The sequence below is a fragment of the Pseudomonas sp. SORT22 genome, assembly GCF_018417635.1.
GTDB lineage: Bacteria > Pseudomonadota > Gammaproteobacteria > Pseudomonadales > Pseudomonadaceae > Aquipseudomonas.
This window is the reverse complement of sequence record NZ_CP071007.1, coordinates 1,505,047-1,619,180: the sequence shown is the minus strand read 5'-3', so window position 1 is coordinate 1,619,180 and position 114,134 is coordinate 1,505,047. Positions and strand designations below refer to the sequence as shown.

The 114,134-nt window shown below is 63.2% G+C and carries 100 protein-coding genes, 4 tRNA genes, 3 rRNA genes and 1 riboswitch (2 of these 108 only partly in view); of the genes, 43 read left to right on the top strand and 64 right to left on the bottom strand.

Annotation, left to right across the window (positions count from 1 at the left end; genetic code table 11):
- Positions 1–1,961, top strand: partial view of a mechanosensitive ion channel family protein gene (locus tag JYG36_RS07585; protein WP_093380379.1) — the 3' portion only. Its footprint begins 199 nt before the window's first position; the window shows 1,961 of its 2,160 coding nt (coding positions 200–2,160); the start codon falls outside the window, past its left edge; the stop codon is at positions 1,959–1,961.
- On the opposite strand, the gene phnR is transcribed toward JYG36_RS07585, so the two are convergent.
- Entirely contained in the window at positions 1,958–2,671 is a 714-nt protein-coding gene (phnR, locus tag JYG36_RS07580) for a phosphonate utilization transcriptional regulator PhnR (protein ID WP_213603493.1), read from the bottom strand. The genes JYG36_RS07585 and phnR overlap by 4 nt on opposite strands.
- Positions 2,672–2,961: 290 nt before the next feature.
- Between phnR and JYG36_RS07575 the strand changes: the two genes are divergently transcribed.
- The 6 genes from JYG36_RS07575 to JYG36_RS07550 all read left to right on the top strand — a co-directional run bounded on the left by JYG36_RS07575 (position 2,962) and on the right by JYG36_RS07550 (position 8,245).
- Positions 2,962–4,026, top strand: coding sequence for an ABC transporter substrate-binding protein (locus tag JYG36_RS07575; RefSeq protein WP_213603492.1), 1,065 nt, complete (start codon positions 2,962–2,964; stop codon positions 4,024–4,026).
- Positions 4,027–4,145: 119 nt separating this feature from the next.
- Entirely contained in the window at positions 4,146–4,952 is an 807-nt protein-coding gene (locus JYG36_RS07570) for an alkaline phosphatase family protein (RefSeq protein WP_093380371.1), read from the top strand.
- 5 nt (positions 4,953–4,957) lie between these two features.
- Entirely contained in the window at positions 4,958–5,791 is an 834-nt protein-coding gene (locus JYG36_RS07565; RefSeq protein ID WP_176794327.1) for an ABC transporter permease, read from the top strand.
- Positions 5,778–6,575 carry an ABC transporter permease gene (locus JYG36_RS07560; RefSeq protein ID WP_093380368.1) on the top strand — a complete coding sequence of 266 codons (798 nt, stop codon included), beginning with the start codon at positions 5,778–5,780 and terminating at the stop codon, positions 6,573–6,575. The genes JYG36_RS07565 and JYG36_RS07560 overlap by 14 nt, the downstream gene beginning before the upstream one ends.
- Before the next feature lies 1 nt (position 6,576).
- Positions 6,577–7,566 carry an ABC transporter ATP-binding protein gene (locus JYG36_RS07555; RefSeq protein WP_093380365.1) on the top strand — a complete coding sequence of 330 codons (990 nt, stop codon included), beginning with the start codon at positions 6,577–6,579 and terminating at the stop codon, positions 7,564–7,566.
- 25 nt (positions 7,567–7,591) lie between these two features.
- Positions 7,592–8,245 (top strand): HAD family hydrolase, encoded by a 654-nt coding sequence (locus tag JYG36_RS07550; RefSeq protein ID WP_213603491.1) that lies wholly within the window; start codon positions 7,592–7,594, stop codon positions 8,243–8,245.
- A 75-nt stretch (positions 8,246–8,320) separates the two neighbouring features.
- On the opposite strand, the gene JYG36_RS07545 is transcribed toward JYG36_RS07550, so the two are convergent.
- Positions 8,321–9,283 carry a zinc-binding dehydrogenase gene (locus JYG36_RS07545; protein WP_093380360.1) on the bottom strand — a complete coding sequence of 321 codons (963 nt, stop codon included), beginning with the start codon at positions 9,281–9,283 and terminating at the stop codon, positions 8,321–8,323.
- Between the two features lie 140 nt (positions 9,284–9,423).
- On the opposite strand from JYG36_RS07545, the gene JYG36_RS07540 reads away from it, so the two are divergent.
- Complete coding sequence (locus JYG36_RS07540; protein WP_176794227.1) at positions 9,424–11,511, top strand: carboxy terminal-processing peptidase; 2,088 nt, start codon at positions 9,424–9,426, stop codon at positions 11,509–11,511.
- 122 nt (positions 11,512–11,633) lie between these two features.
- Complete coding sequence (locus tag JYG36_RS07535) at positions 11,634–13,412, top strand: bifunctional diguanylate cyclase/phosphodiesterase (RefSeq protein ID WP_045195476.1); 1,779 nt, start codon at positions 11,634–11,636, stop codon at positions 13,410–13,412.
- On the opposite strand, the gene JYG36_RS07530 is transcribed toward JYG36_RS07535, so the two are convergent.
- The 8 genes from JYG36_RS07530 to JYG36_RS07495 form a co-directional block, all read right to left on the bottom strand.
- A complete protein-coding gene (locus JYG36_RS07530; protein WP_010224211.1) occupies positions 13,388–13,759 on the bottom strand; it encodes a hypothetical protein in 372 nt (123 codons plus the stop codon). The two genes, JYG36_RS07535 and JYG36_RS07530, sit on opposite strands and share 25 nt — an antisense overlap.
- Positions 13,756–14,094, bottom strand: coding sequence for a helix-turn-helix domain-containing protein (locus JYG36_RS07525; protein ID WP_045195479.1), 339 nt, complete (start codon positions 14,092–14,094; stop codon positions 13,756–13,758). Before JYG36_RS07525 ends, JYG36_RS07530 begins: the two co-directional genes overlap by 4 nt.
- A gap of 98 nt (positions 14,095–14,192) precedes the next feature.
- Positions 14,193–14,633, bottom strand: a complete 441-nt coding sequence (locus tag JYG36_RS07520) for a YkvA family protein (protein WP_045195481.1) — start codon at positions 14,631–14,633, stop codon at positions 14,193–14,195.
- A gap of 280 nt (positions 14,634–14,913) precedes the next feature.
- A complete protein-coding gene (gene bamJ, locus JYG36_RS07515; protein ID WP_045195483.1) occupies positions 14,914–15,642 on the bottom strand; it encodes a BamJ family beta-barrel-assembly machinery protein in 729 nt (242 codons plus the stop codon).
- A 220-nt stretch (positions 15,643–15,862) separates the two neighbouring features.
- On the bottom strand, positions 15,863–16,795 hold the full coding sequence (pcaQ, locus tag JYG36_RS07510; RefSeq protein WP_213603490.1) for a pca operon transcription factor PcaQ: 933 nt from the start codon (positions 16,793–16,795) through the stop codon (positions 15,863–15,865).
- Positions 16,796–16,876: 81 nt separating this feature from the next.
- Entirely contained in the window at positions 16,877–17,242 is a 366-nt protein-coding gene (nirD, locus tag JYG36_RS07505; RefSeq protein ID WP_093380354.1) for a nitrite reductase small subunit NirD, read from the bottom strand.
- Entirely contained in the window at positions 17,242–19,800 is a 2,559-nt protein-coding gene (gene nirB, locus JYG36_RS07500; RefSeq protein WP_213603489.1) for a nitrite reductase large subunit NirB, read from the bottom strand. Before nirB ends, nirD begins: the two co-directional genes overlap by 1 nt.
- Before the next feature lie 277 nt (positions 19,801–20,077).
- Positions 20,078–23,857 carry a bifunctional nitrate reductase/sulfite reductase flavoprotein subunit alpha gene (locus JYG36_RS07495; protein ID WP_213603488.1) on the bottom strand — a complete coding sequence of 1,260 codons (3,780 nt, stop codon included), beginning with the start codon at positions 23,855–23,857 and terminating at the stop codon, positions 20,078–20,080.
- A gap of 296 nt (positions 23,858–24,153) precedes the next feature.
- Here JYG36_RS07495 and map point away from each other — a divergent pair, with 296 nt between their 5' ends.
- The 3 genes from map to JYG36_RS07480 all read left to right on the top strand — a co-directional run bounded on the left by map (position 24,154) and on the right by JYG36_RS07480 (position 28,424).
- Positions 24,154–24,942 (top strand): type I methionyl aminopeptidase, encoded by a 789-nt coding sequence (map, locus tag JYG36_RS07490; protein WP_045195491.1) that lies wholly within the window; start codon positions 24,154–24,156, stop codon positions 24,940–24,942.
- Positions 24,943–25,032: 90 nt separating this feature from the next.
- On the top strand, positions 25,033–25,728 hold the full coding sequence (locus JYG36_RS07485) for a DUF1266 domain-containing protein (protein ID WP_093380348.1): 696 nt from the start codon (positions 25,033–25,035) through the stop codon (positions 25,726–25,728).
- A complete protein-coding gene (locus tag JYG36_RS07480; RefSeq protein WP_093380346.1) occupies positions 25,725–28,424 on the top strand; it encodes a DUF805 domain-containing protein in 2,700 nt (899 codons plus the stop codon). Before JYG36_RS07485 ends, JYG36_RS07480 begins: the two co-directional genes overlap by 4 nt.
- On the opposite strand, the gene JYG36_RS07475 is transcribed toward JYG36_RS07480, so the two are convergent.
- The 3 genes from JYG36_RS07475 to JYG36_RS07465 all read right to left on the bottom strand — a co-directional run bounded on the left by JYG36_RS07475 (position 28,418) and on the right by JYG36_RS07465 (position 30,435).
- Positions 28,418–30,109, bottom strand: a complete 1,692-nt coding sequence (locus JYG36_RS07475; protein ID WP_213603487.1) for a molecular chaperone HscC — start codon at positions 30,107–30,109, stop codon at positions 28,418–28,420. The two genes, JYG36_RS07480 and JYG36_RS07475, sit on opposite strands and share 7 nt — an antisense overlap.
- Before the next feature lie 157 nt (positions 30,110–30,266).
- Positions 30,267–30,343 (bottom strand) — tRNA-Asp (locus JYG36_RS07470).
- A gap of 16 nt (positions 30,344–30,359) precedes the next feature.
- Positions 30,360–30,435, bottom strand: a tRNA-Val gene (locus tag JYG36_RS07465).
- 160 nt (positions 30,436–30,595) lie between these two features.
- Here JYG36_RS07465 and rdgC point away from each other — a divergent pair.
- Together rdgC and sugE are read left to right on the top strand one after the other, a co-directional pair.
- Complete coding sequence (gene rdgC, locus JYG36_RS07460) at positions 30,596–31,516, top strand: recombination-associated protein RdgC (RefSeq protein ID WP_045195499.1); 921 nt, start codon at positions 30,596–30,598, stop codon at positions 31,514–31,516.
- A 175-nt stretch (positions 31,517–31,691) separates the two neighbouring features.
- The gene (sugE, locus tag JYG36_RS07455) at positions 31,692–32,009 is read left to right on the top strand and encodes a quaternary ammonium compound efflux SMR transporter SugE (RefSeq protein WP_038993957.1); all 318 of its coding nucleotides are present in this window, start codon (positions 31,692–31,694) and stop codon (positions 32,007–32,009) included.
- A 15-nt stretch (positions 32,010–32,024) separates the two neighbouring features.
- Here the strand turns inward: sugE and JYG36_RS07450 are convergent, their stop codons facing one another.
- Both JYG36_RS07450 and JYG36_RS07445 read right to left on the bottom strand, forming a co-directional pair.
- A complete protein-coding gene (locus JYG36_RS07450) occupies positions 32,025–33,905 on the bottom strand; it encodes an MFS transporter (protein ID WP_213603485.1) in 1,881 nt (626 codons plus the stop codon).
- A gap of 79 nt (positions 33,906–33,984) precedes the next feature.
- Complete coding sequence (locus tag JYG36_RS07445) at positions 33,985–35,130, bottom strand: TDT family transporter (protein WP_195884824.1); 1,146 nt, start codon at positions 35,128–35,130, stop codon at positions 33,985–33,987.
- 164 nt (positions 35,131–35,294) lie between these two features.
- On the opposite strand from JYG36_RS07445, the gene JYG36_RS07440 reads away from it, so the two are divergent.
- Positions 35,295–36,479, top strand: a complete 1,185-nt coding sequence (locus JYG36_RS07440; RefSeq protein ID WP_213603484.1) for an MFS transporter — start codon at positions 35,295–35,297, stop codon at positions 36,477–36,479.
- Positions 36,480–36,557: 78 nt separating this feature from the next.
- Here the strand turns inward: JYG36_RS07440 and JYG36_RS07435 are convergent, their stop codons facing one another.
- Positions 36,558–37,748: an MFS transporter gene (locus JYG36_RS07435; RefSeq protein WP_213603483.1), complete on the bottom strand. Its 1,191-nt coding sequence runs from the start codon at positions 37,746–37,748 to the stop codon at positions 36,558–36,560.
- A gap of 91 nt (positions 37,749–37,839) precedes the next feature.
- Here JYG36_RS07435 and JYG36_RS07430 point away from each other — a divergent pair, with 91 nt between their 5' ends.
- Positions 37,840–38,385, top strand: a complete 546-nt coding sequence (locus JYG36_RS07430; protein ID WP_093380335.1) for a TetR/AcrR family transcriptional regulator — start codon at positions 37,840–37,842, stop codon at positions 38,383–38,385.
- Between the two features lie 120 nt (positions 38,386–38,505).
- A complete protein-coding gene (locus JYG36_RS07425) occupies positions 38,506–41,982 on the top strand; it encodes a PAS domain-containing hybrid sensor histidine kinase/response regulator (protein ID WP_093380333.1) in 3,477 nt (1,158 codons plus the stop codon).
- Here the strand turns inward: JYG36_RS07425 and JYG36_RS07420 are convergent.
- Both JYG36_RS07420 and JYG36_RS07415 read right to left on the bottom strand, forming a co-directional pair.
- On the bottom strand, positions 41,954–43,342 hold the full coding sequence (locus JYG36_RS07420) for a DNA recombination protein RmuC (protein ID WP_176794326.1): 1,389 nt from the start codon (positions 43,340–43,342) through the stop codon (positions 41,954–41,956). The genes JYG36_RS07425 and JYG36_RS07420 overlap by 29 nt on opposite strands.
- A gap of 183 nt (positions 43,343–43,525) precedes the next feature.
- A complete protein-coding gene (locus tag JYG36_RS07415; protein ID WP_213603482.1) occupies positions 43,526–43,954 on the bottom strand; it encodes a tetratricopeptide repeat protein in 429 nt (142 codons plus the stop codon).
- A gap of 969 nt (positions 43,955–44,923) precedes the next feature.
- Here JYG36_RS07415 and JYG36_RS07410 point away from each other — a divergent pair.
- The 3 genes from JYG36_RS07410 to JYG36_RS07400 all read left to right on the top strand — a co-directional run bounded on the left by JYG36_RS07410 (position 44,924) and on the right by JYG36_RS07400 (position 47,293).
- Complete coding sequence (locus JYG36_RS07410) at positions 44,924–45,148, top strand: hypothetical protein (RefSeq protein ID WP_045195514.1); 225 nt, start codon at positions 44,924–44,926, stop codon at positions 45,146–45,148.
- A gap of 256 nt (positions 45,149–45,404) precedes the next feature.
- Positions 45,405–45,887, top strand: a complete 483-nt coding sequence (locus tag JYG36_RS07405) for a hypothetical protein (RefSeq protein ID WP_045195516.1) — start codon at positions 45,405–45,407, stop codon at positions 45,885–45,887.
- A gap of 146 nt (positions 45,888–46,033) precedes the next feature.
- The gene (locus tag JYG36_RS07400) at positions 46,034–47,293 is read left to right on the top strand and encodes an OmpP1/FadL family transporter (protein WP_045195518.1); all 1,260 of its coding nucleotides are present in this window, start codon (positions 46,034–46,036) and stop codon (positions 47,291–47,293) included.
- Between the two features lie 42 nt (positions 47,294–47,335).
- Here JYG36_RS07400 and JYG36_RS07395 read toward each other — a convergent pair whose 3' ends face one another.
- Positions 47,336–48,268 (bottom strand): LysR family transcriptional regulator, encoded by a 933-nt coding sequence (locus JYG36_RS07395; RefSeq protein ID WP_213603481.1) that lies wholly within the window; start codon positions 48,266–48,268, stop codon positions 47,336–47,338.
- 114 nt (positions 48,269–48,382) lie between these two features.
- Between JYG36_RS07395 and JYG36_RS07390 the strand changes: the two genes are divergently transcribed.
- The gene (locus JYG36_RS07390) at positions 48,383–48,646 is read left to right on the top strand and encodes a DUF2798 domain-containing protein (protein WP_045195522.1); all 264 of its coding nucleotides are present in this window, start codon (positions 48,383–48,385) and stop codon (positions 48,644–48,646) included.
- 6 nt (positions 48,647–48,652) lie between these two features.
- On the opposite strand, the gene JYG36_RS07385 is transcribed toward JYG36_RS07390, so the two are convergent.
- From JYG36_RS07385 to cobO, 14 genes are all read right to left on the bottom strand, one after another.
- Positions 48,653–49,204 (bottom strand): glutathione peroxidase, encoded by a 552-nt coding sequence (locus tag JYG36_RS07385; protein WP_213603480.1) that lies wholly within the window; start codon positions 49,202–49,204, stop codon positions 48,653–48,655.
- 42 nt (positions 49,205–49,246) lie between these two features.
- Positions 49,247–49,369, bottom strand: a complete 123-nt coding sequence (locus JYG36_RS26675) for a hypothetical protein (protein WP_258607746.1) — start codon at positions 49,367–49,369, stop codon at positions 49,247–49,249.
- On the bottom strand, positions 49,366–50,568 hold the full coding sequence (locus tag JYG36_RS07380) for an MFS transporter (RefSeq protein WP_045195526.1): 1,203 nt from the start codon (positions 50,566–50,568) through the stop codon (positions 49,366–49,368). Before JYG36_RS07380 ends, JYG36_RS26675 begins: the two co-directional genes overlap by 4 nt.
- A gap of 62 nt (positions 50,569–50,630) precedes the next feature.
- Complete coding sequence (locus JYG36_RS07375; protein WP_045195528.1) at positions 50,631–51,035, bottom strand: MarR family winged helix-turn-helix transcriptional regulator; 405 nt, start codon at positions 51,033–51,035, stop codon at positions 50,631–50,633.
- 50 nt (positions 51,036–51,085) lie between these two features.
- Positions 51,086–51,814, bottom strand: a complete 729-nt coding sequence (locus JYG36_RS07370) for an adenosylcobinamide-GDP ribazoletransferase (protein ID WP_213603478.1) — start codon at positions 51,812–51,814, stop codon at positions 51,086–51,088.
- Between the two features lies 1 nt (position 51,815).
- Positions 51,816–52,385: an alpha-ribazole phosphatase family protein gene (gene cobC, locus JYG36_RS07365; RefSeq protein WP_213603477.1), complete on the bottom strand. Its 570-nt coding sequence runs from the start codon at positions 52,383–52,385 to the stop codon at positions 51,816–51,818.
- Positions 52,382–53,437 carry a nicotinate-nucleotide--dimethylbenzimidazole phosphoribosyltransferase gene (gene cobT / locus JYG36_RS07360; protein ID WP_093380322.1) on the bottom strand — a complete coding sequence of 352 codons (1,056 nt, stop codon included), beginning with the start codon at positions 53,435–53,437 and terminating at the stop codon, positions 52,382–52,384. Before cobT ends, cobC begins: the two co-directional genes overlap by 4 nt.
- The gene (gene cobU, locus JYG36_RS07355; protein ID WP_213603476.1) at positions 53,434–53,955 is read right to left on the bottom strand and encodes a bifunctional adenosylcobinamide kinase/adenosylcobinamide-phosphate guanylyltransferase; all 522 of its coding nucleotides are present in this window, start codon (positions 53,953–53,955) and stop codon (positions 53,434–53,436) included. Before cobU ends, cobT begins: the two co-directional genes overlap by 4 nt.
- A 1-nt stretch (position 53,956) precedes the next feature.
- Positions 53,957–55,411, bottom strand: coding sequence for a cobyric acid synthase (locus tag JYG36_RS07350; protein WP_045195538.1), 1,455 nt, complete (start codon positions 55,409–55,411; stop codon positions 53,957–53,959).
- The gene (gene cobD / locus JYG36_RS07345; RefSeq protein WP_093380313.1) at positions 55,408–56,400 is read right to left on the bottom strand and encodes a threonine-phosphate decarboxylase CobD; all 993 of its coding nucleotides are present in this window, start codon (positions 56,398–56,400) and stop codon (positions 55,408–55,410) included. The genes JYG36_RS07350 and cobD overlap by 4 nt, the downstream gene beginning before the upstream one ends.
- Positions 56,393–57,301, bottom strand: a complete 909-nt coding sequence (cbiB, locus tag JYG36_RS07340; protein ID WP_045195541.1) for an adenosylcobinamide-phosphate synthase CbiB — start codon at positions 57,299–57,301, stop codon at positions 56,393–56,395. Before cbiB ends, cobD begins: the two co-directional genes overlap by 8 nt.
- Entirely contained in the window at positions 57,301–57,954 is a 654-nt protein-coding gene (bluB, locus tag JYG36_RS07335) for a 5,6-dimethylbenzimidazole synthase (RefSeq protein WP_176794226.1), read from the bottom strand. Before bluB ends, cbiB begins: the two co-directional genes overlap by 1 nt.
- Positions 57,945–59,240, bottom strand: a complete 1,296-nt coding sequence (locus JYG36_RS07330; RefSeq protein WP_093380310.1) for a cobyrinic acid a,c-diamide synthase CobB — start codon at positions 59,238–59,240, stop codon at positions 57,945–57,947. The genes bluB and JYG36_RS07330 overlap by 10 nt, the downstream gene beginning before the upstream one ends.
- Positions 59,237–59,848, bottom strand: coding sequence for a cob(I)yrinic acid a,c-diamide adenosyltransferase (gene cobO, locus JYG36_RS07325; protein WP_010220352.1), 612 nt, complete (start codon positions 59,846–59,848; stop codon positions 59,237–59,239). Before cobO ends, JYG36_RS07330 begins: the two co-directional genes overlap by 4 nt.
- A 162-nt stretch (positions 59,849–60,010) precedes the next feature.
- A riboswitch (cobalamin riboswitch) is annotated at positions 60,011–60,234 on the bottom strand.
- A 147-nt stretch (positions 60,235–60,381) separates the two neighbouring features.
- Between cobO and JYG36_RS07320 the strand changes: the two genes are divergently transcribed.
- A complete protein-coding gene (locus tag JYG36_RS07320; protein WP_045195550.1) occupies positions 60,382–60,960 on the top strand; it encodes a hypothetical protein in 579 nt (192 codons plus the stop codon).
- A 68-nt stretch (positions 60,961–61,028) separates the two neighbouring features.
- The gene (locus tag JYG36_RS07315; RefSeq protein WP_045195552.1) at positions 61,029–62,345 is read left to right on the top strand and encodes a PQQ-dependent sugar dehydrogenase; all 1,317 of its coding nucleotides are present in this window, start codon (positions 61,029–61,031) and stop codon (positions 62,343–62,345) included.
- An 11-nt stretch (positions 62,346–62,356) separates the two neighbouring features.
- Here JYG36_RS07315 and JYG36_RS07310 read toward each other — a convergent pair whose 3' ends face one another.
- From JYG36_RS07310 to JYG36_RS07285, 6 genes are all read right to left on the bottom strand, one after another.
- Positions 62,357–63,004, bottom strand: coding sequence for an O-methyltransferase (locus JYG36_RS07310; RefSeq protein WP_213603475.1), 648 nt, complete (start codon positions 63,002–63,004; stop codon positions 62,357–62,359).
- Positions 63,005–63,021: 17 nt separating this feature from the next.
- Complete coding sequence (locus JYG36_RS07305; protein ID WP_093380304.1) at positions 63,022–63,555, bottom strand: C40 family peptidase; 534 nt, start codon at positions 63,553–63,555, stop codon at positions 63,022–63,024.
- A gap of 134 nt (positions 63,556–63,689) precedes the next feature.
- Entirely contained in the window at positions 63,690–64,325 is a 636-nt protein-coding gene (locus JYG36_RS07300) for a C40 family peptidase (RefSeq protein WP_045195558.1), read from the bottom strand.
- A 115-nt stretch (positions 64,326–64,440) separates the two neighbouring features.
- Complete coding sequence (gene hda / locus JYG36_RS07295) at positions 64,441–65,145, bottom strand: DnaA regulatory inactivator Hda (RefSeq protein WP_010220358.1); 705 nt, start codon at positions 65,143–65,145, stop codon at positions 64,441–64,443.
- Between the two features lie 157 nt (positions 65,146–65,302).
- On the bottom strand, positions 65,303–66,376 hold the full coding sequence (locus JYG36_RS07290) for an AI-2E family transporter (RefSeq protein ID WP_045195560.1): 1,074 nt from the start codon (positions 66,374–66,376) through the stop codon (positions 65,303–65,305).
- A gap of 25 nt (positions 66,377–66,401) precedes the next feature.
- Entirely contained in the window at positions 66,402–67,451 is a 1,050-nt protein-coding gene (locus tag JYG36_RS07285; RefSeq protein WP_093380302.1) for a DUF2066 domain-containing protein, read from the bottom strand.
- 346 nt (positions 67,452–67,797) lie between these two features.
- On the opposite strand from JYG36_RS07285, the gene purM reads away from it, so the two are divergent.
- The 4 genes from purM to JYG36_RS07265 all read left to right on the top strand — a co-directional run bounded on the left by purM (position 67,798) and on the right by JYG36_RS07265 (position 70,651).
- Positions 67,798–68,856, top strand: a complete 1,059-nt coding sequence (gene purM, locus JYG36_RS07280; protein ID WP_045195563.1) for a phosphoribosylformylglycinamidine cyclo-ligase — start codon at positions 67,798–67,800, stop codon at positions 68,854–68,856.
- Positions 68,856–69,509: a phosphoribosylglycinamide formyltransferase gene (purN, locus tag JYG36_RS07275; protein WP_093380297.1), complete on the top strand. Its 654-nt coding sequence runs from the start codon at positions 68,856–68,858 to the stop codon at positions 69,507–69,509. Before purM ends, purN begins: the two co-directional genes overlap by 1 nt.
- Positions 69,510–69,517: 8 nt before the next feature.
- On the top strand, positions 69,518–70,228 hold the full coding sequence (locus tag JYG36_RS07270) for a DUF3108 domain-containing protein (protein ID WP_195884837.1): 711 nt from the start codon (positions 69,518–69,520) through the stop codon (positions 70,226–70,228).
- Positions 70,229–70,468: 240 nt separating this feature from the next.
- The gene (locus tag JYG36_RS07265; RefSeq protein ID WP_038993913.1) at positions 70,469–70,651 is read left to right on the top strand and encodes a hypothetical protein; all 183 of its coding nucleotides are present in this window, start codon (positions 70,469–70,471) and stop codon (positions 70,649–70,651) included.
- Positions 70,652–70,697: 46 nt separating this feature from the next.
- Here the strand turns inward: JYG36_RS07265 and JYG36_RS07260 are convergent, their stop codons facing one another.
- The 7 genes from JYG36_RS07260 to JYG36_RS07230 all read right to left on the bottom strand — a co-directional run bounded on the left by JYG36_RS07260 (position 70,698) and on the right by JYG36_RS07230 (position 79,002).
- Positions 70,698–71,237 (bottom strand): DUF2058 domain-containing protein, encoded by a 540-nt coding sequence (locus JYG36_RS07260; RefSeq protein WP_045195569.1) that lies wholly within the window; start codon positions 71,235–71,237, stop codon positions 70,698–70,700.
- A 23-nt stretch (positions 71,238–71,260) separates the two neighbouring features.
- Entirely contained in the window at positions 71,261–72,091 is an 831-nt protein-coding gene (gene mazG, locus JYG36_RS07255; protein WP_093380294.1) for a nucleoside triphosphate pyrophosphohydrolase, read from the bottom strand.
- A gap of 78 nt (positions 72,092–72,169) precedes the next feature.
- Positions 72,170–74,410, bottom strand: coding sequence for a GTP diphosphokinase (relA, locus tag JYG36_RS07250; protein WP_213603474.1), 2,241 nt, complete (start codon positions 74,408–74,410; stop codon positions 72,170–72,172).
- Between the two features lie 99 nt (positions 74,411–74,509).
- Positions 74,510–75,868, bottom strand: coding sequence for a 23S rRNA (uracil(1939)-C(5))-methyltransferase RlmD (gene rlmD / locus JYG36_RS07245; RefSeq protein ID WP_045195575.1), 1,359 nt, complete (start codon positions 75,866–75,868; stop codon positions 74,510–74,512).
- On the bottom strand, positions 75,868–76,770 hold the full coding sequence (gene cysM, locus JYG36_RS07240) for a cysteine synthase CysM (RefSeq protein WP_213603473.1): 903 nt from the start codon (positions 76,768–76,770) through the stop codon (positions 75,868–75,870). Before cysM ends, rlmD begins: the two co-directional genes overlap by 1 nt.
- 173 nt (positions 76,771–76,943) lie before the next feature.
- Positions 76,944–78,284, bottom strand: coding sequence for a HAMP domain-containing sensor histidine kinase (locus JYG36_RS07235; protein WP_249744405.1), 1,341 nt, complete (start codon positions 78,282–78,284; stop codon positions 76,944–76,946).
- Between the two features lies 1 nt (position 78,285).
- A complete protein-coding gene (locus JYG36_RS07230; protein ID WP_195884839.1) occupies positions 78,286–79,002 on the bottom strand; it encodes a response regulator transcription factor in 717 nt (238 codons plus the stop codon).
- A 213-nt stretch (positions 79,003–79,215) separates the two neighbouring features.
- On the opposite strand from JYG36_RS07230, the gene JYG36_RS07225 reads away from it, so the two are divergent.
- From JYG36_RS07225 to JYG36_RS07210, 4 genes are all read left to right on the top strand, one after another.
- On the top strand, positions 79,216–81,969 hold the full coding sequence (locus JYG36_RS07225) for a response regulator (RefSeq protein WP_045195580.1): 2,754 nt from the start codon (positions 79,216–79,218) through the stop codon (positions 81,967–81,969).
- A gap of 76 nt (positions 81,970–82,045) precedes the next feature.
- Positions 82,046–83,035 (top strand): 2-hydroxyacid dehydrogenase, encoded by a 990-nt coding sequence (locus tag JYG36_RS07220; RefSeq protein ID WP_213603472.1) that lies wholly within the window; start codon positions 82,046–82,048, stop codon positions 83,033–83,035.
- A gap of 31 nt (positions 83,036–83,066) precedes the next feature.
- Positions 83,067–83,504, top strand: a complete 438-nt coding sequence (locus JYG36_RS07215) for a hypothetical protein (protein ID WP_045195583.1) — start codon at positions 83,067–83,069, stop codon at positions 83,502–83,504.
- Positions 83,501–83,905 (top strand): META domain-containing protein, encoded by a 405-nt coding sequence (locus JYG36_RS07210; protein WP_371128638.1) that lies wholly within the window; start codon positions 83,501–83,503, stop codon positions 83,903–83,905. The genes JYG36_RS07215 and JYG36_RS07210 overlap by 4 nt, the downstream gene beginning before the upstream one ends.
- 95 nt (positions 83,906–84,000) lie before the next feature.
- On the opposite strand, the gene JYG36_RS07205 is transcribed toward JYG36_RS07210, so the two are convergent.
- Positions 84,001–84,465: a TlpA family protein disulfide reductase gene (locus JYG36_RS07205; RefSeq protein WP_093380276.1), complete on the bottom strand. Its 465-nt coding sequence runs from the start codon at positions 84,463–84,465 to the stop codon at positions 84,001–84,003.
- Between the two features lie 86 nt (positions 84,466–84,551).
- On the opposite strand from JYG36_RS07205, the gene arsC reads away from it, so the two are divergent.
- From arsC to JYG36_RS07190, 3 genes are read left to right on the top strand one after another with little or no spacing between them, the layout of a single operon-like run.
- Complete coding sequence (gene arsC, locus JYG36_RS07200; protein ID WP_093380273.1) at positions 84,552–84,905, top strand: arsenate reductase (glutaredoxin); 354 nt, start codon at positions 84,552–84,554, stop codon at positions 84,903–84,905.
- Positions 84,902–85,507 carry an NAD(P)H:quinone oxidoreductase gene (wrbA, locus tag JYG36_RS07195; protein WP_093380271.1) on the top strand — a complete coding sequence of 202 codons (606 nt, stop codon included), beginning with the start codon at positions 84,902–84,904 and terminating at the stop codon, positions 85,505–85,507. Before arsC ends, wrbA begins: the two co-directional genes overlap by 4 nt.
- Positions 85,500–85,916 (top strand): DUF2069 domain-containing protein, encoded by a 417-nt coding sequence (locus JYG36_RS07190; protein WP_213603471.1) that lies wholly within the window; start codon positions 85,500–85,502, stop codon positions 85,914–85,916. Before wrbA ends, JYG36_RS07190 begins: the two co-directional genes overlap by 8 nt.
- Before the next feature lie 97 nt (positions 85,917–86,013).
- Here the strand turns inward: JYG36_RS07190 and JYG36_RS07185 are convergent, their stop codons facing one another.
- Positions 86,014–86,685, bottom strand: a complete 672-nt coding sequence (locus JYG36_RS07185) for a DNA-3-methyladenine glycosylase I (RefSeq protein WP_213603470.1) — start codon at positions 86,683–86,685, stop codon at positions 86,014–86,016.
- 5 nt (positions 86,686–86,690) lie between these two features.
- A complete protein-coding gene (gene ttcA, locus JYG36_RS07180) occupies positions 86,691–87,515 on the bottom strand; it encodes a tRNA 2-thiocytidine(32) synthetase TtcA (RefSeq protein WP_038993896.1) in 825 nt (274 codons plus the stop codon).
- Between the two features lie 267 nt (positions 87,516–87,782).
- Here ttcA and JYG36_RS07175 point away from each other — a divergent pair, with 267 nt between their 5' ends.
- Together JYG36_RS07175 and JYG36_RS07170 are read left to right on the top strand one after the other, a co-directional pair.
- On the top strand, positions 87,783–88,382 hold the full coding sequence (locus JYG36_RS07175) for a Yip1 family protein (RefSeq protein WP_093380265.1): 600 nt from the start codon (positions 87,783–87,785) through the stop codon (positions 88,380–88,382).
- 138 nt (positions 88,383–88,520) lie between these two features.
- Positions 88,521–89,015 (top strand): SprT family zinc-dependent metalloprotease, encoded by a 495-nt coding sequence (locus JYG36_RS07170; protein ID WP_045195598.1) that lies wholly within the window; start codon positions 88,521–88,523, stop codon positions 89,013–89,015.
- A 124-nt stretch (positions 89,016–89,139) separates the two neighbouring features.
- Here JYG36_RS07170 and JYG36_RS07165 read toward each other — a convergent pair whose 3' ends face one another.
- From JYG36_RS07165 to JYG36_RS07150, 4 genes are all read right to left on the bottom strand, one after another.
- Positions 89,140–90,462: a dicarboxylate/amino acid:cation symporter gene (locus JYG36_RS07165; RefSeq protein ID WP_045195599.1), complete on the bottom strand. Its 1,323-nt coding sequence runs from the start codon at positions 90,460–90,462 to the stop codon at positions 89,140–89,142.
- 271 nt (positions 90,463–90,733) lie between these two features.
- Positions 90,734–92,089 (bottom strand): ATP-binding protein, encoded by a 1,356-nt coding sequence (locus JYG36_RS07160; protein ID WP_093380262.1) that lies wholly within the window; start codon positions 92,087–92,089, stop codon positions 90,734–90,736.
- Complete coding sequence (locus tag JYG36_RS07155) at positions 92,086–92,763, bottom strand: response regulator (RefSeq protein ID WP_045195602.1); 678 nt, start codon at positions 92,761–92,763, stop codon at positions 92,086–92,088. The genes JYG36_RS07160 and JYG36_RS07155 overlap by 4 nt, the downstream gene beginning before the upstream one ends.
- A gap of 114 nt (positions 92,764–92,877) precedes the next feature.
- Positions 92,878–93,480: an outer membrane protein gene (locus JYG36_RS07150; RefSeq protein WP_213603469.1), complete on the bottom strand. Its 603-nt coding sequence runs from the start codon at positions 93,478–93,480 to the stop codon at positions 92,878–92,880.
- Positions 93,481–93,622: 142 nt separating this feature from the next.
- Between JYG36_RS07150 and JYG36_RS07145 the strand changes: the two genes are divergently transcribed.
- Complete coding sequence (locus tag JYG36_RS07145) at positions 93,623–94,420, top strand: dienelactone hydrolase family protein (protein ID WP_093380259.1); 798 nt, start codon at positions 93,623–93,625, stop codon at positions 94,418–94,420.
- A gap of 117 nt (positions 94,421–94,537) precedes the next feature.
- The gene (locus JYG36_RS07140; RefSeq protein ID WP_093380256.1) at positions 94,538–95,239 is read left to right on the top strand and encodes a 4'-phosphopantetheinyl transferase family protein; all 702 of its coding nucleotides are present in this window, start codon (positions 94,538–94,540) and stop codon (positions 95,237–95,239) included.
- Between the two features lie 3 nt (positions 95,240–95,242).
- Here the strand turns inward: JYG36_RS07140 and fhuF are convergent, their stop codons facing one another.
- The 3 genes from fhuF to JYG36_RS07125 are packed head-to-tail and all read right to left on the bottom strand — an operon-like array spanning position 95,243 to position 98,111.
- A complete protein-coding gene (gene fhuF, locus JYG36_RS07135) occupies positions 95,243–95,779 on the bottom strand; it encodes a siderophore-iron reductase FhuF (RefSeq protein WP_213604364.1) in 537 nt (178 codons plus the stop codon).
- On the bottom strand, positions 95,776–97,392 hold the full coding sequence (locus JYG36_RS07130; protein WP_093380250.1) for an ATP-binding protein: 1,617 nt from the start codon (positions 97,390–97,392) through the stop codon (positions 95,776–95,778). Before JYG36_RS07130 ends, fhuF begins: the two co-directional genes overlap by 4 nt.
- Positions 97,389–98,111 carry a response regulator gene (locus JYG36_RS07125; RefSeq protein WP_045195610.1) on the bottom strand — a complete coding sequence of 241 codons (723 nt, stop codon included), beginning with the start codon at positions 98,109–98,111 and terminating at the stop codon, positions 97,389–97,391. The genes JYG36_RS07130 and JYG36_RS07125 overlap by 4 nt, the downstream gene beginning before the upstream one ends.
- Positions 98,112–98,879: 768 nt before the next feature.
- Between JYG36_RS07125 and JYG36_RS07120 the strand changes: the two genes are divergently transcribed.
- Positions 98,880–101,768 carry a ribonucleoside-diphosphate reductase subunit alpha gene (locus JYG36_RS07120; protein ID WP_045195612.1) on the top strand — a complete coding sequence of 963 codons (2,889 nt, stop codon included), beginning with the start codon at positions 98,880–98,882 and terminating at the stop codon, positions 101,766–101,768.
- A gap of 232 nt (positions 101,769–102,000) precedes the next feature.
- Positions 102,001–103,248 (top strand): ribonucleotide-diphosphate reductase subunit beta, encoded by a 1,248-nt coding sequence (locus JYG36_RS07115; protein ID WP_045195614.1) that lies wholly within the window; start codon positions 102,001–102,003, stop codon positions 103,246–103,248.
- A gap of 62 nt (positions 103,249–103,310) precedes the next feature.
- Here JYG36_RS07115 and JYG36_RS07110 read toward each other — a convergent pair whose 3' ends face one another.
- Complete coding sequence (locus JYG36_RS07110; protein WP_213603468.1) at positions 103,311–104,207, bottom strand: LysR family transcriptional regulator; 897 nt, start codon at positions 104,205–104,207, stop codon at positions 103,311–103,313.
- 99 nt (positions 104,208–104,306) lie between these two features.
- Between JYG36_RS07110 and JYG36_RS07105 the strand changes: the two genes are divergently transcribed.
- Complete coding sequence (locus JYG36_RS07105) at positions 104,307–104,969, top strand: NADPH-dependent F420 reductase (protein ID WP_093380247.1); 663 nt, start codon at positions 104,307–104,309, stop codon at positions 104,967–104,969.
- A 373-nt stretch (positions 104,970–105,342) separates the two neighbouring features.
- A complete protein-coding gene (locus JYG36_RS07100; RefSeq protein ID WP_045195772.1) occupies positions 105,343–105,645 on the top strand; it encodes a hypothetical protein in 303 nt (100 codons plus the stop codon).
- Positions 105,646–105,698: 53 nt separating this feature from the next.
- Here the strand turns inward: JYG36_RS07100 and JYG36_RS07095 are convergent, their stop codons facing one another.
- From JYG36_RS07095 to JYG36_RS07070, 6 genes are all read right to left on the bottom strand, one after another.
- Positions 105,699–106,691: an asparaginase gene (locus JYG36_RS07095; RefSeq protein WP_213603467.1), complete on the bottom strand. Its 993-nt coding sequence runs from the start codon at positions 106,689–106,691 to the stop codon at positions 105,699–105,701.
- 306 nt (positions 106,692–106,997) lie between these two features.
- Positions 106,998–107,113: ribosomal RNA gene (rrf, locus tag JYG36_RS07090) — 5S ribosomal RNA — on the bottom strand.
- A gap of 135 nt (positions 107,114–107,248) precedes the next feature.
- Positions 107,249–110,138: ribosomal RNA gene (locus tag JYG36_RS07085) — 23S ribosomal RNA — on the bottom strand.
- A gap of 214 nt (positions 110,139–110,352) precedes the next feature.
- A tRNA-Ala gene (locus JYG36_RS07080) sits at positions 110,353–110,428 on the bottom strand.
- 29 nt (positions 110,429–110,457) lie between these two features.
- Positions 110,458–110,534 (bottom strand) — tRNA-Ile (locus tag JYG36_RS07075).
- A 66-nt stretch (positions 110,535–110,600) separates the two neighbouring features.
- Positions 110,601–112,137 (bottom strand): 16S ribosomal RNA (locus tag JYG36_RS07070).
- The 16S, 23S and 5S rRNA genes sit together here with 2 tRNA genes alongside, the layout of an rRNA operon.
- Before the next feature lie 665 nt (positions 112,138–112,802).
- Between JYG36_RS07070 and JYG36_RS07065 the strand changes: the two genes are divergently transcribed.
- On the top strand, positions 112,803–113,696 hold the full coding sequence (locus JYG36_RS07065; protein WP_213603466.1) for a formate/nitrite transporter family protein: 894 nt from the start codon (positions 112,803–112,805) through the stop codon (positions 113,694–113,696).
- Here JYG36_RS07065 and JYG36_RS07060 read toward each other — a convergent pair.
- Positions 113,693–114,134, bottom strand: the end of a protein-coding gene (locus tag JYG36_RS07060; RefSeq protein WP_093380238.1) for an MBL fold metallo-hydrolase. Its footprint extends 659 nt past the window's final position; 442 of the gene's 1,101 nt are visible here — the last part of the coding sequence; the start codon falls outside the window, past its right edge — the gene reads right to left on this strand; the stop codon is at positions 113,693–113,695. The genes JYG36_RS07065 and JYG36_RS07060 overlap by 4 nt on opposite strands.

Genomic DNA, 114,134 nt, shown 5'->3' with positions numbered 1-114,134 from the left:
TGAAAAAGCTGCGCGACAGCACCAAACAGGCGCAACCCAGCGCCGAACAAGGCGTACTGGGCCTGATCGGCACGACCTTCGGCGAGCTGGAAAAACAGTTCAGCGGTGAGGCCAGCCCGTTCAACCGCTGGACCCGCGAGCTGGAGCTGGCGCAGATCGAGCTCGACGCCCGCCTGGTGCCCTGGCACGAATGGCCACCGATCCTCTTCGGCTTTGCCGCGATCATCGCCCTGTGGAGCCTGCTGGCCTACGCCCTGAACTGGGTCGGCCACCAGGTCCGGCTGCGCTTTGGCCTGACCGAAGAACTGCCGCAACACCCGCGCACCTGGGACCTGGTGCGCTTCGCCTTGCGCAAGCTCGGGCCCTGGCTGGTGGCGCTGGTGATCACCGTGTACCTGAGCTTTGCCCTGCCCTCGTCACTGGGCAAGTCGATGGCCATGGTCCTGGCCTACGCGCTGGTGGTCGGTACCTGCTTCTCGGCAATCTGCGTCATCGCCTTCTCCCTGCTTGACGGCCCGCACCGCCACCGCGCCCTGCACATCCTGCGCCACCAGGCGTTCCGCCCGCTGTGGCTGATTGGCAGCTTCGCCGCCTTCGGCGAGGCCATGAACGACCCGCGCATGGCCAGCGCCCTGGGCGATCACCTCTCGCACACCCTGGCGACCCTGGCCAACATCCTCGCCGGGCTGTCGACCGGGTTGTTCATCCTGCGCTTTCGCCGGCCCATCGCCCACCTGATCCGCAACCAGCCGCTGTCACGACGGCTGACCCGCCGGGCCTTGAGCGACACCATCGAAATCCTTGGCACTTTCTGGTACCTGCCGGCGCTGGTGCTGGTGGCGATTTCGCTGTTTGCCACGTTCATTTCCGCCGGCGACACCAGCACTGCCCTGCGCCAGTCACTGATGTGCACGGTGCTGCTGATCTTGTGCATGGTCATCAACGGCCTGGTCCGTCGCCACGGGCTCAAGCCGCAACGGGCCAACCGCCGCCAGGCGGTGTACTCGGAGCGCTTGCGCAGCTTTGGCTACACCCTGGTGCACCTGGGCATCTGGCTGGTGTTCATCGAACTTGGCTTGCGCGTCTGGGGCTTTTCGCTGATCACCTTCACCGAGGGCGAAGGCCATGAGGTGGCGGTGCGCCTGTTCGGCCTGGCCGGCACCCTGATCGCCGCCTGGCTGGTGTGGATTCTCGCCGACACCGCCGTGCACCACGCCCTCACCCGCTCGCGCAAAGGCCTGGCCAACGCTCGTGCGCAAACCATGATGCCGCTGATCCGCAACGTGCTGTTCGTGACGATCTTCATCATTGCGGTGATCGTCGCCCTGGCCAACATGGGCATGAACGTCACCCCGCTGCTGGCCGGTGCCGGTGTCATCGGCCTGGCCATCGGTTTTGGCGCGCAATCGCTGGTCGCCGACCTGATCACCGGGCTGTTCATCATCATCGAAGACTCCCTGGCCATCGATGATTACGTCGATGTCGGCGGCCACCTGGGCACGGTCGAGGGCCTGACCATCCGTACCGTGCGCCTGCGCGATATCGACGGCATCGTCCACACCATCCCGTTCAGCGAGATCAAGAGCATCAAGAACTACTCCCGCGAGTTCGGCTACGCGATCTTTCGCGTGGCCATCCCGCACAGCATGAACATCGACCAGGCAATCACCCTGATCCGCGATGTCGGGCAGAAGATGCGCAACGACCCGCTGATGCGCCGCAACATCTGGTCGCCGCTGGAGCTGCAAGGGGTGGAGAGCTTCGAGTCGGGCTCGGCGATCCTGCGTGCGCGCTTCAAGACCGCGCCGATCAAGCAGTGGGAAGTGTCGCGGGCCTTCAACCTGGCGCTCAAACGCCAGCTCGACGAATCCGGCCTGGACCTGGCTACCCCGCGCCTGAGCGTACAGGTGATCACCGCCGACGCCAGCACACCGTTCAGCGAAAGCCCGCCCAAGTCCTAACCGGCTTGAGCCTTGATGCGGATTGCGTCATGGCGCCAGTACTCAAGGTCACAGTCGATCAGCCGCCCGTGCTGGTCGCTGTTGACCCGGGTAATGTGCAGGCCGGGGCTACCGGCCGACACTTTAAGCGCCAGCGCTGCCGCTACCGGCAAGGCGGTCGGCAGGATCTCGAAGCGCACCCGTCCGTACTCGATGCCGTAGTGGCCGGCATACAACTCGGTCAGCGAGCGGCTCAGGTCGTGCTCAAGAATGCCCGGGAAGTATTCGGGGTTCAGGTAGTGCTCGGCATACAGCACCGCCCGGCCATCGATCCGGCGTAACCGGCAGATCTGGATCACGCTCGACAGCGGCGCCAGTTGCAGCCGCGCACACACCGCTGCCGCTGCTGGCTGCAGGCGCGCCGACAACAACTCGGTACGCGCCTCGCGGCCCTGCTCGCGGACCATGGCATGAAAGTGGCTGCGCTCGATCAGGTCGTAGGTCAGGCGCTCGGGCGCGACGAACCAGCCGCGGCGTTCCTCGCGGTAAATCAAACCCCGCGCCTCCAGTTGCACCAGCGCCTCACGCAAGGTGATGCGCGTGGTGTCGAACACCTCGCTGAGCTTGCGCTCGGCCGGCAGCTTGCAGCCGGGCGACAGGAGGCCATGCTCAATCTGCTCCTGCAGGGCATGACAGATGGCTGTTACTGCTCGCGGTGGCAGTGGCTGCATCAAAGGTTACCTATCTGGACTAGTCCAGCCCCCGTAGCGCCCCAATCTGGCGCCGTAGGGCTATGAGAATAGTGCAAGCCTAGGCACTGCAGATGAATGCCAGATGACAGTGAGGGTGGTCTACGCTTGATTTCCAGGGGCAAAAGCCCGGCCGGGGCAATGCCTGGACATCAAATTGTCATGCAACAGGCCTACCTTGGCTCAGGTATTGCTGACCTAGACCAACCGAACCGCAACAACGTCCAACAACACCTTTTGCGTGTTGTACGGCACCCATCAAGGAGCTTCGGATGAAAAAGCTTTTTCTGGCGTCACTGTTAGGCTCGAGTATCGCGTTGTGCACAGCGGCCATGGCCGCCGACACTGACCTCAAGGCCCTCGAGGACGCCGCCCGCAAGGAAGGCGTAGTCAACAGCGTGGGCATGCCCGATGCCTGGGCCAACTGGAAAGGCACCTGGGACGACCTGGCGACAAAATACGGCCTCAAGCACATGGACACCGACATGAGCTCGGCCCAGGAAGTGGCCAAGTTCGACGCCGAAAAAGACAACGCCAGCGCCGACATCGGTGACGTCGGCGCCGCCTTCGGCCCGATCGCGGTGGCCAAGGGCGTGACCCAGCCGTACAAGCCAAGCACCTGGGAGCAGGTCCCGGACTGGGCCAAGGACAAAGACGGCCACTGGGCCCTGGCCTATACCGGCACCATTGCCTTCATCATCAACAAGCAACTGGTGAAGGAGGCAGACATCCCGAAAACCTGGCATGACCTGGAAAAGGGCAAGTACAAGGTCGCCATCGGTGACGTCGGCACCGCCGCCCAGGCTGCCAACGGTGTTCTGGCCGCTGCCATCGCCTATAAAGGCGACGAGAGCAACATCGAACCAGGCCTGCAGCTGTTCACCAAGCTGGCCCAGCAAAAACGCCTGTCGCTGGCCAACCCGACCATCCAGACCCTGGAGAAGGGCGAGATCGAAGTCGGCGTGGTCTGGGACTTCAACGGCCTGAGCTACCGCCAGCAGATCGACCCGAAACGCTTCGAGGTGCTGATCCCGTCTGACGGTTCGGTGATGTCCGGTTACACCACCATCATCAACAAGTACGCAAAAAACCCCAACGCCGCCAAGCTGACCCGCGAGTACATCTTCAGCGATGCCGGGCAGATCAACCTGGCCAAGGGGCATGCCCGGCCGATCCGTGCCGAGCACCTGAAACTGCCGGCTGAGGTACAGGCCAAACTGCTGCCCAACGAGCAGTACAGCGCCGCGCAGCCGATCAAGAATGCCGAAGCCTGGGAAGCGACCTCCAAGGCCCTGCCGCAGAAGTGGCAGGAGCAAGTGATCATCGAGATGGAGTGAACCCATCGCGGGTCAAGTCGGATCGCCGCACCGCCGCTCCCACGGAGATCCCCGTGGGAGCGGCGGTGCGACGACTCGACTTGACCCGCGATGCGGCCACCACATAACCCGGAGATACCATGAACCACAACGTCATCCTGGTCTTGCTCGATGGCCTCAACCATCAGGTCGCGCACCACGCCATGGGCCATCTGCATGCCTATGTCGAAGCCGACCGTGCAGCGCTTTACCGGGTCGAATGCGAGCTGCCGTCGTTGTCACGGCCGCTGTACGAATGCATCCTCACCGGGGTCGCGCCGATCGACAGCGGCATCGTCCACAACAACGTCAACCGCCTCTCCAACCAGCGCAGCGTGTTCCACTACGCCCGCGAGGCCGGCCTGGGCACGGCCGCGGCGGCCTATCACTGGATGAGCGAGCTGTACAACCGCTCGCCCTTCGACCCGCTGCGCGACCGCCACACCCACGCCCCCAAGCTGCCGATCCAGCACGGGCTGTTCTATTACGCCGACCACTACCCCGATTCGCACCTGTTCGCCGACGCCGAGTACCTGCGCCGCCGTCATGCACCGAATTTTCTCCTGGTGCACCCGATGAACATCGACGACGCCGGCCACCGCCACGGCCTGGACAGCAGCCAGTACCGCAACAGCGCGCGCAGCGCCGATATTCTTCTGGCCGATTACCTGCGCACCTGGCTCGAAGAGGGCTATCAGGTATTGGTGACCGCCGACCACGGCATGAACAACGACCGCTCGCACAACGGCCTGCTGGCCGAAGAGCGCGAAGTGCCGCTGTTCGTCTTTGGCCAGGCGTTCAGCCTCGACCCGGCGGCCAAGCCGCTGCAGACCGAACTGTGTGGCACCATTTGCGAGTTGCTCGGCGTGCCCCACGACAAACCGGTATGCCGGGAGCTGCTCAAGTGAATTCGATCAAGCGCGGCAAATGGCTGGCCCTGCTCTGCCTGGTGCCTTTCGCGGTGTTTTTCATCATCTTCCAGATCGCCCCGCTGGCCTGGGTCATGCTCCACAGCGTGCAGGTGGAATCAAGCTGGGGCCTGGACAATTTCAGCAAGATATTCAGTTCCAGGTTCTACCGCCAGGCGATCCAGCACAGCCTGGAGATCAGCTTCTGGTCGAGCCTGTTCGGCATCCTCATCGCCATCCTCGGCAGCTACTCGTTGCGCCGGGTCGACTCGCGCCTGCGCGATTTCGTCAACGCCTTCGCCAACATGACCAGCAACTTCTCCGGGGTGCCGCTGGCCTTCGCCTTCATCATCCTGCTCGGCTTCAACGGCGCGCTGACCATGCTGCTGAAGCAGGCCGGGATCATCGAAGACTTCAACCTCTACTCCAAGACCGGGCTGATCATCCTCTACACCTATTTCCAGATCCCCCTCGGCGTGCTGCTGCTCTACCCGGCCTTCGACGCCCTGCGCGAAGACTGGCGCGAGTCCGCCGAGCTGCTCGGCGCTGGCGCCTGGCAATACTGGCGGCACATCGGCCTGCCGGTGCTGACCCCGGCGCTGCTGGGCACCTTCGTGATCCTCCTGGCCAACGCCCTGGGCGCCTATGCCACGGTCTATGCGCTGACCACCGGCAACTTCAACGTGCTGCCGATCCGCATCGCCGCGCTGGTGGCCGGCGACATCTCGCTGGACCCGAACCTGGCCAGCGCCCTGGCGGTCATCCTGGTCGGGCTGATGACCCTGGTGACCTTCGTCCATCAATGGCTATTGAAGCGGAGCTACCATGTCGCGCGCTGAACCGGGCACCTCGTCGCTGTACCACCGCCTGGTGGTCTACTTGCTGTTCATCATCCTCTTGCTGCCGCTGGCCGGCACCCTGCTCTACTCGCTGGCCACCAGCTGGTCGGCGAGCCTGCTGCCCAGCGGCCTGACCTTCAAGTGGTACCTGGCGCTATGGAGCGACCCGCGCTTTCTCGCCGCCTTCGGCCAGTCGCTGCTGGTGTGTGTCGGCGCCCTGCTGTTGTCGGTGCTGTTGATATTGCCGCTGCTGTTCGTGGTGCATTACCACTTCCCGCGCCTCGATGCGCTGATGAACATCCTCATCCTGCTGCCCTTCGCGGTGCCGCCGGTGGTGTCGTCGGTGGGCCTGCTGCAGCTCTACGGCTCGGGGCCGATGGCCATGGTCGGCACGCCGTGGATCCTTATCGGTTGCTACTTCACCGTAGCCTTGCCGTTCATGTACCGGGCGATCACCAACAACCTGCAGGCGATCAACCTGCGCGACTTGATGGACGCCGCCCAGTTGCTGGGCGCCAGCACCTTCCAGGCGGCGTTCCTGGTGGTGCTGCCAAACCTGCGCAAGGGCCTGATGGTGGCCTTGCTGCTGTCGTTCTCGTTCCTGTTCGGCGAGTTCGTGTTCGCCAACCTGCTGGTCGGCACCCGCTACGAGACCCTGCAGGTGTACCTCAACAACATGCGTAACAGCAGTGGCCACTTCAACAGTGCCCTGGTGGTTTCCTATTTCCTCTTCGTGCTGGCGCTGACCTGGGCAGCCAACCGCCTGAACAAGGACAAGTCCTGATATGAGCTTTGTCAGCGTACAGAACCTGCAAAAAAGCTATGCCGGCAGCCCGGTGTTCAACGACATCAACTGCCAGATCGAACGCGGCGAATTCGTTACCCTGCTCGGCCCGTCCGGCTGCGGCAAGTCCACCCTGCTGCGCTGTATCGCCGGGCTGACCGCGGTGGACAGCGGGCGCATCTTGCTCGATGGCACCGACCTGGTGCCGCTCAGCCCGCAAAAACGCGGGATCGGCATGGTGTTCCAGAGCTATGCGCTGTTCCCCAACATGACCGTCGAACAGAACGTCGCCTTCGGCCTGCGCATGCAGAAGGTCAACAGCGACGACAGCCAGGCGCGGGTCCGCGAGGTACTGCAACTGGTCGAGCTGCAGGACTTCGCCCGGCGCTACCCGCACCAGTTGTCCGGCGGCCAGTGCCAGCGCGTGGCCCTGGCCCGCTCGCTGGTCACCCGCCCGCGCCTGCTGCTGCTCGACGAGCCGCTGTCGGCGCTGGATGCGCGGATTCGCAAGCACCTGCGCGAGCAGATCCGCGCGATCCAGCGCGAGCTGGGCCTGACCACCATCTTCGTCACCCACGACCAGGAAGAAGCGCTGACCATGTCCGATCGCATCTTCCTCATGAACCAGGGCCGCATCGTCCAGAGCGGCGATGCCGAAACCCTCTATACCGCGCCGGTGGACGTGTTCGCCGCAGGCTTTATCGGCAACTACAACCTGCTCGACGCCGACAGCGCCAGCCGCCTGCTGCAGCGCCCGGTGAACAGCCGCCTGGCAATTCGCCCGGAAGCCATCGCCCTGAGCCTGGACGGCGAGCGGGAGGGGCTGGTACGCAGCCACAGCCTGCTGGGCAACGTGATCCGCTACCGGGTTGAAGCGCGCGGGGTAGAATTGCTGGTCGATGTGCTCAACCGCTCGTCCGCCGACCTGCACCCGGACGGCCAGCGGGTATCCTTGTCGATCGATCCCACCGCCCTCTGCGAAGTCGCCTGAGGGTTGCACAGGAGTTTTTCTGAATATGGCACTCGCGATTTTCGATCTGGATGAAACCCTGATCCACGGTGACTGCGCCACGCTCTGGAGCGAGCAGATGGGCCGTCTGGGCTGGGTCGATCCAGCGTCTTTCATGCGCACCAACAACGAACTGATGGACGCCTACAGCCATGGCAAGCTGCGCATGGAAGACTACATGGCCTTCAGCCTGGAACCTTTGATCGGCCGCACCCCGGAAGAAGTCGAGCACCTTGTAGCGCCCTGGGTGGAAGATTTCATCGAACCGATCATCTTCAGCGACGCCACCAAGACCATCGCCGCCCACCGCAAGGCCGGCGACCGGATCCTGGTGATTTCGGCTTCCGGCACCCACCTGGTCAAGCCGATTGCCGAACGTCTGGGCATCGATGAGATTCTCGGCATTGAGCTGGAGGTTGAGCGCGGTGTTTACAACGGCAAGACCAAGGGCGTGCTGACCTACCGCGAAGGCAAGATCACCCGTTTGCTGGAATGGCTCGACCAGGAAGAAGAGAACCTTGAAGGCGCGAGTTTCTACTCGGATTCACGCAACGACCTGCCGTTGCTGCTGAAGGTGGATTTCCCGCATGTGGTCAATCCGGATCCGGTGTTGCGCGAGCAGGCCGAGACTCAAGGCTGGCCGATTCATAGCTGGAAATGATTGAAGCCATCGCGGGGCAAGCCGCTCCTGTGGGAGCGGCGGTGCGACGACTCGACTTGCCCCGCGATTGGCGGTTTACACCAGACTCTCGTCGATCACCAGCACCAGCTTGCCCGACACCTGATTGCCGGCAAGCTCGGCAAACGCCGCCTCGGCATCCTTGATCGGGAAGGCCCTGGCCAGTTGCGGCTTGAGCCGGCCTTCGCTGAACAGCGGCCACACTTGCTGGCCGAGGTCGCTGAGCAGGTCTGCCTTGAACTGGTCATCGCGGGTGCGCAAGGTCGAACCCAGGACCTGTATGCGCTTGCCCAGCAGTTGCGCCAGGTCCAGCTCGGCCTTGCGCCCGCCCATCAAGCCGATGATCACCCAGCGCCCGTCACGGGCCAGCAGCTTGAGGTTGAGCTCGGCATAGTTGGCGCCAACCGGGTCGAGAATCACGTTGAACGGGGCAAAGTCATTCAGTGCCTCGAGGTCTTCACCGCGAACCACGCCGCCGCTGGCCCCCAGGCCTTCGCAGTAGGCCAGCCGCTCGGCCGAGCCGACGCTGACCCAGCACGGGCTGCCAAAGGCCTTGCACAGCTGGATCGCCGCCGAGCCGACACCGCTGGCCCCGGCATGCAGCAAGACTTTCTCACCGGGCTTGAGCGCGGCCAGCTGGAACACATTAAGCCAGGCCGTGGCATACACCTCGGGGATTGCCGCCGCTTCCTGCAGGCTCAAGCCCTCGGGCACCGGCAGTACGTGGCGGCCATCGACCACCACTTCCTCGGCCATGCCGCCACCGGCGAGCAAGGCACAGACCCGATCGCCGACCTGCCAGGAAGAACCGGCGCCCACTTCGCTGATCACCCCCGAGCACTCCAGGCCGAGAAATTCGCTGGCCCCCGGTGGTGGCGGGTAGAGCCCGGCACGCTGGAGCAGGTCGGCGCGATTGAGGCCGGCGGCGGCCACGCGAATTCGTACTTGACCGATATCGCAAGTTGGACTTGTCGTCGCAACCCACTCCACATGTCCGTCAACGCCTTGCAATGCCTTCACAGTGCCTCCATAGTTGAGTCATGACTGAGCCCGGGAGCTGTAGCCCCGGGCTTTTTGCATTATGCGTCCGGTTTTCATGGAACCGGCGAATTCAAAGACGGCCTAATATGCGTGATCAATTGTCCCTACGTCGAATCAGCATGAAGCATTTTCTGCCAAGCACCACCCTCGCCCTGTTGATCGGTCTGGGCAGTCTGCCATTGGCGGGCAGTGCATGGGCCGCCAACAGCTGGGATAAGCTCCAGCCCGACCGCGATGAAGTGGTCGCCAGCCTGAACGTGGTCGAGCTGCTCAAGCGCCACCACTACAGCAAGCCGCCGCTCAACGATGCGCGCTCGGTGATCATCTACGACAGCTACCTCAAACTCCTTGATCCTGCGCGCAGCTACTTCACTGCCAGCGACATCGCCGAGTTCGACAAGTGGAAGACCCAGTTCGACGATTTCCTCAAAAGCGGCAATCTCGACCCCGGCTTCACCATCTACAAGCGCTACCTGGACCGGGTCAAATCGCGCCTGGACTTCGCCCTCGCCGAGCTGAGCAAGGGCGTCGACAACTTCGACTTCACCACCCATGAGACCTTGCTGATCGATCGCAAGGACGCCCCGTGGATGAAGAACCAGGCCGAGCTCGACGACCTCTGGCGCAAACGCGTCAAGGATGAAGTGCTGCGCCTGAAGATCGCCGGCAAAGAACCCAAGGCAATCCAGGAACTGCTGACCAAGCGCTACAAGAACCAGCTCACGCGCCTGGACCAGACCCGCGCCGAAGACATCTTCCAGGCCTATATCAACACCTTCGCCCAGTCCTACGACCCGCACACCAACTACCTGTCGCCCGACAACGCAGAAAACTTCGATATCAACATGAGCCTGTCGCTCGAAGGTATCGGCGCCGTACTGCAAAGCGACAACGACCAGGTCAAGATCGTGCGCCTGGTGCCGGCCGGCCCTGCGGCCAAAACCAAATTGGTAGCTCCGGCCGACAAGATCATCGGCGTGGCCCAGGGCAACAAGGAAATGGTCGACGTGATCGGCTGGCGCCTGGACGAAGTGGTCAAGCTGATCCGCGGGCCGAAAGGTTCGGTGGTGCGCCTGGAAATCATCCCGGCCAGCAACGCCCCTAACGACCAGACCACCAAGATCGTGCCGATCACCCGTGAAGCGGTGAAACTCGAAGAGCAGGCGGCGAAAAAGTCGGTGCTCAAGCTCAAGCAGGACGGCCGTGACTACAAGCTCGGAATCATCGAGATTCCGGCCTTCTACCTCGACTTCAAGGCCTTCCGCGCCGGCGATCCGGAGTACAAGAGCACCACCCGCGACGTTAAAAAACTGCTGACCGAACTGCAGAAGGAAAAAGTCGACGGCGTGGTCATCGACCTGCGCAACAACGGCGGCGGCTCGCTGCAGGAAGCCACCGAGCTGACCAGCCTGTTCATCGACAAGGGCCCGACGGTGCTGGTGCGCAACAGCGACGGCCGCGTCGACGTGCTTGAAGACGAAAACAGCGGCGCCTTCTACAAAGGCCCGCTGGCACTGGTGGTCAACCGCCTGTCGGCCTCGGCTTCGGAGATTTTCGCCGGCGCCATGCAGGACTATCACCGCGCGCTGATCCTCGGCGGGCAGACCTTCGGCAAAGGCACGGTGCAAACCATCCAGCCGCTCAATCATGGCGAGCTGAAGCTGACCCTGGCCAAGTTCTACCGGGTTTCCGGGCAGAGCACCCAGCACCAGGGCGTGCTGCCGGACATCGACTACCCGTCGATCATCGACACCAAGGAAATCGGCGAAAGCGCCCTGCCCGAAGCCATGCCATGGGACACCATCCGCCCGGCGATCAAGCCTGCGGTCGACCCGTTCAAGCCGTTCCTGGCCCAGCTCAAGGCCCGTCACGACAGCCGTACGGCCAAGGATCCGGAGTTCGTCTACATCCGCGACCGCCTGGCCCTGACCCAGAAGCTGATGAACGAGAAAACCGTCAGCCTCAACGAGGCCGAACGCCGTGCCCAGCACGCCGATATCGAAAGCAAGCAGCTGGCGCTGGAAAACACCCGACGCAAGGCCAAGGGCGAAGAACCGCTCAAGGAACTGAAGAAGGAAGACGAAGACGCGCTGCCGGTCGAGCCGGACGATACCAAGCCCGAAGACGACGCCTACCTGAAGGAGTCCGGGTTGATCCTGCTGGACTACCTGGGGCTGAATTCGCAGGTGGCGCGCAACAACCCGTAAACCGGTGATGGCAAAATAATGTGACCGCGCTTCATTGCGTCATCAAATAGTCATCAGACTGTCGTGAAATAAGGGACTGAGCGCCGCGGGTGCTCAGTCCCTTTTTTCTAGGTAGGCCTGCCATGACCATCAACGAACAGCTCAGCGCGTTGAGCACCATCCTGGCTCAAAGCGGCTTGCACAGCCTGTTCCAACCCATTGTCTGCCTTTCCGAACGGCGCATCCTCGGCTACGAAGCGCTGAGTCGCGGCCCGTCCAACAGCCCGCTGCATTCGCCGATCAACCTGTTTGCCGTGGCCCGCCAGGCCGGGCGCCTGACCGAGCTGGAAGTGGCCTGCCGCGAGAGCGCCTGCCGGCGCTTCAGCCAGCAGAACCTTGAAGGCAAGCTGTTCCTCAACGTCTCGCCCGAGTCCCTGCTCGAACCGCAGTACCAGTCCGGGCGCACCCTGAAGATGCTCCACGAGCTGGGCGTGCCGCCCAGCCGGGTGGTGATCGAACTCACCGAACAGACCCCCACCGACGACTTCCAGCTGCTGTTCAACGCCCTGCACCACTACCGCGACATGGGCTTTTCCATCGCCCTGGATGATCTGGGGGCCGGTTATTCGAGCCTGCGCCTGTGGTCGGAGCTGCGCCCGGACTACGTCAAGATCGACCGCCACTTCATCGACGGCATTCACCTGGATGCGGTCAAGCGCGAGTTCGTCGGCTCGATCCTGCAGATCGCCCGGGCCTCGCGGGCCCAGGTGATTGCCGAAGGCATCGAGCTGGCCGAAGAGCTCAAGGTGCTCACCGAGATGGGCGTCGACCTGGTCCAGGGCTACTTGCTGGGCCGCCCGCAGGAACAGGCGGCGCGCGATGTGCAAAGCATGCTCGGGCAGCCGGTACAGGCGCTGCAGAGCCTCAATGAAGACAGCGGCAACCTCGCCGCGCTACTGATCGAACAACCGGCGGTGAACCGCGAGGCGCCCACCCCGCAGGTGCTGGAACTGTTTCGCAGCCAGGCCAACCTCAATTCCCTGGCGGTGCTCGACGCGCATGGGCAGCCGTGCGGCATCGTTCATCGCCATTCGCTCTCCGACGCACTGCTCAAGCCGTTTGCCACCGACCTGTTCGCGCGCAAGCCGATCAGCCGCTTGATGAGCGATGACTTTCTCGCCGTGGATCTGGGCCAATCGCTGCAACAGGTCAGCCGCCTCCTCACCAGCCGCGCCCGCCAGCGCATCGAGGAAGATTTCATCATCACCCACAACGGCCGCTACCTGGGCCTGGGGCGGGTGATCGACGTGCTCAAGCTGATCACCGAGCAGAAGATCCAACAGGCCCGCTATGCCAACCCGCTGACCCTGTTGCCGGGCAACGTACCGATCCAGCAGTGCCTGACCCGCCTGCTGCAACAGCAACGCGCAGCGGCGATCTGTTACGTCGATATCGACAGCTTCAAGCCGTTCAACGATATCTACGGGTATGCCCGTGGCGATGAGGTATTGCTGTGCCTGGCCCAGTGCCTGGGCGAACGGGTCGACCCCAGCCGCGATTTCGTCGGCCATATCGGCGGCGACGATTTCATGCTGGTGCTCGGCTCAGATGATTGGCAACAACGCTTGCAGTTGTTGCTGGAGGACTTTCACAAACAGTGCCGGCGCTTCTACCGGGCCGAGCACCTGCAGGCCGGGTGCTTCATCGCCACCGACCGCCAGGGCCGGCGCCAGGAATTTGCCCTGCTGTCGTTGTCGATCGGCGTGGTGCAGTTGCACCCGCAGGCCTGTGCCGGGCTCGATGCCGGGCAACTGGCGGAGTTGGCCTCACAGGCCAAGCACCAGGCCAAGGATGTGCCTGGGCACAGCCTGTACCTGATCGATACCGCCCCTGGCGCTCAGGCTTCTTCGTGTTCGGGGTAGCTGTACTCGAACACCCGCACCACTTCCGAGGCGTGCCAGGAGGCTGCGGCCATGCCATCGGACGGGCCGGAAAAGCGCCCCAGGCGCTCGACGCATTCGAAGAACCCGGTGCGCGGCAAGCGGCTGGCGCCCTGGCTGATCACCAGCGAGCTGCGCAGCGGCTGCTCGGCGCGGGCGTCGAGCGCGGCCAGGTGCTCCAGCGCCGCGGTCAGCGTTTGCATGGCCGGGCTGGGCAATTGCAGACGCTCGAGCAAGGCCCGGTAGGTCAGCAGGTGGCGCTGGCGGCGGGCGACATCCAGCTCGCCGAGCAGGCCTTCCCAGTGCTGGCGGCTGATGCGCACGCTCACGACGGCTCGCTCCAGCCAGCCACACCCAGCTCCCAGGCCAGGCTGCGGCGAATCGCGGCATCCGGCTGGCGTTCACCGCTTTCGATCAGCGCCAGGTACACAGGGCTGATACCGACGCTGCGCGCCAGTTGCTCCGGCGCCAGGCCCTTGCCCTCACGCAAACGCGCCAGCTCGCTGAAATTCGGCAAGCTGGCGCTGTCGGTGGCGCTTGAAGCTGTGTTTGCGCCGGCAAGTGGCTCGCCTTGCCCGGCAGCTTTAAGCAGTGCCTGGTACTGCTCCCAGGGAACAACCGCGTACTCGGGTTGACCGTCCCGGCTGATGACCTGAATACCCATTACAACCCCCTTGTAGGATTACGATATGTAATCGGTAGGCATAATCCTTATGCCAATTATATTACCAGCCAACAAGGGTGTGCAGGGTCGTGATGTGATCAGCTTTTTTCCTGTTCCAGGCGCAGGGCTTCGGGGGTGTCGGGCAGGCGCTCGACCACCCGCAGTTTTTCCGGTGCCTGGCGGTTGCGCCAGGCGCTGAACGCGGCCAGTTCATCAGACACCGCCTTCATCACCCAGGCCAGCACGGCGATGTCGTCGAGCATGCCGACGCCCAGCAGCCAGTCGGGGATCGCATCCAGCGGGCTGACAAAATACAGCAGCCCCGCCACCACGGTGATCAGTGCCTTGGGGCTGATTGCCCGGTACTCGCCGCGCCACCAGGCCAGGCACAGGGCCTGCATCAGGCGCACGTCCTCGCGCAGTTTGCCCAGCCGCGGACCTTTGCGCGCCACGGCAAAAATCAGCGCCGGCAAACGCCCGCGGCTGAGCAGGCGCTCGGCCAGGGGCAGAAATCGGGCGAAATTCCACGGTGCTTTCATACGGCCTCCAGGGCCAGTGCCAAGGAAGGTTATCCACAATAATTGTGGATAACCTTGTGAACAGAGCTCAGTTTCAGGCTCAAGGCGCCCGCCCGGCAAGGGTCCGGGTTAAATCGGGCGTTTTTTACACACCTGTTTCAATCGCGCAAACGTTTTGCCCGCTGCGCCCTGATTCATCAACAGCTGCAGTGACTAAGACCGTGCATGACCCTATGGGTTCGGTAAAACCCAGAAACGACAACGCCCCGTCGAGACGGGGCGTTGCAGGTATCAGCTGGCCTTACTCGGCAGCTGGATCGGCAGGCTCTTCAGCCTTGGCCGGGTCCTTGATGGCGATCAGTTCCAGATCGAACACCAGCACCGAGTTGGCCGGAATGGTCGGGCTCGGGCTCTGCGCGCCGTAAGCAAGGTCGGACGGGATGTACAGCTTGTACTTCTCGCCGACGTGCATCAGTTGCAGGCCTTCGACCCAACCCGGGATCACGCCGCTGACCGGCAGGTCGATCGGGCTGCCACGCTCGACGGAGCTGTCGAAGACCTTGCCGTCGATCAGCTTGCCTTCGTAGTGGACGGTAACCACGTCAGTCGGCTTTGGCTGGGCGCCGTCGGCCTTCTTGATGACTTCGTACTGCAGGCCCGAAGCGGTGGTGACCACGCCAGCCTTCTTGCCGTTTTCTTCGAGGAATTTCTTGCCGGCGGCAGCCGACTCTTCGCTCATTTTCACCAGGCGCTCTTCAGCGCGCTTCTGCAAGGCCGAGAAGGCTTCAACCAGCTCTTCGTCCTTGATCTTCTGTTCTTTCTTGCCAACGGCGTCTTCGATACCTTGAGCGACAGCTTTCGAATCAAGGTCGTCCATGCCTTCCTGAGCCAGGCTTTTGCCCATGTTCAGGCCAATACCGTAGGAGGCTTTCTGTGCCGGAGTCTTCAGCTCGACGCTGGTCTGCGAATCGCAACCCGCCAGTACCAGGCTAACCAGGGCAACCGCAGCCGCCAACCGATGCTGTTTCATGCTATTTCCTTGTTCATGCGCCAATAGGGCAATCGAGTAAAGCCGCGAGCTTATCAGGCGGCCACGACCAATGGCTACCGGCATGAGAGCAAGAAAACCCGGATAAGTTCAGCCAGATTAAACCTTCTTCATCCTCGGCTGCAGCCAGTGGCCAGTATTGACGGGACCGGGCGGTTGGGCAAATCCGCCGATGAGGTTTTGTAGCAGTTTGTATCGACGCTCAGGGATAACCGCCGTCGCGGTACTGCGCCGCCACTTCGCGCAAAACTTCGCACAGCCACTGTGCCGGCAAGGCCAGCGGCAAGGCGGCATTGCTGCAGATGCCGACCGAGCCGCCCGGCTCGCTGACACCCAGGTCCAGCTCGCACAATTCACCACGGCTGAGGTCGACGCGCACCGCATCGCGTGGCGCCACCCAGACCGCATCGCTGCCCTGTACATAACGACGGCTGAGGGCCGGCGACAGGGTTTCCAGGCGCTGCGCGGGTTGCTCGATGGCGCACTGCACGAACAGGCTGTCGGCGTGCTTGCGGATGGTCGTGCCGGCCAGCGGCAACACCAGCGGGTAGCGCCCGACCTGGCTGCGCTCGAGCGGCTGGCGGCCAAGCAAAGGATGGCCAGGGCGCACCACCAGCGACATCGACTCGCTGTACAGGTGCTCGAACATCAGCCCCTGGATCTGCGGGCTGTCGGTCATGCGCCCGATCACCAGGTCCAGCTCACCGACGTGCAACTGCCCCAGCAGGTGCGCGCTGGGGCCGGTGGCGACGCTGACCACCAGCGCCTCATGGCGCTGGTGCAGACGGCACAGCACTTCGGGCATCAGCAGGCTTTCGACGGTCGACAGCACGCCGACCCGCACCTGCGGCGGCGCATGCTCTTCACCGCGCAAGGTGCTCACACCTTCGCGCAAGGCCTGCACGCTGGGGCCGGCGTAGCGCATGAAACGCACCCCGGCCGGGGTCAGCTCGACGCCCTGCTTGCTGCGCTCGAACAGCCGCGTTTCAAGCAGCGCTTCAAGCTCCTTGAGGGTCTTGGAGATCGCTGGCTGACTGATCGCCATGGCATCGGCGGCCCTGGCGAAACTGCCCTGGCGGGCGATTTCGAGAAAGCACAGCAGGTGGCGGAATTTGATCCGGGTGTCGAGGTTCATCCGGGGAGTTTATCGGGGCTCGGCCCGGACTGCGACCGCTTCGCGCTCGATCGCGACCCGACTTGACCCGCGATGAGGCCATCAACAGCGGCCCAGTTCCACCTGCTCGCCACTGATGCGCACCGGCCACACCTGCAACGCCTGCTGCGGATCCTCCAGGCAACGCCCATCGCGCAAACAAAAATGCTGCTTGTACAACGGCGCCGCCACCACCAGCTCGCCCTTGAGCTCGCCCACCAATCCACGACCAATCACATTGGCACCGGACTTGGGGTCATGGTTGTCGACGGCGAACACCGGCGTGGCCTGCCCGGGCAGGTAGAACAGCGCCACCTGGCGCCCCTCGAACCACACCACCACCCCCGACTGGGCGACCAGGTCGGCACGGCTGCAAACCCTCTGCCAGGGTTGCGCTTGAACACTTACTGCTGCATTGGACGGGCTCATCAAAGCACCTCCTCGGTGGTCGGGATCAAGTGAAGTTCGCCGGCGCCGATGGGCCGGCGCTGGCCGCGTTCGCGGACAAAGTGCACACCCGGGTCGGGGCGCTGGTCGTTGACGAAGGTGCGAAAGCGCTTGAGCTTTTCAGGGTCTTTCAGGGCGTTGGCCCACTCGCATTCGTAGCGCTCGACCACCAGCTGCATTTGCGCTTCGAGCTCTGCGCCAAGGCCCAGGCTGTCGTCGAGGATCACCTGCTTGAGGTAGTCCAGCCCGCCCTCCAGGCTCTCGCGCCACACCGAGGTGCGCTGCAGCTTGTCAGCGGTGCGGATGTAGAACATCAGCACGCGGTCGATGGTGCGGATCAGGCTGGCGTCGTCCAGGTCGGTGGCGAACAGTTCGGCATGGCGCGGGCGCATGCCGCCGTTGCCGCAGATGTACAGGTTCCAGCCCTTCTCGGTGGCGATCACGCCGATGTCCTTGCTCTGCGCCTCGGCGCATTCGCGGGTGCAGCCGGACACCGCGAACTTGAGCTTGTGCGGCGAACGCAGGCCCTTGTAGCGGTCTTCCAGGGTCAGGGCCATCTGCACGCTGTCCTGCACGCCATAACGGCACCAGGTGCTGCCGACGCAGGATTTCACCGTACGCGTCGACTTGCCGTAGGCATGGCCGGTCTCGAAGCCTGCGCCAATCAGCTCGGCCCAGATCTCGGGCAATTCGTGCAGTTGGGCGCCGAACAGGTCGATGCGCTGGCCGCCGGTGATCTTGGTGTAGAGGTCGTACTTTTTCGCCACTTCGCCGATGACGATCAGCTTCTCGGGGGTGATCTCGCCGCCGGGAATCCGCGGCACCACCGAGTAGGTGCCGTTCTTCTGCATATTGGCCATGAAGGTGTCGTTGGTGTCCTGCAGTGGCACCAGCGACGGCTCCATGATCGGCTGGTTCCAGCACGAGGCGAGGATCGAGCCGACCGTGGGTTTGCAGATATCGCAGCCGACGTGCCCGCGTCCATGCTTGGCGAGCATCTCGTCGAAACTGACAATGCCTTCGACCCGCACCAGCGCGTAGAGCTCCTGGCGGGTGTAGGCGAAGTGTTCGCACAGGCTCTTGTCGACGCTGACGCCGCGGGCGATCAATTCATGCTCGAAGACCTGCTTGAGCAGCGCCGCACAACCACCACAACCGGTGCAGGCCTTGGTCTGCTGCTTGAGCTGGCCAAGCTCGCCGCAGCCACTGTCGATGGCGGCGCAGATCGCGCCCTTGCTGACGTTATGGCAGGAGCAGATAGTCGCGCTGGCGGGCAAGGCATCAGCGCCCAGTGCCGGCGCGCCGGCCGACTGCGGCAGGATCAGCGCGGCCGGATCGGCGGGCAGGGCAATGCTGTTCTGCACGAATTGCAGCAGGGTGTCGTAATAGCTGTTGTCGCCAACCAGCACCGCGCCGATCACCCGTTTGCCACTGCCATCGACCACCAGCCGGCGGTAGGCCGACGCCGCTTCGTCGATAAAGCGATAGCTGCGCGCACCCGGGGTCACGCCGTGGGCATCACCAATGGAGCCGACATCGACACCGAGCAGCTTGAGCTTGGTCGACATGTCGGCCCCGGTAAAACTGCCCGCGTCTTCACCGGCCAGCGTCGCCGCCACTGTACGCGCCATGCTGTAGCCCGGCGCCACCAGGCCGAACACGCTGCCGTTCCACGACGCGCATTCGCCGATGGCGAAGATCCGCGGGTCGCTGCTGCGGCACGCGCTGTCGATCACCACACCGCCGCGTTGGGCGATTTCCAGGCCACTGCTGCGGCCCAGGGCATCCTGCGGGCGGATACCGGCGGAGAACACGACAAGGTCGGTTTCAAGGAACTCGCCGCCCTCGAAGTTCATCCGGTAGCGATAGTCTTCACCGGCAACGATGGCCTGGGTCGCCCGCGACAGGTGCACGCCAACCCCCAGGGCTTCGATCTGCGCCCGCAAGGCCGCGCCGCCCTCGCCATCCAGTTGCACCGGCATAAGGCGCGGGGCGAACTCCACCACATGAGCTTCCAGGCCCAGCGACTTCAAGGCATTGGCCGCTTCCAGGCCGAGCAGGCCGCCACCGACCACCACCCCACGGCGAGCGCTGGCGGCCGCGGTGCGGATCGCATCGAGATCATCAAGGGTGCGATAGACCAGCCGCGCCGCCCCTTGCGAGCCTTCAATGGGCGGCACGAACGGATAGGAGCCGGTGGCCAGCACCAGTTGATCGTAAGGGTAGCGCCCGGCGCAGGTGACCACCTCGCAGCGTTCGCGGTCGATCTCCAGCACCGGCTCGCCCAGGTGCAAGTCAATGCCGTGCCGGGTGTACAAGCCTGCCTCGCCCAGGGCCAGGGTTTCGGCATCGCTGCCACTGAAGTATTCCGACAGGTGCACGCGGTCGTAGGCGCGCTGGCGCTCTTCACCGAACACCCGCACCTGGAAACGGCCCAGGGCACCGCGTTCGATCAGTTGCTCGACGCAGTGATGACCGACCATGCCGTTGCCGACGATGATCAGCTGTTGCCGCGCTTCGATGCTGGTAAACCCATTCATACCCGTTCCTCACTCAAGGCCAATCACGCTGGCTTTGCTGCTGGGGGCCAACCCCGAAAAACAAAAAAAGGCGCCTGGAGCCGAAGCTCCAGGCGCCTTTGCCTGGTCGTTTTTTGTAGTCCCGGTTGCGAATCGCCATTGACCCGCGAGGACGTTGTAAATCTGTAAAAGCAGGGAGCGTGCCAACTGCCAAAGCCTTTGAAACCGGGGCTTGCGCGCGATCCACTGGTGCCGTTATCGACCCAGGCTGGTGCAGCGCTCCCCCTTATGGGGCACTTCAGTACACGTCACGCAGGTAACGCTTGGCGCGATTCAGTTCGCCGACATAAGCCTCGGCCCGTTCCACACTCATGCCACCGTGCTGCTGCACCAGTTGCTTGAGCGCCGTATCAACATCGCGGGCCATGCTCCCGGCATCGCCACAGATATAGAAGTGCGCGCCCTCCTCCAGCCAGCGCCACAGCTCGGCACCCTGCTCAAGCATGCGCTGCTGCACGTAGATCTTCTGCGCCTGGTCGCGGGAGAAGGCGGTGTCCAGGCGGGTCAGGTGACCGTCGCGCTGCCAGGCCAGCAACTCGTCGCGGTAGTAGAAATCGGTGGCCGCCTGCTGCTCGCCGAACAGCAGCCAGTTGCGACCGTGGGCCCCTTCGGCCTGACGTTCCTGCAGGAACGCGCGAAACGGCGCCACACCGGTGCCGGGGCCGACCATGATCACCGGCGCCGTGCTGTCGCCAGGCAGGCGAAAGTGTGTGGTCGGCTGCGCGAATATCTCGACCCGGCCAGGCTCGCTGCGGTCGGCCAGGTAGGTCGAGCACACGCCCTTGCGCTGGCCGTAACGGACAGTGGAAACCGTCAGGTGCACTTGATCCGGATGCAGCTTCTGGCTTGAGCTGATCGAGTACAGCCGCGGCTGCATGGGTTTGAGCAGGTCGAGCCAAGCCTGCAGGCTCAGTTGGGGCTTGCACGCATGTACCAGGTCGATCAGTTGCTTGCCCCACAGCCAGTCCTTGAGCGCAGCCTTGTTGTGCGGCTCAAGCAATGCGCGCAGTTGCGCATCACCCGGGGCGAAAGCCTCAAGCAACTGCGGGGTAATGCGGGCGATCTCCAGGTGCTCAAGCAATGCCTCGGCCAAGGGCATGTCGGCCTGGCCCTTGAGGCTGACGCAGTGCCCGCCATCGAAGCGGGTGGCGGTCAGTAGCTCATCGACCAGCGCCGGACAGTTGCGCGGCCATACACCCAAGGCGTCGCCGGCGTGATAGGTGAACCCGCTGTCGCCCAGATCGAACACCAGTTGCCGGGTTTCCTTGACCGCGCCAGGGCCGTTAAGCAGGCGGTTGCCGACCAGGGTGGCTGGCAACGGTCGGGTCTTGCTGAAACCGCTGGCCGTTGGCGTTGGCGCTTCGAGCAGCAGTTCGCCGTGGCCCAGTTTGCCCAGCAGTGCCTGCAGCCATTGCCCCGTCGATTCATGCAAATCGCCCTCGCAATCGACCCGTTCCAGCAAGCGCTTGGCGCCCAGTTCGGCCAGGCGCTGATCGAGCTTGCGACCAAAGCCGCAGAACTGCTCGTAGCTGGAATCCCCCAGGGCCAGTACCGCATAAGGCACGCCGACGCAGCGTTGGGCATGCTCGCCATGCAGGCCGCGCCAGAACGCCGCGCCGCTGTCCGGCGCATCGCCGTCGCCGAAGGTACTGGCGATCAGCAGCAGGCTGGCGGGGCGGTCCAGTTGCTCCAGAGCCAGGTCTTGCATGCAACTCAACTGCACCGGCAAGCCGACCTGGCGCAGGCGTGCGGCGCACTGCTCGGCCAGGGCCTGACTGTTGCCGGTCTGCGAAGCCCAGAGCAGCAGGTGCTGGTCCTGCACTGTCATGGTTTGACGATCGATCTGGGTGGCGTTGATGCGCTCGCCGGCAACCCGGCTCAGGGCCACCGCGCAATACTTGAAGGCCGGTTGCAGCGACAGCGGATCGACCGCGTCGCTGGTGACGGCATTGATCGCCAGGTTCTCGCCATAAACGTCGTTCCAGTGAAACGGCGCAAAGCAGTTGCCCGGCAGCACCCGAGCGGTAATCCGTGCCGGCAGCAGCGCCTGCCCGCGTCGGGAGCGGATCTGCACCTGATCCTTGTCAGCGATGCCCAGGCGCTCGGCATCATCCGGGTGAATCTCTACGAACGGCCCGGGGTCGAGCTTGTTCAGCGCCGCCACCTTGCCGGTCTTGGTCAGGGTGTGCCACTGGTGCTGGACCCGACCAGTGTTGAGCACCAGCGGAAAGTCGGCGTCCGGCAGCTCGGCGGCGGGCAGCCAGGGCCGGGCGAAAAAGCGTGCCTTGCCGCTGCGAGTGGGGAAGGCAATGGCCGGTACTTCGCCTTGGCCGTCGTGGCGCAGGGCCTGGCTGACGCCGTCGTTGCGATAGCGCAACGGGCTGCGGTCATTGTTGCGCCCAGGCTCACACGGCCACTGCCGCGGCGCCTCACGCAAACCGGCGTAGCTGACGCCGCGCACATCGTAACCGGTGGCCGGGTTCCAGGCCTGGCGCAGCTCGTCGAACACCGCTTCGGCATTGGCGTAACTGAAGGCCTCGGCGTAACCCATGGCGCAAGCGATTCGGGCGATGATCTGCCAGTCGGGCAGGCTCTCGCCCGGCGCCTCGACGGCCTGGTTCATCAAGGTCAGGTTGCGCTCGGAATTGACCATCACCCCCTCGCCTTCGGCCCACAGCGCGGCGGGCAAGAGGATATCGGCGTAACGGTTGGTCTCGGTGTCGAGAAAGGCGTCCTGGGTGATCACCAGCTCAGCCGCCTGCAACCCTTCGATCACCTGCTGGCGATTGGCGACGCTGGCCACCGGGTTGCTGCAGATGATCCAGCAGGCCTTGACCTGCCCGGCGGCGAGGTTTTCGAACAGCGCCACCGTGCCGTCACCGGCTTCGCTGCGCAGGCTGCCAGCGGGGATCTGCCACAGTTGCTCGACAAAGGCGCGATCGCTATCGACCAATGCCGAACGCTGCCCCGGCAAGCCCGGGCCCATATAGCCCATTTCTCGCCCGCCCATGGCGTTGGGCTGGCCGGTCAGCGAGAACGGCCCGCTGCCCGGCCGACAGATAGCACCAGTGGCCAGGTGCAGGTTGCACAGGGCGTTGCTGTGCCAGGTGCCATGGATGCTCTGGTTCAGGCCCATGGTCCAGCAACTCATCCACTCCGGGGCCTGGCCGATCCACTTGGCGGCCTGGCGGATATCGGCCTCGCTCAGCCCGGTGAGGGCGGCAACTCGCTCAGGTGTGTAGTCCTGCAAAAAGGCCGGCATGTCCTCCCAGCCTTCGGTGTAGCGCTGGATGAACTCGGCGTCGCACTGGCCGTTTTCCAGCAGCAGGTAGAGCAGGCCGTTGAGCAGCGCCAGGTCGCTGCCCGGTTTGATCTGCAGGAACAAATCGGCCTTGTCGGCGGTGGCGCTGCGCCGCGGGTCAACGACGATCAACCGGGCCCCGGCCTTGAGCCGGTCGAGCAGGCGCAAAAACAGGATCGGGTGACAATCGGCCATGTTCGCGCCGATCACCAGGAACACCTCGGCGCGGTCGAAATCCTGGTAGCTGCCGGGCGGCCCGTCGGCGCCCAGCGACAGCTTGTAGCCGCTGCTGGCGCTGGCCATGCACAGGCGCGAGTTGGACTCGATATGGCGGCTGCGGACAAAGCCCTTGGCCAGTTTGTTGATCAGGTACTGGGCCTCCAGCGACATCTGCCCGGAGACATAAAAGCCCAGGGCGTCCGGGCCATACTTATCAATGATCGCCCGCAGGCGCCGGGCCGCCTGTTCTATAGCGGTGTCGATGGCGCGCTGCACCGGGTCGCGCTGGCGCTGCTCGCGCACATAGGCATGCGTCATGCGCCCGGACGCACTCAACGGTTGATGGGCGGTGAGGCCCTTGGTGCACAGGCGGCCAAAGTTGCTGGGGTGCTGTTTGTCGCCACTGATCTTGGTCACCCGCCCGCCTTCGACGTTCATGACGATGCCACAACCGACGCCACAATACGGGCACACGCTGCGCACGCTGGTGCTGCTCATCGGCCTACCTCCTGATTGCGCAAACAAAAAGGCGCCCTGCTGCCCCGGCCTGAATGAACAAGCGGGGGCAACACGGCGCCTTTGTCGTGAACGGGGCAATCTGCGTTGATTGCCGGATGCTCAGGCTGTAGCAAGGGTCGCGCCACAATTGGCAGCGCCTTGTGCGGCGCGGTTCAGGCGTTCAGGGCGCCTGCCCGGCCGCACTGCATTGGGCCGGCCTGCACCATCGGATGGCACAGCCAGCGGGCCAGGCCTTATCATGGGCAGACATTCCGAGAGATGAAAAACCTCCTCCCATGAACCAAGTGGTTTTGAAAAACGCCGAACAACTGGCCCTGATGCGCAATGCCGGGCAATTGCTCAGCCAGGTGTTCGCCCACCTCGACAGCTTCATTGCTCCCGGGGTCAGCACCCTGCAGATCAACGACCGGGCCGAGGCCTTTATCGTCGATGTGCTCAAGGCGCGCCCGGCGAGCAAGGGCCAGTACGGTTTTGCCTATTCGCTCAATACCTCGGTCGACCATGTGGTGTGCCACGGCGTGCCGCATGCCGATGAGGTGCTCAAGGCCGGCTCGATCGTCAACGTCGACATTACCCTGGAACAAGGCGGCTACATTGCCGACTCGTCGAAGATGTACTGCCTGGGGCAGATCGATGCAGCCGCCCAGCGACTGGTCGACACCACCTATGCCGCGCTCTGGCAAGGCATTCGCCAGGTGCGTCCGGGCGCGACCCTGGGCGATATCGGCCACGCCATCCAGCGCCATGCCGAGGCAGCGGGCTACAACGTGGTGCGCGAATACTGCGGCCACGGCATCGGCCGGCAGATGCACGAGGCGCCCGAGGTTCTGCATTACGGGCACAAGGGCAGCGGCCTGCAGCTCAAGCCGGGGATGGTGTTTACCATCGAACCGATGATCAACCAGGGCGGGCGCGGGGTGCGCACGCTCAAGGACGGCTGGACGGTGATCACCCGCGACCGCAGCCTGTCCGCGCAATGGGAGCACACCATCGCCGTCACCGCCGAAGGTTTCGAAGTGCTGACCCTGCGCGAAGAAGAGCGCGCCATGCTGGTCCACGCTTAAGTCAGTTTGCCGCGCACCGCGCGGCTCTCTACAATCCGCGCCATTACGGCCGGCACCCGCACATTTTCCTACCGGCCCCGGAGCTTTTTCATGGAAGAAATCGAGCAGCACTGGCTGTACGCCCTTTCCGCCCCCATGGCCGCCCTCAACGGCGCCAGCTACACCGCCGCGACCTACTTCGAGACTTACGACGAAGACGAGACCGACCTCAAGAAGTGGTGGGGCATCCACAATCGCCAGGAGCTGCTGAACATGCTCAGCATGGCCGACACCGGCCATGCCCTGGAGCTCAAGGACGCCTATTGGCAAGCCGCCCGCTGCCTGCCCAGCGAATGGCCGCAGGTGCTCGAAGCGCTGACCCCGCGCCAGCGCATCCAGTACGAATTCGCCCGGCGCACCCTCGGCGACTGCGGCCAGGGTGGCGTGCGCGCCTGGGACCTGGGACGCATGGGCTACCTGCTGCGTGCCGGGTTGCGCAAAGGCTACCTGAGCATTCATGAAAGCCACTATCTGCAAGGCCGCCTGGCCGTGCGCGCCCGCCACTACTACAACGGCTGGGACCGCTACCTGGCCGGCTACCTGTTCGGCAAGGCGCTGTGGAACTGCTCCAGCGCCAGCGACGAAGAACTGGCGCAATGCCTGGAGCGCCAGGGCAGCGAACACTGGAACCGCTGCATCATGATGAACCTGAGCCACGACGCCCTGGGCTTTTTCGCCAGCATCCCCTGGGACCTGCCGCTGAACCTGCCGGAACGCCCTGACACCCTGCAAGGAGGCTGGTCATGAGTTGCTGGATTCACCTGGGCATCGAGCCGACCAACGATCCCGATGTCATCCGCGGCGCCTACCGCGCACTGCTGCCGCAGCACCACCCGGAAACCGACCCGCAGGGTTTCCAGGCCTTGCGCGAGGCTTACGAGCACGCCCTGCGCCTGGCCCGCGACGAGCCGGATGAGGCCGCTGAGGATGCACAGCACGACGATTCGGCGCCGGTGCGCAATGCCCTGATCGAACAGACCATGAGCGACTTTTCCAAGTTGCTCGGCGACCCTGCCCGCCGCTTCGATCCCCCGGCCTGGCAGGCCTTCATCGATGGTTTCAGCGGCCTGACCCTGGGTGACCAGGAGCAGGTCAGCTGGCACTTGCTGTACCGGCTGATGGAAACCGGGCCGTTGTCGCACGCCTGCGTGCAACTGATGGCCCGGCACCTGGGCTGGGAAAACGAAGTGCTGCGCCTGGAAGATCCGCGCCAGGCTGACGAATTCCTCGAGCGCATCAGCGAACCGGACCCGTTCGACACCAGCTTGATGAAGCACTGGTCGATGCCAGTGCAAGTCGAAACCCTGTGGTATGCCCGGAACCTGGATTTCCTCTACCACACCCGGCCGCTGTTCGAGTTCGAAAGCTTCGTCAGCCTGCACACCTGCCAGCCGTTCCCGGATGACCCGGCCTATATCCAGCGCCTGCTGGTCAAGCTGTGCCAGGCCGGCATCGGCAGCAGCAGCTTCTTTGCCCTGATCGCCGAGCAGCAACGCCAGGCGCCGGACGATATCGACCTGCTGTACCTGCTCGCCTGCCAGGCCAGCGACACCGGCCAGGAAGAACTCGCCCGCCAGTGCTGGACCCGCCTGTGGCGCGAGCACCAGCATCCGGAAGCCGCACGCTGGCTGCTCAACCTGTGCGCCAAGCATCAACCGCAGCGCTTGGCGCTGTTGATCCAGGCCCTCGACCGCCTGGAGCCGGTGTATGAATGGCCGCAAGACCTCAACGATCCGGCACAGATCTGGGGCAGCCCGTCGCAGCGCCCGGAAACCCTGACGCGCTGGTTCGACGCCGCCCGTGACGAGCAGGAAGGTATCGCCGGCGAGTTCATCAAGTGGCGCCTGGACGGCAAGGACGAACTGCCGCTGCTGGCCTGGCTGCTCGACGACCAACTGGATCGCCAGCTGCAGCGCCTGTACCGCCACGCGTGGGCCCTGCACCGCGGTGACAGTGGCCTGCTGCGACAGATCATGGCCGAGCCGCTGGGCGACGATCCGCTCGACCAGCTGATTATCGAAGGCTTCAAGTACCAGGCCGAACAGCAGTTGCGCTGGCTCGAGCAGTCACCGCTGGCCCTGGCCCTGACCGCCTTTATCAACAGCCCGGCGGCGCAACCGCAACTGCCCGAGGTGCTGCAGGAAGGCCCATGCCAGACAGTCGCCCGCGACTGGCTGCGGCGCATGCGCAGCTACCCGGCCGCCACCCTGCCGAAGCTGACCGCGCTGATCAAGCCGGCCAACCTGATGCCGACGCCTTTTGCCCTGCAGCTGCTGTCCGACCTCGCCGAAGCCGGCATCGAACTGCCACGCCCGCCTGCCGACGACGGCCTGTGGACCTGGCACCGGCAGAACCTGTTCATGCTTGCCCTGGTCGAACAGCCCGAGCGTTGGCTGGCGATGGTGCCGGCGCAGTTGCTGGCCAGCCTGCCCTACCCGGCGGAGCATCCGTTCGCCCGCCTGCAGCAACTGTTGCTGCGCCTGCAAAGCCAGCAAGGCAATGTCGATGGCCTGCTCGGCTGGCTGGATGACAACGATCCGCTGCAGTGCTTTATCGGCCAGCGCCTGTCGACGGTGCAACAAGCCCTGGACAGCGCCAAGCTGCCCAGCAACCTGAAACTCTACGCCTGCCTTGAGAACGACCCGCGCGCCTTTGATGAAGACGTGCTGGGCATGATGGTGCTATGCGCCGTCCTCTATCACGACCCGACCCTGAACGCCGAACAGCATGGCAGCCTGCTGCGACGCATCTCTACCTTGACCTGCCCGGATGACTGGTTCGAGCCGTTTCGCAACGGCCTGATCAAGGGCGAGCCGGTGCGCCCGCCACGCAAGGTGCTGGAAGAAGACGAACTGATCAACAGCACGCTGTTCTACAGCATGCTCGACAGCCTCAAGGACCTGGCCCGCTACGGCCGCGCCGGGGTACCGCGGGCCAAAGTGCTCAAAGAGCTGCAGCGCGGCAAGGATTACCCGGGCATGGACGCCGGCATTCGCGCAGCGATCACCGCCTTGCTGTCGTGGTCCGAACGCCTGCTGCTGGAAAACTCCGGCAGCCAGCCGGTACCGGCCTCGCACCTGTGGAAACTGGGCAGCCGCCTGGGCCGCAAGGGTTATGGTGTGCAGGTGGCCGTGAGTGTCCTTCTCGGGCCGATCCTGACCTTGATGGCCGGCAGCGCGATCGAGCAGATATTCTTCGGCCTGCTGTTCGTCGGTGTGCTTGGCAGCGCCACGCTGCGCCGCCTGCACGACATTGGCCGGGGCATCCCGATGATGATCATCTTCGTGATGCTGATCCCGTTCCTGCAGTTCTTGCCGCTGGTGCTGTTGCTGCTGCCGGGCGAACCGCTGCCCAACCGCTACGGCGTGCCGCCCGGCAATCAGCCGCAGGACACCTTGGAGGGTGGCCTGCAGGCCGCCCTGCGGCGGCTCAACGGTCAGTAACGCATGTCGTCCAGCGCCTCGATCAGGCGCTGGCGGGCCCCGGCGATCTCGCTCGACTCCTGGCCGGCCAGGATCGCGCTGAACTCTTTGAGCCAGTCGCCGATCGCATCGCGCTCAGGCCCCAGGCTCTGCGCCCAGGCCCGCTCCAGGCGGGCCAGCAAGGTGCGGTTGGGCAAGGCGTCGCGCGGGTGGATCTTCAGCCCGGCCAGGCGCTCATGGCTGGCCTGGCGCGCCTCGTCGTCAAGCCCGGTGGGGCTGCGATCGATCACGTGGCTGAATTGCTCACGCGTCTGCGGCAAGGTCACATCGACTTCCAGCAGGCCGTTGATGTCATAGCTGAAGCGCACGTCCAGGCGCTGGATCTTGCCGTTGGGGGTCAGCGGGATCGTGAAGACGTCGACAAAGATGTTGTCTTCGACCCACGGCCGTTCACCTTGGTAGACACGGATGCTGATGGCTTTTTGCTCAACATGGGTGCTGTAGAACGGCTTGATCCGTGAGGTCGGGATCACCGTATTGCGGTCGATGATCGGCGCAAAGATCTCGGTCTGGTAGTCGCCATCCATTGCCGCAATTCCCAGGGTGTAGGGGCAGACATCGGTGAGGATCAGCTCTTCGATCGCCGAATCGCGCGCCTTGCATGCCGCCTGGGTGGCAGCACCGAGGGCAACGATGGTGTCCGGGTCGAGGTGGCGGTAAGGCAGGCGGCCAAACAGGGTCGAGACCATCTGCTGGACCACCGGCATGCGCGTGGCGCCGCCGACCAGCACCAGGCTGTCGAGGTCACTGGCACGCAGCCGCGCATCGCGCAGGGCCTGCTCGATCGGCGCGCGAATCCGCGCCAGCAACGGCGCCCAGATCTTCTGCGCGCGGGCTTCATCCAGCAGCCACTGGCGGCTGACGCCATCACCGTTCCAGCTCAGGTGCTGCTCGCCTTCGCCCAGCTTGCACTTGAGCTGCTCGATGGCGTCGGCAAGGCTGGCCAGGGCCTGGGGCGCGAGCATCGTCGGCTTGAGCTGCCAGTCTTGCAGGCAGGCCTGAAGCAAAGCGCCGGTAAAGTCTTCGCCACCGAGGAAGTTGTCGCCGGTCGAGGCATGCACCTCGATCAACGGCAGCGCGTATTCCAGCACCGTGACGTCGAAGGTACCGCCACCGAGGTCGAAAATCAGCGTGCGTTCGAACTTCTGCTCGTGCAGGCCGTAGGCCATGGCCGCGGCGGTCGGTTCGTTGATCAGGCGCTGGACTTTCAGCCCGGCAAGCTCGGCGGCAAAGCTGGTGCGCTTGCGCTGCTCGTCGCTGAAATAGGCCGGTACGGAAATCACCGCTTCGCTGATCGGGCAGCCGAGGAAGGCTTCGGCATCGGCCTTGAGCGCACCGAGCACCAGCGCCGAGAGCTCTTCCGGGCTGAAGGCCTGCTCACCGAGGCTGATCTTTTTTTCGCTGCCCATGAAACGCTTGAAGGCAGCAGCCGTGCGTTGCGGGTGGGTGGTCAGGCGTGAACGCGCGGCCTTGCCAACCAGGATGCTGCCGTCTTCGTCGAGGCTGACCACTGAAGGCGTGAGCACGTCGCCCAGGGCGTTGGGGATCAGTTGTGCCCGGCCGTCCTGCCAGACCGCCACCAGGCTGTTGGTGGTACCCAGGTCGATACCCAGCATTGGCGCCGGGGAGGTGCTTGCATCCTGCATGTGTGATCTCTTGCTCAGAAGTGGGGCTGGCACGGAGAAAAACAGTAGCGTCCCAGCGTACTGGTGGATTCTGGACGAATTCCAGAAACAAAAAAAGCGACCCTAAGGTCGCTTTCTTTGTGGCTTCAGGGTGTTCAGTGGGCCCTGAAGCTAAATATGGCGCAGCGGACGGGACTCGAACCCGCGACCCCCGGCGTGACAGGCCGGTATTCTAACCGACTGAACTACCGCTGCGCGATACACTGAGAAGTGGTGGGTGATGACGGGATCGAACCGCCGACCCTCTGCTTGTAAGGCAGATGCTCTCCCAGCTGAGCTAATCACCCTTCGTCTCGGTGTGGCGCGCATTCTACGGAGCACCGGACACTCTGGCAAGCACTTTTTTAAAAAAATTTTTCAGGCGTTCCAAAGACTTAGCGGTGCTTGGCCTGAAGCGCCCGCTCGGAGTTTAATGCCCTCCTTATGTGTTGAGGAGAGATTCACCCCATGTGGTTCAAAAACCTGCTGACCTACCGCCTGACCCAGGACATCCCGTTCGACCCCGAGGCACTGGAAACCGCTCTGGCCAGCAAGCCGGCTCGCCCCTGCGCCAGCCAGGAGTTGACCACGTACGGCTTCGTCGCCCCGTTCGGCAAAGGTGAAGACGCGCCCCTGGTGCATGTCAGCGGTGACTTCCTGCTGATCGCCGCGCGTAAAGAAGAACGCATTTTGCCCGGCAGCGTCGTGCGCGATGCGGTTAAAGAGAAGATCGACGAGATCGAAGCCGAGCAGATGCGCAAGGTCTATAAGAAGGAGCGTGACCAGATCAAGGACGAGATCATCCAGGCCTTCCTGCCGCGTGCCTTTATCCGCCGCTCGATGATCTTCGCCGCCATCGCCCCCAAGCAAGGCCTGATCCTGGTCAACTCGGCCAGCGCCAAGCGTGCCGAAGACCTGCTGTCGACCCTGCGTGAAGTCATCGGCTCGCTGCCGGTGCGCCCGGTGACCGTCAAGATCGCCCCGAGCGCGACCATGACCGACTGGGTCAAAACCCAGCAAGCGGCGCCGGACTTCTATGTACTGGACGAGTGCGAGCTGCGCGACACCCATGAAGACGGCGGCATCGTCCGCTGCAAGCGCCAGGACTTGACCAGCGACGAGATCCAGCTGCACCTGGGTACCGGCAAGGTGGTCACGCAACTGTCGCTGGCCTGGCAGGACAAACTGTCGTTCGTGCTCGACGACAAGATGGTCATCAAGCGCCTGCGCTTTGAAGAACTGCTGCAGGACCAGGCCGAAGAAGACGGCGGCGACGAGGCCCTGGGCCAGCTCGATGCCAGCTTCACCCTGATGATGCTGACCTTTGGCGAGTTCCTGCCGGCGCTGTTCGAGGCATTGGGCGGGGAAGAGATCCCACAGGGGATCTGACTTTAAGCTGCACGCTTCAAGCTTCAAGCTGCAAGAAAGAGCAACAGCCACCCGCGCTGCCTTTGCTTGCAGCTTGTCGCTTGCAGCTGATAGCTTATGCCCCCTGTGAGGACGGCCTCACGACGCACCGCGTGACCATTCCGGGGACGGCCCCATCACTTGATGGAGACTCTGCATGTCCTGGATCATCCTGTTTTTCGCCGGCCTGTTCGAAGTCGGCTGGGCCGTCGGCCTGAAATACACCGACGGCTTTTCCCGCCCGCTACCCACCGTACTCACCGTCGGCGCCATGGTCATCAGCCTCGGCCTGCTGGGCCTGGCCATGAAGGAATTGCCGCTGGGCACCGCCTATGCCATCTGGACCGGGGTCGGCGCCGTCGGCACGGTGATCGCCGGGATCATCCTGTTCGGCGAATCCATGGCCCTGGTGCGCCTGGTCAGCGTGGCGCTGATCATCTGTGGCCTGGTCGGGCTCAAGGTCAGCGCCAGCTGACCCCGCCCTGCCCTGTCAGCGTGAGTCGCCGCGCAAGGCGCTGACCCGCTCACGCAGCAACGCCGGCTCTGCCGCTTCCACCGGGACGGCAGAACCGGCCACCAGGGTCACCCGCGACCACAAGCGGCGAAAGAAACCCTTGGCCGGATCGCGGCTGAAGAAACTCCCCCACAAGCCCTGCAATGCCATCGGGATCACCGGCACCGGCGTCTGCTCGATGATCCGCCGCAGGCCGCCCTTGAACTCGTCGATTTCACCGTCACTGGTCAGCTTGCCTTCAGGGAAGATACACACCAGCTCGCCATCGGCCAGGTACGCGGCAATCTGCTTGAAGGCCCGCTCGTAGGTCTCGGCATCTTCATTGCGCCCGGCAATCGGGATCGCCCCGGCGGTGCGGAAAATGAAGTTGAGCACCGGCAAGCGGTAGATCTTGTAGTACATGACGAAGCGGATCGGCCGGCGCACCGCGCCACCGATCAGCAACGCATCGACGAACGACACATGGTTGCACACCAGCAGCGCTGCGCCCTGGTCCGGAATCTGCTGCAGGTCGCGGTGCTCGACGCGGTACATGGAATGGCTGAGCAGCCAGATCATGAAGCGCATGGTGAATTCAGGCACGATGCGGAAGATGTAGAAGTTCACCGCAATATTGAGCAGCGACACCACCAGGAACAACTGCGGGATGCTCAGCTTGAGGACACTCAGCAGCACCACGCTGAAGACCGCCGAGACCACCATGAACAGCGCGTTGAGGATGTTGTTGGCAGCAATTACCCGCGAGCGTTGATCCTCGGGGGTGCGCGACTGGATCAGCGCATACAGCGGCACGATATAGAAGCCGCCGAACACGCCCAGGCCGAGAATCGACCCCAGCACCCACCAGGCCTGGCCAATACCCAGCACCGCCAGCCAGTCATACGGCGCGGCCGCCGGCTGGATCTCGCCGGAGTGCCACCACCAGAGCAGGCCGAACAGGCTCAGGCCAAAGGAGCCGAACGGCACCAGGCCGATTTCCACCTTGTGCCCGCTCATGCGCTCGCACAGCAGCGAGCCGACGGCGATGCCCACCGAGAACAGGGTCAGGATCAGGGTCACCACGGTCTCGTCGCCATGCAGCCATTGCTGGGCGTAACCGGGAATTTGCGTCAGGTACACCGCACCGACGAACCAGAACCACGAGTTGCCGACAATCGAGCGCGACACCGCTGGCGTCTGCTTGAGGCCGATGCGCAAGGTGGCGATCGTCTGGCTGGCGATGTTCCAGTTGATTTTCAGCGCCGGCGTGGACGCAGCGGCGCGCGGGATGGCGCGGCTGGACAGGTAGCCGAGCACCGCCACCAGCAGCACTGCCGACGACGCCCAGACGCCGTAATGGGCGCTGGACATCAGCACCCCGGCACAAATGGTGCCGGCCAGGATCGCCAGGAAGGTGCCCATTTCCACCAGGCCATTGCCGCCGACCAGCTCTTCTTCGCGCAAGGCCTGGGGCATGATCGAGTACTTCACCGGGCCGAACAGCGCCGAGTGGGTGCCCATGCCGAACAACGCCAGGAGCATCAGCCCCGGAATCTGGTTCAAGATGCCGATGGCGCCGACCGCCATGATGGCGATCTCGGCCAGCTTGATCACGCGGATCAAAGCGTCCTTGGCGTACTTCTCGCCAAACTGCCCGGCCAGCGCCGAGAACAGGAAGAACGGCAGGATGAACATCAAGGCACAGGCATTGACCCAGATGGCAGTGTCCTGGCCATGGGAGCTGGCGATTTTGTAGAGAAACAGCAGGATGACCGACTGTTTGAACAGGTTGTCATTGAACGCACCCAGCGACTGGGTGACGAAGAACGGCAAGAAGCGCCGTTTGCCAAGCAGGCTGAATTGTGAAGATTGACTCATCGTCCGTGTACCTGAGTGGGGCTTTGTTATTGGATACGCGCAGGCCGCACAAAGCCACAAACACTCAGGTAAATGCAATCTACTTGTTCAGCCCGGCAATGCACGGCGATACAAACAGCTCACCGCGCCAGGCGCCACGCAGGGTCAGGGCCGTGACCAGCAACCACATTGCCGCCAGCGCCAGCACCAGCAGCATGCCCATGTGCTGGAAGAAACCGAGGCCCAGCCAGGCCGCCAGCTTCAAGGTGGCCAGGGTGTACACCCCGAGCGGGAAGGTAAAGCCCCACCAGCCGAGGTTGAACGGCATGCCATGGCGGATGTAGCGCAGGGTGATCAGCACGGCGGTCAGCAACCACCAGAGCCCGGCGCCCCACAGCACGATACCGGCGATCAGGCCCAGGCCACGGGCGATTTCACCCAGGCTGCCGAGGCCGTTGGCAGCGAAAATCGCCGGGGCATCGGCGCCCAGCAGCAGCATGCCCAGCGCACCGGTACCGATCGGCCCCAAGGCCAGCCAGCTCGATGCGGCCATGTTGGCATGCGGCAATTTGTGCAGGGCCATGCGCAGCATGAGGATGGTGAGGATGCTGAACGCCACCGGCAACGACACCGCCCACAGCACGTAGCTGGTGATCAGCACCTGGAACTGCGCATGGGCATCCACCAGGTGCGGCGCCAGCAGGCCGCCGCTGGCAGCGGCGACTTCCGCGGCCACCACCGGCAGCAACCACACCGCGGTCATCTGGTCGATGCTGTGTTCCTGGCGGGTGAACATCAGGTAGGGAATGGCCACCCCGCACAGCAGCGCCAGGCCGACGTCGAACCACCACAGCGCTTCGACCCACGGCAGGATCCCTTCGCCCCAGCGATTGATGCCGAACACCAGGCAGCCGTTGAGGATGGTCGCCAGACCCATGGGGATGGTGCCGAAGAACATCGATACGGTGGAATGGGCGAAAATCCGCCGCGCTTCGTCGAAGAACATGACCCACCGCGCGGTGTACAGCAGGGTAAACAGCACGAACAGGCCGATGGTCAACAACCACAGCGATTCGGCCAGGCCACGCAGGCCGGGTACATCGACCTGTGCCAGGGCCAGGGCGAGCACGCCGGTGCCCATGGTCGCGGCGAACCAGTTGGGGGTGAACTGACGGATCACTTCACGCGGGTGCGCCAGCTGGCTCAGCGGGCGTAACGGCGAGGTGCGGGTTTGGCTGCAAGACATGATGGATTCTCCTGTCCTCCGGTGAGGTTGTATCCATCTTAGGCCGGGAAAATATATCTATATAACGGGTATTTTCTCTATCTGTTATCGGTTTTACAGATATACAGATTTCACTGCCCGCGGCGTATGCTCGGCAGCGATAACAACAAGGACGTGGTCACTCAATGCTCACCGCTATCAAAGGTTACTCGGCGCAGGTACGCCTGCTGCTGGCAACTACCTTCATCCTCACCCTCGCCCGTGCAATCACCCTGCCCTACCTGGTGGTCTACCTGGCGCAGAACTTCGCCCTGGATATCAGCGGCATCGGCCTGATGATCGGCGGCGCGCTGATTGTCGCCTCGTTGCTGAGCCTGTATGGCGGCTACCTGATCGACACCCTGCGCAGCTACACGGTGATCATCGCCGCGACCCTGACCTTTACTTTGGCCTTTGTCGGTGCGGTGGTCAGCCGCGAACTGAGCCTGTTCTTCACCTGCCTGGTGCTGATCAACCTGGCCCTGGCGGTGGCGGACATCGCCGCCAAAGCCGGCTTCTGTGCACTGCTGCCGCTGGAAGAACGCAGCGAGGTGTTCTCGATCAAGTACACCCTGAGCAACGTCGCCTACGCGGTCGGGCCCTTCGTCGGCGTGGCGCTGGTGCTGCTGGACGATCACCTGCCGTTCCTGCTCTCGGCGCTGCTGGGCCTGGCCATGTGCCTGAGCTACCAGCGCTGGGGCGAGCGAGCGGCGCGGGCGCGGGTCGAAGGCGGCGAACAGGCCGGTTTCTTTAGCGTTGGCGGGCAACTGGTCAAAGATCGCCGGCTGATCTGCTTCACCCTCGGTGGCGCCTTGAGCGCGGTGGTGTTCGGCCAGTTCACCGCCTACCTGTCGCAGTACCTGGTGGTGACCAGCAGCGCCAGCGAGGCGGCGCGCTACATCAGCTACCTGGTGGCCACCAACGCGGTCACGGTAATTGCCCTGCAGTATGTGATTGGCCGGCGCATCAGCAGCCGCCAGTTGATGCCCTGGCTGATGGCCGGCATGGCGCTGTTTCTGGTTGGCCTGCTGGGTTTCTCGCTGGCGCAAACGCTTCTGGCCTGGTGCCTGGCGATGCTGGTGTTCACCCTTGGCGAGATCATTGTCATCCCCGCCGAGTACATGTTCATCGACAGCATCGCCCCGGAACATCTGCGCGGCGTGTATTACGGCGCGCAAAACCTGTCCAACCTCGGCGCGGCGCTGGGCCCGGTGATCTGCGGCTTTGCCCTGGCTCATCTGGTGCCGGTGGCGACCTTTTACCTGCTGATTCTTTCGGTGTTGCTGGCGGCGCTGTTCTATTACCTGGGGGCCCGGCGAGCGCCGAATTAAAGCATCGCGGGGTCTACGATGAACCAGTGGGAGCGGCGGTGCGGCGACCCGACTTGCCCCGCGATGAGGCCAGTACCGTCAGCCGCGGGACAAAGCCCGCAGCGGCAAACTCAGAACCGCCGCAACGGCGCACAAAATGATCACCGCCAAGGCATACACCTCGCCGGTCGGCACCAGGCCGAAGCTGCGCACCATCCACCCGGCCAGCATGGCCGGCACGCAGAACGCCAGGTAACTCAGCACATAGAACGTCGCCATCAGCCCGGCGCGTTCGTGGGCCTCGGCCAGCGGCATGATGCTACGCAACGCTCCAAGGAAGCTGGCGCCAAAGCCGATGCCGGTGACTACAGTGGCGAGGAAAAACAGCCCCAGCTCACCGCGATGCAACGCCAGCAGGATCAACAGCATCCCGACCGGCAACACCCCTGTGCCCAGGCGCAGGATCTGCCCGGCCGGACGCAGCCGCAGGTGGTAGATCGCCACGGCGCCGGTCACCGTCAACGCCGCCACCAGGCCGCCGCCCACCAAATTCGAGGTTGCCCCGGTGGCCTCGCGCGCCAGTGATGGCGCCAGCGACAGGAAGAACCCACCCAGCGCCCAACCGGCGACGTTCACCGGCAGCATACGCAGCACTGCAGCCCGCGCCTGGGGCGGTACATGCAGGGCCGGACGCAAGGATGCCAGGGCGCCGGGCTGGCGGCTGACGCTCTCGGGCAGATGCCACACCAGCAACGCCAGCGTGACGAACAAGCCGAGCAACAGCCAGTAGGCCAAACGCAGCGGCCACGGCGCAAATTCCACCAGCAGGCTGGTACCCAGGGCGCCGCTGGCCATGCCGAGCAAGGGCGTCAGGCTGTTGACCAACGGCCCCTGCTCGCGATCGATATCCAGCAACGCAGCGCCCAGCACGCTGGTGGCCATGCCGGTGGCGAAGCCTTGCAGAATGCGCGCAGCAATCAACCAGCCGACACTGTCGGCCTGCAGGAACAACAGCATGGAGACGCTTTCCAGCACCAATGCAGTGAAGATCAGCGGCCGCCGCCCCAGGTAGTCCGACAACGAACCGACTGTCAGCAGCGCCGCCAGCAAGCTGACGGCATACACCGCAAAAATCAGCGTCAGGGTTACCGCCGAGAACTGCCAGGCTTGCTGGTACAGGTGATACAAAGGCGTCGGGGTGCTCGAGGCGGCGAGAAAGCCGAGCAAGGCAAGTGCCAGGAACATCAGACGAAAACGCCGTGAGGCCGGGGCTTTGAACAACATGAACATGGTCAGCACTCCGCTAAAGCAATTATTTAGCTTTTGCGCAGTCTGCTCGCCTTCATTCCTTAACGCAAACCCTTTGTGTTAAGGTCGACCGATGGCGATTAAAGAAGGTATCCGCACGGGTGGGCGCAGCGCCCGTGTGCAGGCATCGGTACATGCGGCGGTACGCGAACTGCTCAAGGAGCAGGACCGCGCGAGCCTGACCGTGCCGCAAATTGCCGCTCGCGCCGGCGTCACCCCGTCAACTATCTATAGGCGCTGGGGCGAATTGGCCGCCCTGCTCGCCGATGTCGCCGTCGAGCGCGTGCTGCCTGACGTGGCGCCGCTGGACACCGGCGAGCTGCGTACCGACCTGCGCGCCTGGACCGAACAGTACCTCGACGAAATCACCTCCGAACCAGGCCGCAACCTGATGCGCGACGTGCTCAGCAGCGCCTGCCCGGGTTACTGCACCAACATCCTGCGCGGGCAACTGCAGGTCATCCTCGACCGCGCCCAGGCGCGCGGCGAGGCCCTGCCAGACATCGAACGCCTGCTGGATCTGCTGGTCGCACCGACCGTCTACCGCACCTTGTTCGCCGAAGCCCCGCCGACCCTGGAACAGCTCTACAGCCTGCTTGACCTGGCCTTGCCCGGCTAAGGCCCTGCGACGCTCTGCCACTGCGACCATCGTCGGCGCTGACGAAGCCTTTGCGGCGTGCCAGACTGATTGATCGAGGTTCGCTGTCAGGCTGAATCACCCTTTTGTTTCGGAGTTGTCATGTCGCTGTCCAGTGGGCTGATCGCCGTGGTCGCCCTGGCCTATATGGCCATCATGTTCGCCATCGCCTTTTACGGCGACCGCCGCAGCACACCGCTGCCGCCGCGCCTGCGTGCCTGGGTGTACAGCCTGTCGCTGGCGGTGTACTGCACCAGCTGGACCTTCTTCGGCGCCGTCGGCCAGGCCGCCGAACAACTCTGGGCGTTCCTGCCGATCTACCTGGGCCCTGTGCTACTGCTGCTGTTCGCGCCCTGGGTGCTGCAGAAGATGGTGCTGATCAGCAAACAGGAAAACATCACCTCGATCGCCGACTTCATCGCCGCCCGCTACGGTAAATCCCAGAGCCTGGCGGTGGTGGTGGCGCTGATCTGCCTGATCGGCGTGCTGCCGTACATCGCCTTGCAACTCAAGGGCATCGTGCTTGGCGTCAACCTGCTGATCGGCGCAGGCGCCGATGCAACTGGCAGCCGTGTGCAGGACACCGCGCTGGTGGTGTCGCTGGTGCTGGCACTGTTTTCGATTGTCTTCGGTACCCGTAGCCTGGACGTCACCGAACACCACCGCGGCATGGTCCTGGCGATTGCCTTCGAATCGCTGGTCAAGCTGCTGGCGTTCCTCGCCGTCGGCGCCTTCGTCACCTTCGGCCTGTTCAACGGTTTCGAAGACCTGTTCAGCAAGGCGCAACTGGCGCCACGCCTGGAAGGCTTCTGGAACGAGACCATCAACTGGCCGTCAATGATCGTGCAGACCGGCGTGGCGATGATGGCGATCATCTGCCTGCCGCGCCAGTTCCACGTCACCGTGGTGGAGAACATCGAACCCCAGGACCTGCGCCTGGCGCGCTGGGTGTTCCCGATGTACCTGATCCTCGCCGCGCTGTTCGTGGTACCAATCGCTCTGGCCGGGCAGATGCTGCTGCCCGACTCGGTGCTGCCCGACTCCTTCGTGATCAGCCTGCCGCTGGCCGAGGCGCATCCGGCGCTGGCCCTGCTGGCCTTTATCGGCGGCGCGTCGGCGGCCACCGGCATGGTCATTGTCGAGGCCGTGGCGCTGTCGACCATGGTTTCCAACGACATGCTGCTGCCCTGGCTGCTGCGGCGCAACAACGCCGAGCGCCCGTTCGAAGCCTTCCGCCACTGGATGCTCTCGGTACGCCGGGTGACCATCGTCGTCATCCTTTTGCTGGCCTATGTCAGCTACCGCCTGCTCGGCTCTACCGCAAGCCTTGCGACCATCGGCCAGGTGGCGTTTGCCGCCGTGACCCAGCTGACCCCGGCCATGCTTGGCGCCCTGTACTGGAAGCAGGCCAACCGCCGCGGGGTGTTCGCAGGCCTGGCCGCCGGGGTGTTCCTGTGGTTCTACACCCTGGTGCTGCCGATTGCCGCCCATAGCCTGGGCTGGTCGCTGGAGCTGTTCCCGGGCCTGGCCTGGCTGCATGGCAACCCGCTGAACCTGCCGATCACGCCGCTGACCCAAGGCGTGGTGCTGTCGCTGGCGGGTAACTTCACCCTGTTCGCCTGGGTGTCGATCCTCTCGCGCACACGGGTGTCCGAGCACTGGCAGGCCGGGCGTTTCATCGGCCAGCAGACCAGCGCCCGCCCCAGCAGCCGGTCGCTGCTGGCGGTGCAGATCGACGACCTGCTGCACCTGGCTGCGCGCTTTGTGGGTGAAGAGCGCGCGCGGCAGAGTTTCATCCGTTTTGCCTATCGCCAGGGCAAGGGTTTCAACCCCAACCAGAATGCCGACGGCGAATGGATCGAACACACCGAGCGCCTGCTCGCCGGCGTGCTCGGCACCTCCTCCACCCGCGCAGTGGTCAAGGCCGCGATCGAGGGCCGCGACATGCAGCTTGAGGACGTGGTGCGCATCGCTGACGAAGCCTCGGAAGTGCTGCAGTTCAACCGCGCCCTGCTGCAAGGGGCAATCGAGAACATCAGCCAGGGCATCAGCGTGGTCGACCAGTCGCTGCGCCTGGTGGCCTGGAACCGCCGCTACCTGGAGCTGTTCAACTACCCCGACGGGCTGATCAGCGTCGGCCGGCCGATTGCCGACATTATCCGCTACAACGCCGAGCGCGGCCTGTGCGGCCCGGGCGAGGCCCAGGTGCACGTGGCCAGGCGCCTGCACTGGATGCGCCAGGGCCGTGCGCATACCTCCGAGCGCTTGTTCCCCAACGGCCGGGTGATCGAACTGATCGGCAACCCGATGCCCGGCGGCGGCTTTGTCATGAGCTTTACCGACATCACCCCGTTCCGCGAAGCCGAACAGGCGCTCAAGGGCGCCAACGAAAGCCTTGAGCAACGGGTCGCCGAACGCACCCACGAGCTGTCGCAACTGAACCAGGCACTGAGCGAAGCCAAGAGCCACGCCGAGGCCGCCAACCAGTCCAAGACCCGCTTCCTCGCAGCGGTCAGCCACGACCTGATGCAGCCGCTGAACGCCGCGCGGCTGTTCTCGGCGGCGCTGTCGCATCAGGGCGATGGCCTGTCGGCCGATGCCCAGCAACTGGTCCAGCACATGGACAGCTCGCTGCGTTCGGCCGAAGAGCTGATCAGCGACCTGCTGGACATCTCGCGCCTGGAAAACGGCAAGATCACCCCGGACGTCAAACCCTTCGCCCTCAACGAACTGTTCGACACCCTCGGCGCCGAATTCAAGGTCCTGGCCCAGCAGCAAGGCCTGGATTTCCGCCTGCGCGGCAGCCGCCTGCGGGTGCAGAGCGACATGAAACTGCTGCGCCGGATTCTGCAGAACTTCCTCACCAACGCCTTCCGCTATGGCAAGAGCCCGATTCTGCTCGGCGTGCGCCGCCAGCAGGGGCGCTTGTGGCTAGAGGTCTGGGACCGTGGCAGCGGCATCGCCGACGACAAGCTGCAGGTGATCTTCGAGGAATTCAAACGCCTGGACAGCCACCAGACCCGCGCGGAAAAAGGCCTGGGCCTGGGCCTGGCGATCGCCGATGGCCTATGCAAGGTGCTTGGCCATCCGCTTGAGGTGCAGTCGTGGCCGGGCAAGGGCAGCGTGTTCCGCGTCAGCGTGCCGCTGGCCACGGCGCCGGCGGCCCCGGTGGCCAGCCCTGCCGAACAGGCCGGGCAGCCATTGGCAGGCCTGCAGGTGCTGTGCGTCGACAACGAAGACAGCATCCTTATCGGCATGAACAGCCTGCTCAGCCGCTGGGGCTGCCAGGTATCCATCGCGCGCAATCGCGCCGAGTGTGAAGCCTTGCTGGCAAGCGGCCTGCGCCCGCACCTGGCGCTGGTGGACTACCACCTTGACGACGGCGAGGTCGGCACCGAGCTGATGGCCTGGTTACGCACACGCCTGGGCGAGCCGGTCCCCGGCGTGGTGATCAGCGCTGACGGGCGCAGCGAGATGGTCGCCCAGGTGCATGCCGCAGGGCTCGACTACCTGGCCAAGCCGGTCAAGCCGGCGGCCTTGCGCGCCCTGCTCAATCGGCATCTGAGCCTGGTCCAGTAAGGGCGCTGGCAGCCAGCGGGTCGCCTTCGCTCATGGCGCGCTCGAGCAGGTCGGCCGGCAGGCTCTTGCTGGCCCGGGCACCGAGCAGCTTGAGCTGTTCGCTGCGGCTGATCAAGTTGCCGCGCCCTTCGCAAAGCTTGTTGCGCGCCGCGCTATAGGCTTTGTCGACCTGCTGCAGGCGGCTGCCAAGCTCGTCCAGGTCCTGGATGAACAGCACGAACTTGTCGTACAGCCAACCGGCACGCTCGGCGATCTCCCGGGCGTTCTGGCTCTGGCGCTCCTGCTTCCAGAGGCTGTCGATAACCCGCAAGGTGGCCAGCAAGGTGGTCGGGCTGACGATCACGATCTGGCGGTCGAAGGCTTCCTGGAACAAGTTCGGCTCTGCCTGCAAGGCGGCCGAAAACGCCGCCTCGATAGGCACGAAGAGCAGGACGAAATCCAGGCTGTGCAGGCCTTCGAGGCGGTTGTAGTCCTTGCCGGACAAGCCTTTGACATGGTTGCGCAGCGACAGCACGTGTTGCTTGAGCGCGGCCTGGGCAATCTCGCTGTCGTCGGCGCCAACGTACTGCTGGTAGGCGGTGAGGCTGACCTTGGAGTCGACCACCACCTGTTTGTCGCCCGGCAGCATGATCAGCACGTCGGGCTGAAAGCGCTCGCCGTCGGCGCTCTTGAGGCTGACCTGGGTCTGGTACTCGCGGCCCTTCTCAAGCCCGGCGTGCTCCAGCACCCGCTCCAGAATCAGCTCGCCCCAGTTGCCCTGGGTCTTCTGGCCCTTGAGTGCCTGGGTCAGGTTGGTGGCCTCATCGCTCAGGCGCAGGTTGAGCTGCTGCAGGCGTTCAAGCTCCTTGGCCAGCGAGAAGCGCTCGCGGGCCTCTTGCTGATAGCTGTCTTCGACGCGCTTTTCAAAGGCCTGGATGCGCTCCTTGAGCGGGTCGAGCAACTGCCCCAGGTGCTGTTGGCTGGTCTGGGCGAAGCGCTGTTCGCGCTCATCGAAAATCTTCGTGGCCATTTCGGCGAACTGCGCCCGCAGCTCGTCACGCGAGCCCTGCAGGTCGTCGAGGCGTTGCTGATGGCTTTCCTGCTGTTCGCGCAGCTCGGCGCTCAGGGCTGCGCTCTGGGCGTCCAGGCGACGCAATTCGGCTTCGCGGCTGGCGCGTTCGAGCTGCCAGGCATGGGCGGCATCGCGCGCTTCGTCGCGATCGATCTGCAGCAATTCAAGCTCACGGGCCTGAGCGGCCAGCGTCGCCTGCTTGGCGGCATTGGCCTGGCTCAGGTCGCTGATTTCGTCGCGGCTGGCATCGAGCTGGGCGAGCAAGCCTTCCTGAGCCAGCTGCACACTGCTCAGGCGCTCCTCAAGCAAGGCCGCGTCGGCCTGCCGCGCACTCAGGCGCCGTTGCACCTGCAGCACCAGCGCCAGCGACGGCACGGCCGCCACCACAATACCCAGCACAATGCTGGTCAGATCCACTGCCATAGCCACCCCGATCTCCCTCGGCCAACGATCAACGGCACAGCTTATCAGCCTTGGGCGCACGCGCCGCATTCAGGCTTCAGGCAATTGCCTGAGCAGGCGCAAGGCCTCCTGCGAACCCTGGGAAGCGGCCTGTTCGAGCCAGTAGCGGCCCTGGGCGGGTTCGTTCAGTTGCCCCAAGGCGCACAGCCGGCCGTACTCGAGCTGGGCCCGGCGATCACCGGCGCGCGCCGCCTGGCGCAGCAGTTCGTGGCCGATCCGGCGGTCGCGGGCATTGCCACAATCACGGCAGAGCATCTGCCCCAGGCGGCTCTGGGCCACCACCACGCCCTGGCGCGCTGGCTGCTTGAGCAAGCGCCCGGCAAAGTGCTTGACGTTGGGGTTGTCACCCAGGCGCGGGCTGTCGAGCAACCACAAGGCCACTTTCAAGGAGAAGCGCTTGGGCTCGGGCAGAGGCGACTGGGCAGTGGGGGCAACGAGGTTTTTGGAGCGAAACTTCATAAAAAACAGCGAAGGCAACTCGAGAGGCGCGCCACTCTACTCCATTTCTCTGACAATGGCCCGGTGCTTTTCTGCACTTTTTTCAAAATATTTCAGTGTTTTTTTCTTGACGTCAGGACGGGTATTTTGTCCCTGAAGGAAGACTGTCGAAGGATTGTCGGACACCGGCCAAAAAGCTGGCACGCCCGTCCTAGAGCAAGCGCTCGGGACAATCCACAGAAGCTGTGGATAACTCGGTGGACAACCCCCTAAACCTCCCCGCAAACCCCTATGGAATGGGGCTTTCAGTCAAACTGTCGATTTTTTCACCAGCTAAAATAAGTGTTTTTTTTCATTGACTTAAGGCAACGGCCAAGTCATTGGCGGCCACTTGCCGCCTTGTTGCAGCGCTGTAACAAGGGCTGCCCCAAGTGTGCACAACCGCCCTTTAGCGAGGCATTTCCCTGCACGAAATTGGCACGTTCCCTGCCTTGTTGCACTGCAAAGCCGGCGAATTAGCCCTTCACAGACAGCCTGGAACGCGACATACTGATCGGCTCGCCAGACGAAAAGCCAAAAAGCTTGCCAGCAACGAAAAACTGCGGTAGTCTTGCCGCCGTTAGTACCAAGCTGAAAGTCAATTCTGGCCAAAGCAGTCCTTACAGTGCCCTGCCCCCTCACATCGGACAGGCCTGTTGAAACCAGGACCGGCCCACTCGATGGTTCCCCAGGTAAATCACTTCTTACTCTGACCGAACCAACCTGCAGATTGATCAGGATCTTCACCCAGCGGCATTGAACCCGACCCTGGCTGTTGCCTGTCCTCTGACGTACCTACCAGTCAGCCCCAGCGCCACATGATAAATGCGCCCAAAACTGGCTGCCCTGTTCCAGTCAGGTTCTTCGCACCGGCTTAAATGCTCGCGTTACTGGAACGTTTTATATGTGCACGGATCGAAACCGTGTCTATTGCAGGAACATCTAATAACTATGAATCACTCTACTCATACTCAGGCTGCCATTCGCACCCTTTCCCAGGCATTTGCCCCTCTGAACTGCTTGATCCTGGCGTCGCGCAAAGGCGGCTTCAGCTTCACCCTGGTCAACGAGCACGGCATTGCCCGGCACAGCGAGCGCCTGTACCCGGAGCAATACTCCGAAGCCGAGCCGCTGCAGGCCGTTATCGAGCGCACCCGTCAGGCCCTGGTGGCCTGATCCGCACGACGCTGCAAACGCTCAAGCCCCGCCCTCTGGCGGGGCTTTTTTATGCCTGGCGCCCAGCAATCACTAATTGCCGCACGGCATATGATTTATAACTAAAAGCCGCAAATGTTTTAAAAACAGACCTTTACAGCGCGAATATGACACTACACTTCAACTCAAGCGGCAAAGGCCGCTTCCGGCGGGCCTGACCGACTCTCCAGCTGCCAAGCTCCAGCGTCCGCCGGCCAATTTCAAGTTCGAGGGCATCATGGGTATCGCCGCGAGCGAGTTGAGCCAGTTTGTCATTCGTCCGACCCTGATCTACCTGGGTCGCCACTGCGCCAGCGCCGAAGCCCTGCTGCTCGGCGTCGCCGCCAGCCAGTCAGCACTCGGCTCAGCATTGCACGACCGCCGCGGCCACGGCCTGTACCGCATTGGCGAACTGCGCCACCAAAGCCTCTGGGACCAGTTCCTGGCCCGCGACCCGGATCTCGCCAGCCTGGTCCGTGGCCTTGCCAGCCAGCATGCCTTCCTCAGCGGCCCGCACCTGGAACTGACCGTAAACCTGCGCTATGCCACCGCCATCGCCTGGATGCTGATCGAAGAACAAGCCCCCGAACTGCCCGCCGCCGACGATCTGCTCGGGCTTGCACGTATCTGGCGACAAACCTTCCAGCCTCAGGGGCGCCTGCGCGATTTCACCTGCGCCTGGCAAACCTGCATCGCCCCTGTGACTCTTCAGGCCTGCTGAGAGTCACTGCTTTCCATAATCGGAAAATTCCCGCCATTTTGGTCGGATTGTCCTACAAAACCGCTCTATCTCCTGCGATACAGCCTATAGCGCTGCGGGCGAACTGATGGTAATTTTCGCCCCGGAGATCCCAAGGAGTTCTAATAATGAAAAAAGTAATGCTCAAAACCTCTCTCAGCCTCGCCGTCACTCTCGCCTCGACTCAACTGTTCGCCAGTGGCTTTGCCCTCAACGAACAAAGCGTCAGTGGCATGGGCACAGGTTTCGCGGGTCGTTCTTCTTCTGCCGATGATGCCAGCACCGTATTCGGCAACCCTGCCGGTATGTCGCGCCTGAAACGCGAGCAGATCACCGTTGGCGGCGCAGCCGTCATCGCCAAGTCCGATATTTCCGGCGGCGGGCGCCCAGGTGGCACCACCGACGGCGACATGGTGCCGTTCGTCGGCGTGCCCATGGGCTACTACGTCAAGCCTCTGGATGATCACTGGACCGTCGGTTTCGGTGTCTACGCGCCGTTCGGCCTGGTCACCGATTACGAGAGCACTGCCGCCAGCCGTTACTGGGGCAAGAAAAGCCACGTTGAAGTGGTCACCTTCCAGCCAACCATCAGCTACGCCTTCAACGACAAGGTGTCGATCGGTTTCGGCCCGACCATCAACAAGATCAAGGGTGAGCTCAGCGCCAACACCCTCAACCCGCGCACCCCGGGTTTCAACGATGGCGAAGTGAAAATCAAGGGTGACGACACTGCCGTCGGCTACAACATCGGCGTGCTGGTCCAGGCCACCGACAAGACCCGCCTGGGCCTGACCTACCACTCGATGGTCGACTACAAGCTCGAAGGCAACACCAAGATCAACAACGCCCTGATCGGCCCGTTCAGCGGCAGCAAGTTCGACGCTGAACTGAAGATCAAGACCCCTGAATCGGTCGACTTCTCGGTTACCCACGAGCTGGATGACCAGTGGACTATCTATGCTGGTAGCACCTGGACCCGCTGGAGCCGCCTGGAAGCCATCACCGTCACCAACAAGGTTCCTGCCCCGCTGGCCGGCCAGTTCGGCACCATCAGCGAAGAGCAGAACTGGCACGACACCTGGGCCCACGCCATCGGCGCGTCCTACAAGCTGAACAAGGAGTGGGTACTGCGTACCGGCTTCACCGTCGACCAGTCGCCGACCAACAACCACGACCGTTCGCCACGCATCCCGACTGGCGATCGCAAGATCTTCAGCCTGGGCGCCGGCTACAGCCCAACCGACGACATGACCATCGACGTGGCGTACTCCTACCTGTGGGAAGAAGACACCAAGGTCAACCTGGCCAGCCCGACCAAGGGTTCGTACAACGCCAAGTACGAAAACAGCGCTCACGGTATTGGCGCGTCGCTGACCTATCGCTTCTGATAACAGCGCCGCAACGAAAAACCGCCGTCATCGGCGGTTTTTTTATGCCTGAGCAATCGGCCAGGCGTGTCCGACTTCCAGCTGGAGGTACTCCATGAACGCCCGCACCTTGGGGCTCAAGGCGAAACGGTCGGCCACGCACAGGTAGACATCCATCGGTTCGGTCTGGGCGTAGGCCCGTGCCGGCTGCGAATACTCGAACAACGCCACCAGCTGGCCGCGCTCGAGCAAAGGGCGGGCGACGAACTCGGCCAGGCGAGCGATACCGCCATCGCGCACCGCCATCTGCGTCAGTACGTCGATGTCATCGCTGATCAGCACCTTGTCGAACTCGGCATCAAAACGCAGCCCCTCGCGGACAAAACCCCAGCGCAAGAAGCGCCCATCCACCGGGTAGCGGAACACCAGGCAGCGGTGTTCCTTGAGCTGCTCGGGCGATTGTGGCCAACCGGCCGCCGCCAGATAGCCCGGGGAAGCGCAGCAAATGAACGGCACCCGGGCAATGTGCCGGGCCAGCAGGCCGTCTTCGAGCTGTGGCTGGATGCGGATACTGACATCAACGCCTTCCTGGGCGTGGTTGACCCGCCGATCATTCGTAACCAATTCAATTGAAAGCTGCGGGTAGCGTGCACTGAAGGCCGGAATCAGCGGCGCCAGTACATGGCGGCCAAAGGCCGACGACGAAGCGATGCACAAGCGCCCCTTGGGCTCGCAATCCGGGGCGGTGACCGCCTGCTGGGCCTGCTCGAGGTCGCGCTCGATGTGCTTGACCTTGTCGTAGTACAGGCTGCCACTGGGCGTCAGCACCATACTGCGCGTGGTACGCGCCAGCAAGCGCACCTGCAGGTGGGCTTCCAGGCGGGCGATATTCTGGCTCACTGCGGCGGCGCTCAAGCCCAGGCTGCGAGCGCCACCGGCGATGCTGCCGGCCTCGACCACCTTGATGAAACTCTTGATCGAACCGAGCAGGTTCATGACGGCATCCAGGCATTCGTAAGATCTTCTTTATAAAGACCTAATTCCAGCTCGTCTACCGCAGTCCAACGTCCCCTTGCTAGGCTGCCCCCTCACCCACCAGAAGGAGTCAGCATGACCTTCCAGACCAGCGCCCGCCCCCGGCGCAAACTCGGCGTTCGCGCCACCCCCTACGTGTTTGCCTTCTACATGTCGGCAATCATGGCCCTGTTGATGTGCTTCGTGATTACCGCCGCCAACGCAGGCATCAACGAGCAGTACCTGGGCAACGTGCTCAAAGCCTATCAACTGGCCATGCCAGTAGCCTTTGCCTGTGTGCTGGTGGTGCGCCCGATCGTGCTCAAGCTGGTGGCCTGGACCGTGCACCCGAGCCACTGACGCCGCTCAGGGCCGGGAAGCAATGGCCTTTTCAATCGCCGCCTTGAACGCCGGGTCATCCGGCTTGGTCAGGCTGGTGAAACTGGCCACTACCTTGCCCTGGCGATCAACCACGTACTTGTAGAAATTCCACTTCGGCGCACTGCTCTGCGCGGCCAGTTCCTTGAACAGCGGCGTGGCATCGTCGCCACGCACGGGCCGGGCCTGGGTCATGGTGAAGGTCACGCCATAGTTGGCGTAGCAGACCTTGGCGGTTTTCTCGGCATCGGCGTCTTCCTGCTTGAAGTCGTTGGACGGCACCCCGAGCATTTCCAGGCCCTGTTCGTGGTACTCCTTGTAGACGCTTTCAAGCCCTTCGAACTGCGGGGCAAAGCCGCAATAGCTGGCGGTATTGACCACCACCAGCGGCTTGCCGGCAAAGCGCTGGCACAGGTCGATCTGCTCCTTGCCGCGCAGCTCCGGCAACGAGCCCTTGAGCAGCGCCGGGCAATCGGCGGCCAGGGCATTGGCCGCAGCGGCCAAGGTCAACAACGGAACCAACATCCAGCGTGCGCGCATCGTCTCTCTCCCTCGAACGTTCCCGAAGTATTCAGAGTACTCCTAGCACACGCCCATGCCCAACTGCATCAACGCCAGGCCGCCCTCATGCCAGCCCCACCAGGCCAGCGCCAGCAGCAATAGCGCGGCGAGGCCGAGCAGGCTGCCAATGGCGACCCGCTTCATGCTGCCTGCGCCTGCAAGCGCGCTACCGGGCGTTCACGTACTGGCCAGTTCAGCGCTGCGGCGAGCAGGCTGAGGAGGATGGAAATCTGCCAGACCAAATCGTAGTTGCCGGTGCGGTCATACACCACCCCGCCCAGCCAGCCGCCCAGAAATGCCCCCAGCTGGTGGAACAGGAAGACGATACCGCCGAGCATCGACAAATTGCGCACACCAAACAGGGTGGCCACGGTGCCGTTGGTCAAGGGTACAGTCGACAGCCACAGCAGGCCCATGGCAATGCCGAACAGGTAGGCGCTGAACTGGCTGATTGGCGCCCACAGGAACAACACGATGACCACCGCGCGCAGCAGGTACAGCGCGGTCAGCAGCCGCGGCTTGGACATGCGCCCGCCCAGCCAGCCGGCGGTGTAGGTGCCGACGATATTGAACAGCCCGACCAGCGCCAGTACTGTGGTGCCGATGGTCGCCGGCAGGTGCTGGTCGACCAGGTAGGCCGGCAGGTGCACGCCGATGAACACCACCTGGAAGCCACAGACGAAAAAGCCCAGGGCCAGCAGCCAGAAACCGGAGTGCGAGCAGGCTTCGCGCAGGGCCTGGCCGAGGGTCTGGTCATTGCCCTGGCTGGGCAGCGGACGATCACGCAGCAGCCCTACCAGCGGCACGATAAAGGCCACCAGCAAACCCAGCACCAGCAAGGCCGCCGACCAGCCCAGCCAGCCGATCAGGCCGAGCGTACCCGGCAGCATGGCGAACTGGCCGAAGGAGCCGGCGGCGCTGGCAATGCCCATGGCCATGCTGCGTTTTTCTGGCGGCACGGCACGGCCAACCACGCCAAGGATCACCGAAAACGAGGTGCCCGACAGGCCGATACCGATCAACAAACCGGCACTGAGCGACAGGGTCAGGGCCGAGTCGGACATGCCCATCAGCACAAGGCCGGCGGCATAAAGAATACCGCCGACCATCACCACCTTGGCAGCACCGAGGCGATCGGCCAGGGCTCCGGCAAACGGCTGGGCCAGACCCCAGATCAGGTTCTGCAAGGCAATGGCAAAGGCAAACACGCCGCGGCCCCAGCCAAAGTCGGCGCTCATCGGCGCCAGGAACAGGCCAAAGCCGTGCCGCACGCCCAGCGACAAGGCCAGGATCAGCGCCGCGCCAAGCAGAATCCACCCACTGGTTCGCCATACTGATGTCATTTTTGTTGTCTCCAGTGCCGCAAGGTTATGCGGGTATATACCCGCTTATAATCGTAAAAAGCTCAGGCCAACAGCTCCAGCAGGCGCACCAGTTCGTCACGCTGACCTTCGCCGAGGGTCTCGATCAAGCCGCTTTGCGCTTGCTCCCAGGCCGGCTCCGCCGCTTGCAGGCGTGCCCGGCCCTGCTCGGTCAGCAACACGATACGGTTGCGCAAGTCCTGCCCTTCGGCCAGGGCCACCAGGCCCTCGGCTTCCAGTACCCGCAGGTTGCGCCCCAAGGTGCTGCGGTCCAGGCCCATGGCCTCGGCCAGGGTGGAAATACTCGGTTGATCCAGGCGGCGTAAATGACGCAACAGGGAAAACTGCGCGACATTGATCCCGAAGCCTTCGAGGGCCTCGTCGTAGTGTCGGCTCACCCCACGGGCGGCGCGACGCAGGTGGGTGCAGATGCATTCGCTGGTCAACATAATGCGTGTATATACCCGCACTTTGGCAACTGCAAGCTTTTATTCGCCGCTCACAGCACCAAAGCGATCAATACCGCCAGCTCCAGCAGCTCGAGCAGGGCCCCGGCGGTATCACCGGTGGTGCCACCCAGACGGCGCACCATCACGTGGCGCAGCCAGGCGAAGACGATGGCGGCAACCAGCAGCACCCACAGGCCCTTGAACCCTGCCAGCAGCACACAGGCCAACGCACTGACGAGCATCACCAGCTGGCCCGCCCGACGCGGCAAATGATCGGCAAGCGCCTGGCCGAGCCCGCCGCTGCGCACATAGGGCGTGCACAGGAACAAGCCCAGTAACCCCGCGCGGCCGATCAGCGGTGCGAGCAACAGCAGCAGCCCGTCACCGCGCTCGATCAACGCCAGCAAGGCGCAGAACTTGAGCAACAGCACCAGTACCAGGGTGACCACGGCAATCGGCCCGCTGCGCGGGTCTTTCATGATCAGCAAGGTACGTTCGCGGTCGCCGAAACCGCCGAGCCAGGCATCGGCGCTGTCGGCCAGGCCGTCCAGGTGCAAGGCGCCGCTGAGCAGCACCCAGGCGCTGAGCAGCAAGGCGGCGTGCAACAGCACCGGGCTACCGGCCAGCAGCGCGTTCAACCCCCAGAGCACCACCCCGAACAACAGCCCTACCAGCGGGTAAAACAGCAATGAGCGGCCCATTTGTTCCGGCGCCGGCATGCCCGGCAGGCGCACCGGCAAGCTGCTGAGAAACTGCAGGGCGATCCAGAACCCCAGCATCTCAGCACACCTCGCGCAGGCTGCCGTCGGCCAGCAGTTCCAGGCGGCACAAGGCGCCATGGACCACTTCGACCTGCAGCAGCTGTTCACGCGGCAGGCCACGGGCGCGGGCCAGCAACAGGCGCATGACGCCGCCGTGGGTGACCAGCAGCAACTGCTGGCCGGCATGGGCCTGGTGCAAGGTGCTGATGGCCTGCAACACCCGTACGGAGAAATCCGCCACCGGCTCGCCACCTGGCGGTGTGTAGGCATAAGGGTCAGCCCAGAACCGGCCGAGCTCGGCTTCATGGGTGAGCATCAGCGCTGCCGCGCTGCGCCCTTCCCACTCACCGAAATGCAGCTCTTGCAGCCCCGGCGCCAGCTGCAGCGGCAGGTTCAACTGCGCGCCCAGCTCCTGGGCAAAGCGTGCGCAGCGCTGCAATGGCGAGCTGACCAATGCATCCCAAGGGCCGGCATCACTCACCGCCGCGCGCATCTGCGCCCAGCCCTTGTCAGTCAGGGCATCGTCGAGGCTACCGCGCAGGCCGCCGCCCAGTTCGGTTTCTCCGTGGCGCAGCAGGTCGATGATCATGCCGGGCGGTCCGCTACCGCAGCTTCGGCGAAGGTCGCCATCTGCCCGTGCAGGTCACAGGCCAGGCGCAACAGCGGCACCGCCAGTGCCGCACCACTGCCCTCGCCCAGGCGCAGGCCCAGCTCCAGCAGCGGCTCGGCGTCGAGTTCGGCGAGCACCCGGCGATGACCGGGCTCGGCGCCGCGATGACCGAACAGCAGCCAGTCGCGGCAACCCGGATTGATACGCGTCGCCACCAGCGCGGCAACGGTGCAGATAAACCCATCCACCAGCACCGCAACACCAGCCTGGGCGCAACCCAGGTAGGCGCCGACCAGCGCGGCGATCTCGAAACCACCAAAACACAACAGCCGCTGCAGCGGGTCGTCGCCAAGATTGGCATGCTGCAGCAAGGCGCGCTCGATGACCTCGGCCTTGTGCCGCACACCGGCGGCGTCCAGGCCGGTACCCGGACCACTGAGCTCGCTGGCCGGACAACCGAGCACGGCGCAGGCCAGGGCGCTGGCGGCGGTGGTGTTACCGATGCCCATCTCGCCGCCGATAAACAACCGGGCGCCGCTGGCGGCCGCGCGCAGGGCACTCTCGCGCCCGCCTTGCAGAGCCTGCAGGCCTTGTTCGTAGGTCATCGCCGGTACCCGAGCGAAGTTGGCCGTGCCCGGGCCGACGCGCAGGTGGCGCACGTCCGGCAGGTCCAGGGCCAGGTCGATGGTACCCAGGTCGATCACTTCCAGTTGAGCATTCAGCTGCCGCGCCAGCACGCTGATCGCAGCGCCGCCGCTGACGAAATTGAGCAGCATCTGCCCGGTCACCGCCTGCGGGTAAGCCGAGATACCTTCGGCGACCACACCGTGATCGCCGGCAAAAATCGCGATCCACACCTGCTCGACGCTCGGCTTGAGCTGGCCTTGCAAGCCGGCCAGTTGCACTGCCAGCTGCTCCAGGCGACCCAGCGAGCCTGCCGGCTTGGTCAGTTGCTGTTGCCGCGCCAGGGCCTGTTCGCGAACAATCGGGTCGACAGCTCGACAGGCTTCACGCCACCAGGTTTGACTCATAGTGCAGGTCCTTTCAGGGTAAGCGGCAAGCCGGCGACAGTCAGCACCACGCGCTGGCAGCGCTCGGCAATGGCCTGGTGCAGCGCGCCTGCTTCATCGACATAACGGCGGGTCAGCTCGCCCATGGGCACCACGCCCAGGCCGGTTTCGTTGCTGACCAGTATGATTTCGCCCGGCAACGCTGCCAGGCACTCGAGCAGCGCCGTGCGTTCGGCCGCCAGGCGCTCAGGGTTGTCGAGCATCAGCAGGTTGGTCAGCCACAGGGTCAGGCAATCGACCAGCAGGCAGCGCTCGGCACTGGCAGTGGCACGCAGCACCCGCGCCAACTCCAGCGGCTCTTCGATCAATCCCCACTCGGCCGGACGCCGCTCGCGGTGCAACTGCACCCGTGCATTCATCTCGCCGTCGAGCGGTTCGCTGGTGGCGATGTAGGTGACCGCCAGGCCGCTCTGCACCGCCAGTTGTTCGGCCAGGCGGCTCTTGCCCGAACGGGCGCCGCCAAGGATCAGGTTGAGCATTTCAGTTCTGTCCGCAGAGTTGGCGCAGGCGCGCGGTGTCCAGGTGCTGCTCGACCAGGTCGGCCAGGCGCTCGATGTCGCGTTCGCGCAGGGCGTGGTAGTCGATCTGCTCGACCTCCTGCAGCCCGGCCCAGCGCAACAGCGCGGCGCAGCAATGCGGCGCCTCGAACAGGCCATGCAGGTAGGTGGCGAGGATCTGCCCGTCGGCGCTGATGGCGCCATCGGCGCGGCCGCCGTCGAGCAACACTGCCGGGCGCTCCAGCGCCGGCCCCTGGGTTACCCCGGCATGAATCTCGTAGCCGCTGATGGCCGCCTGCTCCAGCTGCAGGGTGCCGGCGACATTGCGCAGCTGCTTTTCGGCTTCGAGCACGGTGACAAAATCCAGCAGACCGAGGCCATCGCTGGCCCCCGCTGGGCCTTCCAGGCCCAAGGGGTCTTCCACCCGCTGGCCGAGCATCTGCAGCCCGCCGCAAATGCCCAGGACCTTGCCGCCGTAACGCAGGTGGCGACTGATCGCCTGGTCCCAACCACGCTCACGCAATTGCGCCAGGTCGCCGCGCACGCTCTTGGAGCCAGGCAAAATGATCAGGTCAGCGGGCGGAATCGGCTGACCGGGGCCGATAAACTGCAGATCGACCTGCGGGTGCAGGCGCAGCGGGTCGAAATCGGTGTGGTTGCTGATGCGCGGCAGCACCGGCACGATCACCTTGAGCTGGCGCCCGGCCTTGAGGCCCTGGCGCTGGTCGATACCGTCTTCGGCTTCCAGGTGCAGGTCCAGCACATAGGGCAGCACGCCCAGCACTGGCTTGCCGGTACGTTCTTCAAGCCAGTCCAGACCCGGCTGGAGCAAGGCGATATCGCCACGAAAACGGTTGATGACAAAGCCTTTGACCCGTGCCTGTTCGCTCGTCGAGAGCAACTCCAGGGTACCGACCAGATGCGCAAACACCCCGCCCCGATTGATGTCGGCAATCAGGATCACCGGGCAGTCGACTGCCTCGGCAAAGCCCATGTTGGCAATGTCGCCGGCACGCAGGTTGATTTCAGCCGGCGAGCCGGCGCCTTCGACCATCACCACCGGATAGGCCGCGCTCAGGCGCTGGTGCGAAGCCAGCACGGCCTGCATGGCGATGGCCTTGTAGTCGTGATAGGCCACGGCGTTCATGCTGGTGACCGCGCGGCCATGGACGATCACCTGGGCGCCGGTGTCGCTGTTGGGCTTGAGCAGCACCGGGTTCATGTCGGTGTGGGGCGCCAGGCCCGCGGCCTGCGCCTGCACCGCCTGGGCGCGGCCGATCTCGCCGCCCTCGGCGGTCACGGCACTGTTGAGCGCCATGTTCTGCGGCTTGAACGGCACCACGGCAATGCCCTGGCGCAACAGCCAGCGGCACAGCGCGGTCACCAGGGTGCTTTTGCCGGCATCGGAGGTGGTGCCCTGCACCATCAGGGTGGTCATGCTTGTTCCTTGCGGTAATCGCTGAAAGCCTGGGCCAGGCGCTGAAAGTCCGGTTCACTGGCCGGCAGGCCGAAACGCAGGCTCGGCGGCTGGCTGAACAGGCGCAGGAGGATGCCGCGCCGGGCCATGAATTCATGCAGGCGCGGCGCCTGCTCGGTGACCAGGTACTGGAACAGGTCGCAGCTGCCGCTGGGGGCGAAACCTGCCGCACTGAGCACCTCGGCCAGGCGCTGGCTGGCAGCGGCGCAGCGGATGATCTGCTGCTGATGGGCGGCGCCGTCGAGCAGGCAGGCCTGGCCGAGGATCCGCGTCGGGCCGCTGATGGTCCAGGGCCCGAGCTGTTCGGCGAGCAGTTGCAACAACTGGCGCTCGGCCAGAACAAAGCCCAGGCGTACGCCGGCCAAGCCGAAGAACTTGCCGAACGAGCGCAGCACGATCAACCCGCTGCGCTCGGCATGGGCGCCAATGCTGTGTTGCGGGGTGTTGTCCATGAACGCTTCATCAACCAGCAGCCAGCCGCCACGGCGGGCCAGGCGACCATGCCATTCCAGCAGTTGCTCGGCAGCAATCAGCTGCCCGGTGGGGTTGTTGGGGTTGACCACCACCAGCACGTCGAGGCTGTCGAGGTAATAATCGACCTGGTCCAGCGGCAACTCGCGCACCCGGTGCCCAGCGCGGCGCCAGCCTTCGGCGTGTTCGGCGTAGCACGGCGACAGCACCCCGACCGTGCCGGGGCGACGCAGGCGTGGCAAAGCCTGGATCGCCGCCTGGGAGCCGGCCACTGGCAACAGTTGCTCGACCTGATAGTAATCACGGGCCGCCTGCTCGAGGCCGTCTTCGGTTTCGGGCAAGCGCGCCCAGGCCCGCAGCGGAATCTCAGGGATGGAATAAGACCACGGGGCGATGCCGCTGGACAGGTCCAGCCAGTCTTCGCGGGCGATGCCGTATTGCTGCACTGCGCGTTGCAGGCGACCACCGTGTTCAAGCATAGAATTCAGCCCCCAGGCACAACAGCAGCAACCACAACCACACGCCCTGGCAAACCAGGCGCCAACCGCGTTCGATGGCGTCGGCATCGGCCTGCGGGCCTTCGCCCAGTTGCGGGCGCTCGTGCAGCTCGCCGTGATACACCGCCGGCCCGCCCAGCTCGACGCCCAGGGCTCCGGCCCCGGCCGCCATCACCGGCCCGGCATTGGGGCTGTCCCACAACGGCGCCTGGCGCCGCCAGCAGCTCAGGGCCAGGCGGGTCTTGCCCAGCAGCGCGTAAGTCAGCGCCACCAAGCGTGCCGGAATATAGTTGAGCACATCGTCGATCTTCGCCGCAGCCCAGCCAAAACGCTCGAAGCGTTCATTACGATAGCCCCACATGGCGTCGAGGGTGTTGCTCAGGCGATAGAGCACCACCCCCGGTACGCCGGCAACGACAAACCAGAACAGCGCGGCGAACACCGCATCGCTGCCGTTCTCCAGCACCGACTCGGTGGCGGCGCGGGCCACGGCGGTTTCGTCCAGCTCGCGGGTTTCGCGGCTGACCAGATAACCGACGCGCTGGCGGGCTTTTTCCAGGTCGCCCTGGCGCAGGGCTTCGGCCACCGGCGTTACGTGCTCGCCAAGGCTGCGCAGGCCGAGGGCGCAGTACAGCGCCAAAACTTCAATCAGCCAGCCAATGTACGGCAGCCAGGACAACAGCATGGCGATGAAGGTCAGCGGCACCACCGCCAGGAACCAGGCGCTGACGCCGTGGCTGCGCCAGCCACGGCCGCCGGCATTCAAGCGCTGTTCCAGGCGCCCGGCCAGGCGCCCGAAGGCTACCAGCGGATGCCGGCGCTTGGGCTCACCCAGCAGCGCATCCAGCGCCACCCCGGCCACTGTCAGCAACGCCACGCTCATCAAGACTCCCCCCACTGGTTTTCAAACAGCATGTCGTGCAGCGGCCGCGCTGTGGTCCAGCCTTCAAGCACCAGCATCGGCGCCGGGTAAAATTCGTGAACCGGGCCCAGGCAGAGGATTGCCAACGGCTTGGCACCGGCCGGCATGCCGAGCAGCTCGGCCAGGGCCCGGGGCTCGAACAGCGACACCCAGCCCATGCCCAGACCTTCGGCGCGGGCCGCCAGCCACAAGTTCTGGATCGCACAGGACAACGACGCCAGGTCCATCTCCGGCAAGGTCCGGCGGCCGAAAATGTGCGCTTCGCGCCCATCCATCAGCGCCGCCACCAGCAGCTCGGCGCAGTCGTTGATGCCTTCGACCTTGAGTTTCATGAAGTCATCGGAGCGCTCACCGAGCGCCTGCGCTGTACGCAGGCGCTCCTCTTCCACCAGGGCCTGGATCCGCTGGCGCAGTTCGCGCTGGGTGATACGGATGAAACGCCAGGGCTGCATCAGCCCGACGCTGGGCGCCTGGTGCGCGGCCTCAAGCAGGCGCGCGAGCAACTCGGGGGCGACTTCGCCGCCACTGAAGTGACGCATGTCGCGACGCTCGCCGATGGCGCGGTAGACCGCCGCACGTTCGGCCTCGGTAAAAGCATGTTCAGTCATGGACACAGCAGCGCCGCCGACGCCTGGGGGTTGGAAGCAAAATAGAAATGCACGTAGGAGGCGGTCAAGCGCCCCTGGCGGTACACCGCCTCGGCACCACGACCACCGTTGGGGCTCTGGCCGCGGGCAACCGGCTCAAGCTCGGTATGGGTCAGCGAATGATGATAGGTGTGCCCGCGCAAGGTGCCTTCAGGCAGTTCTACGGCCTGCAGGGCCAAGGCGGCCAGGCGCTTTTGCATCACTGCCTCGCCTGCCAGCAGGCCGAGCAGTTCGGCACGCTCGCCGGCAACATCGGTGAGCGCATCGAGCAGGTAGAGCATGCCGCCGCATTCGGCGAGCAACGGCTTGCCGGCGTGGTGATGGGCGCGGATAGCCTCGAGCATCGGTGTGTTGGCCGCCAGCGCCTGGTGATGCAATTCGGGGTAACCGCCGGGCAGGTACAGGCTGTCAGCGGCTGGCAAGCTTGTGTCATGCAGCGGCGAGAAAAACGCCAGCTGCGCGCCCATGGCCCGCAGCAGGTCGAGGTTGGCGCCATAGGTAAAGGCAAAGGCTTCGTCGCGGGCAACCGCAATGCGCACGCCTTGCAGCAACGGCTCGATGGCAAACTCGGTCGGCGCGGCAAAGCGCACCGCTGGCGGCAACGCCGCATCGCAACTGGCGCCCAGGGCCGCTGCGGCAGCATCCAGCCGCGCATCAAGGTCGTTCAGTTCACTGGCTTGCACCAGCCCCAGGTGACGGCTCGGCAATTCGATGCCGGTTTCTCGCGACAGCCCACCGTACCAGCGCAGCCCCTCGGTCAGGCTGCCTTCAAGCAACTGGGCATGGCGCAGGGTACCGACACGGTTGGCCAACACCCCGGCAAACGGCAGGTCCGGCTGATAGCGCGCCAGGCCCAGGGCCAGGGCGCCGAAGGTCTGGGCCATGGCGGTACCATCGATCACCGCCAGCACCGGCACGCCAAAATGCCGGGCCAGGTCGGCGCTCGATGGCGTGCCGTCGAACAGGCCCATGACCCCTTCGATGAGGATCAGGTCGGCCTCGCCCGCCGCCTCCCACAATAGCCGGCGGCTTTCCTGCTCGCCGACCATCCACAGGTCGAGCTGATACACCGGCGCACCACTGGCGCGCTCGAGGATCATCGGGTCAAGAAAGTCCGGGCCGCACTTGAACACGCGGACCTTGCGCCCCTGGTTGCGATGCAGGCGCGCCAGTGCGGCGGTCACCGTGGTCTTGCCCTGGCCGGAGGCCGGGGCGGCGATCAATACCGCCGGGCAATGGCGCGCATCACTCATAGTTCGACGCCCTTCTGGGCGCGGATGCCGGCCTGGAAGGCGTGCTTGATCATGCCCATTTCGGTGACGGTGTCGGCCAGTTCGATCATTTCGTCTTTGGCCGCGCGACCGGTGACGATCACGTGCTGCATCGGCGGGCGCGCCTGCAGGTCGCTGAGCACCTGGTCGAGGTCGAGGTAGCCGTGCTTGAGGGCGATGTTCAGTTCATCAAGCACCACGAAGGCGATCGACGGGTCCTGGAGCATCTGCCGCGACACTGCCCAGGCAGCTTCGGCGGCGGCGATGTCGCGCTGGCGGTCCTGGGTTTCCCAGGTAAAGCCCTCGCCCATCACGTGGTAGCGCACCTGCTCGGGAAAGCGCCGGAAGAACAGCTCTTCGCCAGTGCTGTTGCGGCCCTTGATGAACTGCACCACGCCGCACTGCATGCCGTGGCCCATGGCCCGGGCGAGCATGCCGAAGGCCGAACTGCTCTTGCCCTTGCCGTTGCCGGTAAGTACCAGCAGCAAGCCGCATTCGTTGGGCGAGTTGGCGATGCGCTCGTCGATCACGGCCTTTTTGCGCTGCATGCGCGCCAGGTGGCGTTCGTCGCGCTCGGTGGATTCAGTCATGAGGTTCTCCGCAAACCACTGTCGGCCGATCTCACCGAACGCAGCAGCCGACGGCTGCTCAGCGTATCGAAGGAACGGGTGTGACAGATGAATGGATATGGCAGACGGAAAACGCGCAGGGCTGCGGCACAGGCCGGAGGAACCGCGCATCACCCTCCGTGATGCCGTTGGCTGTTACAGGCCGGTCTCCGGGCTTGTGAGCGGGGCCATCGACACCCGGGGCTGCGCGCCTTCCCGGGCATGAATGCCCAGTGGCCCTGCACAGCCTTGACTCACCTACCGTTGCGGGGGCAGCGCCGGATTCGCGCGTTTTACGCGCCCACCGGCTTCCCTGTTTCACCCTGCCAGGCCATCGCCTGCAGAGCACCTGAAACAAGTCGCGAAGGTTAGAGGGTTGCACCCGGAGCGTCAATGAAAGGCGCTGCACTGGCCTGGATCAATGGCGCCTTTGTCATCTTGTGCAACACTGACTTCAGTGATATCAAATAGCCATACCTCGGCTGTACTCGATCACAACTATAAGGGAGAGCAGCATGCAAGGCCTGATCATCAATAATGCGCGCCTGGAGTTCCTGCGCCCGGCCCTGGAACGCTGGGTCGATTGCATCGACCGCTTCAACCAGACCCTCGGTGACGGTGAGGCGCCCTATTGGCACGGCGCCCAGGCCAACCTCGGGCTGCTCTCGGCCGCCGCCTGGCAGGCCGAGCTGGTGACCCTGCAGCAGCACCAGAGCAAGAAGCAGCGCGATGACGGCGATCGCGAAGGCCGCTGCGACCTGTACATCGCCAACCGCGAAGAGGCCGCCTACCTGCAGGCCAGCCAGCGCTGGCCACGCATCGCCAAGCTCGACCTGAATAACGCCCTGGGCGAAACCGTCCAGGCTGCTCGGCAAATTGCCGCGCCCAGCCAGCTTAAAGTCGCTGCGCTGTTCGCCAGCCCCTGGAAAGCCGGCCAGCACGCCAGCCCCGAAGAGCTGCAGGACCTGGTCGACGACCTGCAAAAGCATAACGCCTGCGCCATCGCCTGGTACTTTCCCTACGCCTACCGCAAGCTGCACAACGAAGCCGGCCAGTATCACCCCGGCATCGCCCTGTTGCTCAAGCAGGCCTGACCCGGGGAACCTCCCACCCCTGGCGTGCCTCTACTGGCAATAGCGGCCATCATTGCGAGGGAAACGACATGGGTATCAAGCCGATTGCACTGCTGCTGGCAGTGACTGCGGGGTTAAGCGGCTGCGGCGAGAACGCCCGCCTTGAGGTCAGCGACGGGGTCGGCCCGTCGCCGCAATTGCCCGAACCGAACAAGACCCTGATCCCCACCGTCAACATCGCCCCCGCCATTGGCTGGCCCCAGGGCATGACGCCCAAGGCCGCGCCCGGCACCCAGGTGGCGGCCTTCGCCGCAGGCCTGGACCACCCGCGCTGGCTCTATGCCCTGCCCAACGGCGACATCCTGGTGGCTGAAACCAATGCTCCGCCCAAGCCCGATGACGGCAAGGGCATTCGCGGCTGGGTGATGGGCAAGGTCATGGACCGCGCCGGCGCCGGCGTGCCCAGCGCCAACCGCATCAGCCTGCTACGCGACAGCGACCACGACGGCGTGGCGGAAACCCGCACGACCTTTATCGAGAACCTCAATTCACCGTTCGGCATGGCCCTGGTCGGCAATGACTTCTACGTCGCCGACACCGATCGCCTGCTGCGCTTTCACTATGAACCCGGCGCGACTTCGATCAAGGGCCCGGGTACAGCCGTGGCCGAACTACCGGGCGGCACGCTGAACCATCACTGGACCAAGAACGTGATCGCCAGCCGTGACGGCAAGAAGCTCTACGTCACCGTCGGCTCCAATAGCAATGTCGGCGAGAACGGCATGGACCAGGAAAAAGGCCGCGCGGCGATCTGGGAAGTCGACCCGGCCAGCGGCCAGACGCGGATCTTCGCCTCGGGCCTGCGCAACCCCAACGGCCTGGCCTGGGAGCCGCACACCGGACAGCTGTGGACCGCAGTCAACGAGCGTGACGAGATCGGCAGCGACCTGGTGCCCGACTACATTACCTCGGTCAAGGATGGCGGCTTCTATGGCTGGCCCTACAGCTATTACGGCCAGCACATCGATCAGCGGGTCAACCCGTCTGATCCGAACCTGGTGGCCAGCGCCATTGCCCCGGACTATGCGGTGGGGCCGCACACGGCGTCGCTGGGCCTGACCTTCGCCGAAGCAGGGGTGCTGCCGGCACCGTTCGAGCAAGGCGCGTTCATTGGCCAGCATGGCTCGTGGAACCGCAAGCCGCACAGTGGCTACAAGGTGATCTTCGTACCCTTCAGCACTGCCGGCAAACCTGCGGGCAAGCCGATCGACGTGCTCAGCGGGTTTCTCAATGATGAAGGCAAGGCCATGGGCCGGCCGGTCGGGGTGATCAACGATCAGCGCGGCGGCTTGCTGGTAGCCGATGATGTCGGGAACACGATCTGGCGGGTGAGCAAGGCCCGGTAAGCCGGGGGAGCTCAGCGTTTGCGGCAGAGGGTCAGGCCATCGCCAATCGGCAACATCGACAGGTCCACCCGCAGGTCATCCTTGAGTTTTAGGTTCAATGCCTGGATGGCCCGGGTATCTTCGCTGTCCGGCTTTTGCTCAAGCACCCGCCCGCTCCACAAGGTGTTGTCGAACAGTACCAGCCCGCCCACTCGCAGCAGTCGCAGGGCCTCTTCCAGATAGTGCGGGTAGTTGGCCTTGTCGGCATCGATGAAGATCAGGTCATAGCGCGCTGATGGCAGTGTCGCCAGGGTCTGCAACGCCGGTGCCAGGCGCAGCTCGATGCGCTCGGCGATCCCTGCTTCCTGCCAGTAGCGCCAGGCCACGGCGTTGTAGCTGCCCTCAAGGTCGCAACAAAGCAACTGCCCATGCTCCATGGCCTGAGCCATGCAAAAAGCGCTGTAGCCGGTGAAAGTACCCACCTCGATCACCCGCTCGGCACCGATCAGGCGCACCAGCAGCGCCAGCAACTGGCCTTGCTCCGGTGCCACCTGCCAGCGTGCTTCGGGCAGGGCCTGGGTTTCTTCACGCAAACGGGCGAGCAACGGCGTCTCGCGCAGCGACACGCTTTGCAGGTAGTGGTAGAGGGGGTCGTCGAGGTAGAGCGTCTGGGCGGTCATCGTCTACCTCGCACAGGTCAGGGGTTGCGCGCCAGGTGCGCTGGCTGCAGCACCCGCTTGGCGTTCAGGTAGGTCTTTTGCCAATAGCTGTTGGACAGGTAGTCCAGGCGCACCGTTCCGCCGGTGGCCGGGGCATGGACGAAGCGCCCTTCGCCGACATAGATACCGGCATGGCTGACCTGCGAGCCACCATTGGTGGCAAAGAACACCAGGTCGCCGGACTGCAGGTCGTTGCGCTCGATGCTCGGTGCGCGGATGCCGATCATCTCCCGGGTCGAACGCGGCAACGAGATGCCCGCAGCATCACGATAGACGTAGCCAATCAGGCCGCTGCAGTCGAAACCCGAATCCGGGGTGTTGCCGCCCCAGCGGTACGGCGTGCCGACCAGGCCGAGGGCGCGGAACAGCACGTCTTCGGCAACCGGGGAGAAATACACTTGCGGGGCCATGACTGCCGGCTCGACCACTTTACGCGGGGCCGGGGCATGACTTGAGCAGGCACCGAGCAGTGCTGCGAGGGAAAGTAGAGCGAAGCGCGCCATCATCGCCATGGTCAGAACATCCTGTCTGAAGCCGCTTCGGCCAAGAGCCGAAAAGAGTTGAGAATTTAGATTAGACGCTTTCTGTAAACACGCACGGCGACGAGCTTTTCAGCTACGTCGCCGTGGTCAAACCTGTCGAAGGATCAGTTGCGCGAGAGCGTGGTCGCGGCCGGAGCCATGGCCAGTGCACGCTTGGCTTCGATGAAGGTCTTGCTCCAGTAGCGATCACCGAGCTTGTCGATGCGCACGCCACCGCTGCGGCGGCTGCTGGAGTGGATGAACTGATCGTCGCCGAGGTAGATACCGGCGTGGCTGACGCGGCCGCGACCATTGGTGCTGAAGAACAGCAGGTCGCCTGGCTTGAGGTTGTTGCGAGCAACCAGCGGGGCCTTGACGTTGATCATTTCGCGGGTAGAGCGCGGCAGGTTGAGGCCGGCTTCTTCGCGGAACAGGTAGCCGATGAAGCCGCTGCAATCAAAGCCGGTGTTCTCGGAGGTACCACCGAAACGGTAGCGGGTACCGATCAGCGACATGCCGCGCTCGAGAATGTTGTCGGCCAGGGCTGGCAGCTGGTAAGGCTTGCTGCTGGAGAAATCTTGCAGCTCTTCTTCGGTGGCCAGCTCTTCCTCGAACGTCGCCTGGACGGAGGACTTGGTCGAAACCTGAGCGGAAACCGGTTGCTGCTGAACCTGCTGCTGCGATACGGGACCGGTGGTCGCGCAGCCAAAAAGCAGGGTCACGAGTGCGAGGGGCACGAGGGGTGCGAAGCGATTTAGCATGGGCACGACCGTGTCTGGAATTTAAAGAAGTCGAGACTATGCCTTCTATCGCATCGATTTGCAAATTCAATCGAAAAAAATGTGACTTTTATGTGCCGAGGCTCTAGCCCCTGCCTTACCAGCCCAAAGTTTCTTTCAAGAACGGGATGGTGAGCTTGCGTTGAGCCTGCAAAGAGGCCTGGTCGAGGCGCTCAAGCAGGTCGAACAGTGCGCTCATGCTACGGGTGCCACGGGTGAGGATGAAGTGCCCGACCTCGTCGGTCAGGTGCAGGCCGCGGCGCGAAGCACGCAATTGCAGGGCGCGCAGCTTGTCTTCGTCCGACAGCGCACGCATCTGGAAGATCAGCGCCAGGGTCAGGCGCGACTTGAGGTCGGCGAGCTTGATCGGCAGTTCGCGGGGCGAGCTGGAGGCAGCCAGCAACAGGCGCCGACCACTGTCGCGCAGGCGATTGAAGAGGTGGAACATGGCCTCTTCCCACTCCGGCTTGCCGGCAATGACATGCAGGTCGTCGAGGCAGACCAGTTCGTACTGTTCGAGGTTGTCGAGCAATTCGACGCCGCGATCGAGCAATTGCGCCAGGGGCAGGTACACCGCCGGTTCACCCAGTTGCTCGAAGCGCAGGCAGGCGGCCTGCAGCAGGTGGGTGCGGCCCACGCCCTGTTTGCCCCACAGGTAGATCAGGCTTTCGGTCCAGCCGGCGTCGGCTTCGCAGAGTCGCTCGACGTAGCCCAAAGCGGCGGCGTTGGCACCCGGATAGTAGTTGATGAAGGTGGCGTCATCACGCAGACGCACACCCAGGGGCAACTGGATCGGTTTCATGCTGGCTGGGCAGTTCCGGGGAACCGCAAGGGGCCTTTTGTGAAAAGTCTGCAAAGTTTATACCCGTGGAGCCCCTCGCACAATCGGCGCAGACCACAAGTAAAATCAAAGGCTTGCATTAGCGGGTAAAGGCCAATGCAAGCCAGGTGCTATCAAGCTAGAGATCCGGGTCGATTTCACCCGCGTAGATATCCGACTCTTTATACAGGTCATGCACATGGCGCAGCAGCACCATGATCACCGCCGCCACCGGCAAGGCCAGCAACACCCCGGTAAAACCGAACATCTCGCCACCGGCCAGGATCGCGAAGATCACCGCCACCGGGTGCAGGCCAATGCGATCGCCCACCAGCAGCGGTGTCAGCACCATGCCTTCGAGCGCCTGGCCGACCATGAATACGGCTGCGATGCCAAGCAAAGGATAAGGGTCGCCGCCAAACTGGAACAGCCCGGCAATCATCGCCGCGCCGATACCAATAATGAAGCCCATGTACGGCACGATCGCCGCCAGACCCGCCAGCAGGCCGATCAGCAAGCCCAGCTCCAGGCCCACCAGCATCAGCCCCGAGGCATAGATGATACCCAGGGCCAGCATCACCAGCAGCTGGCCACGGACGAAGGCGCCCAGCACTTCGTGACACTCACCGGCCAGGGCCACCACTCGTTCCTCGCGCTGGCGCGGCAGCAGGCTGCGGATCTTGGCCATCATCAGGTCCCAGTCGCGCAGCAGGTAGAAGCTCACCACCGGGATCAGCACCAGGTTGGCCAGCCAGCCAATCAGGGCCAGGCCCGAAGCAGTGGCCTGGGACAGGATGACCCCGACGATGTCGGTGGTCTGGCCCATGTGCTCGCTGATGGCGGCCTTGATCTTGTCGAACTTCCAGAAGCCGTCGGCCAGGCCCAGGCGCGTCTGCACCCAGGGCAGGGCCTGGTGCTGCAGCCAGTCGAGCATCTGCGGCGCCAGCTCATACAGGCGCACCAGCTGTTTGGCCAGCATCGGCACCAATACCAGCAGCAACAAGGTCAGCAGCAGGGTGAACAGGGCAAACACCACCACCACACCCCAGGTGCGCGACAGGCCGGCGCGCTCCAGACGGTCGACCAGCGGATCGGCCAGGTAGGCCAGCAAAATGCCGACCAGAAACGGCGAAAGAATCGGGTGCAGCCAATACAGCAAGGCCGCGCACAGCAGCGCCCCACCTACCCATACCCAGCGACGTGTATCAGTCATGAACGGCTCCCGGCCAGGTCAGGGTTTACCAACGAAAACGCAGCCCGTTGAAAGGTTGCGGGGCGGCGGCCTGGGTTGCCCCGGGGTTGGCCGGATCGACGGCTGCAGGTGCCGCGGGCGCATCGGCCGGCAGCTCCTGCAACTTGGCCAGGCCCAGTTGCGCGCGCAACTGATCGCTGTTGCCGGTGACCTGATAGGTCAGGGTATCGCCCTGCACCACCTTGAGCCGCGCGCCGTAAGGCTCGAGCACCCGGCCCAGTTCGGCATAACGTTCCAGGGTCATGCCCTGGACCTGCACCTGCATTTCGCTGCTGGCCCCTGGACGGGCGACGAAGCGCGGCGCCAGGCGGTTGCTGACGGCGAGCATCACGGCATCGGCCAGGGCCGCCTGATCAGCGCCCTCGGCAGTGCCCTGCTCGCGCTGCTCGCCCAGCCACAGGCGCCACTTACCCTGCCATTTGCCATCGGCTTCGCTGGCGTGCACCGCCAGCAAGGCATCGGCGCCGTAGCGCTCGGAAGCCTCGCGCAGCGGCGCCGGGTCGGTGCCTTCAAGATTCTTGCCGGTTGCCACCAGTTGCTCCTGCAGATCGGCCAGCGGCAAGCGCAGCGGCAGGCCGCGGTGCTGGGCGGCGCGACGCAGCGGTTCGGCGCTGCCCTGGCCGTCACCAACCAGGTTCGAACCTTCGACGCTGTCGTTCAACCACCAGCCGAGGATCGCTGGCCGGTTATTGCCCCACAGGGCCAGGCCCGCCTGACGCAAGGCGCGCTCGGTGCTGCCCGGGTCGAAGTCGACCAGCACGGTTTCCGGCGGGCCGGCCTCGAAGCCGAACTGGCTGATGATTTGTTGCGGGTCTTTGCGCAGCGCAGCCAGGCCCGGGCTTTGCACAGCCTTGGCGTCGCCGGTCAGGCGCAACACCAGGGTTTCGAGGGCTTTTTCGGTGGCCTGGGTACGGGCTTCGGCGCCCTGGCCGGTGACCGGTTCGCGGACCTGATAAAGGCCGGAGAGGGTTTCGGCCTGAGCCGAGAGGCCGAACAGGGCCAGACAGCCGGCGGCCAGGTAATTACGCAAACGCATGGAGGATTCCTGTCCAGGTAATAAAGAAGCGTGGGCGACAAAAACGGACGCAGCTCAGACCGCAGCACCCGGTAAAACATTCAACCGCTGGCGGCAAATTGCGCCCATCGCCTTTGCTATACCTTATACAGCCTGCGCCGTGGCAACCAGTCGCGCACTGTTAAAGCGTATTTTTCGCAACATTTAAGGCCCTGCCCGTCGGCCTGAGGATGGCCGCTACCGGGCAACCCTGATAAAATCGCGCGCCTTCGCAGACCGGCGACGGTCAGGCAGCCGGATTCCCTCCGCCTTGCCTGGCAGGTCACGGTCGATTCCCCTGAATCCCTCCCCCCTAAAGGCCTGGATCATGAGCAAGCAACCCTCCCTGAGCTACAAGGACGCCGGTGTAGACATCGACGCCGGTGAAGCATTGGTCGAACGCATCAAAGGCGTTGCCAAGCGCACGGCGCGCCCGGAAGTCATGGGCGGCCTGGGCGGTTTTGGCGCCCTCTGCGAGATCCCGGCCGGCTACAAGCAGCCGGTTCTGGTCTCCGGCACCGACGGCGTCGGCACCAAGCTGCGCCTGGCACTGAACCTGAACAAGCACGACAGCATCGGCCAGGACCTGGTCGCCATGTGCGTCAACGACCTGGTGGTCTGCGGTGCCGAGCCGCTGTTCTTCCTCGACTACTACGCCACCGGCAAACTCAATGTCGACGTTGCCGCTACCGTGGTCACCGGTATCGGCGCTGGCTGCGAACTGGCTGGTTGCTCCCTGGTCGGCGGTGAAACCGCTGAAATGCCAGGCATGTACGAAGGCGAAGACTACGACCTGGCCGGCTTCTGCGTTGGCGTGGTAGAAAAAGCCGAAATCATCGACGGCTCCAAGGTTGCCACTGGCGACGCGCTGATCGCCCTGCCATCGTCCGGCCCGCACTCCAACGGCTACTCGCTGATCCGCAAGATCATCGAAGTTTCCGGTGCCGACATCGAAACCGTCCAGCTCGACGGCAAGCCGCTGACCGAACTGCTGATGGCCCCGACGCGCATCTACGTAAAGCCGCTGCTCAAGCTGATCAAGGACACCGGCGCGGTCAAGGCCATGGCCCACATCACCGGTGGCGGCCTGCTCGACAACATCCCGCGCGTCCTGCCAAAAGGCGCCCAGGCTGTGGTTGACGTGGCCAGCTGGAATCGCCCGGCGGTGTTCGACTGGCTGCAACAGCAAGGCAACGTCGACGAGCACGAAATGCACCGCGTATTGAACTGCGGCGTCGGCATGGTCATCTGCGTCGCCCAGGACCAGGTCGACATCGCCCTGAAGGTCCTGCGTGAAGCCGGCGAGCAGCCATGGGTCATCGGCCAGATCGGCATCGCCGCCGAAGGCGCTGCCCAGGTTGAGCTGAAGAACGTCAAGGCACACTGATGCCGAGCAAGACCTGTGATGTCGTGGTGCTGTTGTCCGGCACCGGCAGCAACCTGCAAGCATTGATCGACAGCACCCGCACCGGCGACAGCCCGGTGCGGATCTGCGCGGTCATCTCCAACCGCGCCGACGCCTATGGCCTGCAGCGCGCCAAAGACGCCGGTATCGCCACCGCCGTGCTCGACCACAAGGCCTTCGACGGCCGCGAGGCATTCGACGCGGCACTGGTCGAACTGATCGATGGCTACCGCCCGCAACTGGTGGTGCTGGCCGGTTTCATGCGCATCCTCAGTGCCGGCTTTGTCCGTCACTACCAGGGCCGCCTGCTGAACATTCACCCTTCCCTACTGCCCAAGTACAAGGGCCTGCACACTCATCAACGAGCGCTGGAAGCCGGCGATGCCGAGCATGGCTGCAGCGTGCACTTCGTCACCGAGGAACTCGATGGCGGACCGCTGGTCGTACAGGCAGTGATACCGGTAGAGTTGGATGACACGCCAGAACGTCTGGCACAGCGGGTTCACAGCCAGGAACACCTGATCTATCCGCTGGCGGTGCGCTGGTTTGCCGAGGGCCGTTTGCGCCTGGGCGAGCACGGTGCTCTACTGGATGGCCAGCCTCTGGCGGCCAGCGGCCACTTGATTCGACCCTAGGAGAAATTATGCGTCGTGCCCTGCTCTTCGCTCTCGCCGTGCTCGCGCTGCCGTTGCAGGCAGCCGATCTGAAGCCATTCTCGGCCAGCTACACCGCCGACTGGAAGCAACTGCCCATGAGCGGCACTGCCGAGCGCAGCCTGAAAATGAACGCCAACGGTACCTGGGACCTCAACTTCAAGGCGTCGATGATGATCGCCAGCCTGACTGAGCAAAGTACCCTGAAGCTGGACAAGGACACCCTGCTGCCCCAGACCTACCACTTCGAACGTGGCGGCCTGGGCAAGGCCAAGAAGGTCGATCTGGATTTCGACTGGAGCAGCAAGAAGATCACCGGCACCGACCGCGGCGACGCGATCAACCTGCCGCTCAACCGCGGTGTGCTGGACAAGTCCACCTATCAACTGGCCCTGCAGCATGACGTGGCAGCCGGCAAGAAGAGCGTGAGCTACCAGGTGGTCGATGGCGACGAGATCGACACCTACGACTTCCGCGTCCTGGGCAGCGAGAAAGTCACCACCAAGACCGGCCAGGTCGATGCCATCAAGGTCGAGCGCGTGCGCGACCCGAGCCAGAGCAAGCGCATCACCGAGCTGTGGTTCGCCAAGGACTGGGATTACCTGCTGGTGCAACTGCGCCAGGTCGAGACCGACGGCAAGGAGTACGTGATCGTCCTGCAGGACGGCACGGTCGACGGCAAGACAGTCAAGGGCAACTGATTGCCTGACTGCTGGTAACACCCGAAACCCCGCCAAGTGCGGGGTTTTTTTACACCCTTGGCAGGAGCGGGCTTACCCCGCGATCGCAGGCTACCCGTCACATCGCATCGCGGGGCAAGCCAGCCCCCACAGGGACATGAAAGATGTTTCATGCGCCGTTTATTTACTTAGCCTGCTAACAAATTCTATAAAAGAGACCTGCGACACGGTGCCGCAGTTAACTGAAAGTGGAGTTTGCAGATGACTGTCAAAGTAACTGAGCGCGACGAAAGCAAAATGTCTCACGAAGGCCTGGCTGCGGGCGTGCGCATCTGGGATGTGCATCAGCAGGGTGAGCTGGTCGGCATGTTCCACAACGAGCATGAGGCCCACAGCTACCGCATCGAGCTGGAATACCTCGAGAACAGACGGCAACAGCAATAACCCCCTCCAGAAAAAACAAACCCCGCCGAAGCGGGGTTTGTCGTCTTTACCACATCAGATCGTCAGGGATCACGTAGGCCGCGTACGGATCGTCGGCATCCGGCTCTTCAACCTGGGTGTTGAGCAGGACAATACGCTGCGGGTCGCGCTCCTGGATCTTCAGCGCCGCTTCACGAGGGATCACTTCGTAACCACCGCCATGGGCCACGATGGCCAGCGAACCGCTGCTCAGCTTGCTGCGCATCAGGGCGTTGACCGACAGACGCTTGACCTTCTTGTCGTCGACGAAGTTGTAGTAGTCCTCGGTGGTCAGCTTGGGCAGGCGCGAGACTTCGATCAATTGCTTGACCTGGGCGGCGCGGGCCTTCTGCTCGGCCTTCTCCTGCTGCTGGCGGTTGAGCTCCTGGTCGCGCTTGGCTTTTTCCGCCATGGCTTCCTTGGCCAGCCGCTGCTGGGTATCGTCGACCTCGACCTGGCCTTTGTGCTCCAGGCGCTTTTGTTTCTTCTGATCTTTACTGACCTGCTTGACCTGTTTCTGGTTGACCAGACCGGCCTTGAGCAATTGGTCGCGAAGGGAAAGGCTCATCGTTCACTCACTTATGCAACAGCTCAGCCGCAGCTGGGCAGGTTCTTTTCTTGACGTTTGGCTTCGCCCCAGAGCGCATCCATGTCTTCGAGGGTGCAATCTTCAATCGGACGGCCTATGTCGCGCAATGCCTGTTCGATAAAACGGAAACGTCGCTCAAACTTTTTGTTCGCCCCGCGCAGGGCGTTTTCCGGGTCGACCTTCAGGTGCCGGGCCAGGTTGACCGCCGCGAACAGCAAATCGCCAAGCTCGTCGGCCAGGGCCACGCTGTCGTCGTCGGCCATGGCCTGCAGCACTTCGTCGAGCTCTTCGCGAACCTTGTCGAGCACCGGCAAGGCGTGTGGCCAGTCGAAACCGACCTGGGCGGCACGCTTTTGCAGTTTGGCCGCCCGCGACAAGGCCGGCAACGCGGCCGGCACGTCGTCGAGCAACGACAACTGCTCGGGCTCGCCCTTCTCGGCGCGCTCCTGGGCCTTGATCTGTTCCCAGCGCTGCTTGACCTGGGCTTCGTCGAGCTTGGGTGTGTCGAGGGCAGCGTAGAGTTCACCGCTTGGGAATACGTGCGGATGGCGGCGGATCAGCTTGCGGGTGATGCTGTCGACCACGCCATCGAACTCGAAACGGCCTTCTTCGCGTGCCAGCTGACTGTAGTAGACCACCTGGAACAGCAGGTCACCGAGTTCGCCCTGCAAGTGCTCGAAGTCGCTGCGCTCGATGGCGTCGGCCACTTCGTAGGCTTCTTCGAGGGTGTAGGGGACGATGGTCGCGTAGGTCTGCTTGAGGTCCCACGGGCAGCCATGCTGCGGGTCGCGCAGGCGGGCCATGAGGTGGAGCAGGTCGTCTAGGGTATACATCTTGGGTTCCTTATCGCGGGTCAAGCCCGCTCCCACAGAGGATGCCTGCAGGAGCGGGCCTGGCCCGCGATAGCAGTCTTACGGCGTACGGTTACGCCGCGTCTCGATGATGTTCGGCAGTTGCGAAATCCGCCCCAGCAGGCGCCCGAGGGCATCCAGGCCAGGAATCTCGATGGTCAGCGACATCAGTGCGGTGTTGTCTTCCTTGTTCGAGCGGGTGTTGACCGCCAGCACGTTGATCCGCTCGTTGAGCAGGACCTGGGAAACGTCACGCAGCAAGCCCGGACGGTCGTAGGCACGGATGATGATATCCACCGGGTAGGTCTGTACCGGCACCGGCCCCCAGCTGACCTGGATGATCCGCTCCGGCTCGCGCCCGGCCAGTTGCAGCACCGAGGCGCAGTCCTGACGGTGGATGGTCACGCCACGGCCCTGGGTGATGTAGCCAACAATCGCATCGCCCGGCAGCGGCTGGCAGCAACCGGCCATTTGCGTGAGCAGGTTGCCGACGCCCTGGATCTGGATGTCGCCACGCTTGCCCGGCTTGTAGCCGGTGGCCTTGCGCGGCACCAGCTCGACATGATCGCTGCGCTCGGGCTCGACCAGTTGCTGCGCGGCGTTGACCAGGTGCGCCAGGCGCAGGTCCCCGGCGCCCAGCGAGGCGAACATGTCCTCGGCGGTACGCAGGTTGGCTTTTTCCGCCAGGCGTTCGAAGTCGACCTGCGGCAGGCCCAGGCGGTTGAGTTCGCGCTCGAGCAGGGTCTTGCCGGCGGCGACGTTCTGGTCGCGGGCCTGCAGCTTGAACCAGTGGACGATCTTCGCCCGCGCCCGCGAGGTGGTGACGTAGCCCAGGTTCGAGTTCAGCCAGTCGCGGCTGGGGTTGCCGTGCTTGCTGGTGATGATCTCGACCTGCTCGCCGGTCTGCAGGCTGTAGTTGAGCGGCACGATGCGGCCGTTGATCTTCGCCCCGCGGCAGTTGTGGCCGATCTCGGTGTGCACCCGGTAGGCAAAGTCCAGCGGCGTGGCGCCCTTGGGCAGGTCGATGGCGTGGCCATCGGGGGTGAATACGTAGACCCGGTCCGGTTCGATATCAACGCGCAGCTGTTCGGCCAGGCCACCGATGTCGCCCAGCTCCTCATGCCACTCCAGCACCTGGCGCAACCAGGAAATTTTCTCCTCGTAGTGGTTGGAGCTGGGTTTGACGTCGGTGCCCTTGTAGCGCCAGTGCGCGCAGACGCCGAGCTCGGCCTCTTCGTGCATGGCATGGGTGCGGATCTGCACCTCGAGGACCTTGCCCTCAGGGCCGATCACCGCGGTGTGCAACGAGCGGTAGCCGTTTTCCTTGGGGTTGGCGATGTAGTCGTCGAACTCTTTGGGAATGTGCCGCCAGAGGGTGTGGACGATACCCAGCGCGGTGTAGCAGTCGCGCATTTCCGGGACCAGCACGCGCACTGCGCGCACATCGTAGATCTGGCTGAATTCCAGGCCCTTGCGCTGCATTTTGCGCCAGATCGAATAGATGTGCTTGGCCCGGCCGCTGATGTCGGCGTTGACGCCGGTGGCCAGCAGTTCGTTCTGCAGCTGGGTCATCACGTCGCTGATGAAGCGCTCGCGGTCCAGCCGGCGCTCGTGCAAAAGCTTGGCGATCTGCTTGTACTGATCGGGTTCGAGGTAGCGGAAGGACAGGTCTTCCAGCTCCCACTTGATATGACCGATGCCCAGTCGGTGGGCCAGCGGTGCGTAGATATCGAAGACTTCGCGGGCGACGCGATTGCGTTTCTCGTCGTCGGCGCCTTTGACCGCGCGAATCGCGCAGGTCCGCTCGGCCAGCTTGATCAACGCCACGCGCACGTCGTCGACCATTGCCACGAGCATCTTGCGCAGGTTCTCGACCTGCGCCTGCGAGCCCAGCACCAGCGACTGGCGCGGGCTGAGACTGGCACTGATGGCAGCCATGCGCAGCACGCCGTCGATCAGTTTGGAGACCACCGGGCCAAAACGCTGGCCGACTTCAGCCAGGGTCACCTTGCCTTCGCGCACGGCGCGGTAGATGACCGCGGCGACCAGCGAGTCCTGGTCGAGCTTGAGGTCGGCCAGGATTTCAGCGATTTCCAGGCCGGCCTGGAAACTCGACGTACCATCGGCCCAGGAATGCTTGGCCGGGTTGCCCTTTTTTTCGATGTCCTGGGCGAACTCGCAAGCGGCCTTGAGGGCCTCCCGGTCCAGCGCCAGGTCGACGCTCACCACATGATCCAGCCATGCTTCGAGATTGATACTGCCGTCGGTGTTGACCGGCTGGTGCACTCTCACCTGTACCATCTTTGTTTACCTTTCCCTACAGCGCATTCGCGATGCGCTTGAAATCACTGGTGCTGCCCCTGCCGGACCCAAGGTGCAGCGCCGAACGCGTCAGCCTGGCTAACCCGCTTCGAATAACGCCATGGCTTCGACATGCGCCGTCTGAGGAAACATGTCGAGAATCCCGGCACTTTTTAACCGGTAACCCTGCCTGACCAGTTCAACGGTGTCGCGAGCCAGGGTCGCCGGATTGCACGATACATAAACAAGACGTTTCGCGCCGAGGTCTGCGATTTTTCGCACAACCTCAAATGCACCATCACGCGGTGGGTCCAAGAGTACCGCAGAAAAGCCTCCTGCGGCCCAGCCCGACGCCGCCAAAGGCTGCGATAAATCGGCCTGAAAAAACTGCGTGTTATGCAAATTGTTGCTACGGGCATTGGCGGCGGCCCGCTCGACCATCGCCTGCACCCCCTCCACCGCCACCACTTCCTTGGCCTGCCGGGCCAGCGGCAAGGCAAAGTTGCCCAGGCCACAGAACAGGTCGAGCACGCGCTCATCGGCCTGCGGCGCCAACCAGGCCAGGGCCTGCTCGATCATCGCGGTGTTGACCTGGGCGTTGACCTGGACGAAATCGCCCGGCCGGTACGCAAGCTCCAGGTTCCACGGTTCAAGGCGGAAACCGAGGCTCTGACCGGCGTCCAGCGGCAAAGGTTCACCCTCCCCTTGCAGCCACAGCTGCGCACCGGCCTCGGCGCAGAACGCCTGCAGGCGCGCCAGGTCGCCCTCAGCCAATGGCCCGGTGTGGCGCAACAGCAGCGCCAGCGCGGTACCGCTGAACAGTTCGACGTGACCCACCACTTGCGGCTTGCTCAGGCTGCGCAACAGCGTAGGCAGGTGACGCATGATTGATTGCAAGGGTTGTACCAGCACCGGGCAGTCGTCGATGGCGACGATGTCCTGGCTGGCTTCGGCGCGAAAACCGACTTCAAGCTGTTTTGCCTTGTTGTCCCAACGCACCGCAACCCGCGCCCGGCGCCGGTAGCCGAATTCCGGCCCGCTCAGCGGCGCGGCCCAATGCTCGGGCTGCACGCCGGCAACCCGCTGCAACTGCTCGGCCAGCAGGCGTTGCTTGAGCGCCAGTTGCTCGGCATGGGGCAGGTGCTGCAGGTTGCAGCCGCCACAGCGGTCGAAGTGCTTGCACGGGGCCTCGCGGCGCGCCGGGCTGGCACTGAACACCCGCTCAAGGCGCGCCTCGACCACCTTGCCGTGGGTGTTGAGCACCCGCGCTTCGACCTCTTCCTCGGCCAGCGCGCCACTGACGAACCAGGTACGACCGTCGAGAAAGGCGATGCCCCGGCCGTCACCGGCCAGGCGCTCGATGCTCAGGCGCTGCTTTTTACCGGTGGGGATCTGTGGCGCGCGGGTGCCACCGGCCGGCTGAAAGCGCAGGCCGCTGTTACGTTTGTTCTTGGACATCAGTTCACTGAATCGAAAATGCCGGTCGACAGGTAACGGTCGCCACGGTCGCAAATGATCGCCACCATCACGGCGTTTTCCAGCTCGCGGGACAGGCGCAGCATGGCTGCCACTGCACCACCGGAGGACACACCACAGAAAATGCCCTCTTCCCGGGCCAGGCGGCGGGTGGTTTCTTCGGCTTCGCTCTGGGCCATGTCGACCACACGGTCAACGCGCTCGGACTGGTAGATCTTCGGCAGGTATTCCTGCGGCCAGCGACGGATGCCGGGGATGGCCGAGCCTTCCCTCGGCTGCAGGCCGACGATCTGCACCGCCGGGTTCTGCTCCTTGAGGTAGCGCGAGCAGCCCATGATGGTGCCGGTGGTGCCCATGGAGCTGACGAAGTGGGTAATGCTGCCCTGGGTCTGGCGCCAGATTTCCGGGCCGGTGCTCACGTAGTGGGCTTCAGGGTTGTCGCCATTGCCGAACTGGTCGAGCACCAGGCCACGGCCTTCAGCCTGCAGGCGGTCGGCCAGGTCGCGGGCGCCTTCCATGCCCTCTTCCTTGCTGACCAGGATCAGCTCGGCGCCATAGGCGGTCATCGCCGCCTTGCGTTCGGCGCTGGAATTGTCGGGCATGATCAGGATCATCTTGTAACCCTTGATCGCCGCCGCCATGGCCAGAGCGATGCCGGTGTTGCCCGAGGTCGCTTCGATCAGGGTATCGCCCGGCTTGATCTGCCCACGCAGCTCGGCGCGGGTGATCATCGACAGCGCCGGCCGGTCCTTGACCGAGCCTGCCGGGTTGTTGCCTTCAAGCTTGAGCAGGAGGGTATTGCTGGTTTCGCCGGCAATGCGCTGCAGGCGGACCAGAGGCGTGTTGCCGACGCAATCGGCGATGGTTGGGTACTGCAAGGTCATGGCGTATTCGCAATCCAGACTGCGGGGGCGCCTATCATACCGGCAAACGGGATTTGCCCATATCACGCAATGTGTTGGGGTTATAGCTGCGAGCTATAAGCTGGGATTGCGGAGCCTGTTGCGGCCCTATCGGGGGTCAAGTCGGGTCGCCGCACCGCCGCTCCCAAAGGAGATCACACTGCTGGCAGCTGCATGTTCAGGCGCAAGCCCTGCCCGGTGTTCTGCGCCCACAAGCGCCCGCCCTGGCGGACCACGGCATTGCGGGCAATGCTCAGGCCCAGCCCGAAGCCGCCATCGCCGGGGCGCGATCCGTCCAGGCGGGTAAAGGGTGCGAAAATGCGCTCCAGCTCGCTTTCGGCGACGCCACCACCCTGGTCTTCCAGCCAGATCAGCCAGGTATCGCCCTGGCGCCGCCCGTCCAGACGGATCACCCCCGTGGCCGAGGAATGCCGAATGGCATTGCGCAGGATGTTCTCCAGGGCCTGGGCCAGGCTGTTGAGGTTGCCTTGCACCCAGCACGAGGCATCCAGCCCGCAGCGCAGTTGCGCGGCCGGCCAGGCGCTTTCGTAGCAGGCGTCTTCAGCGAGCATTTCCCACAGGGCCTGGACCTGGATCGGCTCTTTGCTCAAGGGCGCCCGCTCAGTGTCGAGCCAGGCCAGTTGCAAGGCATCTTCGACCAGATGCTGCATGCAGTCGATTTCGCGCCCCAGGCGTACGCGTAGCTGATTGGCATCCGCCTCGCTGTCGCAGGCCACGCGCAAGCGGCTCAAGGGCGTGCGCAGCTCGTGGGAAAGGTCGCGCAACAGCTGCTGTTGCAAGGCCACCGTGCCCTGCAGACGTTCGGCCATGTCATCGAAGGCACGGCCCAGTTCGCCCAACTCGTCCTGGCGGCTGGTGGTGCTGCTGGCGACCCGGGCCGAGAGCTGGTCGGCACGCCAGGCATTGGCCTGCTCGCGCAACTGGATCAGCGGCACAACCAGCATGCGGTAGAGGCCGACGCATAGCAGCAAGGTAAACAGCCCGGGGATGATGCCGTTGGTCACCACCCGCCACAGCACCCGGTACTGCCCCGGCGCCAGGCGCTGCGGCAGCTCCATGACCAAGGTGCCCAAATGTGGCTGTTGCGGGAACGGCAGGCGCATCCACGGCATGCCGATCGCGCGCGGGCTTACTGGCCAGTCGATGCCGCGCAGAAAGGTCAGGCGCCGGCTTTCAGCCTCGTTGAGCGGCGTGCTGCTCAACGACTGCAGGTTCGGGCCGATCACCCCGACCCAGCCGCTTTCCTTTTCACCTACCGCCGCCAGCCAGGCGTCGATACCGGCCTGCCCGCCTTGCAGCCAGGCCTGCTCGGCTTCGCTGGCATAGCCTTGCAGGATGCTTTTGGCCTGTTCGGAAAGGAAGGCGTTCTGGGTGTCCATGTGCCGGCCCCAGGTCCAGCTCAGGCCGATCATCAGCAGGCAGAAGCCCACCAGCAGGATCGCCAGTTTCCAGAACACGGAATGACGATTGGGCACCTCAGTGCACCTCAACGCTACTGAGCACGTAGCCCTTGCCCCACACCGTGCGCACCTCGCGCTCCAGGTAGCCGATGGCCTTGAGCTTGCGGCGGATCTGGCTGACGTGCATGTCCAGGCTGCGATCGTGGCGAGCATAGCCGCGCTGCAACACCTGCTGATAAAGGAAGGCCTTGCTCAGCACCTCTTCATCGCTTCGCTGCAGGGTGTCGAGCAGGCGGTACTCGCTGAGGGTCAACCCCGCCCACTGCTCGCCATAACAAACATCGCTGGCCTCTTCGTCGAAGCGCAGTTCACCGGCCAGCATCGCAGCCGGTTGCTGGTGGCGCCGCTCCAGCGCTACCCGGCGCAGGATCGCTTCGATGCGAACCTGCAGCTCGACCATACTGAAGGGCTTGGGCAGGTAGTCATCGGCGCCACGCTTGAAACCGCTGATGCGGTCGGCCTCGGCGCCCAGCGCCGACATCAGGATCACCGGCGTCGAGCTGCTTTTGCGCAACTGCGCCAGTACATCCAGGCCGTTGAGGCCGGGCAGCAGGATATCCATCAGCACCACATCAAAGCGGCTGCTCTGCGCGACCTGCAGGCCCTCCTTGCCATTCTGGCACCAGGTGACCTTGAAGCCGCCGCGCTGCAGCTCTTCGCGCAGGTAGGCACCCAGGACCGGATCGTCCTCGATGGCAAGGATGTTGGAGGTGCTAATAGATACAGGAGTCATTGGCCGATGCTAGCAATTCTCAATCAGGCGATTATTCGGCATTCCCCGTGCACAGGCAACCGCAGCTCGACCAAAGCCCCGGTTATCCTTGGCAATCGACAAAAGCAGATACAAATGAGTGCATTACGCGAGTAGGCGCGGTACTTTTCCGACTTGGTCCGTCAGCAGGAGCTGGCGGAGGCTTACAGCGCTTACCGGGCACAGGAGAGTGGCGTGCTGAATAGATTGGGGATCAGAAGCCGCGTGCTGTTGCTCGCCTTGTTGCCAGCCGGCCTGATGGCGCTGGTGCTGGGCGGCTACTTCACCTGGTTGCAGCAAAGCGAGCTGCAGACCCAACTGCTGCAACGCGGCAAGATGATTGCCGAGCAACTGGCCCCGCTGGTGGCGCCGGCCCTGGCGCGGCACGACCCGGCGCAGCTGGAGCGCATTGCCGCCCAGGCCCTGGAGCAGTCCGATGTGCGTGCCGTGGCTTTTCTCGGCCCCGACCGCAACGCCCTGGCCCACGCCGGCCCGAGCATGCTCAACCAGGCACCCACCGGTGGCGGCACGCAGTTGCTGCAGCGCACCGGCAATGACGCCACCCGTTACTTGCTGCCGGTGTTCGGCCGCCACCGCGACCTGGCCGGCGAGCTGATTCCCGGCGAAGCCGATCGCCTGCTCGGCTGGGTGGAAATCGAACTGTCCCACGACGGCACCCTGCTGCGCGGCTACCGCAGCCTGTTTACCAGCCTGCTGCTGATTTTCCTCGGCCTGGCCGCCACCGCCCTGCTGGCCCTGCGCATGAGCCGCACGATCAACGGCCCGATCGGCCAGATCAAATACGCAGTCACCCAGTTGAAAGACGGCAACCTCGAAGAACGCTTGCCGGCAATGGGCAGTTACGAGCTTGATGAACTGGCTGCGGGGATCAACCGTATGGCCGAAACCCTGCACAACGCCCACGAAGAGCTGCAGCACAGCATCGACCAGGCCACCGAAGATGTGCGCCAGAACCTGGAAACCATCGAGATCCAGAACATCGAGCTGGACATGGCGCGCAAGGAGGCCCTGGAGGCCAGCCGGATCAAGTCCGAGTTCCTCGCCAACATGAGCCATGAAATCCGTACGCCGCTGAACGGCATTCTCGGTTTCACCCATTTACTGCAAAAAAGCGAGCTGACCCCGCGCCAGCTCGACTACCTGGGCACCATCGAAAAGTCCGCCGGCAGCCTCTTGGGCATCATCAACGAGATCCTCGATTTCTCCAAGATCGAGGCCGGCAAGCTGGTGCTCGACAGCATTCCGTTCAACCTGCGCGATTTGATTCAGGACACCCTGACCATCCTCGCCCCGGCGGCCCACGCCAAACAGCTGGAGCTGGTCAGCCTGGTGTACCGCGATACACCGCTGTCGCTGGTTGGCGACCCGCTGCGGCTCAAGCAGATCCTTACCAACCTGGTCAGCAACGCCATCAAGTTCACCCGCGAGGGCACCATCGTCGCCCGGGCCATGCTTGAGGACGAGCGCGAAGACAGCGTGCAGTTGCGCATCAGCGTTCAGGACACCGGCATCGGCTTGTCCAGCCAGGATGTGCGGGCACTGTTCCAGGCCTTCAGCCAGGCCGACAACTCGCTGTCGCGCCAACCCGGTGGCACAGGCCTGGGCCTGGTGATTTCCAAGCGCCTGATCGAACAGATGGGCGGTGAGATCGGCGTCGACAGTACGCCCGGCGAAGGCTCGCAGTTCTGGATCAGCCTGAGCCTGCCCAAGGCCCGCGACGACGCCGAAGACCTGCCAACGCAACCGCTGGTGGGCCGCCGCGTAGCAATTGTCGACAGCCACGAACTGGCGCGCCAGGCCCTGGAGCATCAACTGGAAGACTGTGGCCTGAGCGTCAGCCTGTACACCACGGTCGAACAACTGCTGCACGCGGTCGAAGCCGCCAGCCTGGCCGGGCAACCCTTCGAGCTGGCGGTGCTTGGGGTCAACCTCGACAGCCTCTCGCCGGAGCGCCTCGGTCAGTACATCCAGCAACTGGAAAACCTCGCCTGCCAGGCCCTGGTGCTGTGCCCGACCACCGAACAGGCGCTGTACCACCCTTACCTGCCCAATGCTCACGGCCAGTTGCAGGCCAAGCCTGCCTGCACGCGCAAATTGCGCCGGGCCCTGGTCGAGATGGTCCAGCCGCGGCGCCCGGGCAGCGAGAGCAAGCCGGTGTCCGACCAGCCGTTGCCGAAGGTGCTGTGCGTCGACGACAACCCGGCCAACCTGCTGCTGGTGCAAACCCTGCTCGAAGACCTGGGTGCCGAAGTGCTGGCGGTCGACAGCGGCTATGCGGCGGTTCAGGCGGTGCAGGACGAGCGCTTCGACCTGGTGCTGATGGACGTGCAGATGCCCGGCATGGACGGGCGCGAATGCACCGAGCAGATCCGCCAGTGGGAAACCAGCCAGAGCGGCCCGGCGCTGCCAATCGTGGCGCTGACCGCCCACGCCATGGCCAACGAAAAACGCGCCCTGCTGCACAGCGGCATGGACGACTACCTGACCAAACCGATCAGCGAGCGCCAACTGGCCCAGGTGGTGCTCAAATGGACCGGCATGGCCCTCGGTGCGCCGCGCCCGGAACGCCCGCTGGAGCGCACGCCGGACAGCAGCGAACTGAAGGTGCTCGACCCCGAGGAAGGCCTGCGCCTGGCTGCCGGCAAGCCGGACCTGGCCGCCGACATGCTGGCGATGCTGCTGGCGTCGCTGGAGTCCGACCGCGAAGCGATTCGTGTCGCCCGCGAGGCAGCCGACCGCAATGGCATGATCGAGCGCGTGCACCGCCTCAATGGCGCCTCGCGCTACTGTGGCGTACCGCAACTGCGCGCCGCCTGCCAACGCAGTGAAACCTTGCTCAAGCAGGATGACCCACAGGCGCCGCAAGCGCTGGACGAACTGGACCGGGCCATCACCCGGCTGACTGCCCAGGCGCGCATGAGCGCCTGAACCCTGGCTGACCTGGGGCAAGGCCCGATCCTTGCCCCTTGGTTAAACTCTCAGGCAAAGCCTTCAGGAACATCCCATGCGCGTATTGTTTTTCAGCAGCCAGACCTACGACCAGGACAGCTTCACCAGCGCGGCACCGGCGCCAGAGATTGAGCTGCACTTTCAACCGGCGCGCCTTACCGAAGACACCGCGCCGCTGGCGGCCGGCCACGAAGTGGTCTGCGCCTTCATCAATGACGACCTTGGCGCTGCGGTACTGGAGCGCCTGGCGGCCGCTGGCACGCGCCTGATCGCCCTGCGCTCGGCCGGCTACAACCACGTCGACCTGGCCGCCGCCAAACGCCTGGGCCTGGCCGTGGTACGGGTGCCGGCCTACTCGCCACATGCCGTGGCCGAGCATGCGGTGGCGCTGATCCTGGCGCTCAACCGGCGCCTGCACCGGGCCTACAACCGCACCCGCGAAGGCGACTTCACCTTGCACGGCCTGACCGGCTTCGACCTGCACGGCAAGACCGTCGGCGTGGTCGGTACCGGGCAGATCGGCGCGGCCTTTGCGCGGATCATGGCCGGTTTCGGTTGCCAGTTGCTGGCCTACGACCCCTACCCCAACCCCGAACTGCTGGCGCTCGGTGCGCGCTACCTGAGCCTGCCGCAGCTGCTGCGCCAGGCCCAGGTCATCAGCCTGCACTGCCCGCTGACCGACGACACCCGCCACTTGATCAACGCCCAGAGCCTGGCCGACCTGCAACCCGGGGCCATGCTGATCAATACCGGCCGCGGCGCCCTGGTCGACACGCCGGCGCTGATCGAGGCACTGAAAAGCGGCCAGCTCGGCTACCTGGGCCTGGATGTCTATGAAGAGGAAGCCCAGCTGTTCTTCGAAGACCGCTCCGACCTGCCCTTGCAGGACGACGTGCTGGCGCGGCTGCTGACTTTCCCCAATGTCATCGTCACCGCCCACCAGGCCTTCCTCACCCGTGAAGCGCTGGCGGCCATCGCCGCCACCACCCTGGACAACATAAGCCGCTGGGCGGCAGGCAATCCGCAGAACTTGGTCGAGGGTTGATGCTAGGATACGCGGCAGATTTGGAGGACCCATGGTCGAACACGATTTCCGCTACACCCTGTTTAACCCGCAACACACCCTGATCGAGTGCCGCGCCCTGGTGCCAGGCCGCTATCAAGTGACCGGCAACGGCGGCTCGATCCAGAAGAACGACGTTCTGCTGGTGACCCTCAAGGGCAGCAAGGACTTGTCCATGCGCCTGACCGTGGAGTCGGTGCGCCACTTGATCAACCCGACCGGCCAATGGGTCGCGGTAGCCAGCGGCCCGGTGTTCGGCGAACTGGCGATCCACACCTGGGAGGTCAACTGCGACAGCTGCCAGGCCGCCCTGAGCTTCGAATTCGCGGTCGACGCCAAACTGGGTAAAAAAGCCCAGCAACCGGCCGCCAGCGCACGCATCGCCGAGCTTGGCTGGATCAGCCGCGGCGACAAACACCTGTGCCCGAAATGCAAGGAGACGGCCCAGTGAAAACGCTGTTGCTCTCAGCCCTGATCGGCACTGCCCTGCTGGGTTGCGCCGCCGAGCCGATGAAGCTGGAACAGGAACGCAGCTACCTGCTGGAATGGATTGGCGAGCGTCCGCTGATGGACTACAGCCACCTGACCCTGACCCTCGCCGCCGACGGCCGCGCCTATGGCAACGGCGGCTGCAACCACTGGTTCGCGCCGTACCAGCTGGACGGCGACAAGCTGAGCTTCGGCAAGGTTGGCAGTACCCGCAAGCTGTGTGCACCGGCGCTGATGGAGCAGGAAAGACGCTTCCTGCAGGCGCTGGAAACCGTGCAGCGCTGGGATATCTCGCCGATCGAGCAAGTGCGCTTCTGGCCCGCCGAGGGCAAGCCGCTGCGTTTCTGGCCTGAGGAGGGGTGACTTAAGCGGCAAGCCACAAGCTTCAAGCCGCAAGTAAGAGCAGACTGTGCGCGCTCTGGCTCTTTCTTGCAGCTTGTAGCTTGTAGCTTGAGCCGTCAGGCGCCTTTGAGCGCCTTGATCTTCTGGTTCAGGCCCTCAAGCGTCTGCTCGCCCAGCAACTGCTCACGCACCTTGCCCTTGTCATCGATGATGTAGGTCACCGGCAAGGCTTCGCTGCGCGGCAATTGGTAACGCTCGGCCGGGTCGCTGGCCAGTACGGTGAAGCCGATACCCAGGGCTTCGCTGGCCTTTTTCAGGTCTTCACCCTGCAGGCCGTCGAAGTTCACCCCCACTACCTGCACGCCCTGCCCCTGCCATTGTTTGGCCGCGGCGTTGAGTTCGGGAATTTCGATACGGCACGGGCCGCACCATTCCGCCCAGTAGTTGAGCACCAGCCAGTGCCCTTCAATCTGCTCGGCTTTCACTGCCTGGCCGTGCTGGTCCAGGCCGTAATCTGCACCGCAACCGCCGAGCAACAGGCTCGCGGTGATGGCCAGTGCTGCTGCCAAACGCCTTGTCATGGGTCAATCCTTCTCGAAGATTCAAGCAAAATGCGAAGTCGCTGCGGTTAGAATAGCCGCCACACCCTGCTGGATGCGACCCGAACATGACTGACCTGACCCTCTATCACAATCCGCGCTGCTCCAAATCCCGTGGCGCCCTGGAGCTGCTCGAAGCCCGCGGCCTGGCCCCGACCGTGGTGCGCTACCTGGAAACCCCGCCGACCGCCGGCGAGCTCAAGGCCCTGCTCGGCAAGCTTGGCATCAGTGCCCGCCAGCTGCTGCGCAGCGGTGAAGACGAATACAAGACGCTCAACCTGGCCGATGCCAGCCTCAGCGAGGCGCAGTTGATCGAGGCCATGGTCCAGCACCCGAAGCTGATCGAGCGGCCGATCCTGATTGCCGGCGATAAAGCCGCGATCGGCCGGCCACCAGAGAAGGTGCTGGAGATCCTGCCGTGAGCGCGCCATATATCCTGATCCTGTTCTACAGCCGCCACGGCTCGACCAGCGAGATGGCCCGGCAGATTGCCCGCGGCGTCGAGATGGCCGGCCTTGAGGCACGTATCCGCACGGTACCGGCGATTTCCACCGAGTGCGAAGCCGTCGCCCCGGACATCCCCGACACCGGCGCCCTGTATGCCAGCCTCGACGACCTGCGCCACTGCTCGGGCCTGGCCCTGGGCAGCCCGACGCGCTTTGGCAACATGGCCGCACCGCTCAAGTACTTCATCGACGGCACCAGCAGCCTGTGGCTGAGCGGCGGCCTGGTCGGCAAGCCAGCGGCGGCGTTCACCTCCACCGCCAGCCTGCACGGCGGCCAGGAATCGACCCTGCTGTCGATGCTATTGCCGCTGATGCACCACGGCATGCTGATCATGGGCCTGCCCTACAGCGAGTCGGCATTGCTGGAAACCCGGGGCGGCGGTACGCCTTATGGCGCCAGCCACCATGCTGGCGCCGACGGCAAGCGCGACCTGGATGCCGACGAAATCGCCCTGTGCCGCGCCCTGGGCCAGCGTCTGGCGTCTACCGCCAAACTACTGGAGAACGGCCGTGGCTAAAAAGCCCAAGGTATTGCCGTCGCTCGAATGGCTGGCGCCGCGCCTGCGCCTGACCCGGGCGCTGAGCCTGGCGAGCTTTTTCGGCCTGGTCGCCCTGCTGACCCTGAACAACCTGCTGTTCGCCGACCTTCATGGTGCGCGGGTCGGGGTGATCCTGGCGATCGAGCTGGTGCCGCTGGCCCTGCTGCTGCCGGGCATGCTGCTGGGCAACGCCCGCGCCCATGCCTGGACCTGCTTTGTGGTCAATCTGTACTTCATCAAGGGCGTGCTCGCCGCCTTCGACCCGGCGCGGGCGCTGTTCGGCTGGCTGGAAGTGGCGATCAGCCTGACGCTGTTCGTCAGTGCCTTGCTGTATGTGCGCTGGCGCTTTCAGTATGAGCGGCGGTTGGCCGGAGAAGGTTCGCACTAGGCGGTGAGTTCATCGCGGGGCAAGTCGGGTCGCCGCACCGCCGCTCCCACAGGGTTTTGCGGGAGTTGGCTTGCCAGCGATGGCGGCACCAGCGATTTCAGTGATTGACGGTGTGCGCCAGCATCACCGACAGCTGGCACAGCGGCCGCCCGCTCTGCGCATGCCACTGGTTGAAGGCTTCCTGCACCAGGGCCAGGTCGCGCTGGCTGGTCGGCGGCTTGTCGATGATGTCCTGGGCGATCAGCGCCGCGGCCATGTCATTGGTGGGGATGAAGGTGTCCTTGCCGCACATGCGCAAGAAACGCGGCGCCGACAGCCCGCCCAGCTGGTTGCCATGCTTGGCCAGGTACTTCCACAGGCCGACGATGTCGGTCACCGGCCAGTCGGCAATGAACGCGCCAAAGCTGCCGTGCTGCTTCTCGATGTCGAGGATCATCTGCGCATTGCGCGGCACGCTCTTGAGCTTGCCCAGGTGGCGGATGATGCGCGTGTCCTGCATCAGCCGCTCCAGGTGCTCGGCACCCATCAGCACGACCTTTTGCGGGTCGAAGCCGAAAAACACCTGCTCGAAGGCCGGCCACTTGGCGTCCACCAGGCTGTGCTTCAAGCCGGCGCGAAACACCCGCAGGGCCAGGGTCGACAGGTAGCGGTCGGCGCCGATCTCACGCAACTGCCCGGGGCTTTTCGCCTGGGGCAGGTGCGCTTCGAGGGCGGCGGCCGAGCCGAAGCGGTTCAGGCAATACTCATGCAGCCATTGGTAATCGCGCATGGCCGTCAGATGTTCAGCACGTCGACAAAGCGCGGGGTGGCGGTTTCGTCGATCTTCAGGCTGGTGAAGTCGAACAGGTTGCGGTCAGCCAGCTGCGACGGCACCACGTTCTGCAGGCCACGGAAGATGTTCTCGGTACGCCCCGGGGTCTTGCGCTCCCACTCCACCAGCATGTCCTTGACCACCTGGCGCTGCAGGTTTTCCTGGGAGCCGCAGAGGTTGCACGGGATGATCGGGAATTCCTTCATGTCCGAGTAGGCCTGGATGTCCTTCTCGCTGCAGTAGGCCAGCGGGCGGATTACCACGTTGCGCCCGTCGTCGGCACGCAGCTTGGGCGGCATGGCCTTGAGGGTGCCGTTGAAGAACATGTTGAGGAAGAAGGTCTCGACGATGTCGTCGCGGTGATGCCCCAGGGCCATCTTGGTCGCGCCGATTTCGTCGGCGAAGGTGTACAGGGTGCCACGGCGCAGGCGCGAGCACAGCGAGCAGGTGGTCTTGCCCTCCGGGATCAGTTCCTTGACCACCGAGTAGGTGTCTTTCTCGACGATGTGGTACTCGACACCGAGCGCCTCGAGGTAGGCCGGCAGCACGTGCTCGGGAAAGCCCGGCTGCTTCTGGTCCATGTTCACCGCGACGATGTCGAACTTGATCGGCGCCACTTTCTGCAGGTGCAGCAGAACATCGAGCATGGTGTAGCTGTCTTTGCCGCCGGACAGGCAGACCATGACCTTGTCACCGTCTTCGATCATGTTGAAGTCAGTGATGGCTTCGCCGGCGAGACGACGCAGGCGTTTTTGCAGTTTGTTCTGGTTGACCGAAAGGGTGCCCATAGCGCTTGGAATCCGCGAGGTGTGACAAAAGCCGAGCATTTTACCCTTAAACCGCCAGTGGGCGTAGGCCAATCCGATAAAGACTGCATCGTGATTAAGCACGGCCCTGACAGCGCGATTTGCTCTAAAAAGCCGGCTTTATGCGGCGAACGCCTTCCTATACTGCGACATAAGGCCACACAAAGGTGACCTCCAACCTCTGGCCCAGACTTGGGGCCGCAAGCGCTCCGCTGGGGGGCGATGGCAACAACGAAAGGAGTGACCGGCATGATCCATCACGTTGTTGGGCTATTTACCCATCCCGATCAGGAATGGAAAGAAATACGCGGTGAAGAAGAAAGCATCAGCCACATGTACCTGACCCACACGCTGATCCTCGCCGCGATCCCGGCGGTTTCGGCGTTTATCGGCACCACCCAGGTCGGCTGGGTCATCGGTGATCGCGCGCCGGTCATGCTGACCCAGGAAAGCGCGCTGTGGATGACCATCATGTCCTACCTGGCCATGCTCGGCGGCGTGGCGGTGATGGGCGCGTTCATCCACTGGATGGCCCGCACCTACGATGCCAACCCAAGCCTGGCGCGCTGCATCGCCTTTGCCACCTACACCGCGACGCCCCTGTTCGTCGGCGGCCTGGCGGCGCTGTACCCTCACCTGTGGCTGGGCATGATCGTCGGCACCGCAGCGGTGTGCTACACGGTGTACCTGCTGTATGTCGGCCTGCCGACCTTCATGAACATTCCTTCCGATGAGGGCTTTCTGTTCTCGAGTTCGGTACTGGCGGTAGGGCTGGTGGTGCTGGTCGCCATCATGGCCTTCACCGTGATTGTCTGGGGACTGGGCGTGGGGCCCGTCTACACCAACTGACCTGCATTATTAGAAACAGCAACATAGGTGCACTCACCATCAGGCCGCCGCAAGGCGGCCTGATACTGTGCGCTGACAGGTGGCTCGGCAGCGCCGCCGCGGTTGCGGCATAATTGTCGGCCAGGAGTGTTCCCCGATATGCCCGAACTGCTCAAATCCCGCGTCGAAACCTGTTACCAGCAAGCCGAAACCTTTTTCAAACGGCCCTTCCCGCGCCCCGAAGTCAGCTTCAAGCTGCGCGGCCAGAAGGCCGGCGTCGCGCACCTGCACGAGAACCTGCTGCGCTTCAACCTGCAGCTGTACCGCGAAAACAGCGAAGACTTCCTCAAGCAGACCGTACCCCACGAGGTCGCCCACCTGGTGGCCCACCAACTGTTTGGCGAGCGTATCCAGCCCCATGGCGAGGAATGGCAGCTGATCATGCGCGGCGTGTACGAGCTGCCGCCACACCGCTGCCACAACTACGCGGTCAAGCGCCGCACGGTCACCCGCTACATCTACCGCTGCCCGTGCGCTGGCAGCGACTTCCCGTTCTCGGCGCAACGCCACAGCCTGGTGCGCCAGGGGCGGCGCTACCTGTGCCGGCGCTGTCGCCATACCCTGGTGTATAGCGGCGAGACCCGGGTGGAGTAAAAGCATCGCGGGGCAAGCCCGCTCCCACCCCATCTGCAGGAGCGGGCTTGCCCCACGATGAAGCCCCCGCAGACACAAAAAAGCCCATCCAAAGATGGGCTTTTTGCATTACAGCGCCTGCCGGTTAGCGAGCAGGGCCTTCAGCCACACCGAGGTCATCCATCGGGCGGGTGTCGGTCAGCGGCGAGCCGCCGGACGCCAGCTCGGCGTGCAGCTTGTCTTCGTCCAGTTCCTTGACCCACTTGGCCACGACCACGGTGGCCACAGCGTTGCCGATCAGGTTGGTCAGGGCGCGGGCTTCGGACATGAAGCGGTCGATGCCAAGGATCAGCGCCAGGCCGGCAACCGGCAGGTGGCCAACGGCCGACAGGGTTGCGGCGAGGACGATGAAGCCACTACCGGTAACGCCGGCAGCACCTTTGGAAGCCACCAGCAGCACCAGCAGCAGGGTGATCTGGTGGGTGATGTCCATGGTGGTGTCGGTGGCCTGGGCGATAAACACCGCGGCCATGGTCAGGTAGATCGAGGTGCCGTCGAGGTTGAACGAGTAGCCGGTCGGGATCACCAGGCCAACCACGGATTTCTTCGCGCCCAGACGCTCCATCTTGGTCAGCATGCGTGGCAGCGCCGACTCCGAGGAGGAGGTACCGAGGACGATCATCAGCTCTTCACGGATGTAGCGGATCAGCTTGAGGATGCTGAAACCGTGGGCGCGGGCGATACCGCCGAGCACCACCAGGATGAACAGCACGCAGGTGACGTAGAAGCAGATCATCAGCTGGCCCAGTTGCACCAGCGAACCGACGCCGTACTGGCCGATGGTGAAGGCCATGGCACCGAATGCACCGACCGGCGCCAGCTTCATGATCATGTTGATGATGTTGAACATGACATGGGCGAAGCGGTCGATCAGGTCCAGCAACGGCTTGCCATAGGCACCCAGGCGATGCAGGGCGAAGCCGAAGATCACCGAGAACATCAGCACTTGCAGGATGTCGCCGTTGGCGAAGGCGCCGACCACGGTGTTGGGGATGATGTTGAGCAGGAAGCCGACGGTGGTCTGCTGCGCGCCGGCGGCGGCGTAAGCGGCCACGCTGCTGGCGTTGAGGGTGCTGACATCGATGTGCATGCCGGCGCCAGGCTTGACCACGTTGACCACCACCAGGCCGATGATCAGGGCGATGGTCGAGACAATTTCGAAGTAGAGCAGCGCGTAGCCACCGGTCTTGCCAACCGATTTCATGTTCTGCATGCCGGCGATGCCGCTGACCACGGTACAGAAGATGATCGGGGCGATGACCATTTTGATCAGTTTGACGAACCCGTCACCCAGTGGCTTCAGGGCCACGCCGGTTTCAGGGTAGTAATGGCCCAGCAGGATACCGATGGTGATCGCTACTAACACCTGGATATACAGCGATTTGTACAGTGGCTGACGCGTCGTCATGGCTAATTCCTCAAGGGTACCGGCTCATCCTTCCCAGGATGCGGGGTACCTAAAGCGCGAACCCTCCTGCACTGGAGGGATTTGTTGTGTCGAGCTGCCTGGCAGAACTCTGATGAGTCCATAGCAAGCCCGATGCCAAAATGCGCTTTAACGGTGCAAGCCCCGGTTTTACGGGGCTGCGATGCACAAAGAGGTTGCAGGTCGAGGGGCTGGGGTTGGCGGATTTCCGCACGCCATGCAAAAGTTTGTGACAATGATGGCGGTAATCCGCCTAGGTATTTCGCTCCAGCTCAAAACGGATGCGAAAGGCCGCACCGCCCAGCGGCGAGTCATCGAGGGTCAGGGTGGCGTCGTAGCTTTCGATGATGTCCTTGACCACCGCCAGGCCAATGCCCTGCCCCGGGTTCTGCCGGTCGAGGCGCTCGCCACGCTGGAGGATGCGTTCGCGCTGGTCGGGCGGCACGCCCGGGCCGTCGTCCTCGATGCACAGCACCACCTGTGCCTCATTGGCCTGCAGGCTGATGCGAACCTGGCCCAGGCACAGGCGGTAGGCGTTCTCCAGCAGGTTGCCGAGCAACTCGAGCAAGGCGCCCTGCTCCATGGGCACCATGGCGTTGGCCGGCACGTCCACGCTGATGTGCACATGTTTGTCGCGGTAGACCTTGGCCAGGGTGCTGCACAGGCTGTCGAGCAATGGTCGCAACTGCACCTGGTGGCGCACCAGGCCGCTCTTGCGCAGGCTGGCGCGCTGCAACTGGTAGTCGATCTGCTGGCTCATGCGCTCGATCTGGCTTTGCAGCACCCGCGCCTGCTCACGGTCTTCGCGGCGCTGGGCCATGCTCTCACTGACGCCCTGGAGCACGGTCAACGGGGTTTTCAGGCTGTGGGCCAGGTCCCCGAGCGAATCCCGATAGCGCCGGCGCTGCTCGCGTTCGCTGCGCAGCAGGCGGTTGAGCGAGTCGGTCAGGCGCAGCAACTCCCGCGGGTGCTCACCGCTCAGGCCTTCGCGGGCACCGGATTCGACATCATCAAGCTCGCGGCTCATCTGCCGCAGCGAACGCAGGCCCCAGGTCAGGCCGGCCCAGAGCAGCACCAGCAACGCCAGCAACGCCGCGCCAAAGCCCAGATAGAGTTTTTCGCGCAGGCCGTCGAGGGTGTGCTGGTATTCACGCACCGGTTGCAGGGCGACGATGCTGAAGGCGGCGGTCTTGCCGCCAAGCAGCTTGACCTCGACGTCGTAGACGAAGAACTCCTCGCCGTTGTCCTGGCGAATCCGCGCAAATTCGTTGCCGCGCCCGTCGTAGCGCGGGGTGTAGTTGATGTTCTCATCCGCCGTGGCCCGTGAGCGCCACACCAGGTTGCCCTGGCGGTCGTAGATGTAGCCGAGCAGGCGGCTGTCGGGCAGGTTGAATTTCTCGTCGGGCAACAGCACCGGCATCTGCAGGTTGCCTTTCTCGATGCGCGCGGCGGAAATCAAGGTAGTGACGTCCGAGGCCAGGCGCTGCTCGATCGATTCCTGCAAGGCCAGGCTGAAGGCCTTCTGCAAGGCCGGCAGCAAGCCGAGCATGAACAGCAGCGCCAGCACCGCAGCCGCCAGCATCAAGCGCAGTCGTAACGAACGGATCATCGGCAACGCTCGGTGAACAGATAACCCAGGCCGCGGACGGTATCGATCGGCTTGAAGCCGTTGCTGCCCTCAAGCTTGCGCCGCAGGCGGCCGACCAGCACCTCTATGACATTCGGGTCGCGCTCGTCATCGTCCGGGTACAGCTGCTCCATCAGGCGGTCCTTGGCCACCACCTGCTGGTGATGACGCATCAGGTACTCGAGGATGCGGTATTCATAAGCGGTCAGCGCCAGGGGTTGTTCGTCGAGGGTTGCCTGTTTGCGATTGAGGTCGAGCACCAGCGGACCGGCAGCGATGGTCGACTGGGTAAAGCCGCTGGAGCGGCGCAGCAAAGCGTTGAGACGGGCTTCGAGTTCTTCGAACTGAAAGGGTTTGACCACATAGTCGTCGGCGCCGGCGGCCAGGCCTTCGACCTTGTCCTGCCAGTTACCACGGGCGGTGAGGATCAGGATCGGGAAACTCTTGCCCTGGGAACGCAATTGGCGGATCAGGTCGAGCCCGCTCATGCCCGGCAGGCCCAGGTCGATCACCGCCAGGTCATGGTTGAACTGCTCGGCCTGGTACAGGGCCTCCTCGGCATCGGCCACCGCTTCGACCACATGCCCGCTTTCCGTCAAGCGGCTGTACAAGTGATGACGCAAGAGTGCCTCATCCTCGACCACCAGCAGTTTCATACGCTCCTCCAGACCCGTGCCGGCCTTCATTGGCCAGTCAATTTTGTAGACGAATGCAGAATAACAGCGAACCGGCCGTGCGCATGCAGGCCGGTTCGGACATCGCCAGGCGACTTAGAACGCGTAGTTGGCCGACAGGTAGGTCTGGGCGCTGCTGTTCAGGCGCAGGCTGCCGACTTTCGGACCGTCATGCTCGGACAACTCGGTGCTGGCGTTGCTGCGCAGGTAACGGTAGCCCAGTTCCACCGAGGCATTGTCGCTGACTTGCTGCAGCACGCCGGCTTGCAGGCCGATGGCGTAACCGGTGTCGGTGTCGCGGCTGTAGCCGGAGGATTCCATGCTCATCTTGGTCAGGCCGGCGCTGGCGCCACCGAACAGCTTGGTGGTGTTGCCCAGCGGGTAGAACATGTCGTAGCTGCCCAGGAGGTTTTCCTGGCGTACTTTCAGGCCGCTGTGGTCGTTGGAGACGTTGTCATAAGTCAGGTAGTAGCGGCCCTGGTCGTTCATCTGGCCGACGCGGATGCCGTAGCTGCTGTCCTTGCTGATGATACCGTCGGTGTTCAGGTGATCAGTGTTGCGGGTCAACAGGCCGGACTTTTTCATCTTGTCGCTGGTCTGACCATAAGTGACGCCGGCGAAGGTGGTGTCAGCGGCCTGGGCGGCGGCGCTGGCGCCAAGGAAAGCAACGGTGAGCAGCAGGGTGTTGAGCTTTTTCATCGTGTGGTACTCCAGGTGATGCACTGTGTTGGTGTGGAAGCTAGAGTAAGCAAGCCCTCCTGAACCGCCGCTGAACCCTGGCTGAACCTCGGCTGAACAGCTGCACTGAGAGCAAAACCGACTGCAATCAAGGAGTACGACCATGCGTTGTCTGCTCGCTCTGGCCCTGATCGGTGCCGCCAGCCTGGCCCAGGCGGCGGTGCAAACCCGTGAGATTCCCTACCAGGATGCCGATGGCAAGCGCCTGGTCGGCTATTACGCCTACGACGACGCCGCCGAGGGCAAACGCCCGGGCGTGGTGGTGGTGCATGAATGGTGGGGGCTCAACGACTATGCCAAGCGCCGCGCCCGCGACCTTGCCGGGCTTGGCTACAGCGCCCTGGCCATCGACATGTATGGCGACGGCAAGCACACCGAGCACCCGGCCGATGCCCAGGCGTTCATGGCTGCCGCGCTGAAAGACCCGAGCGCGGCAGCCGAGCGCTTCGATGCCGGGGTTGAACTGCTCAAGCTTCAGCCACAGACCGATAAAGAGCAGATCGCCGCCATCGGCTACTGTTTCGGCGGCAAGGTGGTGCTCGACGCCGCGCGCCGTGGTGAAGCGCTGGCCGGGGTGGCCAGCTTCCATGGTGCGCTGGTCACCAACACGCCGGCGACAGCGGGCAGCGTCAAGGCCAAAGTGCTGGTAGAGCATGGCGCCAGCGACAGCATGGTGACCGCGGAGCAGGTGGAGAAATTCAAGGAAGAAATGGACGCAGCCGGGGCGACCTATGAGTTCGTCAGCATTCCCGGGGCCAAGCACGGCTTTACCAACCCCGATGCCGACCGCCTCAGCCATGGCGAGCATGGCGGGCCGGATATTGGCTACAACAAGGCGGCGGATGAAAGCTCGTGGGCGGACTTGCAGGCGTTCTTCAAGAAGATCTTCACTAAAGGTTGACCCCCGGCAGGAGCGGGCTTGCCCCGCGATAGCGGTGTGACAGACACGCCGCTAGCGCGGGGCAAGCCCGCGCCTACACCGTGACACGTTGGCAGCAGCCACGGCACAATACCGGCCATGAACCGACTGCCCACCTGCTGCGCCCCGCTCCTGCACCACTGGCCCCTGCCGCGTCCGGTCCCCGGCGCGATCCTGGTCAGTTGCCCGTTCGACCCCGCCCTGCTTGCCAGCGACGACTTCGCTCGCGCCGGTATCGAGCAAACCGCCAGCCTGCAACGCTCGGTGGCCAAGCGCCAGGCCGAGTACCTGGCCGGCCGGGTGTGTGCCCGCGCCGCCTTGATGCAGCTCGATGGCCGCGACTATGTCCCCGGCACCGATGAAGACCGCGCGCCGATCTGGCCGGCCGGCATCTGCGGCTCGATCACCCACGGCAAAGGCTGGGCCGCCGCCGTGGTGGCGCGCAGCAGCGATTGCCAGGGCCTGGGCCTGGACCAGGAATGCCTGCTCAGCGACGAGCGCGCCGAACGCCTGGCCCGGGAGATTCTTACCGACGCCGAACTGCAGCGTATGGACCCCGGCCAGGTGGGCCTGACCGTGACCCTGACCTTCTCGCTGAAAGAAAGCCTGTTCAAGGCGCTCTACCCGATCGTCAAGCAGCGCTTCTATTTCGAGCATGCCGAAGTGCTGGAGTGGTCCGCAGACGGCCATGCGCGCCTGCGCCTGCTGACCGACCTGTCGGCGCACTGGCACCACGGCCGGGAGCTTGAGGGGCAGTTCTGCCTGCAGGATGACCAGCTGTTGAGCCTGATCAGCGTCTGAGTTTCAGGGCAGCAACGGGCAATGCTCGCAATGCCCGACCCAGTTGACCTTGTAACTCAGGCAGCAGGTGCGGCGCCGACGCCGTCCTCGAGCATCCTGGCTGACGGCGGCATACAAAGGGCTGCCGGGCGTTGACAGCAGCACCTGCAAGCCTGAGCTGTCGCCACTGCCTTGCAGCAGTTGATCCAGGCAATCACCGGCATTGCCCCACAACACCGCCGTTGCCAGCGCGCCCCGCTCGGCCAGGCGCGCAACCAGCGGTTGCAGATGCTCAGCCAGCAAGTCCTGGCAGGGGGCGCCGTCGGCGATCAGCGCAAGCGGCAAGCCGCGCTCATCCAGCAGCAGCGATGTCTGGCTGAAAGCCGCCAGGCTTGCACCCTCGCGCAACGTCCGCCAGAGCAGCGCGAAATAGTACTTGGACCACTGCGAGACCAGCACCGGCCGCTGCGCTGGCATCAGTTCGGGGCCATACAATGCCAGCAGCAAGGCATCGAAGCGGGTTTCGTCGAGCAACGCCTGCAGGGTGATCGGCGAACTCATGCGCCGTCCTGGTTGCGCGGCCAGTTGAGGCTGAAGCAGGCGCCGCCCAGGCGCTCGCTGCGCCCCACAGACGCCCGCCCGCCATGCCAGTAAATGATCCGCCGCACGATAGACAAGCCCAGGCCATGCCCGCCAGAGGCACGCGTGCGGCTGTCGTCGAGGCGGGTAAAGGGGGTGAAGATGCGCTCCCAGACGCTTTCCGGCACGCCGGGGCCATCGTCCTCGACATCGATCCGGCACCGTTGCAGGCCCAGCTGATAGCTGAGGCTGACCTGTGATTCGGCGTGGCGCATGGCATTGCTGACCAGGTTCTGCAGCGCCCGGTGCAGGTAGCGCGGCTCGGCCTCGACCCACGGCCCCTGCCCGTCCGGGCCCTTTTCGCCGCCCTGGCAGGGACCGCGCAGCACCCGCACCTCGCGGCGCAGCGGCGCCAGCTCGGCGATCACCTGGTCGAGCAAGGCATCCAGGTCGACGCGCTGGAAATGCAGGGCCGGCGCGCCCTGCTCCAGGCGCGCGTAGGTGAGCATCTCATCGACCAGCTTGTCGAGGTCCTGGATATCGCCGTCCATGCCGGTCAGGTACTTGTCCCGGGCCTGGTCACTACTGGCGCTGGCGATCATCTCCAGGCCAAAGCGCAAGCGCGCAACCGGCGTGCGCAGCTCGTGAGACACCGCCCGCACCAGCTCGCGCTGGATGGTCAGCGAGCGCTGCAGGTGTTCGGCCATGCCATTGAACGCTGCGGCCAGGCGCCCGACCGAGTCGGCGTCGTCGGCCGCCACGCGGGTTTCCAGGCTGCCCTGGGCGATCAGCGTTGCCGCGGCCTCAAGCCCCGACAGGCGTCGCTCCAGCTGGCGCACCAACAGGTAGACGATCAGGCCGATCAGGCACAGGCCCAGCACCGCAATCAGTACCAGCAACTGCGGCGGATAGGGGTTCATCTGGTACAGCGGGCCGATTTCCAGTACCCAGGGCGTGCCGACCAGGCCGGCGAACACGCGGATCGAGTCACCGTCCTTGCCCAGGGCCATCACCGTGTCGCCTTCATCGATGCGCCGGCGCTGGTCTTCGTCCATGTCGGTCTGATTGACCCGCTGCAGGCGCAGGTCGAAGCCAAAACCCTTGCTCTGCTTGAGGGCGGCCAGGCGCTGGGGCTGCTCGGCCACCGGGTAGCGCACCAGTTCATCGGCGAGCAGATAAATAGTGGCGCGGGCCAGTTGCTCGCTGATCTGCTGCACTTCACCGACCAGCAGCAAATCCTGATCACCGACCTGGCGCAGCACCTTGGCCGCGTGCGGGCCGGTCTTCTCGACCAGTACCTGCCCACGCTGCAAGCCGCTGCGCTGGCTACCGTCCAGCGCAGTACTGCTCAGCGCCTGCAACTCCAGGGGAATCCCCAGCAGGCGCTCCCAGATCAACAGCGCGCGCTTGCGCTCGACAGCATCCAGCGGCGCCAGGTTGTCAGCCATCAGGGTAAAGGTGCCGTGGGCCAGGCGTTCGCGGTACTGGCCGGCGCGCACCTCGTTGAGCAGGTGCAGGCTGAGCACGCCAAGCACCGCCACCAGCACCAGGGCGGCGAGCATGCCGCCATAGATGCGCAAAAAGATCGAGTTCATGGCACCTGGCCCATGGCTTGGGCCGCTTCACGAACGAACAGGTAGCCTTTGCTGCGGATGGTCTTGATCATCCGTGGGTGCTCCGGGTCGTCGCCTATTTTCGGGCGGATGCGCGAAATACGCACATCAATGGAGCGGTCCTGGCCGTCATAGCCGACGCCGCGCAGGGAGGTGAAGATCTCCTCGCGCGACAAGGTGCGCCCGGCGTTGCTTACCAGCAGCCATAAAAGGTCGAACTCGGCGCTGGTCAGTTCGATGCCGCTGTCGTACAGCCAGGCCTCGCGCAAGGTGTTATCGACCCGCAACGGGCCGAACTGCAAAGCTTGCGGTACTTGCGGCTCGGCCGCAGCCTCGCTGCGCCGCAGCAGGGCGTTGATACGCGCCAGCAGCAAGCGCGGGCGCACCGGTTTGCACACGTAGTCGTCGGCGCCCAGGTCCAGGCCCTGGACCTGGTCGAGGTCGTCGCTGCGCGCGGTGAGCATCAGGATCGGCCCGGGGTACTGCTTGCGCACCTTGCGGCAGATACTCAGGCCGTCCTCGCCAGGCAGCATCAGGTCGAGGATCACCAGGTCGGGCTGCTCGGCGATGATTCGCGCCGCCGCCCGGGCGCCATCGCCCTCCACGTCCACGACAAAGCCATTGGCCTGCAGGTATTCACGGGTCAGGTCAGCCAGCCGCTGGTCATCCTCGACGATCAATACCCGACTGCTCTGCTCCACGGCTCACCTCAACAGCTTGTTGTTATAAAGAGTGCCCAGATCACCAAAAGGCAACATTGGCCCCGGATACTACGTCGGGTACCGGCGCCTGCCAACCGCCGTTACCCGCAGTAAAAAACCAGTGGGCAAGGCGCTCGGACAAGCCGATTTTTTGTGATAGGGTTCGCGCCCGCAAAATCCGCCTGCGACCCTTTGCCCCGCGAAAAAATCGGTGACGGGCGGTCATTGCGCGCTAAGACGCGGCCTACAAGGGGTTGAGTGAAATCACTCACAAAATACGCACAAGTTATCCACAGACCGCGACCTTGCATTACCCCCAAGACCGCATTATCTTGTATCCCAAGCGAAACAAAACACTACATCTTGGGGTTTCCTGAAAATCCCAAGCACAAGTCAAGCAGAGAACTCAAGCCCTCAACGGCTAGATTTTTTGCTGGAACTTTAGAAGAGATCAGCAGCCAAACCGCTCCTGCGCAGGCTTCCGTTGCAAACCCTTGGAGGGTGTTGTTTCGGGTACGGGTGTTGCAAGCCATCGGCACACCCGACAGCAACAGTTTTGAGTCGTAGATTCAAGACCTTTGACTTCGGCCAGGGAGCGGCAAGCATTTGCCCTAATTCCTGAACTGTCCCGAAGTGAGTATGCCCGACCTGTGCGGCATGCCGGAACGCTCGTTCCTGCGCGCCCTCAAGGTCGGTTGTTGGGCTTTCGGACGGAACGGTTGGCGCTCACAAAGCGCCTAAACATACTTAGAGAACGTGGAGACACCCATGCAAACCGACACAACTCGCGAGAACCCGCAGGCTTTGGCGCCGCAGGCCGCTGATTCGAACCAGGATCTGGCTGCCACCGCTCCGGGCCAACTGCGCGTGATCAAGCGTAACGGCACTGTCGTCGCCTACACCGATGACAAGATCACCGTGGCCATCACCAAAGCGTTCCTCGCAGTTGAAGGCGGCACCGCCGCCGCCTCGTCGCGCATCCACGACACCGTTGCCCGCCTGACCGAACAAGTCACCGCGACCTTCAAGCGTCGCATGCCTTCGGGCGGCACCATCCACATCGAAGAAATCCAGGACCAGGTCGAACTGGCCCTGATGCGTGCCGGCGAGCAGAAAGTCGCCCGTGACTACGTGATCTACCGCGACCAGCGTGCCAAGGAGCGTGCCACCCGTGGCCACGCCGAAGACGCCGGCGTGCAGCCGCACCCGAGCATCCGCATCACCCGCGCCGACGGCAGCCTGGCGCCACTGGACATGAACCGCCTGAACACCATCATCAGCGAAGCCTGCGAAGGCCTGGCCGAAGTCGATGGCGACCTGATCCAGCGCGAAACCCTGAAGAACCTCTACGACGGCGTGGCCCTCACCGACGTCAACACCGCCCTGGTGATGACCGCCCGTACCCTGGTCGAGCGCGAGCCGAACTACTCGTTCGTGACCGCCCGCCTGCTAATGGACACCCTGCGCGCCGAAGGCCTGGGCTTCCTCGAAGTCGCCGAGAGCGCCACCCACCACGAAATGGCCGAGCTGTACGCCAAGGCCCTGCCTGCCTACATCGCCAAGGGTGTCGAGTTCGAACTGCTCAACCCTGCCCTGGCCGACTTCGACCTGGAAAAACTGGGCAAGGCGATCAACCACGAGCGCGACCAGCAATTCACCTACCTGGGCCTGCAGACCCTGTACGACCGCTACTTCATCCACAAGGATGGCGTACGCTTCGAGCTGCCTCAGGTGTTCTTCATGCGCGTGGCCATGGGCCTGGCGCTGGAAGAGAAAGACAAAGAAGCCCGTGCCATCGAGTTCTACAACCTGTTGTCGTCCTTCGACTACATGGCCTCGACCCCGACCCTGTTCAACGCCGGTACCCTGCGCCCGCAGCTGTCGAGCTGCTACCTGACCACCGTGCCGGACGACCTGTCGGGCATCTACCACGCGATCCACGACAACGCCATGCTGTCGAAATTCGCCGGTGGCCTGGGCAACGACTGGACCCCTGTGCGTGCACTGGGCTCCTACATCAAGGGCACCAACGGTAAATCCCAGGGCGTCGTGCCGTTCCTGAAAGTGGTCAACGACACCGCCGTCGCCGTTAACCAGGGTGGCAAGCGCAAGGGCGCTGTCTGTGCCTACCTGGAAACCTGGCACCTGGACATCGAAGAATTCATCGAGCTGCGCAAGAACACCGGTGATGACCGTCGTCGTACCCACGACATGAACACCGCCAACTGGATCCCTGACCTGTTCATGAAGCGCGTCTTCGATGACGGCAAGTGGACCCTGTTCTCGCCATCGGAAGTGCCAGACCTGCACGACCTGACCGGCAAGGCCTTCGAAGAGCGCTACGAGTACTACGAAGCCCTGACCGAGTACAACAAGATCAAGGTGTTCAAGACCATCCAGGCCAAAGACCTGTGGCGCAAGATGCTCTCGATGCTGTTCGAGACCGGCCACCCATGGCTGACCTTCAAGGACCCGTGCAACCTGCGTTCGCCGCAGCAGCACGTGGGCGTGGTGCACAGCTCGAACCTGTGCACCGAGATCACCCTGAACACCAACAAGGACGAGATCGCGGTCTGCAACCTGGGCTCGATCAACCTGCCGAACCACATTGTCGATGGCAAGCTGGACACCACCAAGCTGCAGCGCACCGTCAACACCGCCGTGCGCATGCTCGACAACGTGATCGACATCAACTACTACTCGGTGCCGCAAGCGCGTAACTCGAACTTCAAGCACCGTCCGGTCGGCCTGGGCATCATGGGCTTCCAGGACGCGCTGTACCTGCAGCACATCCCTTACGGCTCCGACGCTGCCGTCGAGTTCGCCGACAAGTCGATGGAAGCGGTCAGCTACTTTGCCATCCAGGCGTCCTGCGACCTGGCCGACGAGCGTGGCGCCTACGAGACCTTCCAGGGCTCGCTGTGGTCCAAAGGCATCCTGCCGCTGGATTCGCAACAGATCCTGATCGAAGCCCGTGGCCAGAAGTACATCGACGTCGACCTGAACGAAACCCTGGACTGGGCACCGGTACGTGCCCGTGTACAAAAAGGTATTCGTAACTCGAACATCATGGCCATCGCGCCGACCGCGACCATCGCCAACATCACCGGCGTATCGCAGTCCATCGAGCCGACCTACCAGAACCTGTACGTGAAATCGAACCTCTCGGGCGAATTCACCGTGATCAACCCGTACCTGGTTCGCGACCTCAAGGCCCGCGGCCTGTGGGACTCGGTCATGATCAACGACCTGAAGTACTACGACGGTTCGGTGCAGCAGATCGAGCGCATTCCGCAAGAGCTCAAAGACCTCTACGCGACCGCCTTCGAAGTGGAAACCAAGTGGATCGTCGATGCCGCCTCCCGTCGCCAGAAGTGGATCGACCAGGCCCAGTCGCTGAACCTGTACATCGCCGGCGCTTCGGGCAAGAAGCTCGACGTGACCTACCGCATGGCCTGGTACCGTGGCCTGAAAACCACCTACTACCTCCGTGCCCTGGCCGCGACCAGCACCGAGAAGTCGACCATCAACACCGGCAAGCTCAACGCCGTCTCCAGCGGTGGCGACAGCGCCCCGGTACAGGCAGCGCCAGCCGGCCCTGCTCCGGTACCAAAGGCCTGCGCGATCGACGAGCCGGATTGCGAAGCCTGCCAATAAGCGCCTGAAGGCCCGCTCCCTGTAGGAGCGGGCTTGACCCGCGAAAGGGCCGGCCCTGCCGCCCCCTTTCCAAAGCGCCGAACAACAAGGTCGGGGCCACCCCAACCTCCCCCGAGGGCCTCAGCCCGGGGAAGCATTCCAAGTTTTTGCGTGCACCGCAGTACCCAACCGCAAGCACCGCAACCAAGATCCACCGGCCATACTGATATGGCCCTCAAGCAGGAGACCCACCATGCTGAGCTGGGACGAATTCGATAAAGACGAAGGCGAAGAAGCCGCCAAAGGCACTACCGCCACTCAAGCTGCTGCCGCAGGCATCGACAAGCTCGATAACGCTGGCGGTGTTGCTGCCCTGGAAGCGCGCGCCGTGACTGCCGACGACTCCGAAGCGGTCAAACGCGCCAAGGCGGCCCTGGACAAACTCGACATCGCCGAAGGCCTGGCTGAGCTGGAAGGTTCTGCTGCCCGCGTCGCGGTTGACGAAAAGCGCATGATCAACTGCCGCGCCGACCTCAACCAGCTGGTACCGTTCAAATACGACTGGGCCTGGCAGAAGTACCTGGACGGCTGCGCCAACCACTGGATGCCGCAAGAGGTCAACATGACCGCGGACATCGCCCTGTGGAAAAACCCGGAAGGCCTGACCGACGACGAGCGTCGCATCGTCATGCGCAACCTGGGCTTCTTCTCCACCGCCGACTCCCTGGTTGCCAACAACCTGGCCCTGGCCGTGTACCGCCTGATCACCAACCCCGAGTGCCGCCAGTACATCCTGCGCCAGGCCTTCGAAGAGGCGATCCATACCCACGCCTACCAGTACTGCATCGAGTCGCTGGGCATGGATGAAGGCGAGATCTTCAACATGTACCACGAGATCCCGTCGGTCGCTAAAAAAGCCGCCTGGGGCCTGAGCTACACCCGCGCGATCTCCGACCCTGAGTTCAACACCGGCACCGTCGAGACCGACAAAGAGCTGCTGCGCAACCTGATCGCCTACTACTGCGTCCTGGAAGGCATCTTCTTCTACTGCGGCTTCACCCAGATTCTGTCCATGGGTCGTCGCAACAAGATGACTGGCGTTGCCGAACAGTTCCAGTACATCCTGCGTGACGAGTCCATGCACCTGAACTTCGGTATCGACGTGATCAACCAGATCAAGATCGAAAACCCGCACCTGTGGGATGCCGAAATGAAGGAAGAAGCCTCGCAGATGATTCTGCAGGGCACCCAGCTGGAAATCGAATACGCCCGCGACACCATGCCGCGCGGCGTGCTGGGCATGAACGCAGCGATGATGGAGGACTACCTCAAGTTCATCGCCAACCGTCGCCTGTCGCAGATCGGCCTGAAGGAAGAGTACCCAGGTACCACCAACCCGTTCCCATGGATGAGCGAGATCATGGACTTGAAGAAAGAGAAGAACTTCTTCGAGACTCGGGTTATCGAGTATCAGACGGGTGGGGCGTTGAGCTGGGATTGATTTCCACGTTCATGTTCGACAACAAAAGGCTGCCGCTAGGCGGCCTTTTTTATTTGTCCTGCTCAAGCCTCAGCGAAACGCCCAAGTACAGTCTCGACAAAGCACCGAAGCTTGGCCGTGCGCTGACGGCTTGCCGTATAGAGCAAATGCATCTGCCGGCTCGGCGGCTGGTAGTCCGCCAGCACCCGCACCAGCTCGCCACTTTGCAGCGCCGGGCGCAGAAAGTCTTCCGGCCCCAGCACAATGCCGAAGCCATCCAGCGCCGCTGCCATCAGCGCCCTACTCTCGTTGACCTGCAAACGGCTGGCGACCTGCACCTTGTGCAGCATATCGCCCTGGACGAATTGCCATTCACGGTCGGCTGGGCGCGACCAGTAGGCGTAGCCCAGGCATTCGTGCTGTTCGAGATCGGCTGGCGTTCGTGGGATACCGTGGGCGGTCAGGTAGCGCGGTGAAGCGCAGGTCACCAGGCGGTAAGGTGCCAGGGGCCTGGCGGTGAGGCTGGAAGTGCCCAGGGGGCCGATGCGAAATGCCACTTCGAAGCCCTCCTCGACCAGGTCGACGAAACGGTCGGTCAGGTGCAGGTCAATTTCGACCTGCGGGTACTGGCGTAGAAAGTCGGTAACCATTGGCATCAGGCTGTAGGAGCCAAAGGTAACTGGCGCACTGACCTTCAGTTTGCCCCGCGGCGTGTCATTCATGATCTGCGCCAGGGAGTCGGCCGCCTGCGCCTCGCTGAGGATATGCTTGCAGCGCTCGTAATAGGCGCTGCCAAGCTCGGTCAGGCTTTGCCGTCGAGTTGTACGGTTGAGCAGGCGCGCGCCCAGGCGATGCTCCAGGGCGGCTACATGCTTGGCCACCATCTGCGGCGACATGCCCAAACGCTGCGCCGCACTGGCGTAGGACCCCTCTTCAGCGGCCATTACAAAGGCGCCCATGCTGGTCAGGCGATCCATCATTCAACACTCCTGGTAACGACACTCGATACAGCTTGGTAATTTATCTACTACTGGTTGCCAATCATCATAAACGCTCCTATCACGCAACGGAGCAAGGACATGCGCATTGGCATAATCGGGGCAGGTTTTATCGGGCGGGCAGTGGCGCAGCTGGCGCTGGCCGCCGGGCATAAGGTGATGCTCAGCAACTCACGGGGGCCGCAGACCATGAGCAGCGTGCGCAGCGGCATTCTCGGCTGCGAAGTGGGCAGTGCAGAAGAAGCTGCACGGTTTGCTGACGTGGTATTGCTGGCAATTCCCTTCGCGCACTACCACAGCGTGCCCGCGCAGTGGCTGCAGGGCAAAATCGTCATGGACGCCAACAACTACTACCCGGACCGCGATGGTCTGTTTCCTGCGCTGGACCGTTTCGAAACCACTACCAGTCGCCTGCTTGCCGAGCATCTGCCGGGTTCGCGGGTAGTGAAGGTATTCAATGCAATTCTTGCCCAGGATTTGGAGAAAGACGCCCGTGGTAGCGGCGCAGCAGATCGGCGCGCCCTGCCTGTTGCCAGCGATGATGATGAAGCGAAATCGGTGGTTAGCAGGCTGCTCGACGACCTGGGTTACGACGCGGTCGATGCCGGGGGCCTGGATGAAAGCTGGCGGTTCGAACGGGCCAAACCGGCTTATTGCATACCTTTTGATGCCGAGGGCTTGAAGCGCGCCCTGGCGCAAGCCGAGCGGGAGGTTGAAGTGCCTGAAGGTGCCTGGCGACGTTGAACAACAGCACTCCAGTTGATCTGATCCGCATTTTGCCGCGCCATCTGAATCTGTTTCGGTAACAGCGCCAGAGCGAAAATAGTCCTGCGCCCCGCTCTACCGGGCGCATTTCGCGACTGCAGCCTGGCGCTGCACCGCAAAACCTTCATCTGGAGCGCTCCATGGGTAAGCTTGCAATCTTCGTCGTGGGTTTTCTGGCGCTGGCCATTGCGATTGGCGCACTCGGTACCATTTCTCCCCTGTAAACAACGCTGCTCTTCAACCTTCTGACTCAAGCCTCCAGCATCGCGTTGACGATGGCGCCGCATCCGCCGCCAACCTGTGCGAAAATAGGGGGCTTTTGTTCATATGTTTGGAGATGTACAGCTTGGTAATGCACTACTCAACCAGCGGCGACGCAGTCGCTTGCGGTCGCGCCGGTAATAACCTCACCAGCACCTCCACCCCTGACCAGGTTTCCTGCAAATCGTGTCAGCGGTCCCTGGTCAAGACGGAGTCGCCTGCGTCGGCCAAGAAATCCACCCCGTCCCTGGCAGAGCTGCGTAAACAACGCATGGCCAAGGCCAGCCCTGCCCCGAGCACGTTCTGCTTCAAGGCCAACTGGCGTGCACGCCTGAGCGCCCTGCCTGGCAGCAGCCGCCTGCCGCGCGGCGTAGCACCTCAGCGATTCGTCTAAGCGCCCCTGCGAAGACACGTGGGGCCGACACGCGGCCCCACGTGACCTTCCCCTCAACGCGGCTGACGATACCCGGCCAGCCAGTGCTCCAGCTCGTCATCCATCCCGCAGCCGATCAGCACCCACAGCAGTACCCGGCATTTGCGCGGACACAAGAAACCCGCCATCAGTGCGCCTTTGCGTTGCAGGTCCATTTCGCCGCCGTCGAAGCCATAGGTGTGATTTGCCGTAGGCCCCGAACCGGTTCGCGAGGCAATAATCACCGGCATCCGGGTGGTGATGTAACCCAAGCACTTGGCCCAGGCTGCCGACACATGCCCGGCGCCGAACCCGGCGATCACCAGCCCTTCATACCCAAGCCCGGCGACTTGCTCGAGCAGCAGGGTATCGGCGGCAAAATAAGCCTCCAGCAGCACCACACGCTGATCCAGGCGCCAGGGTTCGGGTAACGGCTGACGCGGCCGGGTGGGTTTCAGGTAACAGACACGCCCCTCTATCAGCAGGCCTTCGCAGCCGAAGTGCGGTGAGCTGAAAGCCGCCATGGCCAGGCTCTCGGTTTTACGCACATGGGCCGCGGCATGGATCTGATCATTGACCACTACCAACGCACCACGACCGCGGCTCTGCGCATCCAGCGCCACCCGCACCGCTGCCAGCAGATTGGCAGGGCCGTCAGCGCCGGGCTCGCTGGCGGCACGCATGGCACCGGTGAGGATCAGGGGCGCATCGAAGGGCCAGAGCAGTTCGAGAAAGTACGCTACCTCCTCCAGGGTGTCAGTGCCCTGGCTCAGCACCACGGCGTGGGCGCCCTCTTCCACCTGGGATTTGGCCCAGTACAGGACATCGATCAGTTGAATGAACGACAACGAGGCACTGGGTAACAGCTGCAGGGTTTTCGCCGAGATGTGCGCAAGATCTGCAAGCCCGGGCGCGTCGGCGAGCATCTGCAAGCTGTCCAGGCCCGGCGTGACACCTTCGCCTGCCGCTGACTGGAGCATGCTCAGGGTACCGCCCAGGGTTCCTATGGCGAGTTTGGGCAGGGTCATGCGCCAGCTCCTGTAACCAGATGGCAGGCGCGAGAGAGACTGATCGGGGCAGCATTTGCAGACATGGGCGTTGGGACGCCAGTTAAGCGGACACTCGGTTAGATAAGACAGTCAGGCGGGTCTGAAGCTGAGGCGGGAATGGTCTTGGGTGGGGAAAGGGCAATCATGCTAGCGGTGTTTCCAGCTAATCAGGCGTTGCCTGCATCGCCGGCAAGGCCGGCGCCCACAGGGATCGCGACTAGCAGTTAAATCGCCAGAAAGACAAAACCCCTACCTGCATATGCAGATAGGGGTTTCGGAATTTAATCTTGACGATGACCTACTCTCACATGGGGAAACCCCACACTACCATCGGCGATGCATCGTTTCACTGCTGAGTTCGGGATGGGATCAGGTGGTTCCAATGCTCTATGGTCGTCAAGAAATTCTGTTGCCAGAAGGTCTTGTTCAGACACTCCAGCGAATCGGGTATGTGATGTTTGTGAGTTACAAATCTTCGGCTGTGCAGTCTTCACAACACCGCAATCTGGCTTTCGCTCAAATTGCTTGGGTGTTATATGGTCAAGCCTCACGGGCAATTAGTATTGGTTAGCTCAACGCCTCACAGCGCTTACACACCCAACCTATCAACGTCGTAGTCTTCGACGGCCCTTCAGGGAGCTCAAGGCTCCAGTGAGATCTCATCTTGAGGCAAGTTTCCCGCTTAGATGCTTTCAGCGGTTATCTCTTCCGAACATAGCTACCCGGCAATGCCACTGGCGTGACAACCGGAACACCAGAGGTTCGTCCACTCCGGTCCTCTCGTACTAGGAGCAGCCCCTCTCAAATCTCAAACGTCCACGGCAGATAGGGACCGAACTGTCTCACGACGTTCTAAACCCAGCTCGCGTACCACTTTAAATGGCGAACAGCCATACCCTTGGGACCGGCTTCAGCCCCAGGATGTGATGAGCCGACATCGAGGTGCCAAACACCGCCGTCGATATGAACTCTTGGGCGGTATCAGCCTGTTATCCCCGGAGTACCTTTTATCCGTTGAGCGATGGCCCTTCCATACAGAACCACCGGATCACTAAGACCTACTTTCGTACCTGCTCGACGTGTCTGTCTCGCAGTCAAGCGCGCTTTTGCCTTTATACTCTACGACCGATTTCCGACCGGTCTGAGCGCACCTTCGTACTCCTCCGTTACTCTTTAGGAGGAGACCGCCCCAGTCAAACTACCCACCATACACTGTCCTCGATCCGGATAACGGACCTGAGTTAGAACCTCAAAGTTGCCAGGGTGGTATTTCAAGGATGGCTCCACGCGAACTGGCGTCCACGCTTCAAAGCCTCCCACCTATCCTACACAAGCAAATTCAAAGTCCAGTGCAAAGCTATAGTAAAGGTTCACGGGGTCTTTCCGTCTAGCCGCGGATACACTGCATCTTCACAGCGATTTCAATTTCACTGAGTCTCGGGTGGAGACAGCGCCGCCATCGTTACGCCATTCGTGCAGGTCGGAACTTACCCGACAAGGAATTTCGCTACCTTAGGACCGTTATAGTTACGGCCGCCGTTTACCGGGGCTTCGATCAAGAGCTTCGCGTTAGCTAACCCCATCAATTAACCTTCCGGCACCGGGCAGGCGTCACACCCTATACGTCCACTTTCGTGTTTGCAGAGTGCTGTGTTTTTAATAAACAGTCGCAGCGGCCTGGTATCTTCGACCGGCATGGGCTTACGGAGCAAGTCCTTCACCCTCACCGGCGCACCTTCTCCCGAAGTTACGGTGCCATTTTGCCTAGTTCCTTCACCCGAGTTCTCTCAAGCGCCTTGGTATTCTCTACCCAACCACCTGTGTCGGTTTGGGGTACGGTTCCTGGTTATCTGAAGCTTAGAAGCTTTTCTTGGAAGCATGGCATCAACCACTTCGTCGCCTAAAGGCAACTCGTCATCAGCTCTCGGCCTTAAGATCCCGGATTTACCTAAGATCTCAGCCTACCACCTTAAACTTGGACAACCAACGCCAAGCTGGCCTAGCCTTCTCCGTCCCTCCATCGCAATAACCAGAAGTACAGGAATATTAACCTGTTTTCCATCGACTACGCTTTTCAGCCTCGCCTTAGGGACCGACTAACCCTGCGTCGATTAACGTTGCGCAGGAAACCTTGGTCTTTCGGCGTGGGAGTTTTTCACTCCCATTGTCGTTACTCATGTCAGCATTCGCACTTCTGATACCTCCAGCAAGCTTCTCAACTCACCTTCACAGGCTTACAGAACGCTCCTCTACCGCATCACCTAAGTGATACCCGTAGCTTCGGTGTATGGTTTGAGCCCCGTTACATCTTCCGCGCAGGCCGACTCGACTAGTGAGCTATTACGCTTTCTTTAAAGGGTGGCTGCTTCTAAGCCAACCTCCTAGCTGTCTAAGCCTTCCCACATCGTTTCCCACTTAACCATAACTTTGGGACCTTAGCTGACGGTCTGGGTTGTTTCCCTTTTCACGACGGACGTTAGCACCCGCCGTGTGTCTCCCATGCTCGGCACTTGTAGGTATTCGGAGTTTGCATCGGTTTGGTAAGTCGGGATGACCCCCTAGCCGAAACAGTGCTCTACCCCCTACAGTGATACATGAGGCGCTACCTAAATAGCTTTCGAGGAGAACCAGCTATCTCCGAGCTTGATTAGCCTTTCACTCCGATCCACAGGTCATCCGCTAACTTTTCAACGGTAGTCGGTTCGGTCCTCCAGTCAGTGTTACCTAACCTTCAACCTGCCCATGGATAGATCGCCCGGTTTCGGGTCTATACCCAGCGACTAAACGCCCTATTAAGACTCGCTTTCGCTACGCCTCCCCTATTCGGTTAAGCTCGCCACTGAATATAAGTCGCTGACCCATTATACAAAAGGTACGCAGTCACCTAACAAGTAGGCTCCCACTGCTTGTACGCATACGGTTTCAGGATCTATTTCACTCCCCTCTCCGGGGTTCTTTTCGCCTTTCCCTCACGGTACTGGTTCACTATCGGTCAGTCAGTAGTATTTAGCCTTGGAGGATGGTCCCCCCATATTCAGACAAAGTTTCTCGTGCTCCGTCCTACTCGATTTCATGACTAAGAGATTTTCGCGTACAGGGCTATCACCCACTATGGCCGCACTTTCCAGAGCGTTCCGCTAATCTCAAAGCCACTTAAGGGCTAGTCCCCGTTCGCTCGCCACTACTAAGGGAATCTCGGTTGATTTCTTTTCCTCAGGGTACTTAGATGTTTCAGTTCCCCTGGTTCGCCTCTTGCACCTATGTATTCAGTACAAGATACTCAGCTTATGCTGAGTGGGTTCCCCCATTCAGAGATCTCCGGATCAAAGTCTGTTTGCCGACTCCCCGAAGCTTATCGCAGGCTACCACGTCTTTCATCGCCTCTGACTGCCAAGGCATCCACCGTATGCGCTTCTTCACTTGACCATATAACCCCAAGCAATCTGGTTATACTGTGAAGACAACATTCGCCGAAAACTTGTAATTACTCACAAATTTTACCTTAGCCTGAACACACACCAGTGAAAGTGCTGTCCAGTCTATCTTTCTATCACATACCCAAATTTTTAAAGAACGATTCTGAAAAAGTTCAGAAATCAATATTCGATACGAATATTCATTTCTAAGCTTTGACGTAAGGTGGTGGAGCCAAGCGGGATCGAACCGCTGACCTCCTGCGTGCAAGGCAGGCGCTCTCCCAGCTGAGCTATGGCCCCGTATTGCTACAGGCTGCACCACATGTAATTGGTGGGTCTGGGCAGATTCGAACTGCCGACCTCACCCTTATCAGGGGTGCGCTCTAACCAACTGAGCTACAGACCCAATCGTCTTCTTCAATGAATCAAGCAATTCGTGTGGGAGCTCATAAGACAGCTGATGTCTGTCGATTAAGGAGGTGATCCAGCCGCAGGTTCCCCTACGGCTACCTTGTTACGACTTCACCCCAGTCATGAATCACACCGTGGTAACCGTCCTCCCGAAGGTTAGACTAGCTACTTCTGGTGCAACCCACTCCCATGGTGTGACGGGCGGTGTGTACAAGGCCCGGGAACGTATTCACCGCGACATTCTGATTCGCGATTACTAGCGATTCCGACTTCACGCAGTCGAGTTGCAGACTGCGATCCGGACTACGATCGGTTTTGTGAGATTAGCTCCACCTCGCGGCTTGGCAACCCTCTGTACCGACCATTGTAGCACGTGTGTAGCCCAGGCCGTAAGGGCCATGATGACTTGACGTCATCCCCACCTTCCTCCGGTTTGTCACCGGCAGTCTCCTTAGAGTGCCCACCATAACGTGCTGGTAACTAAGGACAAGGGTTGCGCTCGTTACGGGACTTAACCCAACATCTCACGACACGAGCTGACGACAGCCATGCAGCACCTGTGTCAGAGTTCCCGAAGGCACCAATCCATCTCTGGAAAGTTCTCTGCATGTCAAGGCCTGGTAAGGTTCTTCGCGTTGCTTCGAATTAAACCACATGCTCCACCGCTTGTGCGGGCCCCCGTCAATTCATTTGAGTTTTAACCTTGCGGCCGTACTCCCCAGGCGGTCAACTTAATGCGTTAGCTGCGCCACTAAAATCTCAAGGATTCCAACGGCTAGTTGACATCGTTTACGGCGTGGACTACCAGGGTATCTAATCCTGTTTGCTCCCCACGCTTTCGCACCTCAGTGTCAGTATGAGCCCAGGTGGTCGCCTTCGCCACTGGTGTTCCTTCCTATATCTACGCATTTCACCGCTACACAGGAAATTCCACCACCCTCTGCCCTACTCTAGCTTGCCAGTTTTGGATGCAGTTCCCAGGTTGAGCCCGGGGATTTCACATCCAACTTAACAAACCACCTACGCGCGCTTTACGCCCAGTAATTCCGATTAACGCTTGCACCCTCTGTATTACCGCGGCTGCTGGCACAGAGTTAGCCGGTGCTTATTCTGTCGGTAACGTCAAAATACTCACGTATTAGGTAAGTACCCTTCCTCCCAACTTAAAGTGCTTTACAATCCGAAGACCTTCTTCACACACGCGGCATGGCTGGATCAGGCTTTCGCCCATTGTCCAATATTCCCCACTGCTGCCTCCCGTAGGAGTCTGGACCGTGTCTCAGTTCCAGTGTGACTGATCATCCTCTCAGACCAGTTACGGATCGTCGCCTTGGTGAGCCATTACCTCACCAACTAGCTAATCCGACCTAGGCTCATCTGATAGCGCAAGGCCCGAAGGTCCCCTGCTTTCTCCCGTAGGACGTATGCGGTATTAGCGTTCCTTTCGAAACGTTGTCCCCCACTACCAGGCAGATTCCTAGGTATTACTCACCCGTCCGCCGCTGAATCGAAGAGCAAGCTCTTCTCATCCGCTCGACTTGCATGTGTTAGGCCTGCCGCCAGCGTTCAATCTGAGCCATGATCAAACTCTTCAGTTCAATACTGCTTGGGTTTTGAGAAAACCCTAAACTTGGCTCAGCAATCTCAAATGACTTACTTTCAAATCTTTCGATTTTCGTGTAGCCACTTGTGATGCTGATAATCTTTTTGACTATCAGTCTGAGCTCACAAGCACCCACACGAATTGCTTGATTCAGTTGTTAAAGAGCGGTTGGTTAAGAACTTTTCGTCTCAACCGAGGCGCGCATTCTACGCTTTCCTCAGAGCCTGTCAAGCGTTTATTTTGAAGTTTTTCGTTTCACTTCAAACACTTGACTCGCTGCGATCTCTCGTAGCGGGAGGCGAATTCTACAGCGTTTCAAACCGCTGTCAACTGCCTTTTTCACCGCTGCCGATCTTTCGATCGAAGCACCTCCGGATGACCCTGGAACCGCTAACTCTTTGAAACTCAAGGAGTTTTCAGTTCCGACTGCGCCGGAAGTGGGGCGAATTATAGACACATCCGCGGGGGCGTCAAGGACTTATTTCAACTTTGTTTCAGCGGGGGCATTTTGGCTATAAGCCACAAGCTTCAAGCTGCAAGTAAAAGCGGCAGCACCGCGCTCAACTTGAAGCTTGAAGCTTGCAGCTACCATCCTTTAAAGCAACTATTCAAAGCCGCGTTGATCTGTAGATAAGGCACCCTACAAGATGAGCCACCGCCATGAGTGAAGCGCAAAGCGGCAAGACCCCGGGCCTGTCTGCAGACGAAGAGCAGGAAGTCAGCCACAACCAGCCGCCCCGCGCGGCGGTGCTACACGAGATCATTCGTTATCAGGGTGACCAGGAACTGGAGCGCACCATTGCCGCACTGTTCTGGTCGGCGCTGGCTGCCGGCCTGACCATGGGCCTGTCGCTGATGGCCATGGGGCTGTTCTATTCGCGCCTGCCGCAAGGCGACAGCAGCCAGGTGATTGCCAGCCTCGGCTACTCGGCCGGGTTTCTCGCGGTGATCCTCGCCCGCCAGCAACTGTTTACCGAAAACACCCTGACGGCGGTGTTGCCGGTAATGACCGAACCGACCGTGCGCAACTTCGGCCGCTTGCTGCGTTTATGGTCGGTGGTGCTGGTCGGTAACCTGGCCGGCACCATCCTGGTGTCTTACGTGATGCTCAACCTGCCGATCTTCGACAGCAAGACCGACGTCGCCTTTCTCGACGTTGGCCGCAAGGTGATGGAGAACGACCTGAACCAGATGTTCGCCAAGGGCATCATCTCGGGCTGGATGATCGCCACCATGGTGTGGATGATCCCGTCGATGGAGACTGCCAAGGTATGGATCATCCTGATGATCACCTACCTGATGGCCCTGGGTGATTTCACCCATATTGTTGTAGGCTCGGTGGAAGTTTCCTACCTGGTCTGGGCCGGAGAGGTAAGCTGGGCGGCCTTCTGGCTGGACTTCGCAGCACCGACGCTGATCGGCAACATCATAGGCGGCAGCTTTATATTCGCCCTGATCAGCCACGCCCAAGTGCGCAGCGATAGCGGCAAGCCACCCTCCGCCCTGCCCCGCCGTGAGCCGCACAAACAACCGTCGGCAGACAAGGAGCCCTAGGGCTCGCGCGCCGCCAGCGCCCGCTCACCGCCCTTGCGTAATTCCCGTTGTGGCTTGGGCTGCCACCAGGCCGGCCCGCTGTGTGGCTGCTCGATACTGACCCGCTCGCCGATCTGCGGCGTGCTCAAAGGTACCTGCGCCGCGTTGGCCAGGGCCAGGATACGGTCGAAGGGTTCATGCCAGCTGTGGGTGGAGAGGTCGAAGGTGCTGTTATGAATCGGCAACAGCCAGCGCCCGCGCAGGTCGAGGTGCGCCTGCAGGCTTTGCTCGGGCTGCATGTGTACATCAGGCCAATTGACGTTGTAGGCGCCGGTTTCGATCAGGGTCAGGTCGAAGGGACCGTACTGCCTGCCGATTTCCTTGAAGCCGGCGAAATAGCCGGTATCGCCACTGAAGAACACTTTCAGCTGGTCATCGATCATCACCCAGGAGGCCCAC

Bases quoted from the DNA above. Each gene is read 5' to 3' on its own strand.
- JYG36_RS07390 (WP_045195522.1), top strand. From the start codon at position 48,383: ATGACCTTCCAGACCAGCGCCCGCCCCCGGCGCAAACTCGGCGTTCGC.
- JYG36_RS07440 (WP_213603484.1), top strand. From the start codon at position 35,295: ATGCTCACCGCTATCAAAGGTTACTCGGCGCAGGTACGCCTGCTGCTG.
- ttcA (WP_038993896.1), bottom strand. From the start codon at position 87,515: ATGGGCACCCTTTCGGTCAACCAGAACAAACTGCAAAAACGCCTGCGT.
- JYG36_RS07145 (WP_093380259.1), top strand. From the start codon at position 93,623: ATGCGTTGTCTGCTCGCTCTGGCCCTGATCGGTGCCGCCAGCCTGGCC.
- rdgC (WP_045195499.1), top strand. From the start codon at position 30,596: ATGTGGTTCAAAAACCTGCTGACCTACCGCCTGACCCAGGACATCCCG.
- JYG36_RS07475 (WP_213603487.1), bottom strand. From the start codon at position 30,109: ATGCAGGATGCAAGCACCTCCCCGGCGCCAATGCTGGGTATCGACCTG.
- JYG36_RS07270 (WP_195884837.1), top strand. From the start codon at position 69,518: ATGCGTCGTGCCCTGCTCTTCGCTCTCGCCGTGCTCGCGCTGCCGTTG.
- JYG36_RS07495 (WP_213603488.1), bottom strand. From the start codon at position 23,857: ATGAGCAGCACCAGCGTGCGCAGCGTGTGCCCGTATTGTGGCGTCGGT.
- purM (WP_045195563.1), top strand. From the start codon at position 67,798: ATGAGCAAGCAACCCTCCCTGAGCTACAAGGACGCCGGTGTAGACATC.
- JYG36_RS07130 (WP_093380250.1), bottom strand. From the start codon at position 97,392: ATGAACTCGATCTTTTTGCGCATCTATGGCGGCATGCTCGCCGCCCTG.
- JYG36_RS07315 (WP_045195552.1), top strand. From the start codon at position 61,029: ATGGGTATCAAGCCGATTGCACTGCTGCTGGCAGTGACTGCGGGGTTA.
- JYG36_RS07415 (WP_213603482.1), bottom strand. From the start codon at position 43,954: ATGAAGTTTCGCTCCAAAAACCTCGTTGCCCCCACTGCCCAGTCGCCT.
- JYG36_RS07535 (WP_045195476.1), top strand. From the start codon at position 11,634: ATGACCATCAACGAACAGCTCAGCGCGTTGAGCACCATCCTGGCTCAA.
- JYG36_RS07320 (WP_045195550.1), top strand. From the start codon at position 60,382: ATGCAAGGCCTGATCATCAATAATGCGCGCCTGGAGTTCCTGCGCCCG.
- JYG36_RS07065 (WP_213603466.1), top strand. From the start codon at position 112,803: ATGAGTGAAGCGCAAAGCGGCAAGACCCCGGGCCTGTCTGCAGACGAA.
- JYG36_RS07170 (WP_045195598.1), top strand. From the start codon at position 88,521: ATGCCCGAACTGCTCAAATCCCGCGTCGAAACCTGTTACCAGCAAGCC.
- JYG36_RS07485 (WP_093380348.1), top strand. From the start codon at position 25,033: ATGGAAGAAATCGAGCAGCACTGGCTGTACGCCCTTTCCGCCCCCATG.
- JYG36_RS07560 (WP_093380368.1), top strand. From the start codon at position 5,778: ATGTCGCGCGCTGAACCGGGCACCTCGTCGCTGTACCACCGCCTGGTG.
- cobT (WP_093380322.1), bottom strand. From the start codon at position 53,437: ATGAGTCAAACCTGGTGGCGTGAAGCCTGTCGAGCTGTCGACCCGATT.
- JYG36_RS07435 (WP_213603483.1), bottom strand. From the start codon at position 37,748: ATGTTCATGTTGTTCAAAGCCCCGGCCTCACGGCGTTTTCGTCTGATG.
- hda (WP_010220358.1), bottom strand. From the start codon at position 65,145: ATGAAACCGATCCAGTTGCCCCTGGGTGTGCGTCTGCGTGATGACGCC.
- cbiB (WP_045195541.1), bottom strand. From the start codon at position 57,301: ATGAGCGTGGCGTTGCTGACAGTGGCCGGGGTGGCGCTGGATGCGCTG.
- pcaQ (WP_213603490.1), bottom strand. From the start codon at position 16,795: ATGAACCTCGACACCCGGATCAAATTCCGCCACCTGCTGTGCTTTCTC.
- JYG36_RS07230 (WP_195884839.1), bottom strand. From the start codon at position 79,002: ATGACTCCTGTATCTATTAGCACCTCCAACATCCTTGCCATCGAGGAC.
- mazG (WP_093380294.1), bottom strand. From the start codon at position 72,091: ATGTATACCCTAGACGACCTGCTCCACCTCATGGCCCGCCTGCGCGAC.
- bamJ (WP_045195483.1), bottom strand. From the start codon at position 15,642: ATGAAACAGCATCGGTTGGCGGCTGCGGTTGCCCTGGTTAGCCTGGTA.
- JYG36_RS07405 (WP_045195516.1), top strand. From the start codon at position 45,405: ATGGGTATCGCCGCGAGCGAGTTGAGCCAGTTTGTCATTCGTCCGACC.
- JYG36_RS07575 (WP_213603492.1), top strand. From the start codon at position 2,962: ATGAAAAAGCTTTTTCTGGCGTCACTGTTAGGCTCGAGTATCGCGTTG.
- relA (WP_213603474.1), bottom strand. From the start codon at position 74,410: ATGGTACAGGTGAGAGTGCACCAGCCGGTCAACACCGACGGCAGTATC.
- JYG36_RS07205 (WP_093380276.1), bottom strand. From the start codon at position 84,465: ATGACAAGGCGTTTGGCAGCAGCACTGGCCATCACCGCGAGCCTGTTG.
- JYG36_RS07375 (WP_045195528.1), bottom strand. From the start codon at position 51,035: ATGTTGACCAGCGAATGCATCTGCACCCACCTGCGTCGCGCCGCCCGT.
- JYG36_RS07480 (WP_093380346.1), top strand. From the start codon at position 25,725: ATGAGTTGCTGGATTCACCTGGGCATCGAGCCGACCAACGATCCCGAT.
- arsC (WP_093380273.1), top strand. From the start codon at position 84,552: ATGACTGACCTGACCCTCTATCACAATCCGCGCTGCTCCAAATCCCGT.
- JYG36_RS07570 (WP_093380371.1), top strand. From the start codon at position 4,146: ATGAACCACAACGTCATCCTGGTCTTGCTCGATGGCCTCAACCATCAG.
- JYG36_RS07410 (WP_045195514.1), top strand. From the start codon at position 44,924: ATGAATCACTCTACTCATACTCAGGCTGCCATTCGCACCCTTTCCCAG.
- cobU (WP_213603476.1), bottom strand. From the start codon at position 53,955: ATGCTCAACCTGATCCTTGGCGGCGCCCGTTCGGGCAAGAGCCGCCTG.
- JYG36_RS07165 (WP_045195599.1), bottom strand. From the start codon at position 90,462: ATGACGACGCGTCAGCCACTGTACAAATCGCTGTATATCCAGGTGTTA.
- JYG36_RS07105 (WP_093380247.1), top strand. From the start codon at position 104,307: ATGCGCATTGGCATAATCGGGGCAGGTTTTATCGGGCGGGCAGTGGCG.
- JYG36_RS07425 (WP_093380333.1), top strand. From the start codon at position 38,506: ATGTCGCTGTCCAGTGGGCTGATCGCCGTGGTCGCCCTGGCCTATATG.
- JYG36_RS07305 (WP_093380304.1), bottom strand. From the start codon at position 63,555: ATGGCGATGATGGCGCGCTTCGCTCTACTTTCCCTCGCAGCACTGCTC.
- sugE (WP_038993957.1), top strand. From the start codon at position 31,692: ATGTCCTGGATCATCCTGTTTTTCGCCGGCCTGTTCGAAGTCGGCTGG.
- JYG36_RS07540 (WP_176794227.1), top strand. From the start codon at position 9,424: ATGAAGCATTTTCTGCCAAGCACCACCCTCGCCCTGTTGATCGGTCTG.
- JYG36_RS07520 (WP_045195481.1), bottom strand. From the start codon at position 14,633: ATGAAAGCACCGTGGAATTTCGCCCGATTTCTGCCCCTGGCCGAGCGC.
- JYG36_RS07100 (WP_045195772.1), top strand. From the start codon at position 105,343: ATGCACTACTCAACCAGCGGCGACGCAGTCGCTTGCGGTCGCGCCGGT.
- JYG36_RS07550 (WP_213603491.1), top strand. From the start codon at position 7,592: ATGGCACTCGCGATTTTCGATCTGGATGAAACCCTGATCCACGGTGAC.
- purN (WP_093380297.1), top strand. From the start codon at position 68,856: ATGCCGAGCAAGACCTGTGATGTCGTGGTGCTGTTGTCCGGCACCGGC.
- JYG36_RS07140 (WP_093380256.1), top strand. From the start codon at position 94,538: ATGAACCGACTGCCCACCTGCTGCGCCCCGCTCCTGCACCACTGGCCC.
- JYG36_RS07150 (WP_213603469.1), bottom strand. From the start codon at position 93,480: ATGAAAAAGCTCAACACCCTGCTGCTCACCGTTGCTTTCCTTGGCGCC.
- rlmD (WP_045195575.1), bottom strand. From the start codon at position 75,868: ATGTCCAAGAACAAACGTAACAGCGGCCTGCGCTTTCAGCCGGCCGGT.
- JYG36_RS07155 (WP_045195602.1), bottom strand. From the start codon at position 92,763: ATGAAACTGCTGGTGGTCGAGGATGAGGCACTCTTGCGTCATCACTTG.
- cysM (WP_213603473.1), bottom strand. From the start codon at position 76,770: ATGACCTTGCAGTACCCAACCATCGCCGATTGCGTCGGCAACACGCCT.
- JYG36_RS07095 (WP_213603467.1), bottom strand. From the start codon at position 106,691: ATGACCCTGCCCAAACTCGCCATAGGAACCCTGGGCGGTACCCTGAGC.
- JYG36_RS07380 (WP_045195526.1), bottom strand. From the start codon at position 50,568: ATGACATCAGTATGGCGAACCAGTGGGTGGATTCTGCTTGGCGCGGCG.
- JYG36_RS07525 (WP_045195479.1), bottom strand. From the start codon at position 14,094: ATGGGTATTCAGGTCATCAGCCGGGACGGTCAACCCGAGTACGCGGTT.
- JYG36_RS07115 (WP_045195614.1), top strand. From the start codon at position 102,001: ATGCTGAGCTGGGACGAATTCGATAAAGACGAAGGCGAAGAAGCCGCC.
- JYG36_RS07445 (WP_195884824.1), bottom strand. From the start codon at position 35,130: ATGTCTTGCAGCCAAACCCGCACCTCGCCGTTACGCCCGCTGAGCCAG.
- JYG36_RS07395 (WP_213603481.1), bottom strand. From the start codon at position 48,268: ATGAACCTGCTCGGTTCGATCAAGAGTTTCATCAAGGTGGTCGAGGCC.
- JYG36_RS07400 (WP_045195518.1), top strand. From the start codon at position 46,034: ATGAAAAAAGTAATGCTCAAAACCTCTCTCAGCCTCGCCGTCACTCTC.
- JYG36_RS07430 (WP_093380335.1), top strand. From the start codon at position 37,840: ATGGCGATTAAAGAAGGTATCCGCACGGGTGGGCGCAGCGCCCGTGTG.
- JYG36_RS07260 (WP_045195569.1), bottom strand. From the start codon at position 71,237: ATGAGCCTTTCCCTTCGCGACCAATTGCTCAAGGCCGGTCTGGTCAAC.
- JYG36_RS07300 (WP_045195558.1), bottom strand. From the start codon at position 64,325: ATGCTAAATCGCTTCGCACCCCTCGTGCCCCTCGCACTCGTGACCCTG.
- phnR (WP_213603493.1), bottom strand. From the start codon at position 2,671: ATGCAGCCACTGCCACCGCGAGCAGTAACAGCCATCTGTCATGCCCTG.
- JYG36_RS07120 (WP_045195612.1), top strand. From the start codon at position 98,880: ATGCAAACCGACACAACTCGCGAGAACCCGCAGGCTTTGGCGCCGCAG.
- JYG36_RS07555 (WP_093380365.1), top strand. From the start codon at position 6,577: ATGAGCTTTGTCAGCGTACAGAACCTGCAAAAAAGCTATGCCGGCAGC.
- JYG36_RS26675 (WP_258607746.1), bottom strand. From the start codon at position 49,369: ATGAAGCGGGTCGCCATTGGCAGCCTGCTCGGCCTCGCCGCGCTATTG.
- cobO (WP_010220352.1), bottom strand. From the start codon at position 59,848: ATGACTGAATCCACCGAGCGCGACGAACGCCACCTGGCGCGCATGCAG.
- cobD (WP_093380313.1), bottom strand. From the start codon at position 56,400: ATGCTTGAACACGGTGGTCGCCTGCAACGCGCAGTGCAGCAATACGGC.
- JYG36_RS07265 (WP_038993913.1), top strand. From the start codon at position 70,469: ATGACTGTCAAAGTAACTGAGCGCGACGAAAGCAAAATGTCTCACGAA.
- JYG36_RS07185 (WP_213603470.1), bottom strand. From the start codon at position 86,685: ATGCGCGATTACCAATGGCTGCATGAGTATTGCCTGAACCGCTTCGGC.
- JYG36_RS07310 (WP_213603475.1), bottom strand. From the start codon at position 63,004: ATGACCGCCCAGACGCTCTACCTCGACGACCCCCTCTACCACTACCTG.
- JYG36_RS07285 (WP_093380302.1), bottom strand. From the start codon at position 67,451: ATGCGTTTGCGTAATTACCTGGCCGCCGGCTGTCTGGCCCTGTTCGGC.
- cobC (WP_213603477.1), bottom strand. From the start codon at position 52,385: ATGATCATCGACCTGCTGCGCCACGGAGAAACCGAACTGGGCGGCGGC.
- JYG36_RS07160 (WP_093380262.1), bottom strand. From the start codon at position 92,089: ATGATCCGTTCGTTACGACTGCGCTTGATGCTGGCGGCTGCGGTGCTG.
- JYG36_RS07110 (WP_213603468.1), bottom strand. From the start codon at position 104,207: ATGATGGATCGCCTGACCAGCATGGGCGCCTTTGTAATGGCCGCTGAA.
- JYG36_RS07350 (WP_045195538.1), bottom strand. From the start codon at position 55,411: ATGACCACCCTGATGGTGCAGGGCACCACCTCCGATGCCGGCAAAAGC.
- JYG36_RS07385 (WP_213603480.1), bottom strand. From the start codon at position 49,204: ATGCGCGCACGCTGGATGTTGGTTCCGTTGTTGACCTTGGCCGCTGCG.
- map (WP_045195491.1), top strand. From the start codon at position 24,154: ATGAACCAAGTGGTTTTGAAAAACGCCGAACAACTGGCCCTGATGCGC.
- JYG36_RS07290 (WP_045195560.1), bottom strand. From the start codon at position 66,376: ATGACTGATACACGTCGCTGGGTATGGGTAGGTGGGGCGCTGCTGTGC.
- JYG36_RS07370 (WP_213603478.1), bottom strand. From the start codon at position 51,814: ATGCTGGGGTTCTGGATCGCCCTGCAGTTTCTCAGCAGCTTGCCGGTG.
- JYG36_RS07175 (WP_093380265.1), top strand. From the start codon at position 87,783: ATGATCCATCACGTTGTTGGGCTATTTACCCATCCCGATCAGGAATGG.
- nirD (WP_093380354.1), bottom strand. From the start codon at position 17,242: ATGAGCCCGTCCAATGCAGCAGTAAGTGTTCAAGCGCAACCCTGGCAG.
- nirB (WP_213603489.1), bottom strand. From the start codon at position 19,800: ATGAATGGGTTTACCAGCATCGAAGCGCGGCAACAGCTGATCATCGTC.
- fhuF (WP_213604364.1), bottom strand. From the start codon at position 95,779: ATGAGTTCGCCGATCACCCTGCAGGCGTTGCTCGACGAAACCCGCTTC.
- JYG36_RS07215 (WP_045195583.1), top strand. From the start codon at position 83,067: ATGGTCGAACACGATTTCCGCTACACCCTGTTTAACCCGCAACACACC.
- JYG36_RS07450 (WP_213603485.1), bottom strand. From the start codon at position 33,905: ATGAGTCAATCTTCACAATTCAGCCTGCTTGGCAAACGGCGCTTCTTG.
- JYG36_RS07330 (WP_093380310.1), bottom strand. From the start codon at position 59,240: ATGAGTGATGCGCGCCATTGCCCGGCGGTATTGATCGCCGCCCCGGCC.
- JYG36_RS07220 (WP_213603472.1), top strand. From the start codon at position 82,046: ATGCGCGTATTGTTTTTCAGCAGCCAGACCTACGACCAGGACAGCTTC.